The sequence below is a fragment of the Streptomyces spinoverrucosus genome (genome assembly GCF_006539505.1).
GTDB classification, from domain to species: Bacteria; Actinomycetota; Actinomycetes; order Streptomycetales; family Streptomycetaceae; genus Streptomyces; species Streptomyces spinoverrucosus.
The window spans coordinates 171,151-283,837 of sequence record NZ_BJND01000007.1; the positions used below are offsets into that span (position 1 = coordinate 171,151).

The 112,687-nt window shown below is 71.3% G+C and carries 98 protein-coding genes and 10 pseudogenes (2 of these 108 running past the window's edge); 32 read left to right on the forward strand and 76 right to left on the reverse strand.

Annotated features, from left to right (window positions below; genetic code table 11):
* Together SSP24_RS05200 and SSP24_RS05205 are read left to right on the forward strand one after the other, a co-directional pair.
* Positions 1-493, forward strand: the end of a protein-coding gene (locus SSP24_RS05200) for an ADP-ribosylglycohydrolase family protein (RefSeq protein WP_141307578.1). 587 nt of this gene lie to the left of the window's left edge; the window shows 493 of its 1,080 coding nt (coding positions 588-1,080); its start codon lies off the left edge, out of view; its stop codon occupies positions 491-493.
* A gap of 66 nt (positions 494-559) precedes the next feature.
* Entirely contained in the window at positions 560-1,051 is a 492-nt protein-coding gene (locus SSP24_RS05205) for an NUDIX domain-containing protein (protein ID WP_141307579.1), read from the forward strand.
* Positions 1,052-1,063: 12 nt separating this feature from the next.
* Here the strand turns inward: SSP24_RS05205 and SSP24_RS05210 are convergent, their stop codons facing one another.
* Positions 1,064-1,264, reverse strand: coding sequence for a type II toxin-antitoxin system VapB family antitoxin (locus SSP24_RS05210; RefSeq protein WP_141307580.1), 201 nt, complete (start codon positions 1,262-1,264; stop codon positions 1,064-1,066).
* 81 nt (positions 1,265-1,345) lie between these two features.
* On the opposite strand from SSP24_RS05210, the gene SSP24_RS05215 reads away from it, so the two are divergent.
* On the forward strand, positions 1,346-2,071 hold the full coding sequence (locus tag SSP24_RS05215; RefSeq protein ID WP_141307581.1) for an SIR2 family NAD-dependent protein deacylase: 726 nt from the start codon (positions 1,346-1,348) through the stop codon (positions 2,069-2,071).
* Here the strand turns inward: SSP24_RS05215 and SSP24_RS05220 are convergent.
* The 4 genes and pseudogenes from SSP24_RS05220 to SSP24_RS05230 all read right to left on the reverse strand — a co-directional run bounded on the left by SSP24_RS05220 (position 2,068) and on the right by SSP24_RS05230 (position 6,136).
* Entirely contained in the window at positions 2,068-2,550 is a 483-nt protein-coding gene (locus SSP24_RS05220) for a methylated-DNA--[protein]-cysteine S-methyltransferase (RefSeq protein ID WP_141307582.1), read from the reverse strand. The two genes, SSP24_RS05215 and SSP24_RS05220, sit on opposite strands and share 4 nt — an antisense overlap.
* Before the next feature lie 9 nt (positions 2,551-2,559).
* Positions 2,560-4,041 (reverse strand): DNA-3-methyladenine glycosylase 2 family protein, encoded by a 1,482-nt coding sequence (locus tag SSP24_RS05225; RefSeq protein ID WP_280527077.1) that lies wholly within the window; start codon positions 4,039-4,041, stop codon positions 2,560-2,562.
* Positions 4,042-4,090: 49 nt separating this feature from the next.
* Positions 4,091-4,270: pseudogene (locus SSP24_RS42695) on the reverse strand (hypothetical protein); the annotation flags it as partial.
* 9 nt (positions 4,271-4,279) lie between these two features.
* Complete coding sequence (locus tag SSP24_RS05230; RefSeq protein WP_141307583.1) at positions 4,280-6,136, reverse strand: heavy metal translocating P-type ATPase; 1,857 nt, start codon at positions 6,134-6,136, stop codon at positions 4,280-4,282.
* A 57-nt stretch (positions 6,137-6,193) separates the two neighbouring features.
* Between SSP24_RS05230 and SSP24_RS05235 the strand changes: the two genes are divergently transcribed.
* A complete protein-coding gene (locus tag SSP24_RS05235; RefSeq protein WP_141307584.1) occupies positions 6,194-6,550 on the forward strand; it encodes an ArsR/SmtB family transcription factor in 357 nt (118 codons plus the stop codon).
* 6 nt (positions 6,551-6,556) lie between these two features.
* Here the strand turns inward: SSP24_RS05235 and SSP24_RS05240 are convergent, their stop codons facing one another.
* The 11 genes and pseudogenes from SSP24_RS05240 to SSP24_RS05295 form a co-directional block, all read right to left on the reverse strand.
* On the reverse strand, positions 6,557-6,988 hold the full coding sequence (locus SSP24_RS05240; RefSeq protein WP_229864767.1) for a DUF7144 family membrane protein: 432 nt from the start codon (positions 6,986-6,988) through the stop codon (positions 6,557-6,559).
* Positions 6,989-7,108: 120 nt separating this feature from the next.
* Positions 7,109-8,521, reverse strand: a complete 1,413-nt coding sequence (gene lpdA / locus SSP24_RS05245) for a dihydrolipoyl dehydrogenase (RefSeq protein ID WP_141307586.1) — start codon at positions 8,519-8,521, stop codon at positions 7,109-7,111.
* 101 nt (positions 8,522-8,622) lie between these two features.
* Positions 8,623-8,943 carry a DUF6343 family protein gene (locus SSP24_RS05250; protein ID WP_141307587.1) on the reverse strand — a complete coding sequence of 107 codons (321 nt, stop codon included), beginning with the start codon at positions 8,941-8,943 and terminating at the stop codon, positions 8,623-8,625.
* A 48-nt stretch (positions 8,944-8,991) separates the two neighbouring features.
* On the reverse strand, positions 8,992-9,417 hold the full coding sequence (locus tag SSP24_RS05255) for a CBS domain-containing protein (RefSeq protein WP_141307588.1): 426 nt from the start codon (positions 9,415-9,417) through the stop codon (positions 8,992-8,994).
* A gap of 22 nt (positions 9,418-9,439) precedes the next feature.
* The gene (locus tag SSP24_RS05260) at positions 9,440-10,081 is read right to left on the reverse strand and encodes a phosphoribosyltransferase (protein WP_141307589.1); all 642 of its coding nucleotides are present in this window, start codon (positions 10,079-10,081) and stop codon (positions 9,440-9,442) included.
* A gap of 118 nt (positions 10,082-10,199) precedes the next feature.
* The gene (locus SSP24_RS05265) at positions 10,200-14,090 is read right to left on the reverse strand and encodes a glycoside hydrolase family 2 TIM barrel-domain containing protein (RefSeq protein ID WP_141307590.1); all 3,891 of its coding nucleotides are present in this window, start codon (positions 14,088-14,090) and stop codon (positions 10,200-10,202) included.
* Positions 14,091-14,297: 207 nt separating this feature from the next.
* On the reverse strand, positions 14,298-14,810 hold the full coding sequence (locus SSP24_RS05270) for an O-acetyl-ADP-ribose deacetylase (RefSeq protein WP_141307591.1): 513 nt from the start codon (positions 14,808-14,810) through the stop codon (positions 14,298-14,300).
* Complete coding sequence (locus SSP24_RS05275) at positions 14,807-16,216, reverse strand: phytoene desaturase family protein (protein ID WP_141307592.1); 1,410 nt, start codon at positions 16,214-16,216, stop codon at positions 14,807-14,809. Before SSP24_RS05275 ends, SSP24_RS05270 begins: the two co-directional genes overlap by 4 nt.
* A gap of 108 nt (positions 16,217-16,324) precedes the next feature.
* Complete coding sequence (locus tag SSP24_RS05280; RefSeq protein ID WP_141307593.1) at positions 16,325-17,170, reverse strand: inositol monophosphatase family protein; 846 nt, start codon at positions 17,168-17,170, stop codon at positions 16,325-16,327.
* 115 nt (positions 17,171-17,285) lie between these two features.
* Entirely contained in the window at positions 17,286-19,112 is a 1,827-nt protein-coding gene (locus tag SSP24_RS05285; RefSeq protein ID WP_141307594.1) for a gamma-glutamyltransferase family protein, read from the reverse strand.
* Positions 19,113-19,744: 632 nt separating this feature from the next.
* Positions 19,745-20,278, reverse strand: a pseudogene (locus SSP24_RS05295) (transposase); the annotation flags it as partial.
* A gap of 539 nt (positions 20,279-20,817) precedes the next feature.
* Between SSP24_RS05295 and SSP24_RS05300 the strand changes: the two are divergent.
* Genes SSP24_RS05300 through SSP24_RS05315 form a run of 4 tightly spaced genes read left to right on the forward strand, consistent with a single transcriptional unit; the run spans position 20,818 to position 23,574 of the window.
* On the forward strand, positions 20,818-21,216 hold the full coding sequence (locus tag SSP24_RS05300; RefSeq protein WP_141307759.1) for a Fur family transcriptional regulator: 399 nt from the start codon (positions 20,818-20,820) through the stop codon (positions 21,214-21,216).
* A 14-nt stretch (positions 21,217-21,230) separates the two neighbouring features.
* Positions 21,231-21,512 (forward strand): hypothetical protein, encoded by a 282-nt coding sequence (locus SSP24_RS05305; protein ID WP_141307595.1) that lies wholly within the window; start codon positions 21,231-21,233, stop codon positions 21,510-21,512.
* Between the two features lie 5 nt (positions 21,513-21,517).
* Positions 21,518-22,543 carry a CobW family GTP-binding protein gene (locus SSP24_RS05310; protein WP_141307596.1) on the forward strand — a complete coding sequence of 342 codons (1,026 nt, stop codon included), beginning with the start codon at positions 21,518-21,520 and terminating at the stop codon, positions 22,541-22,543.
* Positions 22,540-23,574 (forward strand): WD40 repeat domain-containing protein, encoded by a 1,035-nt coding sequence (locus tag SSP24_RS05315; protein ID WP_229864766.1) that lies wholly within the window; start codon positions 22,540-22,542, stop codon positions 23,572-23,574. Before SSP24_RS05310 ends, SSP24_RS05315 begins: the two co-directional genes overlap by 4 nt.
* Positions 23,575-23,656: 82 nt before the next feature.
* On the opposite strand, the gene SSP24_RS05320 is transcribed toward SSP24_RS05315, so the two are convergent.
* From SSP24_RS05320 to SSP24_RS42700, 4 genes and pseudogenes are all read right to left on the reverse strand, one after another.
* Positions 23,657-24,643: an NAD(P)H-dependent flavin oxidoreductase gene (locus tag SSP24_RS05320; RefSeq protein WP_141307597.1), complete on the reverse strand. Its 987-nt coding sequence runs from the start codon at positions 24,641-24,643 to the stop codon at positions 23,657-23,659.
* A gap of 382 nt (positions 24,644-25,025) precedes the next feature.
* The gene (locus tag SSP24_RS43845; RefSeq protein ID WP_229864851.1) at positions 25,026-25,265 is read right to left on the reverse strand and encodes a hypothetical protein; all 240 of its coding nucleotides are present in this window, start codon (positions 25,263-25,265) and stop codon (positions 25,026-25,028) included.
* Between the two features lie 164 nt (positions 25,266-25,429).
* A pseudogene (locus SSP24_RS43850) lies at positions 25,430-25,585 on the reverse strand (hypothetical protein); the annotation flags it as partial.
* Positions 25,519-25,716 carry a hypothetical protein gene (locus SSP24_RS42700; protein ID WP_167529509.1) on the reverse strand — a complete coding sequence of 66 codons (198 nt, stop codon included), beginning with the start codon at positions 25,714-25,716 and terminating at the stop codon, positions 25,519-25,521. The pseudogene SSP24_RS43850 and the gene SSP24_RS42700, both read right to left, overlap by 67 nt.
* A gap of 419 nt (positions 25,717-26,135) precedes the next feature.
* Here SSP24_RS42700 and SSP24_RS05330 point away from each other — a divergent pair, with 419 nt between their 5' ends.
* Positions 26,136-26,798 carry a hypothetical protein gene (locus SSP24_RS05330; RefSeq protein WP_141307599.1) on the forward strand — a complete coding sequence of 221 codons (663 nt, stop codon included), beginning with the start codon at positions 26,136-26,138 and terminating at the stop codon, positions 26,796-26,798.
* Positions 26,799-26,822: 24 nt separating this feature from the next.
* Here the strand turns inward: SSP24_RS05330 and SSP24_RS05335 are convergent, their stop codons facing one another.
* The 9 genes from SSP24_RS05335 to SSP24_RS05375 form a co-directional block, all read right to left on the reverse strand.
* A complete protein-coding gene (locus SSP24_RS05335; RefSeq protein ID WP_141307600.1) occupies positions 26,823-28,361 on the reverse strand; it encodes an NCS1 family nucleobase:cation symporter-1 in 1,539 nt (512 codons plus the stop codon).
* Between the two features lie 114 nt (positions 28,362-28,475).
* Positions 28,476-29,495 (reverse strand): TIGR03842 family LLM class F420-dependent oxidoreductase, encoded by a 1,020-nt coding sequence (locus SSP24_RS05340; RefSeq protein ID WP_141307601.1) that lies wholly within the window; start codon positions 29,493-29,495, stop codon positions 28,476-28,478.
* A gap of 11 nt (positions 29,496-29,506) precedes the next feature.
* Complete coding sequence (hydA, locus tag SSP24_RS05345; RefSeq protein ID WP_141307602.1) at positions 29,507-30,910, reverse strand: dihydropyrimidinase; 1,404 nt, start codon at positions 30,908-30,910, stop codon at positions 29,507-29,509.
* A gap of 112 nt (positions 30,911-31,022) precedes the next feature.
* Positions 31,023-31,865: a nitrilase-related carbon-nitrogen hydrolase gene (locus tag SSP24_RS05350; protein WP_141307603.1), complete on the reverse strand. Its 843-nt coding sequence runs from the start codon at positions 31,863-31,865 to the stop codon at positions 31,023-31,025.
* A 164-nt stretch (positions 31,866-32,029) separates the two neighbouring features.
* A complete protein-coding gene (locus tag SSP24_RS05355) occupies positions 32,030-33,598 on the reverse strand; it encodes a PucR family transcriptional regulator (RefSeq protein ID WP_141307604.1) in 1,569 nt (522 codons plus the stop codon).
* Positions 33,599-33,623: 25 nt separating this feature from the next.
* The gene (locus SSP24_RS05360) at positions 33,624-34,910 is read right to left on the reverse strand and encodes an aspartate aminotransferase family protein (protein WP_141307605.1); all 1,287 of its coding nucleotides are present in this window, start codon (positions 34,908-34,910) and stop codon (positions 33,624-33,626) included.
* The gene (locus tag SSP24_RS05365) at positions 34,907-35,749 is read right to left on the reverse strand and encodes a nitrilase-related carbon-nitrogen hydrolase (RefSeq protein WP_141307606.1); all 843 of its coding nucleotides are present in this window, start codon (positions 35,747-35,749) and stop codon (positions 34,907-34,909) included. The genes SSP24_RS05360 and SSP24_RS05365 overlap by 4 nt, the downstream gene beginning before the upstream one ends.
* A 430-nt stretch (positions 35,750-36,179) precedes the next feature.
* Entirely contained in the window at positions 36,180-38,255 is a 2,076-nt protein-coding gene (locus SSP24_RS05370) for a hypothetical protein (RefSeq protein ID WP_141307607.1), read from the reverse strand.
* 149 nt (positions 38,256-38,404) lie between these two features.
* Positions 38,405-38,656, reverse strand: coding sequence for a helix-turn-helix domain-containing protein (locus SSP24_RS05375; protein ID WP_141307608.1), 252 nt, complete (start codon positions 38,654-38,656; stop codon positions 38,405-38,407).
* Between the two features lie 32 nt (positions 38,657-38,688).
* Between SSP24_RS05375 and map the strand changes: the two genes are divergently transcribed.
* Both map and SSP24_RS05385 read left to right on the forward strand, forming a co-directional pair.
* Complete coding sequence (map, locus tag SSP24_RS05380; RefSeq protein ID WP_141307609.1) at positions 38,689-39,465, forward strand: type I methionyl aminopeptidase; 777 nt, start codon at positions 38,689-38,691, stop codon at positions 39,463-39,465.
* A gap of 222 nt (positions 39,466-39,687) precedes the next feature.
* Positions 39,688-42,225 carry an ATP-dependent Clp protease ATP-binding subunit gene (locus SSP24_RS05385; protein ID WP_141307610.1) on the forward strand — a complete coding sequence of 846 codons (2,538 nt, stop codon included), beginning with the start codon at positions 39,688-39,690 and terminating at the stop codon, positions 42,223-42,225.
* A 310-nt stretch (positions 42,226-42,535) separates the two neighbouring features.
* Here SSP24_RS05385 and ggt read toward each other — a convergent pair whose 3' ends face one another.
* Positions 42,536-44,338 carry a gamma-glutamyltransferase gene (ggt, locus tag SSP24_RS05390; protein WP_141307611.1) on the reverse strand — a complete coding sequence of 601 codons (1,803 nt, stop codon included), beginning with the start codon at positions 44,336-44,338 and terminating at the stop codon, positions 42,536-42,538.
* Positions 44,339-44,453: 115 nt separating this feature from the next.
* Between ggt and SSP24_RS05395 the strand changes: the two genes are divergently transcribed.
* Complete coding sequence (locus SSP24_RS05395; protein WP_174864595.1) at positions 44,454-45,212, forward strand: hypothetical protein; 759 nt, start codon at positions 44,454-44,456, stop codon at positions 45,210-45,212.
* Positions 45,213-45,547: 335 nt separating this feature from the next.
* Complete coding sequence (locus SSP24_RS05405; RefSeq protein WP_141307612.1) at positions 45,548-47,116, forward strand: alpha/beta fold hydrolase; 1,569 nt, start codon at positions 45,548-45,550, stop codon at positions 47,114-47,116.
* A gap of 112 nt (positions 47,117-47,228) precedes the next feature.
* Here SSP24_RS05405 and SSP24_RS05410 read toward each other — a convergent pair whose 3' ends face one another.
* Positions 47,229-47,636, reverse strand: a complete 408-nt coding sequence (locus tag SSP24_RS05410; RefSeq protein WP_141307613.1) for a DUF6278 family protein — start codon at positions 47,634-47,636, stop codon at positions 47,229-47,231.
* A 186-nt stretch (positions 47,637-47,822) separates the two neighbouring features.
* On the opposite strand from SSP24_RS05410, the gene SSP24_RS05415 reads away from it, so the two are divergent.
* Entirely contained in the window at positions 47,823-49,586 is a 1,764-nt protein-coding gene (locus tag SSP24_RS05415) for an SGNH/GDSL hydrolase family protein (protein WP_141307614.1), read from the forward strand.
* Between the two features lie 13 nt (positions 49,587-49,599).
* Here SSP24_RS05415 and SSP24_RS05420 read toward each other — a convergent pair whose 3' ends face one another.
* From SSP24_RS05420 to SSP24_RS43855, 4 genes and pseudogenes are all read right to left on the reverse strand, one after another.
* A complete protein-coding gene (locus SSP24_RS05420; RefSeq protein WP_141307615.1) occupies positions 49,600-50,379 on the reverse strand; it encodes an exodeoxyribonuclease III in 780 nt (259 codons plus the stop codon).
* 50 nt (positions 50,380-50,429) lie between these two features.
* Complete coding sequence (locus SSP24_RS05425; protein ID WP_141307616.1) at positions 50,430-51,062, reverse strand: MBL fold metallo-hydrolase; 633 nt, start codon at positions 51,060-51,062, stop codon at positions 50,430-50,432.
* Positions 51,063-51,095: 33 nt separating this feature from the next.
* Entirely contained in the window at positions 51,096-52,394 is a 1,299-nt protein-coding gene (gene pcaDC / locus SSP24_RS05430; RefSeq protein ID WP_141307617.1) for a bifunctional 3-oxoadipate enol-lactonase/4-carboxymuconolactone decarboxylase PcaDC, read from the reverse strand.
* A 32-nt stretch (positions 52,395-52,426) separates the two neighbouring features.
* Positions 52,427-52,636, reverse strand: a pseudogene (locus SSP24_RS43855) (IS110 family transposase); the annotation flags it as partial.
* On the opposite strand from SSP24_RS43855, the gene SSP24_RS42705 reads away from it, so the two are divergent.
* On the forward strand, positions 52,581-52,817 hold the full coding sequence (locus SSP24_RS42705) for a hypothetical protein (protein ID WP_167529516.1): 237 nt from the start codon (positions 52,581-52,583) through the stop codon (positions 52,815-52,817). The pseudogene SSP24_RS43855 and the gene SSP24_RS42705 overlap by 56 nt on opposite strands.
* Positions 52,818-52,821: 4 nt before the next feature.
* Here SSP24_RS42705 and SSP24_RS05440 read toward each other — a convergent pair whose 3' ends face one another.
* Positions 52,822-53,826: an NADP-dependent oxidoreductase gene (locus SSP24_RS05440; protein ID WP_141307618.1), complete on the reverse strand. Its 1,005-nt coding sequence runs from the start codon at positions 53,824-53,826 to the stop codon at positions 52,822-52,824.
* A 1-nt stretch (position 53,827) separates the two neighbouring features.
* Complete coding sequence (locus tag SSP24_RS05445; RefSeq protein ID WP_141307619.1) at positions 53,828-54,646, reverse strand: oxidoreductase; 819 nt, start codon at positions 54,644-54,646, stop codon at positions 53,828-53,830.
* A gap of 136 nt (positions 54,647-54,782) precedes the next feature.
* Between SSP24_RS05445 and SSP24_RS05450 the strand changes: the two genes are divergently transcribed.
* Positions 54,783-55,370 (forward strand): TetR/AcrR family transcriptional regulator, encoded by a 588-nt coding sequence (locus tag SSP24_RS05450; RefSeq protein ID WP_141307620.1) that lies wholly within the window; start codon positions 54,783-54,785, stop codon positions 55,368-55,370.
* Between the two features lie 310 nt (positions 55,371-55,680).
* On the opposite strand, the pseudogene SSP24_RS43860 reads toward SSP24_RS05450, so the two are convergent.
* Positions 55,681-55,844: pseudogene (locus SSP24_RS43860) on the reverse strand (ATP-binding protein); the annotation flags it as partial.
* Between SSP24_RS43860 and SSP24_RS43865 the strand changes: the two are divergent.
* The 3 genes and pseudogenes from SSP24_RS43865 to SSP24_RS05465 all read left to right on the forward strand — a co-directional run bounded on the left by SSP24_RS43865 (position 55,783) and on the right by SSP24_RS05465 (position 57,775).
* Positions 55,783-56,199: a transposase gene (locus SSP24_RS43865; RefSeq protein ID WP_229864833.1), complete on the forward strand. Its 417-nt coding sequence runs from the start codon at positions 55,783-55,785 to the stop codon at positions 56,197-56,199. The pseudogene SSP24_RS43860 and the gene SSP24_RS43865 overlap by 62 nt on opposite strands.
* A gap of 407 nt (positions 56,200-56,606) precedes the next feature.
* A pseudogene (locus tag SSP24_RS45255) lies at positions 56,607-56,953 on the forward strand (RidA family protein); the annotation flags it as partial.
* A gap of 87 nt (positions 56,954-57,040) precedes the next feature.
* Positions 57,041-57,775, forward strand: a complete 735-nt coding sequence (locus SSP24_RS05465) for a translation initiation factor IF-2 (protein ID WP_141307622.1) — start codon at positions 57,041-57,043, stop codon at positions 57,773-57,775.
* Positions 57,776-58,186: 411 nt separating this feature from the next.
* Here the strand turns inward: SSP24_RS05465 and SSP24_RS05470 are convergent, their stop codons facing one another.
* Together SSP24_RS05470 and SSP24_RS05475 are read right to left on the reverse strand one after the other, a co-directional pair.
* Complete coding sequence (locus SSP24_RS05470; RefSeq protein ID WP_141307623.1) at positions 58,187-59,410, reverse strand: RNA polymerase sigma factor; 1,224 nt, start codon at positions 59,408-59,410, stop codon at positions 58,187-58,189.
* A 2-nt stretch (positions 59,411-59,412) separates the two neighbouring features.
* Complete coding sequence (locus SSP24_RS05475) at positions 59,413-59,796, reverse strand: YciI family protein (RefSeq protein ID WP_141307624.1); 384 nt, start codon at positions 59,794-59,796, stop codon at positions 59,413-59,415.
* Positions 59,797-60,140: 344 nt separating this feature from the next.
* Here SSP24_RS05475 and SSP24_RS05480 point away from each other — a divergent pair, with 344 nt between their 5' ends.
* Positions 60,141-60,839, forward strand: a complete 699-nt coding sequence (locus SSP24_RS05480; protein ID WP_141307625.1) for a haloacid dehalogenase type II — start codon at positions 60,141-60,143, stop codon at positions 60,837-60,839.
* 1 nt (position 60,840) lies between these two features.
* On the opposite strand, the gene SSP24_RS05485 is transcribed toward SSP24_RS05480, so the two are convergent.
* The 3 genes from SSP24_RS05485 to SSP24_RS05495 form a co-directional block, all read right to left on the reverse strand.
* On the reverse strand, positions 60,841-61,230 hold the full coding sequence (locus SSP24_RS05485; RefSeq protein ID WP_229864763.1) for an ArsR/SmtB family transcription factor: 390 nt from the start codon (positions 61,228-61,230) through the stop codon (positions 60,841-60,843).
* 59 nt (positions 61,231-61,289) lie between these two features.
* Positions 61,290-61,724, reverse strand: coding sequence for an MFS transporter (locus SSP24_RS05490; protein WP_229864762.1), 435 nt, complete (start codon positions 61,722-61,724; stop codon positions 61,290-61,292).
* 286 nt (positions 61,725-62,010) lie between these two features.
* Positions 62,011-63,513: a SulP family inorganic anion transporter gene (locus tag SSP24_RS05495; protein WP_141307626.1), complete on the reverse strand. Its 1,503-nt coding sequence runs from the start codon at positions 63,511-63,513 to the stop codon at positions 62,011-62,013.
* A gap of 407 nt (positions 63,514-63,920) precedes the next feature.
* Here SSP24_RS05495 and SSP24_RS05500 point away from each other — a divergent pair, with 407 nt between their 5' ends.
* A complete protein-coding gene (locus tag SSP24_RS05500) occupies positions 63,921-64,337 on the forward strand; it encodes a MerR family transcriptional regulator (protein ID WP_141307627.1) in 417 nt (138 codons plus the stop codon).
* Between the two features lie 97 nt (positions 64,338-64,434).
* Here the strand turns inward: SSP24_RS05500 and SSP24_RS05505 are convergent.
* From SSP24_RS05505 to SSP24_RS42725, 3 genes and pseudogenes are all read right to left on the reverse strand, one after another.
* Positions 64,435-64,677 (reverse strand): annotated as a pseudogene (locus SSP24_RS05505) (VOC family protein); the annotation flags it as partial.
* Between the two features lie 708 nt (positions 64,678-65,385).
* Positions 65,386-66,138, reverse strand: a complete 753-nt coding sequence (locus tag SSP24_RS05510) for a hypothetical protein (protein ID WP_141307628.1) — start codon at positions 66,136-66,138, stop codon at positions 65,386-65,388.
* A 393-nt stretch (positions 66,139-66,531) separates the two neighbouring features.
* Positions 66,532-66,699, reverse strand: coding sequence for a hypothetical protein (locus tag SSP24_RS42725; RefSeq protein WP_167529517.1), 168 nt, complete (start codon positions 66,697-66,699; stop codon positions 66,532-66,534).
* A gap of 641 nt (positions 66,700-67,340) precedes the next feature.
* On the opposite strand from SSP24_RS42725, the pseudogene SSP24_RS45260 reads away from it, so the two are divergent.
* A pseudogene (locus SSP24_RS45260) lies at positions 67,341-67,496 on the forward strand (6-phosphofructokinase); the annotation flags it as partial.
* 39 nt (positions 67,497-67,535) lie between these two features.
* Here SSP24_RS45260 and SSP24_RS05515 read toward each other — a convergent pair.
* The 8 genes and pseudogenes from SSP24_RS05515 to SSP24_RS05540 all read right to left on the reverse strand — a co-directional run.
* A pseudogene (locus SSP24_RS05515) lies at positions 67,536-68,182 on the reverse strand (transposase); the annotation flags it as partial.
* A gap of 33 nt (positions 68,183-68,215) precedes the next feature.
* Entirely contained in the window at positions 68,216-68,713 is a 498-nt protein-coding gene (locus SSP24_RS05520; protein WP_141307629.1) for a DUF1877 family protein, read from the reverse strand.
* A gap of 171 nt (positions 68,714-68,884) precedes the next feature.
* Entirely contained in the window at positions 68,885-69,430 is a 546-nt protein-coding gene (locus SSP24_RS05525) for a YciI family protein (RefSeq protein WP_141307630.1), read from the reverse strand.
* A gap of 80 nt (positions 69,431-69,510) precedes the next feature.
* Positions 69,511-69,839: pseudogene (locus tag SSP24_RS45550) on the reverse strand (IS701 family transposase); the annotation flags it as partial.
* 156 nt (positions 69,840-69,995) lie between these two features.
* Positions 69,996-70,823: a transglutaminase domain-containing protein gene (locus tag SSP24_RS05530; protein WP_141307631.1), complete on the reverse strand. Its 828-nt coding sequence runs from the start codon at positions 70,821-70,823 to the stop codon at positions 69,996-69,998.
* Between the two features lie 107 nt (positions 70,824-70,930).
* Positions 70,931-71,107, reverse strand: a complete 177-nt coding sequence (locus SSP24_RS42735; protein WP_167529519.1) for a hypothetical protein — start codon at positions 71,105-71,107, stop codon at positions 70,931-70,933.
* A gap of 92 nt (positions 71,108-71,199) precedes the next feature.
* A complete protein-coding gene (gene pabB, locus SSP24_RS05535) occupies positions 71,200-73,305 on the reverse strand; it encodes an aminodeoxychorismate synthase component I (RefSeq protein WP_141307632.1) in 2,106 nt (701 codons plus the stop codon).
* Between the two features lie 32 nt (positions 73,306-73,337).
* Entirely contained in the window at positions 73,338-74,048 is a 711-nt protein-coding gene (locus tag SSP24_RS05540; protein ID WP_141307633.1) for a 50S ribosomal protein L11 methyltransferase, read from the reverse strand.
* 193 nt (positions 74,049-74,241) lie between these two features.
* On the opposite strand from SSP24_RS05540, the gene SSP24_RS05545 reads away from it, so the two are divergent.
* On the forward strand, positions 74,242-76,212 hold the full coding sequence (locus SSP24_RS05545; protein WP_229864761.1) for a helix-turn-helix domain-containing protein: 1,971 nt from the start codon (positions 74,242-74,244) through the stop codon (positions 76,210-76,212).
* On the opposite strand, the gene SSP24_RS05550 is transcribed toward SSP24_RS05545, so the two are convergent.
* A complete protein-coding gene (locus SSP24_RS05550) occupies positions 76,188-77,333 on the reverse strand; it encodes an IS701 family transposase (RefSeq protein ID WP_141307634.1) in 1,146 nt (381 codons plus the stop codon). The two genes, SSP24_RS05545 and SSP24_RS05550, sit on opposite strands and share 25 nt — an antisense overlap.
* Positions 77,334-77,568: 235 nt before the next feature.
* Here SSP24_RS05550 and soxR point away from each other — a divergent pair, with 235 nt between their 5' ends.
* Positions 77,569-78,024, forward strand: coding sequence for a redox-sensitive transcriptional activator SoxR (gene soxR, locus SSP24_RS05555; RefSeq protein ID WP_141307635.1), 456 nt, complete (start codon positions 77,569-77,571; stop codon positions 78,022-78,024).
* A 125-nt stretch (positions 78,025-78,149) separates the two neighbouring features.
* Here the strand turns inward: soxR and SSP24_RS05560 are convergent, their stop codons facing one another.
* Positions 78,150-79,118: a Gfo/Idh/MocA family protein gene (locus SSP24_RS05560; RefSeq protein WP_141307636.1), complete on the reverse strand. Its 969-nt coding sequence runs from the start codon at positions 79,116-79,118 to the stop codon at positions 78,150-78,152.
* Entirely contained in the window at positions 79,115-80,419 is a 1,305-nt protein-coding gene (locus SSP24_RS05565) for an NDP-hexose 2,3-dehydratase family protein (RefSeq protein WP_141307637.1), read from the reverse strand. The genes SSP24_RS05560 and SSP24_RS05565 overlap by 4 nt, the downstream gene beginning before the upstream one ends.
* A gap of 258 nt (positions 80,420-80,677) precedes the next feature.
* On the opposite strand from SSP24_RS05565, the gene SSP24_RS05570 reads away from it, so the two are divergent.
* From SSP24_RS05570 to SSP24_RS05585, 4 genes are all read left to right on the forward strand, one after another.
* Entirely contained in the window at positions 80,678-82,150 is a 1,473-nt protein-coding gene (locus tag SSP24_RS05570; RefSeq protein ID WP_218037065.1) for an MFS transporter, read from the forward strand.
* Between the two features lie 80 nt (positions 82,151-82,230).
* Positions 82,231-82,536 carry an antibiotic biosynthesis monooxygenase family protein gene (locus SSP24_RS05575; protein WP_141307638.1) on the forward strand — a complete coding sequence of 102 codons (306 nt, stop codon included), beginning with the start codon at positions 82,231-82,233 and terminating at the stop codon, positions 82,534-82,536.
* A 34-nt stretch (positions 82,537-82,570) separates the two neighbouring features.
* Positions 82,571-83,470, forward strand: a complete 900-nt coding sequence (locus SSP24_RS05580; protein ID WP_141307639.1) for an LLM class flavin-dependent oxidoreductase — start codon at positions 82,571-82,573, stop codon at positions 83,468-83,470.
* A gap of 155 nt (positions 83,471-83,625) precedes the next feature.
* Complete coding sequence (locus tag SSP24_RS05585) at positions 83,626-84,471, forward strand: AfsR/SARP family transcriptional regulator (RefSeq protein ID WP_141307640.1); 846 nt, start codon at positions 83,626-83,628, stop codon at positions 84,469-84,471.
* 70 nt (positions 84,472-84,541) lie between these two features.
* Here the strand turns inward: SSP24_RS05585 and SSP24_RS05590 are convergent, their stop codons facing one another.
* The gene (locus tag SSP24_RS05590) at positions 84,542-85,672 is read right to left on the reverse strand and encodes a nucleotide disphospho-sugar-binding domain-containing protein (RefSeq protein WP_141307641.1); all 1,131 of its coding nucleotides are present in this window, start codon (positions 85,670-85,672) and stop codon (positions 84,542-84,544) included.
* Positions 85,673-85,834: 162 nt separating this feature from the next.
* Here SSP24_RS05590 and SSP24_RS05595 point away from each other — a divergent pair, with 162 nt between their 5' ends.
* Both SSP24_RS05595 and rfbB read left to right on the forward strand, forming a co-directional pair.
* Positions 85,835-86,896 (forward strand): glucose-1-phosphate thymidylyltransferase, encoded by a 1,062-nt coding sequence (locus SSP24_RS05595; RefSeq protein ID WP_141307642.1) that lies wholly within the window; start codon positions 85,835-85,837, stop codon positions 86,894-86,896.
* On the forward strand, positions 86,893-87,882 hold the full coding sequence (gene rfbB / locus SSP24_RS05600) for a dTDP-glucose 4,6-dehydratase (RefSeq protein WP_141307643.1): 990 nt from the start codon (positions 86,893-86,895) through the stop codon (positions 87,880-87,882). The genes SSP24_RS05595 and rfbB overlap by 4 nt, the downstream gene beginning before the upstream one ends.
* Positions 87,883-87,941: 59 nt before the next feature.
* Here rfbB and SSP24_RS05605 read toward each other — a convergent pair whose 3' ends face one another.
* From SSP24_RS05605 to asnB, 9 genes are all read right to left on the reverse strand, one after another.
* A complete protein-coding gene (locus SSP24_RS05605) occupies positions 87,942-89,132 on the reverse strand; it encodes a 3-hydroxybenzoate 6-monooxygenase (protein WP_141307644.1) in 1,191 nt (396 codons plus the stop codon).
* The gene (locus tag SSP24_RS05610; protein ID WP_141307645.1) at positions 89,129-89,476 is read right to left on the reverse strand and encodes a hypothetical protein; all 348 of its coding nucleotides are present in this window, start codon (positions 89,474-89,476) and stop codon (positions 89,129-89,131) included. Before SSP24_RS05610 ends, SSP24_RS05605 begins: the two co-directional genes overlap by 4 nt.
* Positions 89,473-91,350, reverse strand: a complete 1,878-nt coding sequence (locus SSP24_RS05615) for a chorismate-binding protein (RefSeq protein WP_141307646.1) — start codon at positions 91,348-91,350, stop codon at positions 89,473-89,475. The genes SSP24_RS05610 and SSP24_RS05615 overlap by 4 nt, the downstream gene beginning before the upstream one ends.
* A complete protein-coding gene (locus tag SSP24_RS05620; protein ID WP_141307647.1) occupies positions 91,347-92,024 on the reverse strand; it encodes an isochorismatase family protein in 678 nt (225 codons plus the stop codon). Before SSP24_RS05620 ends, SSP24_RS05615 begins: the two co-directional genes overlap by 4 nt.
* Positions 92,021-92,818, reverse strand: a complete 798-nt coding sequence (locus SSP24_RS05625) for a 2,3-dihydro-2,3-dihydroxybenzoate dehydrogenase (protein ID WP_229864759.1) — start codon at positions 92,816-92,818, stop codon at positions 92,021-92,023. Before SSP24_RS05625 ends, SSP24_RS05620 begins: the two co-directional genes overlap by 4 nt.
* A gap of 82 nt (positions 92,819-92,900) precedes the next feature.
* Positions 92,901-94,073: a 3-deoxy-7-phosphoheptulonate synthase gene (locus SSP24_RS05630; RefSeq protein WP_141307649.1), complete on the reverse strand. Its 1,173-nt coding sequence runs from the start codon at positions 94,071-94,073 to the stop codon at positions 92,901-92,903.
* A 209-nt stretch (positions 94,074-94,282) separates the two neighbouring features.
* Positions 94,283-95,524: a multidrug effflux MFS transporter gene (locus SSP24_RS05635; protein WP_141307650.1), complete on the reverse strand. Its 1,242-nt coding sequence runs from the start codon at positions 95,522-95,524 to the stop codon at positions 94,283-94,285.
* Between the two features lie 123 nt (positions 95,525-95,647).
* Positions 95,648-96,340 carry a DsbA family oxidoreductase gene (locus SSP24_RS05640; RefSeq protein ID WP_141307651.1) on the reverse strand — a complete coding sequence of 231 codons (693 nt, stop codon included), beginning with the start codon at positions 96,338-96,340 and terminating at the stop codon, positions 95,648-95,650.
* 4 nt (positions 96,341-96,344) lie between these two features.
* Positions 96,345-98,198 (reverse strand): asparagine synthase (glutamine-hydrolyzing), encoded by a 1,854-nt coding sequence (asnB, locus tag SSP24_RS05645; protein WP_141307652.1) that lies wholly within the window; start codon positions 98,196-98,198, stop codon positions 96,345-96,347.
* 262 nt (positions 98,199-98,460) lie between these two features.
* Here asnB and SSP24_RS05650 point away from each other — a divergent pair, with 262 nt between their 5' ends.
* Entirely contained in the window at positions 98,461-99,678 is a 1,218-nt protein-coding gene (locus SSP24_RS05650) for a transaldolase family protein (RefSeq protein WP_167529520.1), read from the forward strand.
* On the opposite strand, the gene SSP24_RS05655 is transcribed toward SSP24_RS05650, so the two are convergent.
* The 8 genes from SSP24_RS05655 to SSP24_RS05690 all read right to left on the reverse strand — a co-directional run bounded on the left by SSP24_RS05655 (position 99,576) and on the right by SSP24_RS05690 (position 110,875).
* The gene (locus SSP24_RS05655; RefSeq protein WP_373306634.1) at positions 99,576-101,615 is read right to left on the reverse strand and encodes an SWIM zinc finger family protein; all 2,040 of its coding nucleotides are present in this window, start codon (positions 101,613-101,615) and stop codon (positions 99,576-99,578) included. The genes SSP24_RS05650 and SSP24_RS05655 overlap by 103 nt on opposite strands.
* A 638-nt stretch (positions 101,616-102,253) precedes the next feature.
* Positions 102,254-105,094: an SCO1167/SCO6262 family helicase gene (locus SSP24_RS05660; RefSeq protein WP_141307654.1), complete on the reverse strand. Its 2,841-nt coding sequence runs from the start codon at positions 105,092-105,094 to the stop codon at positions 102,254-102,256.
* Between the two features lie 86 nt (positions 105,095-105,180).
* Entirely contained in the window at positions 105,181-105,774 is a 594-nt protein-coding gene (locus tag SSP24_RS05665) for a sugar kinase (protein ID WP_141307655.1), read from the reverse strand.
* The gene (locus SSP24_RS05670) at positions 105,771-106,952 is read right to left on the reverse strand and encodes an ROK family glucokinase (protein WP_141307656.1); all 1,182 of its coding nucleotides are present in this window, start codon (positions 106,950-106,952) and stop codon (positions 105,771-105,773) included. The genes SSP24_RS05665 and SSP24_RS05670 overlap by 4 nt, the downstream gene beginning before the upstream one ends.
* A 139-nt stretch (positions 106,953-107,091) precedes the next feature.
* Positions 107,092-107,883 (reverse strand): ATP-binding cassette domain-containing protein, encoded by a 792-nt coding sequence (locus tag SSP24_RS05675; protein ID WP_141307657.1) that lies wholly within the window; start codon positions 107,881-107,883, stop codon positions 107,092-107,094.
* On the reverse strand, positions 107,880-108,908 hold the full coding sequence (locus SSP24_RS05680; RefSeq protein WP_141307658.1) for an ABC transporter permease: 1,029 nt from the start codon (positions 108,906-108,908) through the stop codon (positions 107,880-107,882). The genes SSP24_RS05675 and SSP24_RS05680 overlap by 4 nt, the downstream gene beginning before the upstream one ends.
* Complete coding sequence (locus SSP24_RS05685) at positions 108,905-109,921, reverse strand: sugar ABC transporter substrate-binding protein (protein WP_444546194.1); 1,017 nt, start codon at positions 109,919-109,921, stop codon at positions 108,905-108,907. Before SSP24_RS05685 ends, SSP24_RS05680 begins: the two co-directional genes overlap by 4 nt.
* 216 nt (positions 109,922-110,137) lie before the next feature.
* Positions 110,138-110,875 carry a GntR family transcriptional regulator gene (locus SSP24_RS05690; RefSeq protein WP_141307766.1) on the reverse strand — a complete coding sequence of 246 codons (738 nt, stop codon included), beginning with the start codon at positions 110,873-110,875 and terminating at the stop codon, positions 110,138-110,140.
* 130 nt (positions 110,876-111,005) lie between these two features.
* On the opposite strand from SSP24_RS05690, the gene SSP24_RS05695 reads away from it, so the two are divergent.
* A complete protein-coding gene (locus tag SSP24_RS05695; RefSeq protein ID WP_141307660.1) occupies positions 111,006-112,028 on the forward strand; it encodes a Gfo/Idh/MocA family protein in 1,023 nt (340 codons plus the stop codon).
* A 315-nt stretch (positions 112,029-112,343) separates the two neighbouring features.
* Here the strand turns inward: SSP24_RS05695 and SSP24_RS05700 are convergent, their stop codons facing one another.
* On the reverse strand, positions 112,344-112,687 hold the 3' end of the coding sequence (locus SSP24_RS05700) for an RNA polymerase sigma factor (RefSeq protein ID WP_141307661.1). Its footprint extends 868 nt past the window's final position; the window shows 344 of its 1,212 coding nt (coding positions 869-1,212); the start codon falls outside the window, past its right edge; the stop codon is at positions 112,344-112,346.

Sequence of the window (112,687 nt, forward strand, 5' to 3'; positions counted from 1 at the left end):
CGCGATGTGGGCGGCGGCGCTGATCTCGGCGGCGTTCACCGCGCCCACCGTCCGGCACGCCCTGGACGAGGCGCTGGCCGTCGTCCCGGCGAGCAGCCGCCTGGCGCGCACGGTCCGCCGGGTCATCTCGCTCCACGAGACCCGGATGACCTGGGAGGACACGCTCACCACGGCGGCCGAGGAGACCGCCGGGCTGGGCTGGATCCACACGATCCCGAACGCCGCCGTGCTCACCGCGGGGCTGCTGTACGGCGACGGCGACTTCACGCGGACGCTCGCGCTGACCGTCCGCGGCGGCCTGGACACGGACTCCAACGGCGCCACGGCGGGCTCGGTGGCCGGCGTGCTGACCGGCGCGGACGCGATCCCGGCCCAGTGGAAGGAGCCCCTTGAGGACACGGTCCGCAGCGCGGTCTTCGGCTTCGACGGCGTCCGGATCAGCGAACTGGCGGAACGCACCCTGCGACTGGCGCAGGCGGAGTCAGAAGCGTAGGGCGGCGCGTTCCGGGGCCTCGTGCGCCGCAGAAGGCGGCCCTGTGCGCTGGTTACCCTGTCCAGGGTGACCACACCTGACTTCGCCACGTACATCGCGAGCCTGCCGCGCGTCCTCGCCGGTGCCGCCGCCCTCTTCCGGGACGCCGAGGGCCGTGTGCTACTCGTCGAGCCCAACTACCGTGACGGCTGGGCGCTGCCGGGCGGCACGATCGAGTCCGACGACGGCGAGACCCCACGGCAGGGCGCGCGCCGCGAGACCGCGGAGGAGATCGGCCTGGACCGCGAACTCGGGCGGCTGCTCGCCGTGGACTGGGTGCACGGAACGGCCCGGCCGCCGCTGGTGGCGTACCTATACGACGGCGGAGTCCTGAGCCCGGAGGACATCAAGGCGATCCGGCTGCAGGAGGAGGAGCTGCTGTCGTGGCGCTTCGTCGCGCCCGCCGACCTCCTGGACCACCTGCCCGGCGCCACGGGCCGCCGCGTGGTGGCCGCTCTGGACGCCCTGGAGAACGGCTCGGAGACGGTAGAGCTGGAGAACGGCCACCGGGTCGGCTGACCCGGTCCGAGGTCAGCCCTCCACGTCCCGCGGCTTGGCGTCGACCTCGCGCAGTGCCTCGTCCCGCTGGGCGATCCTGGCCTCCGTGCGGTGGCCGCGCTCGATGTAGTCGCGCAGGACGACCTCGACGGTGTCCTGGGGGTTGCCGACGCCCGAGAGCACCATGGCCTCCACGACGAGTTCGGCGTCGAGCGAGACGTTGACCTTTGCCATGCGCGGACCCTAGCAGCAGCCACGCCCAGCCGACCCGACAATCTGTTCGCCGTCCGCCCTCCCCGCCCTACCCTCGATCGCATGACCAAGCCCCTCGTCGCCATCCTCAGCGGCGCCGGCATCTCCACCGACTCCGGCATCCCGGACTACCGCGGCCCGAACGGCCTGTGGCGGCGGGATCCGGAGGCCGAGAAGCTCGTGACGTACGAGTACTACATGGGCGATCCGGAGATCCGTCGGCGCTCCTGGCAGATGCGGCGCAAGAACCGGACGCTGCAGGCGCAGCCGAACGCCGCGCACCGGGCGGTGGCGGAGCTGGAGCGGTCCGGGGTGCCGGTGCGGGTGATCACGCAGAACGTGGACGGGCTGCACCAGCTCGCCGGGATGCCCGCCCGCAAGGTGCTCGAACTGCACGGCAGCGCGCGGAGTGTGGCGTGCACGGGCTGTCATGCGCGCGGCCCGATGGCGGACGCGATCGCGCGCGTCGAGGCCGGTGAGGACGATCCGGCGTGCCTGGAGTGCGGCGGGATCCTGAAGTCGGCGACCGTCATGTTCGGCGAGCGCCTCGATCCGGTCGTGCTGGGTGAGGCGCTCGCCATCAGCAAGGCCTGCCAGGTGTTCATCGCCGTCGGGACGAGTCTGCAGGTGCAGCCCGCCGCCGGGCTCGCGGGGGTCGCCGCCGACCACGGCGCCCGCCTCGTCATCGTCAACGCCGAGCCGACGCCGTACGACGAACTCGCCGACGAGGTCGTACGGGAGCCGATCGGGACCGCGCTGCCGGAGCTGCTGCGCACGCTGAGTGACTAGAACAGGCCCTCGCCGCGCTCGAAGTCCAGCAGGCGCTGCTTGCGTTCCAGGCCGCCGCCGTAGCCGGTGAGGCTGCCGCTCGCGCCGATCACGCGGTGGCAGGGGACGATGATGCCGATGGGGTTCTTGCCGTTGGCGAGGCCGACCGCGCGGGAGGCGTTGGGGTTGCCGAGGGCGTCGGCCAGTTCGCCGTACGAGCGGGTCTCGCCGTAGGGGATACGGCGGAGCTGGTCCCAGACGGTGCGCTGGAAGGGGGTGCCGTTCAAACGCAGTTCGAGGGTGAACTCCTTCAGCTCACCGCCGAAGTAGGCCGTCAACTGGTCGATGGTCTCACCGAAAGGCGTCTCGTCCCGTTCACCGAAGGTCTCCTCCGCCGGACGGTGGCACTGGTCGGTCATGTACAAGCCGCACAGGACGCCGTCCTCGGCGACGAGGGTGAGGGGGCCGTACGGGCTGTCGATGACGGTGTGCTGTCGCATGGGGAGTCCTTACACCGGAAGGAAGTTGATCGGGTGGCTGTCGGTCGCCCACAGGTACTGGACGGCGTACGCCCGCCAGGGGCGCCAGGCCGCCGCCCGTGCGGTGAGCGCGGACGGTGTGGACGGCAGGCCCAGCTCCCCCGCGGCACGGCGGATGCCGAGGTCGGTGGGGAGGAAGGCGTCGGGGTCGCCGAGGGCGCGCATCGCGATGACGTCGGCCGTCCAGGGACCGAAGCCGGGGAGGGCCAGGAGCTGGGCGCGGGTCTGCGGCCAGTCGCTCTCCACGCCCAAGTGCAGTGAGCCGTCGGCGAGTTGGCCGACGAGGGTGGTGAAGGTGGTGCGGCGGGTGCGGGGCATGGCGAGTGACTCGGGGTCCACCGACGCGAGCGCGTCCACCGACGGGAACAGGTGGGTGAGCCCGCCCTCGGGGTCGTCGACCGGCTCGCCGTGTGCGGTGACCAGGCGGGCCGCGTGGGTGCGGGCGGCGGCCGTGGAGACCTGCTGGCCCAGCACGGCCCGTACGGCGAACTCCGCCTCGTCGACCGTGCGCGGGACGCGGCGGCCCGGGGCCTTGTCGACCAGGGGCGCCAGCAGAGGGTCCTCCCGCAGCTGGTCGTCGACGGCGACCGGGTCGGCGTCGAGGTCGAGCATCCGGCGGCAGCGGCTGATGGCGACGGGCAGATCACGCAGGTCGCTGAGGGTGAGGCGGCAGGCGATGTGGTCGGGCTTCGGGGTGAGCGCCGCGATGCCGTGGCCGTACGGGAGGCGGAGGGTGCGGCGGTAGGCGCCGTCGCGCCACTCCTCCACGCCGGGTACGGCGGTGGCGGCGAGGTGGCCGAAGAGGTTGTCGGGGTTGAGCGGGGCGCGGAATGGGAGGCGGAGCGACAGGGCGCCCGGGGTGCCTCCGGCGGGCCCTCGCGGCGCCCGGGCGCGCAGGTCGCTGGGGGTGAGGGCGTAGACCTCGCGGACGGTGTCGTTGAAGGTGCGGATGGAGGAGAAGCCTGCCGCGAAGGCGATCTCCGCCATGGGCAGTGCCGTCGTCTCGATGAGCAGCCGGGCCGTCTGGGCGCGCTGGGCGCGGGCCAGGGCGAGCGGGCCCGCGCCGAGTTCGGCGAGCAGCTGGCGTTCGATCTGCCGGGCGCTGTAGCCGAGCCGGGCGGCGAGGCCGGGCACGCCCTCGCGGTCCACGACGCCGTCGGCGATCAGCCGCATGGCGCGGGCCACGAGGTCGGCGCGCTGGTTCCACTCCGGGGAGCCGGGGCTGGTGTCCGGGCGGCAGCGCTTGCACGCCCGGAAACCGGCCTGCTGGCAGGCCGCCGCGCTCGGGTGGAACACCATGTTCTCCGGCTTGGGCGGCACGACGGGGCAGCTGGGCCGGCAGTAGATCCCGGTGGTCAGGACGGCGGTGAAGAACCAGCCGTCGAAGCGCGCGTCCTTGGCCTGAACGGCCCGCAGACAGCGCTCGGTGTCGGTGTGCATCCCCTTCTGCATGCGTCCAGCATCGACCACCGGACGGGCCGACGCTGGCGAGAATCCGACATCAACCTTCGCTGTCCTGGACCACCCCGGATCGCCACGCCGACTCCCGCAGCAACCGCAGCCCGTTCAGCCCCACCAGCACGGTCGACCCCTCGTGCCCGGCGACACCGAGCGGCAGCGGCAGATGACCAGCCAGGTCCCAGACCACCAGCACGGTGATGAACGTACCGGCGATGACGAGAACCCCACATCAACCCTTGCTGTCCTGAACCACCCCGGATCGCCACGCCGACTCCCGCAGCAACCGCAGCCCATTCAGCCCCACCAACACGGTCGACCCCTCGTGCCCGGCGACACCGAGCGGCAGCGGCAGATGACCAGCCAGGTCCCAGATGACCAGCACCGTGATGAACGTACCGGCGATGACCAGGTTCTGGACGACGAGGCGGCGGGCGGCCCGGGACAGGCGTACGACCGCCGGGACGGTGGCGAGTTCGTCGCGTACGACGACGGCGTCCGCGCTCTCCAGCGCGAGGTCGGCGCCCGCGCTCCCCATCGCCACGCCGGAGTGCGCGGCGGCGAGGGCGGGCGCGTCGTTGACGCCGTCGCCGACGAAGAGCACCTTGCGGCCGCGGTCCTGGAGTTCCCGTACGGCCTTCACCTTGTCCTCGGGCAGCAGGTCCGCGCGGACGTCCGTGAGGCCGGTGGCGTCGGCGACGCGGGCGGCGGTGTGCGCGTTGTCGCCGGTGAGCAGGACGGGCGCGGTGCCGGTCAGGGCGGTGAGGGCGGCGGTGGTCGCGGGGGCGTCGGCGCGGAGGCGGTCGGTGAGGGCGAGGGTGCCGTCGCGGAGGACCCGTACGACGGTGGCGCCGTCGTCCCGGCCCGCGTCGCCCTCCGCGCGGCCGACCCGCACCTCGCGCCCGTCCACCACGGCCGTGACGCCCAGCCCGGGCAGGGCCGTGAAGTCCTCGGCCGCCGCGATGGGCAGCCCCCTGCCCCGGGCCGCGCTCACGATCGCCCGCGCCAGCGGATGCTCGCTGGGATGCTCGGCCGCCGCCGCGAGGGCGAGCAGCCCGTCCTCGTCGAGCCCGGAGCCCAGCAGCGGTCGTACGTCCGTCACCTCGGGCGCGCCCTCGGTGAGCGTGCCCGTCTTGTCGAGCGCCGCGGTGTCGATCTCCCCGAGCCGCTCCATCGCCACCGCCGACTTGACCAGCACACCGTGCCGCCCGGCATTGGCGATCGCCGACAGCAGCGGCGGCATCGTCGCCAGCACGACCGCGCACGGCGAGGCGACGATCATGAAGGTCATCGCCCGCAACAGCGCGTCCGCCAACTCTGCGCCGAAGGCGAGCGGCACGGCGAACACGGCGAGCGTCGCGGCCACCACGCCCACCGCGTACCGCTGCTCGACCTTCTCGATGAACAGCTGCGTCGGCGCCTTGGTCCGGGACGCCTCCTCGACCAGCGTCACGATCCGGGCGATGACCGACTCGGCGGGGTCGCGCTCCACACGGACACGCAAGGCGCCGTTGCCGTTGAGGGTGCCCGCGAAGACCTCGTCGCCGGGGCGCTTGAGCACCGGCAGGGGCTCGCCGGTGATGGTCGCCTGGTCGGCCTCGCTGGTGCCGTCCAGCACCTGGCCGTCGGCGCCGATCCGCTCCCCCGGCCGGATCAGCAGCACGTCCCCGACAGCGAGTTCGGACGTCGGCACGGTCTCCTCGCGCCCGTCGGTCGTGAGCCGGGTCGCGGTCGTGGGGGCGAGGTCGAGGAGCCCGCGCACGGAGTCGGCGGTGCGGGCGGTGGCCAGCGCCTCCAGCGCGCCGGAGGTGGCGAAGATGACGATCAGCAGGGCCCCGTCGAGGACCTGCCCGATCGCCGCCGCGCCCAGCGCCGCGACGATCATCAGCAGGTCGACGTCGAGGGTCTTCTCGCGCAGCGCCCGCAGCCCCTCCAGCGCCGGTTCCCAGCCGCCGGTGACGTACGCGACGGCATACAGCGGGCCGAACGCCCAGGCGGGGGCGCCGCCGAGGTCCAGGGCGAGGCCGAGCAGGAAGGCCACCAGCGCGGCCAGCGCCCAGCGTGCCTCGGGCAGGACACGAGCCACCATATAGGAACGTATGAAGAGTCATTCATGCGTTCATATACGACGGGTACGATACCGGTCATGGGTCATGGAGCCGTCACCCCCGCAGCCGTCGAGCGCGTACGCCTGGACGAGGCCAACGTCGCCAAGGTGGCCACCACACTCCAGGCCCTGTCCACCCCGTCCCGCCTGCTGATCCTGGCGCGGCTGCGCGAAGGGCCGTTGCCGGCCACGGAGTTGGCGGCCGAGGTCGGCATGGAGCAGTCCGCCTGCTCGCACCAGCTGCGGCTGCTGCGCAACCTCGGGCTGGTGGTCGGCGAGCGGCGCGGCCGGTCGATCGTCTACGCGCTGCACGACCACCACGTCGCCGAACTCCTCGACCAGGCCGTGTACCACGTGGAGCACCTGCGGCTGGGCATCAGCGACGTCGCCGAGTAGGGCGGTTCAGCGGGCGGGTTCCCGGTACGAGGCCAGCGCCCAGATCACGAACACGTCGATCGCCATCATGACGACCGACCAGACGGGCTGGTACGGCAGGAAGAGGAACTGCAGGATCAGGCTCAGTGCGGCCAGGGTGATACCGGCGACCCGTGCCCAGGCCGCCCCCATCAGCAGACCCCAGCCGGTGACGGCGACGAGGACGCCGACGACCAGGTGGATCCAGCCCCAGCCGGTGAGGTTCAGCTCGTAGACGTAGGTGCCGACGCGGGCGTAGACGTCGTCCGCGGCGATCGCCGCGATGCCCTGGAGCACCGCGAGCAGACCACCGCACAACATCAGCACACCGGCGAACACCGTGCCGCCGGTCACCCACCCCTCACGGCGGCCCATCGGTGCGGCCTGCGGTCCCGTCGGATGTGCAGCGTGCTGAGCCATGGCGGCCGTCCCTTCGTTCGGGTGACTCCAGCCTCCGGGCGCCTCCGGGGGTGCCGCCATTCCGGTTACTCCGGTCGGGTGACACCCGGGGAGGCACAAGGCCGCCACGGGGATGGGTGCTCACATGTTGATCATGTGGCCGGCCAGGCCGTGCACGGCCTCCTGGATCGCCTCGCCGAGGGTCGGGTGGCCGTGGACGTTGCGGGCCACCTCGTGGACGGTGAGGTCCCACTTCTGGGCCAGGGTCAGCTCGGGCAGCAGCTCGGTGACGTCGGGGCCGATGAGGTGGCCGCCGATCAGCTCGCCGTACTTCGCGTCGCTGATCAGCTTCACGAAACCGGTGGTGTCGCCGAGGCCGTGCGCCTTGCCGTTGGCGGTGAACGGGAACTTGGCGACCTTGACGTCGTAGCCGAGGTCGCGGGCCTGCTCCTCGGTGTAGCCGAAGCTGGCGATCTGCGGCTGGCAGTACGTGGCGCGCGGGATCATCACGTAGTCGAGCTCCATCGTCTCGGCGTCCGCGATGGTCTCGGCGGCGACCACGCCCATGGCCTCGGCGGCGTGCGCGAGCATCAGCTTCGCGGTGACGTCGCCGATGGCGTAGATGTGCGGGACGGAGGTGCGGCAGCGGCCGTCGACGTCGATCGCGCCGCGGTCGGTGACGGTCACGCCGGTGTTCTCCAGGCCGTAGCCGGTGACGTTCGGCGCGAACCCGATCGCCTGGAGCACCTTGTCGGCCTCCAGAATCTGCTGGGAGCCGTCCTTGGCGGTGACCGTAACGCGGACCTGCGGGCCGGACTCGTCGATGGCGTCGACGCGGGTCGAGGTGAGCACGTCGATGCCCAGCTTGCGGTACTGGCGGGCGAGTTCGGCGGAGACCTCGGCGTCCTCAAGGGGGGCGGCGCGGTCCAGGAACTCGACGACGGTGACCTTCACGCCGTAGTTGTTCAGGATGTACGCGAACTCGACACCGATCGCGCCGGCGCCCGCGATGATGATCGACTGCGGCAGCTCCTCGGCGAGGATCTGCTCCTCGAACGTCACCACGCGTGAGGTGCGGCGGGTGCCGGGCAGCAGCTTGGGCGTGGCGCCGGTGGCGATGATGCAGTTCTCGAAGCCGATGGTGCGGGTGGTGCCCTCGTAGTCGGTGACCTGGAGGGTGTGCGGGTCGAGGAACGTGCCGCGGCCGTCGTACTCCGTGATCTTGTTCTTCTTCATCAGGTAGTGGACGCCCCTGACCCGGCCGTCGGCGACCTTGCGGCTGCGCCGGAACGCCTCGCCGTAGTCGAAGGTGATCTGTCCGTCGGCCTTGATGCCGAAGGTCTTGGCCTCGCGGGTGACGATGTGCGCGAGCTCGGCGTTGCGCAGCAGAGCCTTGGTGGGGATGCAGCCGACGTTCAGGCAGACGCCGCCCCAGTACTTCTCCTCCACGACGGCGACGCGCTTGCCCAGCTGGGCGGCCCGGATGGCGGCGACGTAGCCGCCGGGGCCCGCTCCCAGAACGACGACGTCGAAGCGCTCGTCCTGCTCGTCCATGCGTCAGGTCCCTTTCGGTGTGGTGGGTAAGGGATCGCGTGCGTAAGGGATTCTTTCGCCCTGCTTCGCTCATCGCCACACTGATCTCTATGACGCCGGTCTCAGGCGCGGCGCCCGCCGCGCTCCCGCCGCATCCGGCGCCGTACGACCCACCCGTCCACGGCGGCGACCAGGGCGAGCGCGCCGCAGGCGACCGCGAGGCCGGTCAGCGGCGCGGGGCCGGGTGCGTCACCGGGTGCGGAGTTCGCGGCCCAGACGGCGAACAGCACGGTCGCCGCGACGAAGACCGGCAGGAAGACGGCGGTGAGCAGCATGCGCAGCCGCAGCGCGCTGCGGGCGGTGCTCGGCTCGGTGCCGGTCCTGGGGAACCGGCGGCCGATCATGCCGGACCGTGCGCGGGACACCGGTTGGCCACGGCCCATGGCGGTGCCTCCTTATCCGTGCTTTCCGAGCTTTCCGTGCTGCGGCCGTCAGTGGTTGGGGGCCGCCCGGCTGATGTCCGCCAGCGCGGAGTGCGGGTCCTCCGTGGTGGCGAGGTCCCCCAGGCTGACCATGCCGACCGGGCAGCCGCCGCGGTCGACGACGGGCAGCCTGCGGACCGCGTGCTGCCGCATCAGCTCGACGGCGTGGTCCGTCGTGTCGTCCGGCGCCACGGTCACCACGGGCGGACGGGTGCACAGCGAGCCGACCGGTGTGACGAGCGGGTCGCGGGCCTCGGCGACCGCCCGGACCGTGATGTCGCGGTCGGTGAGCACGCCGAACAGATCGCAGTCGTACGCCACCAGGACGTCGCCGATGTCCCGGTCCCGCATGACCTGGGCGGCCCGGGCCACCGTGGTCATGGGTTCGATCGACGCCGTGCTCGACGACATCACGTCACGTATGTACCTGGTCATGAACACCTCCTGGCCCGCTGGGTCAGCTGCCGTGCAGCGCTTCCAGCACGTCCTCGTCCGTCAGCTGTTCGAAGTCCTCGTACCAGAGGCCGACCGCGTGGAACGGGCTCGGCCGCATCAGGCACACCACGTCGTCGGCCTCGTGGCGCAGCAGCTCGACGGCCTCGTGCGAGGCGACCGGCGCCGCGACGACCACTCGTTCGGGCTCCCGGTGCCGCACCGCGCGCACGGCTGCCCGCGCGGTCGACCCGGTGGCCAGCCCGTCGTCGACGAGGATGGCGGTACGTCCCTTCAGTTCGGCGGCGGGCCGGTCCTGGCGGTACCGCTGTTCCCTGCGGTGCAGCTCGGTCCGCTCCCGAGCCACGATCGGGGCCAGCTCGGCCTCGCTCAGGCCCAGCTGCTCCAGGGCCCGGGTGTCGAAGTACGGCGGCTCGTCGCCCGCGATCGCGCCGACCCCAAACTCTTCGTGGAACGGCGCTCCGATCTTGCGGACCACCAGCACGTCGAGCGGCGCGCCGAGGGCCCGCGCGACCTCCCGGGCCACCGTGACGCCGCCGCGGGGCAGGGCGAGGACCACGGGATCCGGGAGTGTCCCTTTCTCCTGCAGAATGCGCAGATGCTCGGCCAGTTCCCGGCCGGCGTGCGCGCGGTCACGGAAACTCATGTGCTCCCCTTCCGCCACGGGGCCCTTCTTCTCGCCCTGTGGTGGTACGGGTTTCCAGCGTGCGGCGCCCGAACCCCGAGATCGTCCGTGGGTGCCGGGCGCCGCTGTCGCGTTGCCCCTACTCGGTGGCCGTGGGCCGACGCGCCGCCGCCATCGCGTCCCGTACGTCGCTCAGCGGGCGCAGCCGGTAGGTGTAGGCGTAGTCGCGGTCGGCGAACAGCTTGTACTCGTTGTGGGTGTGCGCGCCCCAGCTGTTGTCGCCGCCCACGCCCATCTGCCGGTGGTTCACCCGCAGCACGACCGCGTCGCGCGGGGTGAGCTGGTAGTCGTGCCGCACGCCGGATGACAGGTCCTCCGGCGTGAAGTAGGACGCGTTGACCTCCACCAGCGGCTCACCGCAGATCAGCAGTCCGGCACCGTCGCGCCCGGTCAGCGCGGCCCAGCGCACGTCGGTCCGGTTGCCGTTCTCCTGCGGGCGGATGTATGGCGTCCACAGATCGGCAACGGCTGCCGAGTACACGCCGACGTCGGTGCCGCTGTCGCGGTCCCAGTAGTTCTCCTCGGGGCCACGGCCGTAGTAGTGCAGCCGGTCCAGGCGCCCGGGCAGGAACAGCAGGGTGCCGACCTCGGGGATGTACGGCAGGTTCGCGGCGCCCGGGTGCAGGGTGTGGTCGACCTTGATCTCACCGTTGCCGAACACCGTGTAGGTGGTGGTGTACGTCGACTCGGTCGTCGTGGGCAGGGTGCCGCTGACCTTGATCTCGACCGCCCGGTCCCGCAGGGCGCGCACGCTCACCCCGGTCACCTCGCGCAGGGCGCCGGCGTCCCGCCAGGTCTGGTTGCGGGTGTGCTGGCCGTTGCCCTTGTCGTTGTCGGTGGGCGCCCGCCAGAAGTTCGGCGCCGGGCCCGAGGTGATCAGGCGGGTGCCCACGGCCTCGTACGAGGTGATGACCCCGCTGTTCTTGTCGACGGTGACGGAGAAGCCCCTTCCCTTGACGGTGACGGACGCCTCGGCGTCGTCGTACGTCAGCGCCGGGACGCGCGCCAGCGGCACCGGTGTCACGGCCGGGCTGCCGACGTCGACGGGCAGCTGCTGCCGGGCGACCTCGAAGCCCGCCTTCGCCCACTTGGTGGGTTCCTTGGTGGTGAAGGACAGCTGGAGGAAGTACTCCGCGCCCGGCGTCGGGTTGCCGGGCCGCCGTACGGGGAGGGTGATGTCCTTGCTCGACAGCGGCGGTACGTCGAGCTGGCCGCGGGTGAGCCTGCCGCGCTGTACGGCCTTGCCGTCGGCCAGCAGGGTCCAGGTGCCGTCGTATTCGCGGAGGTTGGTGAACAGGTTCTCGTTGGTGAGGGTGACCGCTCCCCAGCCGGTGCCCGGCGTGACGTTGATCGCCTGGTAGACCTGCTTGACCTCGGTCGCCTTGCCGGTGAGGCCGCGGTCGGCGGTCACGATGCCGTCCGCCACGAAGTTCCCGTCGTTGGGGTTGTCGCCCCAGTCGCCGCCGTACGCGAGGAACGTTTTCTCACGCGGCTTCTTCTCGTCGAACCCGACCGTGGCCGCGTCGAACCAGAACCGTACTCCGTCGTCGCCGGGACCCCGGCTGTCGGAGGCCAGCTCACCGGCGCTCAGCGCACGGGCGTACACGCGCGCCCGGCGTATCGTGCCGCTGAACTCCCGGGTCCAGTTGTCGACGTCGGTGGCGAGCGCGAGGGGCGCGGTGTTGCTGCCGGGCCGGCGTGTGGTGGTCCGGGTGGCGCGGACGACGCCGTCGACGTAGAGGGTCAGCGTGCCGGCATCGGCGTCGAAAACACCTGCGACGTGATGCTCGGTGCGGGTCCAGCCCTCGGCTGGCAGGGCCCAACTGGCGGTGATCCACTGGCCGCCGCCGTGGATGAAGAACTCCAGGCTGTTGTTGGTCTGTTTCAGCGCGTACTGGGTGTCGCCCTTGGCGAGGATGGGCTGGTGGTACCCGGTGACGTGCGGGGTCACCCAGGCCTCCAGCGTCAGGGAGCCGGTGAGGTCGAGGGCGGGATCGCGGGCGAAGACGGTTCCGCCGGAGACGCCCTTGGCGCGGTCGAAGGTGCCGCCGGGCGCGAGGATCTCGCCGTTCAGCTTCCCTGGTCCGCTCTCCGTCAGCATCTTCCGTGTCGGGGTGGGCCAGTTGAGCGACTGGTCGACGAAGTCCCAGATCCAGCCGCCCTGGAGGACGTCGTGACGGCGGATGATGTCCCAGTACTTCCGGAAGTTGCCGTTCGAGTTCCCCATCGCGTGCGAGTACTCGATCATCACGTACGGCCGGGTGTCCGCGGCGTCCTTGGCGCGGGCCTCGACGCGCGCGGGGCTCTCGTACATCTCCGAGCGGATGTCGCTGACCCCGGGCCGGTCGTCACCCTCGTACTGGATGACGCGGGTCGGGTCGTAGGAGCGTATCCAGTCGTGCATGGCGACGAAGGTGCTGCCGCCGCCCGCCTCGTTGCCGAGCGACCAGATGACCACGGAGGCGTGGTTCTTGTCCCGGTGGACCATGTTCTGCGCGCGGGCCACGCACGCTCTGCTCCAGTCGGCGTGGTTGCCCGGGTACTCGCCGCGTATGCCGTGGGTCTCGACGTTGGCCTCGTCCACCAGGTACAGGCCGTACTCGTCGGCGAGTTCGTACCACAGCGGGTTGTTGGGGTAGTGCGAGGTGCGGACGGTGTTGATGTTCATCCGCTTGATGATCTCGATGTCCTCGACCATGTCCGCGCGGGTGAGCGCGGTGCCGCGCTCGGGGTGCATCTCGTGCCGGTTGGTGCCCCGGAAGGAGACGGGCTTGCCGTTGATGCGCATCAGCCCGTCCTTCAGCGCGAACTCGCGCAAGCCGACCCGGTGCGACAGCGTCTCGATCACCTTTCCGCGCGGGTCGCGCAGCCGCAGGACGGCGGTGTAGAGGTTCGGGTGCTCGGCCGACCAGAGCCGGGGCGCGGGTACGGCTCTGGTGGCCTGCACGGTGGCGTCCTCGCCGACCCCCGTGACGTCGACGGCCTGTTCCAACGGCCGCGACCAGACGGGGTGCCCGCGCTCGTCGTACAGCTGGGTCTCCACCGTGTACCGCCCGGCGCCGCCGTCGGCGTACGCCCGCACACTCGCGGTCACCGCCAGCTCGGCGGCCGTGTAGTCCTCGCTCAGCGGGGTGTCCAGCTTGAAGTCGCGCAGATGGACGACCGGTGTGGAGTACAGGTAGACCGAGCGGAAGATCCCGCTCAGCCGGATCATGTCCTGGTCCTCCAGCCAGTCCCCGTCCGAGTAGCGGTACACCTCGACGGCGATCTGGTTGGTGCCCGGCTTGAGGTACGAGGTGATGTCGTACTCGGCGGGGGTGTACGAGTCCTCGTGGTAGCCGACCAACTCCCCGTTGATCCACACGTAGTGGGCCGACTTGACGCCCTCGAAGTGCAGGAACGTCCGCCGTCCCGACCAGTTGCGCGGGACCGTGAAGGTACGCCGGTACTGGCCGACGGGGTTGTAACGGGTCGGGGCGGCCGGCGGCTGCGGCTCCTCGCCCAGGCCGTTGGGGCCCCACCACGGGTAGGTGATGTTGACGTAGATCGGGAAGTCGTAGCCGTGCAGCTGCCAGACGGAGGGGACCGGGATGGTGTCCCAGGACCGGTCGTCGACGTCGGTGCGGTAGAAGTCGGTGTCCCGGTCGGCGGGGCGGTCGACGTAGGCGAACTTCCAGGTGCCGTCGAGGTTCAGCCGGTACGGGGAGCGGGTGCGGTCGGCGGTCAGGGCCTGCCGTACGTCCGCGTACGGCATGAGCGTGGTGTGCGGGGGCTCGGTGCCCAGCCGGAACAGGTCGATGGCGCCGTTCCACTCCGGCGTTCCGTCCGCCGTCGCGCCGCGCGGGGCGGCGTACGCGGCGAGGGGCGACGAGGACAGGGCGAGCCCGCCGAGGACGGCGGCGCTGGTCTGAAGGAGTCGGCGGCGGCTGACGACGGGCCGGTCGGCGGGAGAGGGGTACGGGTGCGGCATGACCGTGTCCTTCCTCGGGACGTGCGCTGCACGAACTGAGGGCGGGTCACCTCACGGTGACAGGGCAGCCGTTGCCGTCGTGGTGCGAGGCGGCTCATGGGGACGGTGTCGGCTGCTGCGCCCGGATCACCCTAGGACTTCGAACACAACCCAAGCAATTGCCCCGTCGGAGTTTGTTGGTTCCTGATGGGCGTCGGGGGTGTCGGGTCAGCCCACCTGCGCCGCGAACGCCTCGTACGCCCGCTGGTCGAAGAGGACGAACTTGACCTCCTCGACCGATGTCCGTGTGGCCCGTACCGTCTCGACCGCGATCCGTGCGGCGTCGTCCATGGGCCAGCCGTAGATGCCCGCGGAAACGGCCGGGAACGCGATGGTCCGAGCGCCCAACTCGTCGGCGACGCGCAGGGATTCCCGGTAGCAGGAGGCCAACTGCGCGGAGCGGTCCTCCTGCTGGGAGTAGACCGGGCCGACCGTGTGGATCACCCAGCGTGCGTCCAGTTCGCCCGCCGTGGTGGCGACCGCCTGCCCGGTCGGCAGCCCGTTGCCGTACTGCGCGGCGCGCAGCTTGCGGCAGTCCTCCAGGATCGCGGGGCCGCCGCGCCGGTGGATGGCGCCGTCCACTCCCCCGCCGCCCAGCAGCGAGGAGTTGGCCGCGTTGACGATCGCGTCGGCGCTCTGCTCGGTGATGTCGCCCCGGACGAGCGTGATGGTGGGGGTCATGTCTGCCTCAGCCTCCTCCACACGGCCTTCGCCGCGTTGTGCCCCGACATGCCGTGCACGCCCGGGCCCGGCGGGGTGGCCGAGGAGCAGATGTACACCGCCGGGTGCGGGGTGCTGTACGGGAACAGGGACAGCTTGGGGCGCAGCACCGTCTGGAGTCCGCTGACCGCGCCGGAGGCGATGTCGCCGCCGACGTAGTTGGCGTTGCGGGCGGCGAGTTCGGGCGGTCCGGCGGTCGCGCGGGCGAGGACGCGGTCGCGGAATCCCGGGGCGAAGCGCTCCAGTTGGCGTTCGATGGTGTCGGTGAGGTCTCCGGTCCAGCCGCTGGGGACATGGCCGTACACCCAGAAGACCTGCTTGCCGTCGGGCGCCCGGGTGGGGTCGACGACGCTGGGCTGCACGGTGATGAGGAACGGCCGGTCGGGCGCCCGGCCCAGGCGGGACGCCTCGCGCAGCGCGGTGCCGATCTCCGCGCTGCTGGCGCCGATCTGCACGGTCCCGGCCTTGCGCGGCTCCTCGGCGGTCCACGGCACCGGGCCGTCCAGCGCGTAGTCGACCTTGAAGACGCCCGGTCCGTACCGGTACCCCTCGTAGTAGCGGCCGAAGCCCGCGATGCGGGCCAGGGCGGTGGGTGAGGTGTCGAAGACGTATGCGCGCGCGGGCGGCAGGTCGTCGAGGCGCTTGACCTCGTAGTCGGTGTGGATCGCGCCGTCGAGGTCCTTCAGGTAGGCGGCGAGCGCGTCCGAGATGGACTGGGAGCCGCCACGGGCGACGGGCCAGCCCCGGGCGTGCGCGGCGAGGGCGAAGACCAGGCCGATCGCGCCGGTGGCGAAGCCGGTAAGCGGGGCCATCACATGGGCGACGAGACCGGCGAAGAGGGTCTTTGCGGGTTCGTCGCGGAAGCGGCGGGTCAGCCAGGTGGACGGGGGCAGGCCGACCAGGCCGAAGCGGGCGAGGGTCACCGGGTCGCGGGGCAGCGCGGTGAGCGGCAGGGACATGAAGTCGCGGGCCAGCGTGTCCCAATGGTGCAGGAAAGGCTCGACCAGTCTGCGATACGTCCCGGCGTCACGCGGGCCGAGGGAGGCGGCGGTTTCGCCGACCGAGCGGGACAGGATCGCGGCGGTGCCGTCCGGGAAGGGGTGCGCCATGGGCAGCTCGGCGTGCAGCCACTCCAGGCCGTAACGGTCCAGGGGCAGGGCCCGGAACGCCGGGGAGTTGATGCCGAGGGGGTGGGCCGCGGAGCACGGGTCGTGGCGGAAACCGGGAAGCGTGAGCTCCTCGGTGCGGGCGCCGCCGCCGATCGCGTCCCGCGCCTCGAACACCGCCACGGAGAAGCCGCGGCGGGCCAGCTCCACTGCGGCGGTCAGTCCGTTCGGCCCCGCACCCACCACGACCGCATCGAGCATCGACGGCACCTTCGGACTCCTTCGTCAGCCGATGGCCACTCAGGATCAGGATATGCCGGGGTACTGACACTCCTCCGCGACGGGTGCCTGCGACGGACGAACCGGGGCTCAGACCGCCGAGGCCAGCAGTCCCGCCACCCGCCGGGCCGTGGCCGCGTCGCGGGCCGCGGTGAAGGGCAGGGTGTTGCCGCCGGTGATGCGGAACGGCTCGCCCGTGCGGGTCAGGTGTGCGCCGCCCGCCTCCTCGACGAGCAGCAGGCCCGCCGCGTGGTCCCAGGCGGCCTCCCAGGAGAACGCCGTGGCGTCCGACTCGCCCCGGGCGACGGCGAGATACTCCAGACCGGCAGAACCGCACTCGCGCGGGGCGACGCCGTCCGTCCACAGGCCGAGCAGCGCGCGCTTCTCCGCGTCGGTCGTGTAGTCCGGGTGGGAGGTGGCGACGCGCAGGTCACGGCCCGGCGTGGGCGGGCCGGCGAACAGCCGCTCGCCGTCCAGGAAGGCACCCTGGCCACGGACGGCCGTGGCCAGCTGGTCGCGGGCGGCGGCGTAGGTCCACGAGGCCAGCACGATGCCGTGGCGGGCGAGCGCGACCAGCGTGCAGAAGCCGTCGTCGCCGTGCACGAACTGCCGGGTGCCGTCGACGGGGTCGATGATCCAGACCGGGGCGTCGCCGCGTATCGCCTCGTACGACGCGGGGTTGGCGTGCACCGCCTCCTCGCCGACCACCACGGAGCCGGGCAGCAGCGCGCCGAGCGCCTCGGTGAGGTGCCGCTCGGCCAGCCGGTCGGCGTCCGTCACCAGGTCGTGGGGCCCGCTCTTCTGGTCGACCTCGTGCTCGGCCAGCTGCCGGAAACGCGGCATGATCTCGGCCGCGGCCGCCTTGCGCACCGCTTCTTCCACGTCGGCCGAGTGACGTGCGAGAAACTCGTCGGTGGTTTCCATCTCTTCGATCATGCCTCCATGAGAGCACGCGGCACTGACAATGCCCGCCGGGGCGGTGCACTCCGGGTGGAATCGGGATGAACTCACGGCCACCCGCCTCCGCGCGCGGCTACCCGACTACGCGGGGTCACCGGCCGACCGCGTACCCCTGCATCCCGCGCGGATTCGCCGCCGCCGACAGCACGCCCGTCTCCGGGTCCCGCGCCACCGCGCACAGCCGCCCCTCCGACCAGTCGTCACCCACCGTGACGTCATGACCGCGGCGCCGCAGCCCCTCGACGACGTCCAGGGCCATCCGCCCCTCGACCGTCACGCTCCCCGGGCGCATCCCCCGCGGGTAGAAGGAGCCGGGGAAGCTGTCGTTGTGCCAGTTCGGGGCGTCGATCGCGCCCTGCAGGTCGAGTCCGCCGCGAACCGGGGAGCGCAGGGCGACCGCCAGGAAGAAGTGCAGCTGCCACTGGTCCTGCTGGTCCCCGCCGGGCGTGCCGAACGCCATCACGGGCACGCCGTCACGCAGCGCGATCGAGGGGGTGAGCGTGGTCCGCGGCCGGCGGCCCGGCGTGAGCGAGTTCGGCAGGCCCTCCTCCAGCCAGGTCATCTGCAGCCGGGTGCCGAGCGGGAAGCCCAGCTCGGGTACGACGGGGTTGGACTGGAGCCAGCCTCCGCTGGGGGTGGCCGCGATCATGTTGCCCCAGCGGTCGACGACGTCGAGGTGGCAGGTGTCGCCGCGGGTGGCGCCGTCGCCGGAGACGTCGGGTTCGCCGGGCACCGGGGAGTTCGGGCTCTTGGCGACGGTCGGCTCCCCCACCCCCATCGGGTTGAAGCCCGGGTCCTCGGTGGCCACCACGCGCGCGTGGGCGCACAGTCGCGGCGTACGCCCGCCCGGGCTGCCCGGCCGCAGCTCGAAGGAGGCCTTCTCACCGACCAGCTCGCGCCGGGCCGCGTTGTACTGCGCCGACAGCAGCTCGGCGAACGGCACATCGGCCGCGTCCCCGTACCAGGCCTCCCGGTCGGCCATGGCGAGCTTGCAGCCCTCGATCAGCAGATGGACGTAGTCCGCGGAGCCGTACGCCGGCAGCTCGGGCGGCAGCAGGGCGAGCTGCTGGAGCAGCACCGGGCCCTGGCTCCAGGGGCCGGCCTTGCACACGGTCCAGCCGTTCCAGTCGTACGTCGCCGGCGCCTCGTAGGTCGCGGACCAGCCGGCGAGGTCGTCGGCCGTGAGCGTGCCGGTGTGGCGCTCGCCGCTGGTGTCCAGCGTGGGCCGCCCGGCCTGCCGTACCAGCGCCTCGGCGATGAATCCGGTGCGCCACACCTCCCGGGCCGCCTCGATCTGCGCCTGCCGGTCCCCCGCCCCGGCGACCTCGGCGAGCAGCCGCTTCCAGGTGGCGGCGAGCGCCGGGTTGCGCAGCAGCTCGCCGGGGCGCGGGGCCCTGCCGCCCGGCAGGTACATCTCCGCCGACGAGGTCCACTCCTTCTCGAACAGCTCGCGCACGGTCTCGACGGTCTCGCCGACGCGTTCCACGGGCGCGTGTCCGTGCTCCGCGTACCCGATGGCGTACTTCAGGACGTCGGCGAGCGGCTTTGTCCCGTGGTCGCGCAGCAGCAGCATCCAGGCGTCGAAGGCGCCCGGGACGGCGGCGGCGAGCGGCCCGGTACCGGGCACGAGATCGAGGCCGAGCCCCCGGTAGTGGGCGACGCTCGCCCCGGCGGGCGCGACGCCCTGCCCGCACAGCACCCGCACCTCACCGTCGGCGGGTGCGATCAGGATCGGCACCTCTCCGGCGGGCCCGTTGAGGTGTGGCTCGACGACATGCAGCACGAACGCCCCGGCCACGGCCGCGTCATAGGCGTTGCCGCCGTCCTCAAGCACGGCCATCGCGGACTGCGAGGCGAGCCAGTGGGTGGACGACACCATGCCGAAGGTGCCCTGAAGGGTGGGGCGGGTGGTGAACATAGGGCCTCTCACCTCGCTGTTTCCGTGCATCGGCCGGACCGATCGACGCTCAGGATGGTTCCTGGGGAGAATCTGGGGAGTTTGGGCCAGAGCTCTCACCCGCGCGCTCCCCCAGCAGGCTACCGATCGCCCTGCGCCCCTTCTTCCCTGCCTCAGGCATGAAGTGGGCTTAGTGGTCGAGGCTGATGGTCGGCGACGAATGCCCCAACCATGTACGTGTGCTTCAGCACGTGGAACCCGTCCTTCGGTGCCGCTTGCCACTGCCGGGGTTTGGCCCCCTTGGCGCGCGGCGGAATGACGCCGGCCTTGGCCAGCGCAGGCTTCCAGATCGGCTGCACGCGTACGTCCTGGTATGCCTGACCAGCTCGTCAGCCACGGAAAGCGGCATGTCTACGACGCGTGTTTTTCCACGCCTTTGGCTGATTTCGTCACGTGCCTTTCGAGCTACTGAGGTCTTTCAGCCTGGCCACTGATCGGGTGACGGGGCCGGAGTCCGCAACGCACAAGGCTCCCGTGCCGTTGAGGGAGGTGTTCGAAGTCTCAATCCACAGGCACAGGAGCCGCGTTGGTTCCGCATTTTGCCGCACTCGACCTGCCCCACGCCCTGGTCGAGTGAGTCTCAATGATGGTGGCAGTGCCTGGGTGTGGATCAGTCCTTCGGCGCGCTTCTTGAGGTAGTAGTCCCGGGAGGGTCCTGGGCGCATCATGGCGGTTTGGGCCGCCATGTAGAAGATGTGCCGCAGGCGGCGGTGGTAGCGCTTGGGCCGGTGGTGGTTACCGGTCCGGCGGCCGGAGTCGCGCGACACAGGAGCCAGTCCCGCGTGGGCGGCCAGGCGGCCGGCGTCTGCGTAGCCGGACAGGTCTCCGACGATGGCGAGGAACTCGGCCCCGAGGATGCCGCCCATACCCGGCAGGGATTCGATGACTTCGGCGCGCTCGTCGAGGCGGAAGACCTCGCGGATCTCCCGGTCCGTGTCTTTGATCCACTCGTCGAGCGCGAGGAGCTGATGAGCAAGGTCGCACACGAGCTTGGCGGCTCGCTTTTCGCCCGGCAAAGCAGTCACCTGGGACTGGGCGGCCTCGACCGCGCCGGCGGCTACATCGGCCGCACTGCGGACCCCACGTCGTGCCAGCCAGTCCCCGAGCCGCTTGACGCCGGTCCGCCGCCGAACTCCGCGCAACGGACGCCGAGGAACTTCGCCGGCTCCGAGAAGACAACGAAGCCCTCGTCGGAGCCCTGCACGAAGCCGTGACGGAGAACCGGCACCTGCGCCAACAGCTCGCCGACCGCCATGCCGGCGTTCGCATACTGCCGACGCAGGCCCCGCTCGGCCGGTAGCAGGCCCTCCGCCGCCGACGGCCCGGCTGCAGTCTCGCCTCAGCCCGGCCTGGCCGTCATCGGTGCCGAATCCCGGCGTTCGCCGAAGGCTCCGACACCGATGACACCTGGCCGACCTCGCGCGTGCCCGCGTGCTGAGCGTGACCGTGCGGGCGCGGCTCACTCGGGCAGCAACGACCTGCGTCAGGTCGCCGCCGTCGTGGAACTCAGCCCTCATTCAAGAGACCTCCCCTGATCGGCGGGAGGCCCCCACCGTGACTCGCACACCCAGCCATACATGAGCTATCGTTCATGTGGTGATGGATTTCATTTTCATTAACTGCCTCGGTATGTCATTAGGGGGTGAACGTCGGTGTGAGCGACCCGATGACCCAACAGCGGCCCACCCGGCAACGCTCGGCCCTTGTGGAAGCTCTCGCGAACTGTCACGACTTCATCTCCGCTCAGGACCTGTACGCGCGCATGACCGCCGACGGCACACGGATCGGCCTGACCACCGTCTACCGAGGACTGCGTGACCTGGAGGCCGCAGACGCGATCGACGTCGTCCAGGCCAGTGCCGGTGAACGGCTTTACCGGTGGCGGCCCACCGATGAACACCGGCACTACCTGATCTGCCGCGCCTGTGGCAGCAGCCGGCCGGTGGACTCCGAGGTCGTCGAGGAGTGGGCCGGACGCATCGCCGCCGACTCCGGATTCACCGCGGTGGAACACACCGTCGAACTCACCGGCGTCTGCGTCGGCTGCCAACCCACCACCGAGTGAGGAGAACTGCCGCCATGCCCCTGGGATTCGGACCAGGAAACCCCGCCGCACCGAGCCCGCACCTACGCGAGCTGAAGGAGAAGGTACGCACCCTGCTGGACCTCGACGACGACACCGCCGTCATGATCCGCCAGCTCGCCTGCACCGAACCTGACTGCCCACCCCTGGAGACCGTCGTCGCCGTCCTGCCGATGAACGGCAAGGCCCGCCGCTGGACCATGCACCGACCCACCGACGAGATCACCGAGGACGACCTCAAGGCCGTCCTGCTCGCCACCGCACCCGAAGGAGCCTGACCCTGATGACCGAAGCGACCACGACGGACGCGCCGCGCGACGGGCGCGTGCCCGTCACCGTACTGACCGGCTTCCTCGGCTCGGGCAAGACCACTCTCCTCAACCGGATCCTCACCGAGCACCACGGGATGCGGATCGCCGTCATCGAGAACGAGTTCGGCGAGATCGGCATCGACGACGCCCTCGTGCTGGACGCCGAGGAAGAGATCTTCGAGATGAACAACGGCTGCATCTGCTGCACCGTCCGAGGAGATCTCATCCGCATCCTCGGCGCCCTGATGCGCCGTCGGGAGAAGTTCGACCACATCCTCATCGAGACCACCGGCCTGGCCGACCCCGCGCCCGTCGCCCAGACCTTCTTCATGGACGACGAGATCGCCGCCCAGCTGCGCCTGGACGCCATCATCACCCTCGTCGACGCCGCCCACGTGCTCCAGCACCTGGACGAGGTCAAGCCGGAAGGCGTGGAGAACGAGGCCGTCGAGCAGATCGCCTTCGCCGACCGGATCGTGCTCAACAAGACCGACCTCGCCGACGAGGAGACCATCGCCGAGGTCGAGGCGCGCGTGAAGGCCATCAACGCACCCGTGCAGATCCTGCGCGCCCGCAACGCCGAAGTCGACCTCAGGCAGATCCTCGACGTCGGCGCCTTCGACCTGGACCGCGTCCTGAAGGACGACCCGTCCTTCCTCACCGAAACCGAGCACCAGCACGACACCACCGTCACCTCCGTCGGCATCGAACTCGACGGCGAGGTCGACGACTCCCGTCTCAACGCCTGGCTGGGCAACCTGCTGCGCACCAAGGGCGCCGACATCTTCCGCTCCAAGGGCATCCTCGCCATCGCGGGTTCGGGCAGGCAGTACGTCTTCCAGGGCGTTCACATGCTGCTGATGGGCGAGGAAGGAGCCCAGTGGCGAACCGACGAACCCCGTCGCAATCGGCTCGTCTTCATCGGCCGCAACCTCGACCGCGACGAGCTCGAGCGAGGCTTCGCCGACTGCCTGGCCACGGCGGGAGCCGCCGCGTGAGCATCACCACCCCCGACCAGGCCCTCTCCGTCGCCTGGGAGATCACCATCGACGACGCGCCCGTCGCCCTCAGCGCCCGCGGCGACCTCGTGGCCGTCGCCGGAGCCGAGGGCACGGTACGGGTCCTCGATGCCGCCATGGGCGCCGAGATGGGCGCACTCGACCTTCCCAGCGGCGCCCTGAAGGCCCAACTCTCCCCTTCAGCCAGTCACTTGGCGGTCACCGGACCGATGGGGTACGCACTGTGGCGGCGCGCGGACGGGCGTGTGATCGTGCGCGAATCCGGCGCCTGGTCCTCCTCCGCCGCCTGGGCGAACGACGAACGGGTGGCCATCGCCTCCGGACGCACAGCGCTCGTATTCGACGCGGACGGCGAGGAGTTGTGGCGTACGGAGCCCGCCGCGTCCACCGTCACCGACCTCGCCTGGCTGCGCCGGGGGCGCCGGCTGGCCGTGGCCGCGTACGGGGCCGTGCGCGGCCACGAGAGGCATACCGCGCAGCCCGTGGTCACCTATCCCTACATCGGCTCGCACCTCGCCCTCGCCGTCGCCCCGACCGAGAAGTGGATCTGCAGCGGCAACCAGGACGCCTCCATCCACATCTGGCGGACCCGGGACGGCAGCGAACTGACCATGTCCGGCTACCCGGAGAAGGTCTCCCGCCTCGCCTTCAACGACACGGGCTTCTGGCTCGCCGCCGACGGCGCCCCCGACCTGACGGTCTGGGACTTCTCCGGCAAGGGCCCCGCCGGCACCGCGCCACGCCAGCTGCGCTGCCACGAGACGATCACCGCGCTGGCCTGGCGGCCCGGCGCCGCCGGACACCTGGCCAGCGGCGGCCACGACGGCACGGTCGCCCTGTGGCACGCCACCGGCGGACAGCCGGCCAACCGGCTGCGCCCGGTGCGCACACTGGACGACGTCGACTCCGCGGTCGCCGCGCTGGCCTGGGCCGGACCTCACCTGCTGATCACCGCCCACCGCGACGGCCGCGTCCGGGCATACGGTCTGCCCTCACGGACCGCACTGTGAACCGGGCAGTGATCCGTGCGGCGAACCGCCCGTGCACGCTGGTCGTGTGCCGAGGCTGCTGCTGCGGCAACCCGCGCAAGCGTCAGCTCAGCAGCGAGCGAGGTCGCGAGTCCAAGATCGCTTCGGCTTCGTCACTGACCGCGCGGACCACATCCGCGGCGGGGCGAACGGCATCGACGAGGGACGCTGACTGACCGTAGAGGATCATGCCCGTGTCGGGGTCGGGTGGGGCCTCGAAGGGGTTGACGTCTTCTGGAGGTGCGAATTCCTCTTTGCGGTCCAGCAGCACTGCCTCACGCTCCGACCACTCGTCGGTGAACCGATTGCGGCGGACCCGTGCGCCGATTGTCGCCGGCCAGGGCAGCCCGGAGACGATGTCGTAGGCCCGCGTCCACACGGTGTCGCTGCCATCGCTCTCGACGATCAGACGCTTGTGGATGTCGTGCACCTCGACCGCCTCGGGCGTGGCAAGAAACGCCGTACCAAGCCAGGCACCGTCCGCACCGGCAGTGAGGACGGCCGCGAGCGTTCGGCCGTCGGCAATGCCCCCTGCGGCCAGCACCGGAACATCGGGGTGCCGCCTCACGACCCCGGCCAGAAACGGCAGCAGGCCCATCGTCCCGGTATGGCCACCGGCCTCGGTGCCCTGCGCCACGAGGACATCGGCACCCGCGGCAACAGCCGTCTCCGCGTCCTCGTAGGTCTGGATCTGACACATCACCCGGGCTCCCGCGTCCTTGGCCCGAGTGAGCCACGGCTGGGGGTCGGCGAACGACAGTGCGACGACCTCTGGACGCTCCTCCAGCGTGGCCTCGAACAGCGGCTCGGTGAAGGAGAGGAACGGCGTGATGAAGCCGACTCCGAACGGCCGGTCCGTCGTGGCGCGGATGGTCGCGATCTCCGCACGGATCCAGTCAGGTCCTTTCCAGGGATGCGTCCCCCCGAAGGAGCCGAGCCCGCCGGCAGCGGAAACCGCGGCGGCGAGCGTCCCGCCGCTGTGCAAGCCCATGGGGGCCGCCATCACCGGACAGGTGAGCCCGAACATCTCGGTGAATCTCGTGTGCAACATGGGCAGACGCTAGCGGATTTGGCGAATGGAACCCATTAGCCGCGAGGCGGGCACCCCAGCCGACGACGTGCGCGACGCTCGCTGAAACTTCCCAAGTTTCGTGAATCCCCAGTGAGAGAGGCGAACGGGGGATCGTTTCGGCAGAGTGTTTTCCTGCCATGGCGAGCAAGGCGGTCGAGGATGTTCTGTGTCCCGGGATCGATGTGCGAGTGGAGCACGTCAGTGGCTCCTCCGACGTCCTGGTGGTGGACACAGCACGTACCAACGTGCCATGGATGAGAGACCGTTGGGCTTTCGCCGGGTCATAGTCCGGCTGCGGGTCCGCCGGTACTTCTGTGACCGGAAGAGCTATTCCCGCAAGACGTTCGTCGAGCTCGCGGACTTACTCGAACAGGCGGCGGGCAACGGTGCAGCCTTCCGCCCGCCGCTGATGGAGGTGGGGTTTGTAGGGGTCGAGGATGCTGGTCCGGCCGGTCCACCGCCCGACCAGGAGCTCGTCCGCGGTGGCCACATCGGCGAGGCGGCGGACGGTGTTGCGGGCCAGGCCCAGTCGGCGGGCGATCGGCCGCAGGCCGAGCCCCTCATCCAGCAGGGCGTGGACGGCCGCGTGCTGCTCGCGCAACCCGGCCCGACAGACGGCCCGACTGCCGTGGTTCTCCGGGGAAGGCGGCGCAAGCTCCGGGCTCTCCAGGGGCTCGGCGGCACGGACCGGGGCAGGTTCTCCGGCTCGCGCAGCAGGGTGCGATGCTGGATGACCGTCTTCTCGACGGCCTCGGCCAGGTTTCTCCAGATGTGCCACCGGTCCGCGACGTGAATCGCGTCCGGGGCGCCGAGTCGTCCGGCCTCGGCGTATGCGGTGGACCGGTCACCGCAGATCACCTCGACGCCGGGATGGTCGGCGAGCCAGGCGGCCGGCCCGACACCGTCCCGCAGGCGGGACATGCGGCCCGCTCCGCCGATGCGCGGGCCCGCACGACCACCAACTCGCCGTCGTCGACTGCGTTTTCGATCACTACGCCTTCGACCTGGTGGAACCACAGGTCCTGGAGGAACACATCACCCACGCCGTTCATGATCGCGATTGTGGTGACCCTCCGTGGCCCCGGCACTGAAAGTGATCCAGAACCAGGGTTCGGCCGTCGTCGAGAGCTCCGGCACAGGCCCGAGCCTCCATCAGACCCGGAGCGTTCAGTGCCCACCCCAGCCGCTCCTTTGGGGAGCGGCTGGGGAGTTTCACGTCGCTCGGGGAGGCTCTGGGGAGTTTGAGCGGCACAAGCCGGTACGCCTCCGCATGACACTGAAAGTGAACACGGCACCACCCCCGCCGGGCCCACGCGGACATAACGGGACACACAACGCACCGACCGTCAGGCTCAGTTACCGCTCAAGTACGGAGCGAGTTGGCACTTCCGCCCCACAGGGAGTCGTGTGACACTGGCGTCCCGTCCGCAGTGCGGACCCCCTCCGCACCATCCCCCACGAGAAGTGCGCCGTGCGTTCTCTACCTCTGCCGCTCGCTCTCACCGCGCGCCTGACCCCGGTCGCCGTGCTCGCCTGCGCGGGCTGGGCGCTCACCTCCGGCCCGGAGTCCGCCGCGCCCGCCGCCCAGGACAAGGCGGCGGACAAGACCGGGACCCAGTCCGCCTCGGCGCCGTCCTCGACGGCCGTGCCGAAGACGTACACCAAGGCCCCGGCGCCGTGCGGCAGCCTCGCCAAGAAGACGATCACCTCGCTGGTACCCGGCGCCAAGACGGCCGGGAAGGAGATCGCCTCGACGGACAGTTCGGTGCGCCGCACCTGCTCCTGGAACGCCCTCAAGGGCTACGACTACCGCTGGCTCGACGTCTCCTTCGAGATCGGCGACTCGGACGACGAGGCGGAGAAGCAGTACCAGCAGCGCGTCGAGGAGAAGAGCGGCGGTGGCGTCGTCCCCAGCGTGGGGGACGCGGCCTACTCCGTCGTGAACCTCACCACCGAGGACGACCAGAAGACCCGCGAGGGCGTGGTGATCGTGCGCGCCGCCAACGCGCTGGTGGTCGTGACGTACAACGGCTCCGACTTCGAGTCGAAGGAGGCGCCCAGCTCGGACGAGATGAACAAGGGCGCGATCAAGGCGGCCAAGGAGGCGGTGGCGGCGCTGGAGGGCGGTCAGTAGGCCGACCGCCCTCCGGCATGAGCCTCAGGTCCGTTCACGCGGCAGCATCAGCGCCACGTACAGCAGCAGTGAGGCCGCCAGGCCCACCGCCCAGCCGTAGTCGGCGAGCGGTTTCAGGAACGGGATCACCCCGTCCGCCGGGAAGGGTCCGGACTTCACTCCGTCCGCGTTCACGGTGGAGTACGACCCGCCGACGGCCAGCACACCACCGACGCCGAACGCCACCAGGGCGCGCCAGTTCCAGCCGGAGGTGTACCAGTAGCGCCCGCCCGGCGTGTACAGGTCCGCCAGGTGCAGGACCGTACGCCGGACGATCCAATAGTCGGCGATCAGGATGCCCGCGACGGTGCCGAGCAGACCTCCGACCACGCCGAGCCAGGTGAAGATGTAGAACTCGGGCGTCGAGATCAGTTTCCACGGGAAGATCAGGACGCCGATGACGCCCGTGATCAGCGCGCCGGTACGGAAGTTGATGAATTTCGGCGCCAGGTTGGCCAGATCGTACGCCGGGGAGACCACGTTGGCCGCGATGTTCACGGAGATCGTGGCGATCAGCACGGTGATGAGCGCGAAGAGCAGGCCGAAGACGTTGTCCGCCTTGGCGGCGAGGGCGACCGGGTCCCAGATCGCCTCGCCGTAGACCACCTCGGAGCCGGAGGTGACCAGCACGGCGAGGATCGCGAACAGGGTCATCGTCGTGGGCAGGCCCAGTGACTGGCCCCACGTCTGGGCGCGCTGGCTGGCGCCGAAGCGGGTGAAGTCGGGGATGTTGAGGGAGAGGGTCGCCCAGAAGCCGATCATGCCCATGAGGGACGGGAAGAAGACCGGCCAGAAGTCCGCGCCCCAGCCGAGTTTCGAGGGCTGCGACAGCAACTCACCGAAACCGTTGGCTTCCACCGCGATCCAGATCAGCAGCACGAAGGCGCCGACGATCACGAAGGGCGCGGCCCAGTTCTCGAAGTGCCGCAGGAAGTCCATGCCGCGGTAGATGATGGCGATCTGCACGGCCCAGAACAGGATGAAGCACAGCCACAACGGCCAGGGGTTGCCGGCGATCTGCCCCGCCTTCTCCCACTCACCGCCGGTGATCTTGGAGCCGAGGGCGAAGATGCCGCTGCCGCCGATCCAGGTCTGGATGCCGAACCAGCCGCACGCCACCGCCGCCCGGATCAGCGCCGGGACGTTGGCGCCGCGCAGCCCGAAGGAGGCGCGGGCGAGCACGGGGAAGGGGATGCCGTACTTGGGGCCGGCGTGACCGGTGGCCAGCATCGGCAGCAGCACGATGACGTTGGCCAGGGCGATGGTGAAGACCGCCTGCTTCCAGTCCATGCCGAGCGCGACCAGGCCGGAGGCCAGGGTCCAGCTGGGGATGCAGTGCGCCATGGAGATCCACAGCGCCGCGAAGTTGTACGTCGTCCACTTGCGCTCGGCGACCGGGACGGGACGCAGGTCCTCGTTGGCGAACGGGCTGTCGGTGGGGAAGGCCTCGGGGGCGAGCTCTATCCGGCCGTCGGCGTGGGCGGTCTGGGCGGCAGGCGACCCCGTGGGGACTGTTTCGGTCATGGGCAGGCCAATCGACAAGGTGGGACGGGAAAGGCCGTGCGGGGGCTGGCCTTGGGCCCCTCTCCGGGGGAGCGGAGAGGGGGGACAAGGTGTGGGGGGTCGTAAGGCGGAGAGTCAGGCGTTGACCGCAGGAATCACCGACGTGCCGTACGCGTCGATGACGGCCTCCTGCGCGTCGTGCATGTCGTACACCGCGAACTGGTCGACGCCCAGCTCGCGCAGCGCATTGAGTTTCTCGATGTGCTTCTCGACCGGCCCGATGAGGCAGAACCGGTCGACGATCTCGTCGGGCACGAACCGGGTGTCGGGGTTTCCGCTGCGCCCGTGGTGGGAGTAGTCGTAGCCCTCGCGGGCCTTGATGTAGTCGGTGAGTTCGTCGGGTACGGCCGCCGAGTGCTCGCCGTACTTCGCGACCAGGTCGGCGACATGGTTGCCCACCATCCCGCCGAACCAGCGGCACTGCTCCCGGGCGTGCGCGAGCGCCTCGGGCGAGTCGTCCTCGGTGACGTAGGCGGGGGCGGCCACGCAGATGGTCACCTCGGCGGGGTCGCGCCCGGCGGCGACGGCGGCGTCCTTGACCGCCTTGACCATGTACTCGGTGAGATACAGATCGGCGAGCTGGAGGATGAACCCGTCCGCCTCCTCGCCGGTCATCTTCAGCGCCTTGGGCCCGTACGCCGCCATCCATACGGGCAGTTGGGCGCCCGGCTTGATCCACGGGAACCTGATCACCGTGCCGCCGAGGTCGGCCTCCCGGCCGCTGCCCAGCGCCCGGATGACCTTCATGGCCTCGCTGATCCGGGCCAGCGTGTTGGGCTTGCGGCCGGCCACCCGCATCGCCGAGTCGCCGCGCCCGATACCGCACACCGTGCGGTTTCCGAACATGTCGTTGAGCGTGGCGAAGGTGGAGGCGGTGACCTCCCAGGTGCGGGTGCCGGGGTTCGTCACCATCGGCCCGACCGTCAGTTTCTGGGTGTTCGCGAGGATCTGGCTGTAGATCACGAACGGTTCCTGCCAGAGCACGGCCGAGTCGAAGGTCCAGCCGTAGGTGAACCCGTTGCGCTCGGCGCGCTTCATCAGGGAGACCACCCGCGAGGCCGGTGGGTCGGTCTGCAGTACGAGTCCGAAGTCCATGGGCACCGCTCCTAGTTGAGGTACTGACAGGTGGAGCGGGGGGTGTAGACGCCGTGCCCGGCGTGCCCGGTGTACTCCCGCTCGGTGATGACGGGGACGCCGCGCGAGAGCACGGTCTCGACGCGGCCGGTGACGCGCTTTCCTTCGTACGCCGAGTAGTCGACGTTCATGTGGTGCGTCTCGGCCGACATGACCTGCTCGGCGTGCGGGTCGTAGATCACGACGTCGGCGTCGGCGCCCGGCGCGATGGTGCCCTTCTTCGGGTACATGCCGAACATCCGGGCCGGGGTGGCGCAGGCGATCTCGATCCAGCGGCGGCGTGAGATGTGCCCGTCGAGGACGGCCTGGTGGAGCAGGTCCATACGGTTCTCCACGCCCGGCAGCCCGTTGGGGATCTTGGAGAAGTCGCCGCGGCCGAGTTCCTTCTGCCCGACGAAGCAGAAGGGGCAGTGGTCGGTGGAGACGACCTGAAGGTCGTTGGTCCTGAGGCCCTTCCACAGCTCCGCCTGGTGCTCGCGCGGCCGCAGCGGTGTCGAGCAGACGTACTTCGCGCCCTCGAAGTCGGGTTCGGCGAGGTTGTCGGTCGACAGGAACAGATACTGCGGGCAGGTCTCGCCGAAGACGTTGAGCCCCTCGTCGCGTGCCTTGGCCAGCTCGGCGACTGCCTCCATCGCCGAGACGTGCACGACGTACAGGGGCGCCCCGGCGACCTGCGCGAGCCGGATGGCGCGGTGGGTGGCCTCGGCCTCCAGCAACGCCTTGCGCACTTCTCCGTGATACCGGGGATCGGTCTCCCCTCGGGCCAGCGCCTGTTCGACCAGGACGTCGATGGCGATGCCGTTCTCCGCGTGCATCATGATCAGTCCGCCGTTGTCGGCGGAGCGCTGCATGGCGCGCAGGATCTGGCCGTCGTCGCTGTAGAAGACGCCCGGATAGGCCATGAACTGCTTGAAGGACGTCACTCCTTCTTCGACGAGGAGGTCCATTTCCTTCAGCGTCTCCTGGTTCACATCGGAGACGATCATGTGGAAGCCGTAGTCGATGGCGCAGTTGCCCTCGGCCTTGGCGTGCCAGGCGTCCAGCCCCTCGCGCAGGGTGTGGCCGACGCTCTGCACCGCGAAGTCGACGATGGTCGTGGTGCCGCCGTGCGCTGCCGCGCGGGTGCCGGTTTCGAAGGTGTCCGAGGCGAAGGTGCCGCCGAACGGCAGCTCCATGTGGGTGTGGACGTCGACGCCGCCCGGGATGACGTACTTTCCGGTGGCGTCGATCGTCCGCTCGGCCGTCCAGGCGTCGGCGGCCGGGGTGCCGGAGGTGGCGAGGGCGGCGATGCGGCCGTCCTCGATCAGGACGTCGGCGTGGATCTCGTCGGAGGCGGTGATGACGAGGCCGCCGCGGATTAGTGTTCGGGTGGTCATGTCCGGGTCGCTCCTCGTTGTGGGTGTGTGCAGGTTGTTTGTGGCTGGTCGCGCCCGCGCGGCGGCAGCCGCACATCGAGCACAGCCCCGCGCCCCTGAGGTACGTCGCCCCTTACGGCGTCGTCAGGGGACCGTACGCTCCCGGTGCCCTGTCCCGGTAGAACTGCCAGCGGTCCCTGACCTCTCGCAGCTTCGCCATGTCCAGGTCCCTGACCACCAGTTCGGTCTCCTTGTCGCTCGCCACCTCCCCCACGAACTGGGCCTCCGGGTCGACGAAGTAGCTCGTGCCGTAGAAGTCGTTGTCCCCGTACTCCTCCACCCCCACCCGGTTGATCGCGCCGACGAAGTACTCGTTGGCGACGGCCGCCGCAGGCTGCTCCAGCTGCCACAGATAGGCGGACAGGCCGCGCGAGGTGGCCGACGGGTTGAAGACGAGCTCGGCACCCGCGAGGCCGAGCGCCCGCCAGCCCTCCGGGAAGTGACGGTCGTAGCAGATGTAGACGCCGACCTTTCCGACAGCGGTGTCGAAGACGGGCCAGCCGCTGTTCCCGGGCCGGAAGTAGAACTTCTCCCAGAACCCCCTCACCTGCGGGATGTGCGTCTTGCGGTACTTGCCGAGGTAGGAGCCGTCCGCGTCGATCACGGCGGCGGTGTTGTAGAGGACGCCGGGCTGCTCCTCCTCGTACATCGGCAGTACGAGGACGATGCCCAGTTCCTTCGCGAGGGCCTGGAAGCGCCGGACGATCGGGCCCTCGGGGATCTGCTCGGCGTACTCGTAGAAGGCGGGGTCCTGGACCTGGCAGAAGTACGGCCCGTAGAACAGCTCCTGGAAACACAGGACCTGGGCGCCCTGCGCGGCGGCGTCGCGCACGGCCTGCTCGTGCACCTGGATCATCGACTCCTTGTCGCCGGTCCATGCGGTCTGGAAGACGGCGGCGCGGATCACTCGGCTCATCGGGACCTCCGGTCGCTCCGGTAGCTCGGTGTGCGGTGAGCCTAGGAAGTCCGGATGTCGTCTTTGAGGTGCACTGTGTCACGTCTGCGACGCTGCGGCGTGCCACCGTGTCACCCTTCGGCAGGCTCATGTTTCACCACCGTTTTCCCAGGTCGTCGCATGTTTCACCCCTGTTGCGCGTCGTGTGCGAGGAGGGCGATGTGCACCGACGCGGCCTGCTCGAAGTCGTCGAGGTCCACCCCGAGCCGCGCCTGTATCGCCTCCAGGCGGCGGTAGAGCGCGGGCCGCGAGACATGGTGGAGCTGGGCGGTGCGGGACTTGTTGCGGCCGGTGGCGAGATAGGTGCGCAGGACGGCAAGCAGGGCGCCCGCCTCGTCGTCCCGCCCGCACAGCAGCCCGTCCAGCTCCCGCTCCGCGAAGGACTGCACCTGCGGGTCGTCCCGCAGCAGGCGGATCAGGCCCCGCAGATGTACGTCCTTCAGGCGGACGACGGCCGGGAGGTCCAGCGCGGCCGCGGAGTCCGCCACGGCGTCGGCGACGTGCCGCGCCTCGCGCAGCCCGGCGGGCACGTCGTCCCAGTCGGTGCGCGGTGCCGCGGCGGCGACGGGCCCTGACGTGGACCGCAGCCGGGCCGCGAAGTGGGCGGTGAGCGCCTCGGCGTCCTGGTCCCGGGCCAGGCTGAGCAGCACGGCGGTGGCCCCGTCGGCGAGTTCGGCGGCGATTCCGGGCAGTCCCAGCAGCCGCATCACGCGGTCGAGTCGGTCCGGTTCACGGTCGCGCACGACCAACGGAACGAAGGTGCGCCGGTTGACCGGCAGCCCGGCCGCCCGTGCCCTGGGCAGCAACTGCCGCGCGGGTACGACGCCACTGATCAGGTCCGTCAGCAGGCCCTGCGCCGACTGCTCCTCCCAGCTGCCCGACGGGCCGCCGAGCATCCGGTGCAGGACGAGGGCCTCGGCGGCGCGGTCGGCGAGCAGCCGCCCGGTGGCGGTGTCACCCCGGTAACCGCACAGCACGATCCGTCCCCACCGCTCTCCGCGCCCGCTCAGCTCGGCGCGGATCCAGCCGTCGCCCTCGCTGCCGCCGGCCTGGCGGGCGATGCGCTCCCAGTCGCGCAGCACGTCGTCGACGGCCGGCCGCTCCCCCGCCGTGGCGAGGACGCGGTGGGCGAGGTTGCTCACGACGACGGGGCAGGCGCTGTGCCGGGCCACCTCGTCGAGCAGGCGTTGCAAGGGGGCGCCGGAGGTGATCAGCGCGGTGAGTTCGGTGCGTACGGCCTCGGAGAGGCTGACGGCGGCGAACTTCCGCCGCACCAGCCGGGACTGGACCTCCTCGGTGAGCTCGGCGAAGGGGAAGGGGCGGTGCAGGACGACCATGGGCAGCCCGCACCGCTCGGCGACCCGCCGCATCGCGTCCGGCGCGGCGGGGAAGGCGCGGCCGAGGCCGAGCACGACGGCCGCCGCCTCCGCGCGGTGCAGCGAGCGGACGTACTCGGCCTGCTTGTCCGGGTCGCCGGCGAGCAGGACGCCGGTGGTGAGGACCATCTCGCCGCCGCTGAGCATCACCCCGACGTCGGCGGCCTCGGCGACGTGCACCCAGCGCACCGGCCGGTCGAGCTGGCTCGCGCCGGCCACCACTTCGGGCTCCCCGGCGAGCACCCGTTCCAGGGTGAGGACCTGCCGGACCGACAGGGCCGGTTCCAAGGGTTCCCAGGACTCCGAGGTGGTGGTCATGGCGGCTCCCTTGCTCGTACCAGTGCTAGCCGATGCTCCTCAGAGCGCGTTCGAGGATGGCGGCGCCCTCCTCGGCCTCCGCGACGGTCAGGGACAGCGGCGGCGCGATGCGCAGGGCGCTGGTGTTGTGCCCGCCGCCCTTGCCGATGAGCAGCCCGCCCTCGCGGGCCGCCTCCAGCACGGCGGACGCGGCCTGCGGATCCGCCTCGTCCGTGCCGGGCCGCGTCACCTCGATGCCGATCATCAGTCCGCGTCCCCGCACCTCACGCACGGCCGGCACCTGCGCGGCGACGGCCCGCAACCGCTCGATCAGCAGCCCACCGACTCGCCGGGCGTTGCCCTGGAGGTCGTGTTCCAGCAGGTACGTGAGGTTGGCGAGGCCCGCGGCCATGGTGATCTGGGTGCCGCCGAAGGTGGAGATGCTGTTGGCGTCGAGGCAGTTCATGATCTCGGCGCGGGCGACGACCCCGCCGATGGACATGCCGTTGCCGATGCCCTTGGCGAAGGTGAGCAGGTCCGGCGGGCCGCTGCGGTCGTGCGCCTGCCAGCCCCAGAAGTGGTCGCCGGTGCGGCCCCAGCCGGTCTGCACCTCGTCGGCGATCCAGAGGATGCCGCGCTCGTGGAGCACCTCGCGGAAGGCGGCGTACAGGCCGTCCGGCGGTGAGGTGAAGCCGCCGACGCCCTGGACGGGCTCGGCGATCAGTGCGGCGGGCGGGCGGGTGTGGCCGAGCAGGTCGGTGAGGTCCTCGACGCAGGCCGCGATGAACTCGTCGTCGCTCAACGAGGCGTACGGCCCTCGGGTGCGCACGCCGCCGTGGACGTACAGCGTCTGCAGTGGGGACAGGGAGGTGGGTGACCAGCTGCAGTTGCCGGTGATGCCGACGGCGCTGAAGGAGCGGCCGTGGTAGCTGTTGCGCATCGCCAGGATCGTGTTGCTGCGGCGGTACGTCGTGGCGAGCAGCAGGGCCGTGTCGTTGGCCTCCGTGCCGGACGTGGTGAAGAAGACGCGGGCGTCCGGGATGCCGCTCAACTGGGCAATGCGCTCGGCGAGTTCCACCATCGGACGGTTGAGGTACAGGGTGGACGAGTGGATGATCCGCCCGGCCTGTTCGCTCACCGCCTTGGTCACCTCGGGCAGGGCGTGCGCGGTCATCGTGGTCAGGATGCCGCCGAAGAAGTCGAGATACCGGTTTCCGGCGGCGTCCCAGACGTGCCGGCCTTCGCCGTGGGTGATCTCGATCGGGTCGTCGTAGTAGAGGGCGAGCCAGTCGGGGAGCACGGCCCGGTGGCGTCCCAGCAGGTCCTTGGTCACGGCTGCACCAGCCCTTCGTAGGCGTCGGGGCGGCGGTCGCGGTAGAAGGCCCACTGCTGCCGCACTTCTTCGATGACGTCGAAGTCGAGGTCGCGCACGAGTAGTTCCTCCGCCTTGTCGCTGGCGGTCTCGCCGACGAACTGCCCCCGCGGGTCGACGAAGTAGCTCGTGCCGTAGAAGTCGTTGTCGCCGTACTCCTCGACCCCGACCCGGTTGATGGCGGCGACGAAGTACTCGTTGGCGACGGCGGCCGCGGGCTGCTCCAGCCGCCACAGATAGGCTGACAGACCCCGGTGGGTGGCGGACGGGTTGTACACCAACTGGGCGCCGTTCAGTCCGAGTTGTCGCCAGCCCTCCGGGAAGTGGCGGTCGTAGCAGATGTAGACGCCGACCTTTCCGACGGCGGTGTCGAAGACGGGCCAGCCGAGGTTTCCGGGCTTGAAGTAGTACTTCTCCCAGAATCCCTTCACCTGCGGGATGTGGTGCTTGCGGTACTTGCCGAGGTAGGAGCCGTCCGCGTCGATCACGGCCGCGGTGTTGTAGTAGAAGCCGGACTGCTCGACCTCGAAGACCGGCACCACGATCACCATGCCGGTCTCGCGGGCGAGTTCCTGCATGCGACGTACGGTCGGCCCGTCCGGCACCGGCTCGGCCCACCGGTAGTGCTCCGGTTCCTGGACCTGACAGAAGTAGGGGGCGTTGAAGACTTCCTGGAACCCGATGACCTTGGCACCCTGCCGGGCCGCCTCGCGGGCGTGCTCCTCGTGTTTCGCCACCATGGACTCGGTGTCGCCGGTCCAGGTGGCCTGGACCAGAGCGGCACGGACGACGTTCGCCATGAGCTGCTCCTTCGACGGGACGTCAGCGCCTCTACGCCCGTAGAGCGGGCTGTAGAGGCACGAACGTATGCCTAGGTGAAGGCCTTGCCAAGACCATCGTCGTTAACCCGCGAAGTCGGCGCTGTTTCACACCCCTGTGGGTGATCACGGGCGGCTAGGGCCTGTCGTTTGGATCAGGTCGTCTGAGAGAGACTGCGCCTTTGAGCCGACCCGAGCGGGGGCGATGGGGGTGCCCCCGCACGAGCTGGTTCGAGCGTGGGGGAGCGTGCAGCTGCAAGGCGGAGGAGGGCGGCGACGCGATGGGGGTCCCCCCGCGCGAGCTCGTTCGAGCGTGGGGGAGTCGGCAACCGACGACAACGCGGCTGGGGGTACCCCTCTGGGGGAGCGCGTGCCAGACCCCGCGACGCCGGCATGATCCAAACGACAGGCCCTACGTCGTGAGACCGGCGACACGCAGGGCGTGCACGAGGTCCCAGTGCCGCTCGGCGGACACGCCCTGCGCGGCCTCCAGCAGAAGCGGCACCAGGGTCTGCGGGTCGGGCCCGGCACTGCGCGCGGCCTCCTCGGGGGTGCGGACCCGGACGTACGCGTCGAGCAGCGCCCGCACCTCGCGGCGACGGCCCTCGCGGGCCAGCGCGAGCACGGCCCGGCCGATCTCACCGGCGGGCCGCCCCACGCCCTGCCGCAGGATCTGCTCCCCGTCGATGTCCCGACCTGCCGCGACCAGCGCGTCCGCCGCGGCGACCAACTGCTCGGCGGGCAGCGAGGCGGCCTCCCACAGCAGCGTCGCCCAGTCGGCACCGAGCCCGGCGCGTTCCATTTCGGCGGCGAGCAGCGGAAAGCGGGCGGCGGGCCAGTAGGCGGCCTCGACCAGCAGCACGTGCGCCTCACCCGTGCGCCCCTCGCTGCGCAGCCGCACCAACGTCTCAACCATCCCGGCGACGTCCCGCCGAGCCGCCGAGTCCACCACCTCACCCTCCGGCTCCGCCCGCCCGTCCGGTTCCTCGGCCACCCCCGCGAAACGGGCGCCGCGCAGGGTACGACCGGTGGTCGGGGCCGGGGCGGGCAGTACGGGTACGGCGCCCGGCGGTACGACGGTGGGGGCGGCTTCCTCCTCGACCATCCCAGCGAAACGGGCCCCGCCGCGGCGGCGTTTGCGCTGCTTGGGGGTGGGGCGGGGGGAGTCGGGGGCCGGGGCGGAGGCTGGGGGTTGCGGGGGCTCGGAGGTTGGGGTGGGGGTCGGGTCGAAGGCCGCCGGGTGGGGGGTTGGGCGGGTCGGGGCTGGGGCTGAGTCGTAGGCGGTGGGATGCGGGGTCTCGCGGGCGAGAACCGGGTCGTAGGCGGCGGCCTGTGAGCCCTCGTGGGCCTGGGCCAAGTCATAGGCGGTGGGGTGCCGGGGCTCGGGGACGCGGCCCGGGTCAAAGGCGGCGGGTTGTGAGCCCTCATAGGCCTGAGCCGGGTCATGGGCGGTGGGCTGCCGGGGCTCGCGGACGAGGCCCGAGTCAAACACGGTGGGCCGTGATCCCTCGCGGGCGAGAGCCGAGTCGAAGGCGGCCGCCTGCGGGCCCTCGTGCGCCTGGGCCGAGTCATAGGCAGTGGGCTGCCGGGGCTCGCGGACGGGGCCCGAGTCAAAGACGGCGGACTGTGAGCCCTCGCGGTCGAGAGCCGGGTCGAAGGCGGCCGCATGCGGGCCCTCGTAGGCCTGAGCCGGGTCATAGGCCATGCGGTGACGGGGCTCCTGGGCAAAGGCGGTGGGCTGCGTGGGCGCAGTCGGTGTGGTGGAGTCGTTGGTGCCAGGGGCTGGGGCGGCGAGGTTGCCGGGGGCGGAAGGGGTGCCCTGGCCGGGAGTGGCCACGCCCGTGTCGTCCCCGGAGGGGTGGGCGCCCTGTGGGCCGTACGAACCGGCCTCCGTGCGCAGCACGGGACCGTGCCCCCGCCTCTCCCCCGCGCTCCGCGGCCGGATCAGCTGTGCGCCCCGCACGTGGCCGCCGCCCACCGAGCGCCGGTCCAAGTCCGCCATGCGTGCGCGGAGTTCGGCGCAGCGGGCGGTCGCCCGGTCGTGGTCGTCGCGGGCCCACGCCAGGTCCAGGCGGATGGCGTCGGCGTCCTCCTGGGTCGCGGCGGTGGGCAGCAACCGCCCCAGCTCGGCGACCCGTTCCGCGGCGTACCGCTGCTCGCGGAGCATGACGTCGAGCCGGTCCCCGACGGCGTCCCGGCCGCCGGGGCGGGCGTCGTACGCGTTGAGCGCGGCGGCGTGCAGCGGGCGGGCCCGTTCCTTCTCGGGGGCGGCGACCTCGGGGCCGTACTCGGCGGCGAGATCCTGCAGCAGCGCCTCGACCACATCCCACGGCGGCACCTCAAGCCCGTCGAGGCAGGCCCGCATGCCCTCCGGGTCGCGCTGCCAGAACACCGCGCACCACCCGGCGCCTTGATCCAGGCGCGCCAGCAGGCTGTTCAGGTAGTTCGCGAACTCCCGCACCCGAGCCGGGAGTTGTTCCACTGCCATCGCGCAACCCCCGTAAGGACCGGACAACTCCGGCCCGTAGACAACACCAGTCGTGTTACAGGCTCGCTACGGGGAGTTTTCCGAGGGGACGCAGAGGCCTCAGATCAGCCACGTTCCGGCGGTGACATCGCCATGCACCGACATTGCCGTCAGACGCCAACAGGCGCGCAGGCTCCGGCCAGTTCGTCCATGGACAGGCCGAGCGCACGGGCCAGCGCGGCCACCGTGAAGAAGGCCGGGGTCGGGGCGCGGCCGGTCTCGATCTTGCGCAGGGTCTCCGCGGAGATGCCCGCCCGAGCCGCCACCTCGGCCATGCTGCTGCCGCCACGCGCCTCGCGCAGCAGCTGCCCGAGCCGCTCGCCGCGTTCGCGCTCTTCGGGGGTGAGAGGGGTGCGCACCATGCCGTCATTGTAATACCGGTATAGTAATTGGCATGGTGGAGCTGAAGACAAACACATCGATCGACGCCATGTACGAGGCGGGCCAGGTCGTCGGCCGCGCCCTCACGGCCGTACGCGAGGCCGCCGCCGTGGGCGTCTCCCTGCTGGAGCTGGACGAGGTGGCCCGCGAGGTGCTGCGCGAGGCGGGCGCGAAGTCGCCCTTCCTCGGGTATCGCCCGTCCTTCGCGCCCACGCCCTTCCCGGCCGTCATCTGCACCTCGGTGAACGACGCGATCGTGCACGGCATCCCGACCGGCTACCGGCTGCGCGACGGCGACCTGCTCTCCGTCGACTGCGGCGCCGAGCTGGACGGCTGGGTGGGCGACTCGGCGATCAGCTTCGTCGTCGGCCGCCCCCGCCGGGCCGACCTGAGCCTGATCGAGACCGCCGAGCGCGCCCTCGCGGCCGGCATCGAGGCGGCGGTCGTCGGCAACCGCATCGGCGACATCGCCCACGCCATCGGCACGGTCTGCCGCAAGGCCGGTTACGGCATCATGGACGGCTTCGGCGGCCACGGCATCGGCCGCCGTATGCACGAGGACCACTCGGTCCCGAACGAGGGCCGCCCGGGCCGCGGCCTCCCTCTGCGCAAGGGCATGGTCCTGGCCATCGAGCCCATGCTCATCGCAGGCGGCCGCGACGACTACCACGCGTCCCCCGACGGCTGGACCCTCCGCACAACCGACGGCTCACACGCAGCCCACGCGGAACACACGGTTGCGATCACAGAGACGGCCCCTCGCATCCTCACGGCCAGACCAACGCCCTAAAGGGGCGCGGGGCTGTGACATTGTGCGGCTCCGCCGCGTGGGCGCGACCAGCCACAGCCGACCCGCACCCGCCGATCAACCAGGCACCCCCGAACCGTAGGCGCCCCACATGCCGCCCACCCGCGATCGTGCCAAGGTGTTAAAGAGCGTGCCCCACGTTTAGCCGCGCAGCGCCGGCGCACTCGTGCACACCGGTACGCCGATCAGCGAAACGGAACTGTGATGACCAGCGGCTTCCCTGGCCCGGAGGGCATGAACCCGGACCCGTTCGGAGAATTCCTGGCCCGCTTCTTCGGCGGCCCCCGCCCGGGGCCCCGCCAGATCGACATCGGCCGGCTGCTCAGTCAGCCGGCCCGGGATCTGGTGCGCGGTGCCGCGCAGTACGCCGCCGAACACGGCAGCCGGGATCTCGACACCCAGCACCTGCTGCGCGCGGCGCTCGCCAGCGAACCGACCCGCAGCCTGCTCAGTCGCGCCGGCGCGGACCCCGACACCCTGGCGTCGGAGATAGACGAGCGCTCGGGCCCGGTCCAGCACCCGCAGGGCGAGGTCCCGCCGCCCACCTCGCTCTCGCTCACCCCGGCCGTCAAGCGCGCCCTGCTGGACGCGCACGACCTGGCCCGCGCGAGCGGCACCGGTTACATCGGCCCCGAGCATGTGCTCAGCGCACTCGCCGCCAACCCGGACTCCGCCGCCGGGCACATCCTCAACGCGGCCCGCTTCGCCCCCTCGGGAATGCCGCCGGAGGCCGCCCCGGACGCCACGCAGGCCCGCCCCGAGCAGGCCCGCCCGGCGGCCACGCCGACCGTCGACAAGTTCGGCCGTGATCTCACCGACCTGGCCCGTCAGGGCCGTATCGACCCCGTGATCGGGCGGGACGAGGAGATCGAGCAGACGATCGAGGTGCTCTCCCGGCGCGGCAAGAACAACCCCGTGCTTATCGGTGACGCGGGGGTCGGCAAGACCGCGATCGTGGAGGGGCTGGCGCAGCGGATCGCCGACGGCGACGTGCCCGACGTACTGATCGGGCGGCGGGTGGTGGCCCTGGACCTGCCCGGTGTGGTCGCGGGAACCCGTTACCGGGGTGACTTCGAGGAGCGGCTCAACACCATCGTGGGCGAGATCCGCGCCAACTCGGACCGCCTGATCATCTTCATCGACGAGCTGCACACCGTCGTCGGCGCGGGTGGCGGCGGCGAGGGCGGCTCCATGGACGCGAGCAACATCCTCAAGCCCGCCCTGGCCCGCGGTGAGCTGCACATCGTCGGCGCCACCACCCTGGAGGAGTACCGCAGGATCGAGAAGGACGCGGCGCTCGCCCGCCGTTTCCAGCCGATCCTGGTCCCCGAGCCGACCGCCTCGGACGCCATCGAGATCCTGCGCGGCCTGCGCGACCGCTACGAGGCCCACCACCAGGTCCGTTACACGGACGAGGCCCTGGTCGCCGCCGTCGAGCTGTCCGACCGCTATCTCACCGACCGCCGCCTGCCCGACAAGGCCATCGACCTGATCGACCAGGCGGGCGCGCGGGTGCGGCTGCGCGCCCGTACCAAGGGCACGGACGTACGGGCCATGGAACGGGAGGCCGAGCAGCTGGTCCGGGACAAGGACCAGGCGGTCGCCGACGAGCAGTACGAGCAGGCCACGCAGCTGCGGGACCGGATCACGGAGCTGAAGCGGCGGATCGCCGAGGCAAGCGGCGACGAGGAGGCCGACGAGGGACTGAACCTCGAAGTGACCGCCGAGGCCATCGCCGAGGTGGTGTCGCGGCAGACCGGCATCCCGGTGAGCAGGCTGACCGAGGAGGAGAAGGAACGGCTGCTCGGCCTGGAGGAACACCTGCACGAGCGGGTCGTGGGCCAGGACGAGGCGGTCCGGGTCGTCTCCGAGGCGGTCATGCGCTCCCGTGCCGGGCTCGCCAGCCCGGACCGGCCGATCGGCAGCTTCCTGTTCCTCGGTCCGACCGGTGTCGGCAAGACGGAGCTGGCGCGGGCCCTCGCCGAGGCGCTGTTCGGCAGCGAGGAGCGGATGGTCCGGCTGGACATGAGCGAGTACCAGGAACGGCACACCGTCAGCCGCCTGGTCGGCGCGCCGCCCGGGTACGTCGGCCACGAGGAGGCCGGGCAGCTCACCGAGGTGGTCCGCCGCCACCCGTACTCGCTCCTCCTCCTCGACGAGGTGGAGAAGGCGCACCCTGACGTCTTCAACATCCTCCTGCAGGTCCTCGACGACGGCCGCCTCACCGACTCCCAGGGCCGCACGGTCGACTTCACCAACACGGTGATCGTGATGACCAGCAACCTCGGCTCCGAGGCGATCACCCGGCGGGGCGCGGGAATCGGTTTCGGCGCGGGCGACGCCGAGGCGGACGAGGAGGCGCGGCGCGAGCAGATCCTGCGTCCGCTGCGTGAGCACTTCCGCCCCGAGTTCCTCAACCGCATCGACGAGATCGTCGTCTTCCGCCAGCTCACGCCGGACCAGCTGCACCGCATCACCAACCTGCTGCTGGGACACACCCGCCGGCTGATGCAGGCCCAGGGCATCATGGTCGAGTTCACCGACCCGGCCGTCGACTGGCTGGCCCGCCAGGGCTACCAGCCGGAGTACGGCGCCCGCCCCCTGCGCCGCACCATCCAACGCGAGGTCGACAACGAACTCTCCCGCCTCCTCCTCGACGGCCGCGTACAGAAGGGCGACCGGGTAAGGGTGGACACGGAAAGCGGCAGCCTGACGTTCCGAACGGAAAGCGCAACGGCGTAACCAACCGCCAGCGAGAGCGCGGCCGCGTTACCGAGGCAGCGGCCGCCCGGGCAGGACTTGGAGCGCCCCGGCACAGGCGGCACCGAAAGTGCGCGGCGCAGGCGATGCCGAGGACAGCGGCGCACAGACGGCACCGCGAGCGCCGCGCGGCACAGCCGCTGCCGGAAAACGGCCGCGCAGACGGCACCGACAAAGCGGCCGCGCAAGCGGTGCCGAGCACCCCGCCGCGCAAGCGGCACCGAACACCCGGCCGCACAAGCGTCACTGCGGCGGCCGCGCACGCGTTACCGAGCGCGCGGCCGCGTGAGCGTCACCGCACCGGCCACACCACCATCGCCGACCCGCCCCCACGCCGCTCCTTCTCCGCTGCCGCCAACCACTTCCCGCCCGGCAGGCGCTGGACGGCCGTGGCTGCGCCGATCTCGGGGGTGAGGCGGAAGGAGTGGCCGATGGCCTGCAACCGCTTGCGCACCTCGTTGTCGTCGTACAGTCCGGGCTCCAGCTCGGTCTGGGCGGCGTTGCGCTGGCTGGCTCGTGGTGCGGCGATGGCGTCGACGAGTGGCAGTCCGCGGTCCAGGAAACCGGTCAGCGTCTGCAGCACGGTGGTGATGATGGTCGCCCCGCCGGGCGAGCCCAGCGCCACCACCGGCTTCCTGTGCTCGTCCAGCACGATCGTCGGCGACATCGACGACCGCGGGCGCTTGCCCGGACCCGGCAGGTTGGGGTCGTGCACCGCCGGGTTGGCCGGGGTGAAGGAGAAGTCCGTCAGCTCGTTGTTGAGGATGAAGCCGCGCCCCGGGACGGTGATGCCACTGCCGCCGGTCTGCTCGATGGTGAGCGTGTAGGAGACGACGTTGCCCCACTTGTCGGCCGTGGTCAGGTGGGTGGTGCTGTCGCCCTCGTACGTCGTCGGGGCCGCCGTGCCGCCCGCGGAGCACGCCGCCGGGTCACGCGGGTCACCCGGCGTGACCGGGCTGGTCAGCACCGCGTCGTCCTTGATCAGGCACGCGCGCGAGTCGGCGTACTGCTGCGACAGCAGCTCCTTCGTCGGTACGTCCTCGAAGGCCGGGTCGCCCACCCAGCGCCCCCGGTCCGCGAACGCGATCCGGCTCGCCTCGATGTAGCGGTGCAGGTACTGGACCTCGCTCGCCTTCGACAGGTCCGTCCGCTCCAGCATGTTGAGCGCCTCGCCGACCGTGGTGCCGCCCGAGGAGGAGGGCGCCATCGCGTAGACGTCGAGGCCTCGGTACGACGTCTTGGTGGGCGCCTGGTTCTTGGTGCGGTAGGCCGCCAGGTCCCTCAGCGACAGATCGCCGGGGCGGGCGTGGTAGCCGGAGGCCGGGTCCACCGGGGGGTCGTTGACGGTGTCGACGATGTCCTTGGCCAGTCGGCCCCGGTACAGCGCGCCGACGCCCTCGCGGCCCAGCTCCCGGTAGGTCTGCGCCAGGTCGGGGTTGGTGAAGGTGGAGCCGACGACGGGCAGTTCACCGCCGGGCAGGAAGAGCTTCTCGGTGTCCGGGAAGTTCCGGAACCGCGCTTCGTTGGACGCGGTCTGCGCGCGGAAGGTGGCGTCGACGGTGAAGCCGTCGCGGGCCAGCCGTTCGGCGGGCTTCAGGAGGGTGCGCAGCGGTTTGCTGCCCCAGCTCTTCAGCGCCGCCTGCCAGGTGGCGGGGGTGCCGGGAGTGCCGACGCTCAGTCCGCTGGTGACCGCCTCGGCGAAGGGAATCGCCGTGCCGTTCTCGCTGAACAGGTTCTCGTCCGCCGTCAGCGGCGCGGTCTCGCGGCCGTCGATCGTGTGCACCGAACGGGACCGGGCGTCGTAGTAGACGAAGTAACCGCCGCCACCGATCCCGGCGGAGTACGGCTCCGTGACACCCAGCGCGGCAGCGGTGGCCACGGCCGCGTCGACGGCGTTGCCGCCCTTCCTCAGCACCTCGATCCCGGCGGCGGAGGCGTCCGCGTCGACGCTCGCCACCGCGCCGCCGTAACCGACGGCGACCGGGACCTTCTCCACCGGCGTCGTCCGGGGAGCCGGGGGCGCCGCGGCCCCCACCGACACCACGGCGGCCGACACCGCCAGAACCGTCAGTTTCCGCACGACAGGGCGACGCATCCGCACCTCCAGTCAGGGACCGTTCGGGCAGCCTAATCCATGGACATGCCCGCGTCAGGAGCCCATACCGCCGCCCTCGAACACCATTTCCCTACGCCCGCTACCATGCGCGCCCATGAACGACGACGTGCGCAACATCGTCCTGGGCGTGCTGGCCGCCGGCATCAGCGCCGCCCTCGGCTGGCTGGCCCGCACCTACCTGTGGAAGCGCAAGCTCCGCCGCAAGCAGGCCTTCTTCGGGCTGCCGGACAACTCCGAGTCGCTGCTCGTGGTGAACCGCCAGGCGGGCGGCGGCGAGATGTCGGTGAAGCGGCACGACGTGTTCGCCCTCCTCGAACTCTCCGCGCTCATCAAGGACTGCAACGCCCACGCCCAGATCGTCGGCCATGACACGGCCCAGCAGGGCTTCGGTGAGCGCACCGAGTTCTGCGTGGGCGGGCCGTACTCCAACTTCCGGATGGCGGCGCACCTGGAGTCCCTGCTGCCGGGCGTCCGGGTCAATGTGGACACCGAACCCGGACCGGACCGCGGCTCCTTCCAGATCGGCGACGACCGCTACCGTCTGGACCGCGGCAAGGACGAGTACGTGCTCCTCGCCCGGCTCACCGCGGGACAACGGCGGGACGAGCGACCGGTGTTCCTCTTCTGCGGTCAGCGCGCGATCACCAACCAGGCCGCCACCCGCTACCTCGCCCGCAACCACGAGCGGCTGGCCCGCAAGCACGGCAACCACACTTTCGTGCTGCTGCTCAAGGTGGTGAACTCCCAGGCGTACGGCCCGGACGTGGTCGAACTGGTCGCGGATGTAACGAGGGCCGCCCAGGCCCCCCTCCCGGCGGCCACCGCTCCCCGCACGTCACACCGAGCGACCTAGGGCCTGTCGTTTGGATCATGCCGGCGTCGCGGGCCCTGGCACACGCATCTGCCGCGTTGTCGTCGGTCGCCGACGCGCCGCGTCGACTCCCTCCTCCGCCTTGCAGCTGCACGCTCCCCCACGCTCGAACCAGCTCGCGCGGGGGCACCCCCATCGCCCCCGCTCGGTTCGACCGAAAAGCGCAGTCCCTCTCAGCCGACCTGATCCAAACGACAGGCCCTAGCTGCACCCTTCAACAATTGTTACTTTCACGTAACTTACCGACGGGTTACCCCCGGTAAGAGCCTGCAGTTACCGTCGGGTCACTTTGCACTGACACGAGTGAGGAGTGACCCGTGGGACTCCATCGCAAGGCCCTGCGTACGACCGCCGTGGGCGCCGTCTCCGCGACTCTCGTCGCCGGTAGCGCCCTCGGGTTCGCCCCCGCCGCCCAGGCGGCCCCCCACCCCGTCCGCTTCGTCGACATCACCGGCGACGGCGGCACGATCCTCAAGGCGAACGTCGTCACGCCCGCGGGCGCCGACGCCGGTCGCCGCTACCCGCTGCTCGTGCTGCCCACGAGCTGGGCCACGCCGCAGATCGAGTACCTCGCTCAGGCCCAGAAGCTCGCCGACTCCGGCTATGTCGTGGTCACGTACAACTCCCGCGGCTTCTGGCAGTCCGGCGGCTACATAGAAGTCGCCGGGCCACCCGACATTGCCGACGCGTCCCGGGTCATCGACTGGGCGCTCGCCAACACCCCGTCCGACGCCGAGCGCATCGGCATGGCGGGGGTCTCGTACGGCGCCGGGATCAGCCTGCTCGCCGCCGCGCACGACAAGCGGGTCAGGGCCGTCGCCGCGCTCAGCGGCTGGGCCGACCTGATCGACTCGATCTACTCCGGCCGCACCCAGCACTCCCAGGCCGCGGCCCTGCTGCAAGGCGCGGGCCGGATCACCGGGCGACCCAGCCCCGAACTCCAGCAGGTGTTCAAGGACTTCTTCGCCTCCAACCTGGAGAAGGAGCCGGAGCTCATCGCCTGGGGGAAGAAACGTTCCCCCGCCGCCTACCTGGACCGGATCAACGACAACGGCGCCGCGATCATGCTCGCCAACGCCTGGGGCGACACGATCTTCCCGCCCAATCAGTACGCGGACTTCTACGAGAAGCTGACCGTCCCGAAGAGACTCGAACTGCGCCCGGGCGACCACGCGACCGCCGAGGCAACCGGGCTGCTGGGCCTGCCCAACGACGTGTGGACCGACACCGAGCGCTGGTTCGACCACTACCTCAAGGGCGAGAACAATGGCATCGACCGCGAGCAGCCGGTGCGCTTGAAGTCCCGCACCGGCGGCGACTACGAGGACTACCCGGACTGGAAGTCGGTCGCCGCGACCATCCGGAAGATCGACCTCGCGGGCTCGACCTCGATCCGAACGAACGTCAACTCGGGGGCGGACGGCGGGGTCATCCTCCTGTCCAGCATCCTCGACCAGGTCGCCCAGCTGCCCCCGACGGCCTCGATCCCCCTGCTGCCGCGCCGCTGGGCCGCCGTATGGCAGTCGGAGAGGTACGCCACGACCCAGCAGGTGCGCGGCACCGCGAAACTGCACACGACCCTCACCCCGACCGAGGCGAGCGGAACCCTCGTCGCCTACCTCTACGACGTGGGACCGCTCGGCCTCGGCAAGCTGGTCAGCAACGCGCCCTACACCTTCCACGGGCGTACGCCCGGAAAGCCGTTCGGCGTCGACCTGGAGCTGTTCTCCACGGCCTACGACGTCCCGGCAGGGCATCGGCTCGCCCTGGTCGTCGACACGGTCGACCCGCTCTACATCGAGCACAACCCGTCCGGCGCGCGGCTGACCTTCTCCTCACCGGCGAACGACCCGTCGTACGTGTCGATTCCGCTGCGCGAGCAGTGATCTGCGGCCGCCACCGGACGGGCCTGGCTCGGGGTACTGCCACCCCCTACGGGGACCCATCACGGGGCTGAACGGCACATCGTAGTCGAGGTCCGCCGGACGCGAACGAGTGTCAGTACTCGGCGACTTCCGCGTACAGCTGCGACAGCTCGGGCACCCCGCTCGCCGCCCACTCCTGACCGGAGGCCACGACGTCGAACTCACGGCCGGACGCCAGCCGCACCACCGGCTGGCCGTCCGGCCAGATCTCCCAGGCCGCGCCGGGCACCGTGCGTACGATCACCGTACCCAGGTACAGTCCGGCGTCATTGCCCAGCCAGGGCAGGATCTCCTCGTCGTCCCGCCAGCGCGGCAGCAGCTGGTCGAGCGCCTCCAACGAGTCCACGCTGTCGTCGAGTTGGACGCCCGCCCGGCCCGCCTGGGAACGGAGCAGCTCGCACTCGGCCAGGAGCTCGGCGATGCCCTCGGGGTCGAAGACCCCGGGCTTCTGGCGTCGGTGGCCCAGGAAAGGGATGTTCATACGTCCAGCCTGTCATTCGCACCGGCGTGCGCACCACAGGCGCGCGGGCGGTCGCGTCCGGTCGTCCGGGCGGTTTCACACCGCGTTCGCGTATGGTTCGTTGACCCGCCCAGGCCACCTCCCTAGCTTCACGATCATCAGCTTCATCGCTTCGCAGCAGGAAAGTCAGGAAATCAGGAGGTCCGGTTGGTACGCCGAGGTGTCCGGGGGTTCGCGGTCGTCCTCGTGCTGATCGCGTCCGTGCTGCCCACGACCTCCGCACAGGCCACCCGCGACGAGACGGCGGCGCCGCTGCCGCTGGAGCGGCTCTTCGACAACACCGCCGTCAGCGACGACAGCAGCCCCGCCGAAGCCGACTTCGACGGCGAGGGCGCATCCCTGTCCGCCCAGGACCTCACGGCCGCCGGCTGGACGCCCGGCCGCGCGCTCACCGTGCAGGGCGCCACGCTGACCTGGCCGGACCGGGCCGCGGGCGAGCCGGACAACGTGCGCGCCGACGGCCAGAGCGTGGCGCTGCACGGCCGGGGCGACGCGCTGGCCTTCCTGGTCACGAGCACGTCCGGCGCCGACCTCACCGCCTCCGGCACGGTCTCGTACGCCGACGGCACCCTCTCCCCCTACGTCCTCACCGCACCCGACTGGCGGCGCGGCCCGCTCGCCACCAAGGCGGTGGCGCTGCCGCACGTCAACACACCCGGCGGTCAACTCGCCGTGAAGGCCCGGCTGTACGTCGTGACCGTGCCGGTCGACGCGGGGCGGACCGTCTCCTCGGTGCAGCTGCCCCTCGCGCCCGACCTGCATGTCTTCGCCCTGTCGGTGCGCGCCGCCACGACCGGCTGGACCGGCAGCTGGGCGACGGCGACATCCGGGCATCCGGCCGTGGGCCCGTGGACCGACCGGACGCTGCGGCTGGTGGTGCACACCTCGGCGGGCGGGCCCCGGGTGCGGCTGCGGTTCGACAACACGTTCGCGGCGGCGCCGGTACGGATCGGTGGCGCGACGGTGGCCGTGCAGGACACGGGCGCGGCGGCCGAGGGCACGCCGGTGCGGCTGACCTTCGGCGGGGAGCGGGGCGTGGAGATTCCGGCGGGGGCCCAGGCGTACAGCGATCCGCTCGCCTTCGACGTGCCCGCGGGTGCCGACCTGCTGGTCAGCTTCCATCTGCCCGGCCCGGTCGCGGCGGCGCCGGTGCACCGGCTCGCGCAGCAGCGGTCGTATCTGAGCGGGCCGGGCGACCACACCGCCGACGGCGCGGCCACGGCGTACCCCACCGTGCTGACCACCTGGCCGCTGCTGACCGGTGTGGACGTGGCCGGCGGGCCGGGGTCGGTCGTGCTGATCGGCGACTCGATCACCGACGGCGAAAGGTCCACCGTGGACGCCAACCGGCGCTGGCCCGACGTGCTGGCCGGGCGGCTGCTGGCGCAGAGCGCGGTGCCGCACTACGGCGTGCTGAACCAGGGCATCGCGGGCAACAACGTGATCAGCGACCGCTATCCCGGGGACGGGGTGTCCACGGACGCGTCGGGGGTGAGCGCCCTGCACCGGCTCGACCGGGATGTGCACGCGCAGGCCTCGGTGCGTACGGCGGTCGTGTTCGAGGGCATCAACGACCTGCGGTCGGGCAAGAGCGCGCAGCAGCTGACCGCCGGTCTTGAGGAGATCGCCGACCGGGCGCACGCGCGAGGGCTGCGGGTGCTGGTGGCGACCCTGCTGCCGTGCGGCGGCGCGCCCCGCTGCACGGCCGCCCTGGAGACGGAGCGGACCGCCGTCAACGCGTGGATCCGGCAGAACGACGCCTTCGACGGGGTGCTCGACTTCGACGCGGCGGTACGGGATCCGGCGCGGCCGACGCGGCTGCTCCCGGCGTACGACAGCGGCGACCATCTGCATCCGGGGGACGCGGGGCTGGCGGCGCTGGCGGAGTCGGTGGATCTGACGCTGCTGTAAACCTGCGGGGGCTCTAGACCTCCAGGTCCACCACCACCGGCGCGTGGTCCGAGGCCCCCTTGCCCTTGCGCTCCTCGCGGTCGACGTAGGCGTCCTTGACCGCGTTCGCGAACGGCTTGTTGCCGTAGACCAGGTCGATCCGCATGCCGCGGTTCTTGGGGAAGCAGAGCTGGCGGTAGTCCCAGTACGTGAACGGGTGGTCGTACTTCAGCGGGCGCGGGACCACGTCCGACAGGCCCGTCTCGCGCAGCGAGGTCAGCGCGGCGCGCTCGGCGGGGGTGACGTGGGTGAGGCCCTCGAAGGCGGCCACGTCGTAGACGTCGTCGTCGGTCGGCGCGACGTTGAAGTCGCCGAGCACCGCGAACGGTCGGGTGCCGCCCGCGTCACCGGCGACGGCCGCCTTCAGCGCCTCCAGCCACTGGAGCTTGTACGCGTAATGGGCGTGGTCGACCTCACGTCCGTTCGGCACGTACACCGACCAGACGCGGATCGGGCCGCAGGTCGCGGAGATGGCGCGGGGTTCCACCGAGCCGTCGTAGCCGGTGTCGCCGGGCAGGCCCTTGACGACGTCCGCGATGCCGAGCCGGGAGAGCACCGCCACGCCGTTCCACCGGCCGGTGGCGTGCACCGCGGCCTCGTAGCCCAGGTCGCGCAGCTGGTCGAACGGGAACTGCTCCTCGGCGACCTTGGCCTCCTGCAGGCACAACACGTCGGTGTTGCTGTTCTCCAGCCAGGCCAGCAGCCGGGGCAGACGGGCGGTGATCGAGTTCACGTTCCAGGTCGCGATGCGCATGCCTCACAACCTACCGGGCGGGTACGACAACGCGTCCCGCCCGTGACCCGTCACACCTCCGAGGACTCCCCCGGCGTCAGCCGCAGGTGCCGGGAGCCGCCCAGGGCGCCGATCTGGTTGTCGTAGATCGGGCGGGCGAGGTCGGTGAGGAGCGCGTCGTGGATGTCGTACGCCCGCTGCGGCTTCACCTCGCGGACGTAGTCGATGACCTCGGAAATCTTGCTCCACGGCGCCATCACCGGCAGCATCAGCGTCTCCACCGGGTGGTCGGGGACGGTGAGGGCGTCGCCGGGGTGGAAGACGCGGCCGTCGATCAGGTAGCCGACGTTGGTGATGCGCGGGATGTCCGGGTGGATCACGGCGTGCAGTTCGCCGTGCACCTGGACGTCGAAGCCCGCGGCGGTGAACGTGTCGCCGTGGCCGACGGTGTGCACACGGCCAGGGAACGCCGTCGAGATCTTCTCCGCGACGGACCTCAGCGTCCAGATCTCGGCGTCCGGGTTGGCCTCCAGGGCGGCCCGCAGCCGTTCCTCGTTGAAGTGGTCGGGGTGCTCGTGGGTGACGAGGATCGCCTCGGCGCCGACCGCGGCGTCCGTCTCGCTGAAACCGCCCGGGTCGAGGACGAGCGTCCGGCCGTCCTTCTCCAGGCGGACGCAGGAGTGCGACTTCTTCGTGAGCTTCATGACTCCATCCTCCCGGGGGCGCGCGCTGGGGGCCTACTCCTGGGGTGTCGTCTCCTCTCTTATGACCTGCTGGGCGACCCTGAACGCGCTGTTCGCCGCCGGTACGCCGCAGTAGACGGCCGCCTGGAGGAGGACCTCCTTGATCTCGGCCGGGGTGAGGCCGTTGCGCAGGGCGGCGCGCGTGTGGAAGGCGAGTTCGTCCAGGTGGCCGCCCGCGATCAGGGCGGTGAGGGTGATGCAGCTTCGGGTACGACGGTCCAGGCCCGGCCGGTTCCAGATCTCGCCCCAGGCGTAGCGGGTGATGAACTCCTGGAAGTCCCCGGAGAACTCGTCGGCCTGCGCCAGCGCCCGGTCCACGTGCGCGTCGCCGAGCACCTCGCGCCGCACCTTGAGCCCGGCGTCGTACGGATCCGGCCGCCCGTCCGCCTGCGGCTCCACGGCGGCCGGGGCGATCTCGGCGACGGGCGTGGCCTGCGGGGGCGGCGGCGCGGCGAGGACCGGCTTGACCGGGGCGGCCGCGATGGCCATCTGGCCGGTGGCGTCGAACGCGGGCTGCCAGGCGGTGGAGAAGTGCGTGACCAGCAGGTCCGTGACGGCGGCGGGCTGCTCGACGGGGACCAGGTGGGAGGCGCCGGGTACGACGGCGAGGCGGGCGTCGGGTATCCCGGCGACCAGCGTGCGGGCCTCGGCGGGGCCGGTGACCTGGTCCTCCGAGCCGACCAGGACGAGGGTGGGCACGCCGACGCGGCCGAGTTCGTGCCGTACGTCGAAGGTGGCGAGCGCCTCGCAGTTGGCGATGTAGCAGCCGGGGTCGGTGGTGCGCACCATCTGCACCGCCCACTCGGTGATCGCGGGCTGGGCGGCGGCGAACCCGGCGGTGAACCAGCGGTCCGGCGCGGTGCGGGCGATCGGGTCGAGCCCGTTCGTCCGGACGATCACGCCGCGCTGGCGGAACTCGTCGGCGGTGCCGAAGCGGGGCGAGGCGGCGATCAGCGCGAGCGAGGCGAGCCGCTCCGGGTGGCGCAGGGCCAGCTCGACGCCGACCGCGCCACCGAGAGCGCAGCCCGCGTATCCGAAGCGGTGCACGCCGAGGCTGTCGAGGGTGGTGAGCAGCCGGGCGGTGAGGTCGGTGACGGAGCCCGCGGGGTAGGCGGGGGCGCCGCCGTGTCCGGGCAGGTCGTACCGGAAGACCCGCCACTGCTTCATCAGCTCCGGGACCTGCCGGTCCCACATGTGCCAGGTGGTACCCAGGGAGGGACCCAGGATCAGGACGGGAGCCTCTTCTGGCCCGTCAAAGCGGTATTGCAGGGTGTTCGACGGTGTCTCACTCACGCCTCAGACCCTCTCACGTATCACGGACGCCCCTATAACGGGGGGACGCTGGATACCGTTCTGATCAGGTTGAAGACCTCGCGGGCGGCATATCGCTTGAGGCATCGGATGATCTCACGCCGGGTCTTGCCCTCCTGGGTGCGGCGTTCGTAGTACGCCTGGGTGCGCGGGTCGTGGCGCAGCCGAGTGAACACGATGCTGTACTCGACGGGGCTGACTCCGCACAAGGCGGCGAAGGACGCCTATGCCCACAGGTGTCAGCAGCTGTGGGGCATGGCGTTCGACGAGCCGGGTCAGGCGGAGATTAAGTTCGTCGACCTGCCCGGTGAGCTGTGCGATGCGCTCGGCGAGCCGAGGCGCGCGCAGGCGGGACCGCTCGCGGTTGCCCAGGCTGGACAGTCGCCTGGTTCATCTCCTGCCTGATGGTCTATTTCACCGTGATGACGACTTTGCCTTTGGTGCGCCCCTTTTCGACGTACGCCATGGCCTCGTTGGTCGATTCGAACGGGAAGACGCGGTCCATGACCGGTCGGATGATCCCAGAGTCGATGAGCGAAGTGATCTCGCGGAGCTGGTCACCGCTTGCCCGCATGAAGAGGAACGAATAGCTGATTCCGCGCCGTTTGGCGGCTTTCCTGACCCGATGGCTCAGGACACGCATCACCGGCCGCAGGATCCATGGCTTCCCGATCTCCCGGGCGAAGCTGGGATCCGGTGGGCCGGAGATCGAGATGAGCTTTCCGCCCGGTTTCAGCACTCGCAGGGATTTCATCAGCGTCGCGTCATCGAGGCTGTTCACCACCACGTCGTAGTCGTGGAGGACCGTTTCGAAGTCGTCCTGCCGGTAGTCGATCACCACATCCGCGCCGAGGCTGGTGACCAGGTCGATGTTGCCCGCGCTGGTCGTCGTGGCCACGGTCGCGCCGAGATGCTTCGCCAGTTGGATCGCGAATGTTCCGACGCCGCCGGAGCCGGCTTGGATGAAGACCTTCTGCCCCTTCTTCAGGCCGGCGATTTCGATCAACGCCTGCCAGGCGGTCAAGCCGACCAGCGGGACGGAGGCCGCTTCCGTCATTGTGAGGTGCTTCGGCTTCGCGGCCAGGTCGTCTTCGTGGATGGCGATGAATTCCGCGAAGGTTCCGATGCGGCCCTTGTCCGGTCGCGCGTAGACCTCGTCGCCGGGCCTGAACTTCCGTACCCGGGCGCCGACCCGGACCACGACACCGGCCACGTCGTTGCCCAAGATCAACGGCAGGCGATAGGGCAAAATCAGCTTGAACTCTCCATCCCGGATCTTGGCATCCAGCACGTTGACGCCTGCGGCGTGAACCTCGACCAGCACGTCGTGCTCGCCCATTGCAGGCCGCGGCACGTCTGCGGCCTGCAGGTCGTTGCCGGTTTTTCCGTAGCGATTGACGGTGAACGCCCGCATGTCAGCCCACCATCCGGTTGAGTTTGCGAACGCTCTTGTCGAAGGCCCGTGCGGGGACGATGCGGCGCAGCACGCTGAGGCGGCCGGCCGTCGAACCCGCGGTGTAGCGCAGTTTCGGTTTCGGGTCGGTGGCTGCCGCGGCGATCACCTTGGCGACGACGGCGGGATCGTCGCCGCCGCGCATTGTCTCCCTCATGACGTCTTCGAAGACGCGCCGTCGGCGCGCGTAGACCGCCAGCGGGGTGTCGGCCTGCACCTGGTTGGCGTCGAACGGGGTGTTGACCGGGCCGGGCTGGACTCGCAGGACCCGCACGCCGTGTTCCCGGACTTCGTGGTCCAGGGACTCGGAATACCCCTCGACCGCGTGCTTGGTCGCCACATAGTTGGCCATGAAGGGGTTGGGCACGAAGCCGGCGACGGACGAGACGTTGATGATGCGCCCGCTGCCGCGGGTGCGCATGTGCGGCAGGACGGCCTTCGTCATGCGGATGAGGCCGAAGACGTTGACGTCGAACAGGCTCTGTGTCTGGGCGACCGAGAACTCCTCGGCGGCACCGTTGGCACCGATCCCGGCGTTGTTGACCAGCACGTCGAGCCGCCCGAAGCGTTCGAGCACCTGCCCGACGACGCTCGCGACCGACTCGTCACTGGTCACGTCGAGGTCAAGGAATGTCACGCCGTTGCCGGGGGCGATGCGCGAGGTGTCGCGGCTCGTTCCGATCACAGTGAAACCGGCGTCCGCGAGAGTGAGCGTGGTGGCCTTACCGATGCCGGATGACGCGCCCGTCACCAGCGCCACCTGCGGAGATGTTGTCTTCATGGCTCTCATCCCTTTAGATTACGATCGTAATACCATAGGCGCGGCCAGAGCTTGCGCGCAAGCGTTCGGGCGGGTTGGAATTACGACCGTACTAACATGAGTGACGGGCTGACGCGGCCCGCGAGCGGAGGAGCACGTGGTGCGGTACGGGAAAGAGCACAAGCTGGCAACGAGGAAACGGATCATCGAGACGGCCGGCCGCCGGTTCAAGCGCGACGGCATCGACGGCTCCGGTGTCGCCACGCTCATGAAGGACGCGGGCCTGACCAACGGCGCCTTCTACGCCCACTTCGAGTCCAAAGAGGACCTGGTCGCCACCGCGGTCTCCGAGCAACTGCGCGGCCAGCGAGAGTGGCTCACCTCTTTTGAGTCCGGTCGCGCCGGGATCGAACCAATGGTGCGCACCTACCTCTCGCCCGAACACCGCGACAACCCCGAGGACGGCTGCCCATCCGCCGCCCTTCTCGACGAGATATGCCGGTGCGCGGATCCGACCAAGCAGGCGTACACCAACAGCGTCCTCGCGATCATCGACGACATCGCCGCCCGCCTGGCACCGCACGATCCGCAGTCGGTACGCGCCAAGGTGCTCAGCGTCTACGCACTGATGATCGGGACCCTGCAACTTTCCCGCAGCCTCGCCGACCGACGGCTCGCCGACGAGGTGCTGGAACAGGGCATCCGCAACGCCCTGACGGTGCTGGACGCCGCATCGGAGCGCTGAGCCACCGCGTCATCCAGGGCGTTGCCTTCGTCCCGCCGTGATCCCGCTCGCCGCCGCGCCTGGCTCGCCGCCGCTCATGACCGCTCCGGACGCGCTGAGCACTCGCGCCGGCGGGGACCACGTTCCGCAACGAGGTGGTGGCCCGGGCGTGCCGACCATCGCCACCTACCGGCCGGGGCGTGCCGCGGGCGCGAGCAGCCTCAGCGGCTACAAGCGGCCGACCCCCCTGGTCGTGCTCGACGCCATCCCGAAGAACGCGGTCGGCAAGATTGATCGGCAGGCCAATTGGCGGGAGGGCCAATGGGGCTGGGATCTCCGGGCCGTGCTGGCCGATGCGATCGGGATCGGCGGGCGGGCAGCGGGCACGATGAGGTCACTGTCCCACACGACGACGTCCACGGCGCAGGCGGTGATGCGCAGTTCCATCAGGACGGGGCCGAGGGCGTATTTGAGGGCGTTGGTGACCAGCCTGGACCTGCGTGCCGTGTTCCCCGCCCCCGGCCACCTGGCCTCCTGGGCGCAACTGTCCCCGCGCACCATCCAGTCCGGGAACAAGAACACCTCCGGCCGCACCGGCAAGGGCAACCCCTGGTTGCGCGGAGCTCTCGGCGAGGCCGCGATCTCCGCCGCCCGCACCGACACCTTCCTCGGCGCCCGCTACCGGCGCCTGGTCAAACGCCGCGGCCACGTGAAAGCCCTGGTCGCCATCGCCCGCTCGATCCTCGTCGTGGTCTGGCACCTGATGACCAACCCCCATACCCGCTACCGGGACCTCGGCCCCGACTGGCACACCCGTCACCAAGAGCCCGCCCGCCCGCAGGACCCGTGACCTCGTCGGCCAGCTGAAGGCCCCCGGCCACGACGTCACCCTGACCCCAACACCCGCCTGACACCCCAGCTCCCAGCCCGCCAGCACCGACCGCCGACGGGGCAAGACAGGGCAGCACTTCCAGGTGGCCAGCGCTGTCGCTGCGGGGATGCGCTCCGAACGCATCACACTCAGCAACCGCGCGAACGTCCCGCACAACGGCAGCGTCAATCTGCTGCGGGCGAGGACCGAGCAGTGCTCGTACACGGGCGCCCGAACAAGTACGAACTCACGGTTGGCGACCTACGCGTCCACGCCGCCGCGGCGTCCTGCGCCTCCGCCCCCAGGGAGAAGGTTGATCGTTTGGCGGGTTGGCGGCCCTCGCCCGGGGTCGTCTGCTGTCAGTGAAGTCGCGGGCCTCGTCCTAAGCCCGAGACGTGGTCGACGGCGACTGGGTACACGTATCCGGGAGACCGGCTTTGACTACCCAACGATGACCATCTCGGACGACGTCCTCGAGCAGGCCGAGCAGTGCCTCCGCAACATCGATTACGCGCTGAAGGAAACGGACTGCACCTTCGCGGACGTCGTCCGGGTGCGTTATCTCCTCCCCAACCGCGACGACTTCGAGCCGTGCTGGCCCTGCTCCGGGGCCGCTTCGGCGACGTAGGCCCGCCGCCAAGATGATGGTCTGCGGCCTCGCCGACCCCGGATGAGGATCGAGATCGAGGTGTACGCCCGCCGCCGGAACCTCACGGGATGCGCCCACGTCTGATCGTCGCACCGGCTGAGTACGATCACCTGCGCCGGTCTGAGTACGCGAGCGGTTGCCCGCCGCGCGTGGCGCCGGAAGGGTGGACGGATGCGCCGACTGCTGCTGCTCGCCCCGCTGTTGCTGTTCATCGCCGGCTGCGGTGTGGTGCAGTCCTCCGAGGACGAGGCGACGGACGCCGCACGGGATGTGGCCAGGAAGGCGGGCGAGCGGCTCTACGGCCAGCGTCCGCGCACGGCGGAGGAGGTCGGGCGCTTCGCTTCCGGCATCGATGGGGTGGAGGTACTGCGGGTGACGGGTACCTCGACTCACGACGGGGACGGCGTCGACGTGGTCGTTCGCACGTCCGGCTCGGCGTACAACGGATGGCTCGACCCTGAGGAGGTCGCCGTGCGGCGCTGTTTCGCGGTGCGGGTGTCGCCCAAGTCGGAGTGGCGTGAGGATCCCCGTGACGTGGACTGCCCGGACGGCCCTGCGCTGACCTTCGCCCCGGCACCCGAACCGCCCCGGCTGCCGTACGAGGAGCTCCGCGCGAAACTTCCCCGGGTGCCGGAGAGCGGCCGGGTGGACGAGGCCGAGGTGCGCCGTGCGCTCGCTGCCCTGGACCTGCATCCGGCGATCCGTACCGAGGTGAAGGCGGACGGCGGCCGGGTCGGCGTTCTCCTGTCGGTGCAGGGCAACCGCTTTGACGCGCAGGACTGTCTTCTTGCCCGCGTGGGCCCCGGCGCCACCGAGGTGTGGGTGCCGCCCCGGATCCAGCGGATGCCCGGAGAGGGCGGCTGCACCGTCGGCAACGCCCTGGACCCGAAACCGTCACCGCACTGAACGGGGTGCCTGGTGGGTGGTCAGTGCAGGAGCGACGAACCGGTCAGCTTCCACGCCTGGGCACCCTTGCCCGCCGTCTTCGGTGTCGTAGATGACGCAGTCGAGAAGACACCGAGCCTAAACCCACCGAACCACGTGGAACCAGCCGGGCACGGCTGAACCGAGCAACGGAAGATGTCCGATGCCTGAGAACCCTTCCGACCGGCGACCTCGTCGTCAAACTCCCCCGCGAGCGCGTCGCGGAACTCATCTCCGCGGGCCGTGGCAAACCCTTCGCCCCGGCCGGGCGGACGTTCCGCGAATGGGTTCTGGTGGACGACCGCGACGAGGATCACTGGGCCGAGCTGATCGACGAGGCCCTGCGTTTCGTCTCCGGACGGCCGGCCACGGCGTGAGGCCGTCCGGTGCCGTTCAGCGCGCGGACCGGCCGCCGCGGCGCAGGAAGTCGCGTTCCCCGGCCGTCGGTGCCAGGGCGGCTGCCCGCTCGTAGGCGGCCGCGGCCTCCTCGCCCCTGCCCAGCCGGTGCAGCAGATCGGCCCGGGTGGCGTGGAAGGCGTAGTAGCCGTCCAGGTCCAGTTCGTCGACCAGCGCCAGGGCGGTGGCCGGACCCCGCACCTCACCCACGGCGACGGCCCGGTTGAGGGCCACGACCGGCGTGGGTGCGAGGGCGAGCAACTGGTCGTACAGCGCCATGATCTGCGGCCAGTCGGTCTGCTCGGGCGTGGCCGCGTCCGCGTGTACGGCGTTGATGGCGGCCTGGATCTGATACGCGCCGGGCCGATCGCGGCGCAGGCACCGGCGGACGATCGCCTGCCCCTCCTCGATCAAGGCCCGGTCCCAGCAGCTGCGGTCCTGCTCGGCGAGCAGCACCAGGGAGCCGTCGGGCCGCGTCCGCGCGGCGCGACGGGACTCGGTCAGGAGCAGCAGGGCCAGCAGGCCCGCCGCCTCCGGCTCGTCCGGCATGAGGTCGGCCAGGATGCGGGCCAGCCGGATCGCCTCCGCGCACAGGCCCCGTTCGGCCGGGCCGACCGGGTCGGCCGTACCGGCGTTGTAGACCAGGTAGAGGACGGCCAGCACCGGGCGCAGCCGGTCGGGCAGCTGATGTTCCTCCGGCACGCGGTAGGGAATGCGGGCCGCCTTGATCTTTCGCTTGGCCCGCACCAGACGCTGCGCCATCGTGGTTTCGGCCACCAGGAAGGCGTGGGCGATCTCGGCCGTCGACAGGCCGCCGAGCAGTTTCAGGGTGAGCGCGACCTGGGCTTCGGTGGACAGGGCCGGATGGCAGCAGGTGAAGATCAGACGCAGTCGGTCGTCCGGCACGGGTTCCCTCTCCTCCGGCAAGTCGGGATCGTCGTACTCGGGCCAGAGTGCCGCCACCTCGCCGAGGAGCTCTCGTTCGCGTGACGCGCGCCGCAGCCGGTCGATGGCGGCGTTGCGGGCGGTCGTCGTGATCCACCCGCCCGGGTTGGGCGGCAATCCGTCGACCGGCCACTTGTCCAACGCGATGGCGAACGCGTCCTGCACCGCGTCCTCGGCGGCGTCGATGTCGCCGAGGACGCGGATCAGGGTGGCCAGGACCCGGCCGGACTCCTCGCGGAAGATCCGCCCGACGTCCGCCCGGTCGACGGCCGCCAAGGTCAGGCCCCGAGCCCGGGGTCGGGCTGGTCCGCGAACGCCGCGAACGGGCGGACCTCGATCGGGGCGTTGATGGCGGCGGTGACCTTCGCCGCCCAGGCGAGCGCGGCGTCGAGGTCGTCGGCCTCGACGATGTAGAAGCCGCCCAGATGCTCCTTCGACTCCGCGAAGGGGCCGTCCGTGGTCAGCACCTCGCCGCCGGAGACCCGCACCACGGTGGCGGTGTCGGCGTCGTGCAGGCGACCGGAGAACACCCAGGCGCCGGACGAGGCCATGTCGGTCTCGATCGCCCTGAGCTGCCGGTGGGACTCCTGCATCTCCTCCTGGGTCATCGGCGCACGCCCCTCACCGGCACCGCTGTGGACGGACAACAGGTAACGCGTCATGGTGGCACTCCTGGTCATGGTCATCGGCGGCACTTCCCGCCTGTCACCCTTGCTACGAACGGCGTTCCCGCAAATCGACACGCTGCCCGAACCTCCGCCCCGTGGGGCTGTCCGGCCGCGTCGAGCGGGCGGGTCGGGTCCCTGACCGTGATGCGGCCGCGGGGCGGGCGCAGCACCAGGCGCTGGAGCGCAAGCCCCGCGCGCTGCCGCCCGACCAAGCAGTCCAGGCAACAGCCCGGCGCCTCCGTGGGCGCCCCACGCTCCGGGATGACACACCCTGACAGACCGCGATTGAGTGGTGCCAACCGCACAAGGCGATCAGCGCGGCGTGACTGGAGGAGACCATGTCCGACGACGGCGCCCAGGATCTGCGGGTCCTGGTCTTCGACGTGAATGAGACGCTCAGCGATCTCACCCCTCTGCGGGTCCGCTTCGAGGATGTCGGAGCGCCGGCGGATCTAATGCCCACCTGGTTCGCCGGGGTGCTGCGGGACGGGTTCGCGCTGACGGCCGCCGGGGCGTACGCGGACTTCGCGTCCGTCGCCCTGGACGGGCTGCGGTCCCTGCTGCCGGGCGTCAAGGGGTGGGCCGGGGACGTCGAGGCCGCGGCCCGGCATGTCCTGGACGGGTTCGCCGAGCTGGAGGTGCACCCCGATGTGCCTGACGGCGTACGGAAGTTGAGCGATGCCGGGTTCCAGCTGGTGACCATGACCAATGGCAGTAACACGCTGACCGAGGGGCTGCTTGCCAAGGCGGGGCTGGTGGACTTGTTCGAGGAGCTGTTGGACGTGCGCGGGCCACGGTGCTGGAAGCCCGCAAGGGCCGCGTACCGGTACGCCGTTGATCAAGTAGAGGTGCGGCCGGAGCAGGCCCTGCTGGTCGCGGTGCACCCCTGGGACGTCGACGGCGCGCTGCGGGCGGGTCTGCGCGGCGCGTGGCTACGGCGTGGCGCGACCGTCTATCCGCAGTCGATGTCCCCGCCGACGTACAGCGCGCAGGACCTGCGGGAACTCGCCGACGCACTGATCGCCGACAGGACGTGAACTACGTATCGGATCCATGTCGGGCGGGTGCGGCGCCTGCCCGGCGGGTGTCTCTGCGGACGTACGGCAGTGTGGGCGGCGGGCAGTGTGGGCGCATCATCGCTACTGCCGCTTCCCGGGGATGCGGGGGGCAGCAGTCCAGGGCGGCGGCGTTGTCCGCGGCCAGCGCGGGGGCGAGGACGACCAGGTCCGCCACCCGAGGGTCGCCGACGGAGTAACGCAGCTTCCTGCCGTCCCGGCGTGCGGTGACATGGCCGCAGTCGACGAGACAGGGCAGGTGCACGGAGCCCCGCGGCTGGGAGATGCCGGCGTGCTCCACACACTCGGCCGAGGTGCGCTCCCTCCGCAGGATGAACTCCAGCAGCATCAGCCGTGTGACGACCGTCCACACAGCGAGACCCTCGATGGCCCACGCGTCGCGCCAGCCGTACTCGGAGACCAGCCCCTCGGTCAGGACTGGGCGAGGGAGATCCCTGCGGTGCCGACAGCGCCGGTGATGCCGAGGGCCAGGCCCCGGCGCTTGTCGAACCAGTACGCGACCGTGGTTGTGGCGACCAGCCCCAGGGCGCCCTGTCCGGCCATGCGGATGCCGATGAACCCGGCCGTCAGGCCGACGAGGTAGGTGACGAGGGACAGAGAGATGGGATCGCGCCGAAGACCTCGGCTACGACGGTGATCACCCGGCGTGGGCCGATGGGGGTCCCCGCTCGAGCGAAGCCGAGAGTGGGGGAGGTCGATCGCCCTGCCGACCAGGGGCATGGCGCACGCGCCGACGAGCGTGCCGGTGAGGTAGGCGGTGGAGACCTGGGTGCGGCTGACGCCGAGGTCGGTGATGAGGGGGTCGATGAAGACCGAGACGCCGGTGGTGTGGCCGGGCGCGGTCATCGCCATCTCCGGCGCGCTGTAGGCGACTATGCGCCAGCCGTGGAAACGCCCGCCGGATACGGGGTCGGCGGGCGCGGCGGTGGGGTCGGTCTGGGTGCCGACGAGCTTGTCGGTGCGGCTCAGGGTTCCTCCTCCCGGCCGCTTCTTCGCCGCCTGAGGAGCGCGGCAGCGAGGTAGCGCGGACCGGGCTCTGGGTCGTCAGGGCATTGCCCGGGGCCCGGCCCACGCGCGGAAAGACCGCCCTCCCCCACCTACGTCCGTGGTCGGGGAAGGGCGGCCGGTCCGGTCAGTGGCTGCCGGTCAGCTGGCCCGCGAGGCGTTCGTGCATGTCGGCGCTGGGCTTGTTCAGGCCGATGATGGTGACCTTCTTGCCCCGCTGGGCGTACTTGGTCTCGACCGCGTCCAGGGCGGCGACGGAGGAGGCGTCCCAGATGTGGGCGTCGGAGAGGTCTATGACGACGTCGTCCGGGTCGTCCTTGTAGTTGAACTGGTAGACGAGGTCGTTGGAGGAGGCGAAGAACAGTTCGCCGGTGACCGCGTAGACGACCTGGTTGCCGTCCGGGTCGACGACACCGGAGACGTTGACCATGTGGGCGACGCGCTTTGCGAAGACGACCATCGCGGTGAGGCAGCCCACCACGACGCCGATGGCGAGGTTGTGGGTGGCGACCACGCACGCGACGGTGACGAGCATGACGGTCATCTCGCCGAGCGGCATCCGCCTGACGGTCTTGGGCGCAATGGAGTGCCAGTCGAAGGTGGCCACCGACACCATGATCATGACGGCGACCAGGGCGGCCATGGGAATGTCGGAGACGACCGGGCCGAAAGCGATGCACAGCACCATCAGGAATGACCCGGCGAGGAAGGTGGACAGGCGAGTGCGGGCGCCGGACACCTTCACGTTGATCATGGTCTGGCCGATCATGGCGCAGCCGCCCATGCCGCCGAAGAAGCCGGTGACGATGTTGGCGACGCCCTGCCCGATCGACTCACGCGTCTTGCCCGAGTGGGTGTCGGTGATGTCGTCGACCAGTTTGGCCGTCATCAGCGACTCCATCAGGCCGACCAGCGCCATGGCGAACGCGTAGGGGGCGATGGTGGTCAGGGTGTCCATCGTGAACGGCACGTCCGGCAGGCCCGGCACGGGCAGCGAGGACGGCAGGGCGCCCTTGTCGCCGACGGTCGGCACGGCGATCCCGGCCGCCACGGTGATCACGGTCAGGATGATGATGGAGACCAGCGGGGCCGGGACCACCGTGGTGACCTTGGGGAAGAACACCATCAGGGCCAGCCCGCCCGCGACCAGTGGGTAGACCATCCACGGGACGTCGTGCAGTTCCGGCACCTGCGCCAAGAAGATCAGGATGGCGAGGGCGTTGACGAAGCCGACCATGACGCTGCGCGGCACGAACCGCATCAGCTTGGCCACGCCCAGCGCGCCCAGGATCACTTGGAAGACGCCGGCGAGGATGACGGCCGCAATCAGGTAGCCGAGCCCGTGTTCCCGGTTGAGCGGGGCGATGACCAGGGCGACCGCGCCGGTCGCCGCGGAGATCATGGCCTTGCGGCCGCCGACGACCGAGATGACGACGGCCATCGTGAAGGACGCGAACAAGCCGACCGCCGGGTCGACCCCGGCGATGATGGAGAAGGAGATCGCCTCGGGGATCAGAGCCAGGGCGACGACCAGCCCGGCCAGCACCTCGGTACGGAAGACCTTCGGGGAGTCGAGCCAGTCGGGCTTGGACAGGCGGAACCCAGGGCCCGCGGGCAGCAGTGAGGACATGCAACCGTTTCTGTTCGGGCAGAGCGCCACCAGCCGGTGAACGCGTCCACGTCGTACACGACTCCGCGCACGCAGGGAGCGGAATCCTCGGTGGCCCGGCCACATCAGCGGGGCCCAGCCGATCTGTGTGACAGCCGTCCGGCTGCCGGTCGGGCATCATGGCCCGGAAGTCTTCGGATGCCATCGGGGCCCGGTCCGGGCCCGCGCCATGGCGTTCACTCCTGCCGTCACTCTCGACGGCGGCGGTGAACACGTAGAGACTCTACCCTGACGTGAGGGCAGAGTGCGACTTGCGGCTTGTGAAACACAGGTAAACGCCCGCCACGGCCCTGTGATTCATCTCACGCAAGGTGGGTTGCTTTACGGATTCGAAAATCGAAGGAAACAACGAAGGGGATCATGGGGCGATGACGGATCAGCGGCAGATGCAGATCGGTGAGGTGGCCGAGCGGACCGGTTTGTCGCTGCGCACCATCCGGCACTACGAGGAAGTGGGCCTGGTGATCCCCTCGGCCCGCAGCAAGGGCGGTTTCCGGCTGTATACGGAGACCGACGTCGAGCGCCTGATGGTGATCCGCCGGATGAAGCCGCTGGACTTCTCCCTGGAGGAGATGCGGGACCTGCTGGACATCACCGACCGCCTCGCCGCCACGGACGATCCGCCCGCCGGCGAGGAGCGCGAGCGTCTGCGGGAGCGGCTGGACTCCTACCGGAAGGTGGCCGACGCCCGCTGCGAGACCCTGCGGGCCCGGTTGGAGATGGCCGAGGACTTCGCCGCCACGCTGCGCCGCCGCCTGCAGGCGGACGCCCGCTCGGGCGCCTGAGCCGCACCGGGGGCCGTCATACGAGGGTAGGGGCGCGGTCCATGGCGGTCCGCGCTCCTCGATGCCATCCGGCCGCGTGACGGTCAGCCGCCTGCGTGGCCGCCACGAGGCGGGCAAGCGCCTGGTCGAACTCGTCCTCGGAGACGAGGAACGCGTAGTGCTGCATGGGGATGTCGATGTCGACGGTCGCGAAGTCCAGCGTGACGCCGTTGGCGGTCGTCACCGGCAGGAACATCCCGGCCGACTCCCCGACCTCCAGCCCCAGCATGTGGGCAAGGAAATGAGCGGACTTCTCCCGGTCACGGGTGAGAACGATGGTGTGGTTGAACTCGACTGACACTGGTCAATGCCTCCACGGGCATCTCCGCGGCACCTCCCCGGCAGCGGCGAGCGGTATTCGGCCGGTCGTCCGGGTGGGCCGCGAGCGTCTCGAAGGACATGCGCGGGGTCTCTCCGGTCAGTACGCCCATCAGGGCCCGTCGGACGACTGGGGCATCCAGCGGGCCACCCCGTCCTCGCCGGTCCGGTGCGCATAGGCGGTCTTCACCCGGCTGCCCTGGACGGTGCAGCGCTAGGACCAGTTGCCGCGGGCGTCGACGTACTCGAGTGCAGCATGAACGGAGCCATCGCCCGCCTCCCCCTCCCCCTCGGGCACCGACCAGAACCAGCGGCAAGTCCTCTCAGAACTGGCGCAGTTCGGTGTAGCGGCGGTCGTCGGGCAATGCGGCGAGGACCGCCCGGACATGTGGGCGGAGATGATCGGCGATCTCGATGCGGGTGACCTCTGCGGCCATGGCTCTCCCCTATGTGTGGCATCCGTGGGCGGGCGCCGTGGTGGCGTGCGGGAGTTGTCGGCAGCCCGAACGGCCTTCGAAAGCAGACCGACTGTGTCGGCGAGCGGCCCTACTCTAACGTAAGGGGAGAGTTGCCCGGCAAGCCCACTCCAGTCCATCCAGTGAACTGCGCAGAAATGCCAGACCAGCGACACACAGGGATCCGGTGAAGGCGAGTCACCCGCCCAACCTCGCCCGGAGCGCCGGCGTCGCCCTCACGGGTGCAGCAGGTGCAGGCGGCCGGGCATGGCCTCGATGCGCAGTGGGGCGCGCACATCGCGGGTGGGTGCGCCGTCCACGTCCAACCGATAGGCGCCCCAGGCTCGTTCGAAGCGCAGGCGGCGGATGTGGCGCCTGCCGAAGGAGTCGCCACGCGCCTCCAGCAGGCCCTGGTCGGTCAGGGTGATGCGCAGGGGCTGGTCACCGGGTGCGGTGATCTTCTCGTTGTCGAGGATGAGGCGGGCATTGCCCGGGTGCGGCTGCAGTGAGACCAGGACGGTCTCGCGCACCGCGACGCCGAAGTCGCCGCCGGAGAGGTGAATGCCGATGACGGGGCTGCGATGGGCTCCGAAGGCGTTCGGCTCGCCACCCGACCATCCCTCCGGGCGCTCGACCAGCAGCGGCAGCTGCCACAGGGCCGCGGCGCGCATGGCCTGCTCCGGGTGGGATCCTCCTGCGTACACGAGCAGCTCGACGGCCGGGCGCCGGATGCCGCGGTCCGGGCCGCCGCGCTCACCGGCTTCGGGGACGGGGCTCAACTCCGTGCTGCGGACGCCCTGTTCGGCCAGGCGTACGCGCAACTGCTGGGCCCGCTCCCGGTCACCGCGACTCCAGCCGCGCACGATGGCCAACGTGGGGCGCGCGGCCGGGAGAGCGCCGGCGAGGCGTCCGGCAGCGGCCAGCAGGCGCTCCACGTCCGGCGCGTCCCGGGCGGATCCGGCGTCGGGGGACGAGGTCGAGGGCACCATGCAGACTCCTTGCACACTCGGAACGGACCGATCAGGCGGCGTCGGGAATGCGGCCCGCAGCCGCGCCGGGGGCGTACGGGTCCGCGAGACCTGCGTGTCAGGACAGGAGGTTGGCCTCGCGGGCTGCGGCCGACGGCCGCTCGGAACGACGGCCCCGCGGACCCGCCTCTGTGGCCCGAGGCGGGACGAACGACGGCGTTCCGACCGTTCATCTCTAACCTAACGCGAGAGTCTCATCGGCGTGAAGCAGGTGTGAGGCGGGATGAACAGACTCCGACTATTACGTGTAGACAGAGTTGCGTGCGCCGAAGGATTCGCCGGACACGTCTCCTCGGCGCGGCAGCCCCGGGTAGGGCTCCATGCTTCATGGCCCGGGGCTGCTTCCGTTCGCGCTCAGCGCAGGCCGGCGGCCGGCTCGGCGGCGAGCCAGCCGCGGGCGCCCCAGAAGTCGACGGCTCGGCAGATCGTGCTCAGGCAGCGCTGGGCGCGGTCACCGCCGTTGCCCCAGTGCCCGAGGCTCCACCCGGCGAGCCGGTCGGCGGCGCCGTCCTCCTCCAGCACGGTCAGCCGGTTGTGCGAGCCGAGGGGGTGCCCAGCAGCAGCATCGCCGTGGCATCGGCCTGCCCGGAGGACTCGCTCATGAAAGCGGCGATGGCCTGCCGGACGGTGGGCGCCATGGACGGTGACGGCGCAGCCTTCGGCCGGACCCGAGGCGGGTGCGCCGGGCGTGAACTCTTCGCGGCTACAGTCGGTTTGACCGCGGCGCCAGGGGCGGGCTTCGGGGTCGGTACGGGAGCAGGTTGGCCCGCCTGCGGCGCGGGAGCCACCGCCGGCTGCTGGGCAGCGTCGAGGCAGGCGGCGACGTAGTCGCTCGGGCACGGGGATGTTCTGGGCGATGGAGGTCTCCAGCGCCTCGGCGTCGCAACTGCGGCACAGCGGGAGTTCGCGCCACCGAATATGGACAGCTGAGTGCCCCGCGAGTGCCGGGTCATGGCCTGCGGACGGTGGACGATGTCCCGCCCACCGCAGCCGGAGTAGGTTTGCAAGGGAGTGGAACCGAGGGCAGCCGCGGACAGGCTGCTGCCGTCCACCCACTCGCACGCGGCGGCGGGCAACCTGCCTGATGCCGCTCACCCCCGCCCCTTCCTGGAGTCCGCTCAGTCATGCGCATGGGTGTCCTCACGACCGGCGGCGACCGCTTCGCCCGCGGCGGCACGATTCTCGATTCGTCTCGGGTCCAGCCCTCCATCGGCGGCGAGGGCACCCTGAAGGCCGCCCGGCCAATGTCAGACAGCGGCCTGCCCGTCCCGGGTGTGCCGAAGACACTGGCGGCGACCACCGCCAAGACCGGCGGTACGGTCCTGCAACTGGCCGACCTGCACGGTGACATGGGTGCATGCGGGGACCTTCAGCACGGCCTGGTGAATCTGCTCGGTGGTGATCATCCCGACCGAGTACGACAGCCATCGTCCGCGCTGGGCGAGCCAGGCCACGAACTCGTGTGTGCCGCCAGCCGAGTCGGTCCCGATCAGCGTGCTCCGTCCGCGCCGGTGTTGCTTCGGCTGCTGGGCCAGGGCGAGCCTGGTGACGGTGATGTGGTCGGCTGCGGTGTTGCTGCCCGCGTTCCCGGGCCGCAGCAAGGCGGCCACGGGCTCCCCAGTGCCGCCGTGACCGTGGTCGACAAAGCCCACACAAGCACACCGCCCAGGTCTACAGTCACCTGCCCGCCGGCATTCGGCGCCGCAGCACTGGCCAACTTCCAGACGGATTCGCGTACTTCTGACCGCGCTGCCCTGATCGCCGTCAGGGCCCTCGGGCCGGCCGCGGCGAGGGTGGCGATCAACCGGGAGACCGTCGGATCGGATGCCACCCGCCCGAAAACGGCCGGCTCGCTCCGCAGCATCCCGGCATCGGCCAGGCAGTCCCCACCCAGCGCGACCGCGAGAGCCACATCCAGCAGGGCCTTCCCCGGATCGTGCAGCGCCCGCGGACGTCGCCACGGCGCCGGCGCCGCCGATATCGCCTGGTCCAGCCCGGTCTTGCGGCAGTCGGACGGGCCTCACACGCAAGCGCGAGGCTAGTACCAGAACGCCTTGACGACGGCGCGGTGTGCTGCGGCCGCGCGGCAGTAGAAGTCCCGAAGGCCGGTGTGGTGGGCTAGGTAGTTCTCCTTGGCCGCGCCTTCCGGGTCCTCCCACTGTGCGTACGGCGCGGTGAGTTTGGCCCCCTCCACCTGCCAGAGAGCCTCGAAGGAGGCCCCGGCGAGCAGGTCCGCGACCGTGGCGACCTGGTCCGGGTCGAGGATGACGAATGGCGGTTGCTGGTCCATGTGGGCGGGGACGATCCGACCCCCGTATATCGGCAGATCCCATGACGAAGTACCGCCGACGAGCGTGGGCCCTGCCAGGTAGAGGTCGTTGAGCGGGCCGAAGTCCTTGGCTATGGATTCTGCGATGCCTGCCGCGTACTCGGTCTCGTGGTTGTCCCAGGCCGAGCCCATGAACTCCACCAGTGAGGCGTGGTCGTCCCGGATCTCATCTTCTGCCACCGCTCGGAGGTGAAGGTGAAAGCTCATGTCTCGGTCTCCTCGTGACTGCCTGCCTCGATCTTGCATGAAGGCAGGTCGGTTCCTTACGACAGGCCGCGCTGTCGCGTCGAGTGGGCACCGGGTTCCACGCCTCCGGTGGGGTGTACTGCAGCCCTGTTATGTGTCCCTCACAGGGTTATCTTTCTGCGTCTCGGTTCATCACCGTCTGCCGCCGAATTGCCACTCGTGGACCTCGATATGGTCGTAGTGGTCCGGGGCCAGGACGGCGCGTGCGGTGTCTGCGTCTGGCGCCCGAACCAGCACCGCAGTGCCCAGCCAAGTGGTGCCGTCGTCGGAGAGCAGCGGCCCGTAGGCAATCAGCTCGTCACGGTCGGGCGGCACGGGGTCGGCGGTCTGTCCTGTGCCGAGGCCGAGCACCAGGTATCGGTTGCCGCCGGTGCGGCCACCGGGGAAGTCCCACATGGTGCGTCCCAGAACGTTCTGCCAGCGGCGCAGCAGCACGTCCTGGTATACGCCGGCCTGGTAGCCGGGCTCGTCGAAGGCGAATGCGCGGGCGGCGGCCGGATCGGGCAGGTCGACTATGTGCACGCTGCCGGTGGGCGTGTCACCGTCGTCGGCGAGGGTCGGGCCGCGGGCGATCATCTCCGTCGCGTAGCGGTCCATGTATGACCAGTGCTCTTCCAGCAGTTCCTTGCGCAGAGCGAGGGAACCGGGCCGGTCGCGGTGGTAGCAGAAGAACTCCATGCCGCAGTCTCTACCATGGGGGCCTGTCACGGGGCTCCGCCTACCCAGCAGGCGGCGGATCTCGTTCACGCTCAGTCGGATCAAGTCGCGGCGGTGTCCCCCTTTTCGGCGGTGCTGACGCGGATCGCGGTCAGGTGGGCGGTTGCGGCCATGGCCAGGGTGATGTGCCGGCACCGGGCCGCGGGCGCGCGTCCTCGAAGCCGTCGCCGCTCTTCTCGGGCAGCGGCACCAAGGACCAGGCGGATTCGCGCAGACCGTGGGCGCCGTCGCCGGTGGAGCGGATCTCCCAGGCGTGCTCGGGCAGCATCGCCGAGACGATCCGGGCACTTTGCCCACGCGGCCCGCACCGGTGCGTGTATTTGATCGCCGGCACCTAGCCGAGCCGCCGGTCGGCGAGCCAGGTGCGCAGCGCAGCGCCGCACCTGCGGGGCTCCTCGTCGCACGCCTATCACCGACTGCGTCGACTCCCCCGGACCAGAGTGCCCTGACCTGCCATTACGCGCTCACCTTGGACTGGCCTGGACACCCACGGACGGTCTCTACAACCTGTGCCTCCGGGGGACTCTCACATCGTCTTCACGAGGGCCGCCCGGCGGTTGCTGTCCCGTTTGCCCAGGATCGGCTCGGCCAGCAGCCTCGCCATGGTGCACAGGGTCTGGCCGTGCCGGGCGAACAGTTCGTCGCGGGAGTCGAAGTGGCCCAGGTCTGCCAGGACATGGGACGAGAGGTCGCAGGCGCCGCGGTCGGCCGGGCATGCCGTCACTCCGTCCCAGTCGATCGCCGTCCTGGACAGCGCCTCGAACAGCGTCTCCGCGGCGCTGTTGGTGAAGCCGCCGCCGTTCCGGCCGCTCAGTTCGCTCAGGTCGCCGAAGATCTCGGACGCCGACAGCCAGCGCGCGGCCCGATGCTCGTCCTGCGGCGTCGGCTCGATGCGGAACTCCGGCCATGCGAGGACGACCTGGTGCGGGACGAGCCGGCGCATCCGCGGGAAGCGGAGGTACCAGAACGCTCCGTCGACCAGCAGGCCCCGTACCCGCGTGGGGGTCCCACCCGCCCGCGCCACGGCTTCCAGGACGGCCAGCCGCTGGCTGCACGAGCCACGGCCGCGGCGCAGCACCTCCGACACGGGCCGCTCGTCCTGGACCGAGTAGACCGGCCGCACCGCGCCGGTGATGGTCCTGTGCGCTCGGCGCAGGGTCTCCAGCTGGCCGACGGGGTGCGCTGTGGTGTCTTGGCCTTCCGGGGTGGCGGTGATGGTTCGGAGCAGTTCCGTGACTCGGTGATGTCGCCAGTCGAGGATGTGTGTCGGCGCTGTGCTCCCGGGTACGTCCGCGCAGGTTGGCGCGGAGCCCCTGAGCGCTCGTCTGCTCGGCATGAGAAGCGAGCTCGTCATGGCAGCCGTCCTTTCCGGCCGGTGCGGCGGCAGGCCCGGTCCGTGGGCACATCCTCGCAGACGTTTTGAACGTGTTCAACCAGGGCGGGGTGGACCTCCTCTGCCCCTCAGCGCCTGCGGCGCCGTGTCGTCCAGCCGCCGCCGATACCCGCGAGGTGCAGGGCCAGCAGCGTGAGCCCGAGCAGCATGACGTTGGTCGAGGTGAAGATCTCGTTGGTCGTGATGTCGGCCGCGTTGATGAGGAAGGCTACGAAGAACAGGACCGCCGCGATGATGGCCAACACGGTGTGCCTCCTCGGGAGGGGGATCGGCGGATGGGTGCCGTGCCTCCCGTATGCCCCCGGCGGACCCCCTCACACGGGCGGTGCGTGCCCGGTCAGCGGACCGGCTCCAGGGTGCGTCCCGGGAATTCCTGCCGGGAGAGCGTGAGCAGCGGGCCGGCTTTGACGGCAGTCTCCTCGAACTCGTCCTCCGGGTCCGACAGGGCGACGATCGCGCCGCCGACCCCGTAGCGCACCTGGCCCGGCGTGACCACGAGCGTGCGGATGACGATGCTCAGGTCGGCCGAGCCGGACAACGAGAAGTAGCCGAGCGCGCCGGAGTAGATGCCGCGCGGTCCGCCTTCGAGGCGGTCGATGATCTCCATGGTGCGCAGTTTCGGGGCGCCCGTCATTGATCCGCCGGGGAAGGCGGCCCGCACGCAGTCCACGACGCCCGCGTCGTCGCGCAGCCGTGCCCGGATGGTGCTGACCAGTTGGTGGACCGTGGCGTAGCTCTCGACTTGGAAGATCTCGTCGGCGGTGACCGAGCCGGTGCGGGCGGTGCGGCCCAGGTCGTTGCGGACCAGATCGACGATCATGAGGTTCTCGGAGCGGTCCTTCTCGCTGCCGCGCAGGTCCGCGACGAGCGCCGAGTCCTCGGCGGCGGTGGCGCCGCGCGGCCGGGTCCCCTTGATGGGCTTGGACTCGGCGACACCGTCGGCGGAGATGCGCAGGAACCGTTCCGGTGAGGTGCTCAGGATGGAGAGGTCGGGTCCGAAGGTGAGCAGGGCGGTGAAGGGGGCGGGGCTGATGCGGCGCAGTTGCCGGTAGGCCCGCCAGGGGTCGAGTTCACCGACCGCGGTGATCATGTTGGTGAGGCACACCTCGTAGGTCTCGCCCGCCCTGATCTCCTCCTGGCAGCGGTCGATGAGCGCGAGGTAGGCCTCGCGGTCGTGCCGGAGCCGAATGCCGGTGAGGGGGTTGTAGAAGGGTTCCAGGAGCGGCGGGGTGTCGGGCGCGAGACGTTCGAGGCGGGCGGCCGTGCTGTCGAGCCAGGCGGCTGCGGGTGCCTCGTCGTCGTTCTCGGCGAGGGCCAGCAGGTGCGTTGTGCCGAGGAGGTGGTCGAGAACGACCGCCCGGTCGGCGAAAATCATCGCCGCGTCGGGGTCGGGCGAGCGGTGGGCCCGGGCGCCACCGCACTCGGCCTTGAGTTCGTAACCCAGCGCGCCCACCCAGCCGAGTGCGAAGTCGCAGGGCAGCGGCGGGACTTCGGTGTCCAGCGAGCGCAGGTCGGCGTCGAGCCAGTCGAAGAAGGCGCTGCTTTCGGTCCGCGTGCCGGTGGCGGAGGAGACCGTGACGGTGCCCTGCCACACGTCGGCGACGGCGACCCGGGCCAGCGGCCCGGCGGCGTCGCCCATGATCGTGAACCGGCCATTCGCGCCGTCCCTGCGGCTGCTGTCGAGCCAGAACGCATGGCTGCTCGCGCGGTACAGGTGCCCGAAGACGGTCTCGCTGTCCCAGCGGGTCGGCAACTGGCGGGCGAGGACCTTGAGGCGGCGGCGCTGCGGGGCGGGGCGCCCCGGCCGGGGCCGGTGCCGGGCCGGGCGGGCGGCGGCCAGGCGGACCGGTCGGCCGTGCCGGGCCCGGTGCTCGCGGGTCAGCCGGGCGAAGTTGGCGAGTATCTCGTGCCCGTACTCGGTCGATATGGACTCGGGGTGGAACTGCACGCCCCACAACGGGCGCTGACGGTGGCGCAGCCCCATGAGGACGCCGTCCGGTGTGCGGGCGGTGGCCTCCAGTTCCGCGGGCAGGTCGGTGGCGGCGAGCGAGTGGTAGCGCACCGCCTGGAACCCGTCGGGCAGCCCGGCGAACAGGTCGGTGCCGTCATGCAGGACGGGTGAGAGCCTGCCGTGCCGCGGCTCGGTGGCGCGGCCCACGGTGGCGCCGTGCCACAGGGCCAGTGCCTGGTGGCCGAGACAGACACCGAGCGTGGGCAGCGTGCCGTGCTCGACGATCTCCCGGCAGATGCCGACGTCGCGGGCGCGTGCGGGGGTGCCGGGGCCGGGCGAGAGGATCACGCTGTCGTGGGCGTCGAGCAGTCCGGGGTGCCAGGTGGGGTCGTCGTTACGGATCACGGTCGGTTCCACACCCGTCACCTCGGCGACGTAATGGGCGAGATTGAAGGTGAACGAGTCGTAGTTGTCGACGATGAGCGTGCGCACATCTGCTCCGGTGGTCAGTGGGCCGCGGCCGGTCAGGAGGCAGCGGTGATCAGTTCCAGCAGCATGTACTCGACGTTCTCCGTGTCCTCCCGCACCGTGGCCGAGGCGACCGTGCGCAGCTCCCTGCCGTCGTCGGCGACGCTCCGGCGCAGCAGAGCGAGGTCGCCGCGGCTGGAGAAGTGCAGCAACACCCGGCCGCCTTCGGTGAGGTGGTCCGGGGCCTGTCGCAGGTAGCGCAGGTGTGCCTCGTATCCCGGGTCCACGTAGGCCTGCTCGTGGACGTCGCGGTGGTGGTAGTCGGACGGTGCCAGGACGAAGTTGGAGTGCCAGTACACGGTGTCGAAGCGCGCTGTCGCGGGGATGCCCGCGAACAGGTCGCTGCGCAGGGCCCGCACCCGCCCGGCGACGCCGTGGCGTGCGGCGTTCAGCTCGGTGTTGCGGACCGCGTGCGGATTGATGTCGGTGGCGACGACCCGGTCGCAGCCGGCCAGGGCCGCCGACACGGCGATGACGCCGGTGCCGCAGCCGATCTCCAGGAAGGAGCCGGCGGGCGTGCGGCCGGTCCCGGTGAGGCCGAGGAGTTCCATGGCCACCCCGGTCGACGGGGAGAACGGCGGGGCGAACACGTCGTCGAGCAGGTCCCATGCACGGCCGTGCAGCGTGAAGACCTCGGGCCGATCATGCCTGGTACGTGAGGCCCTGCTGCGGGCGAGCGAGCGCTCGTAACTGCGGACGCTCTCCATCGGTCCCCTCCCCCTGGGTTCGCGGGCGCGTATCACCGCCTCCCGCTGTCGCACACCGCGATCAGTTGCACATGCCATTCTGTGCAAGGTAATGAGCATGCAAAAGGTGATCACATGACACTGTCGGGGCAGCTCTACAGTGCTCGGACCACCACCCGACGTCACCCCCACACCTTCCAGGAGAACAAATCCCATGTCAGCAGCTACGCCCCGGCAGCTCCCCACGGTGATGGACGTCCTGGCGACGCTGGCCGAACACGGGGCCGCGCAGCGGCTGGACGAGTTGCTCGCGGACGCCAGGACGCTCGGTGCGACGCCGCGGCAGATACAGGAACTGGAGCAGGCGACGCTGCTCGGCACGTCGGTGCTGGACCGGTTCGCGCTGGCACAGGAGAGGGAGACGACGCTGGTCTCGCTCGTCGACACCTGTCGTGACCTGGCCGAGGCGATGGCCGAAGGCGTGCAGGCCACCTTGCGCACCGCGACCCAGCGGGCGCGTCGATTACTCCGCGCCGATCTGGCGTATCTGGGGCTGCACGAGCAGGCCGACGGACCGCTCACGGTCGTGGCGTCGGAGGGCGACGCGACGGCGTTCAACATAGGGCTGAGGATCACCGGCCCCGCCGGGCTCGGGCGTGCGGCGTTGGACAAGGGCGCGCCGTTCTCGACGCCTGACTACCTCGCGGACCGTTCCATCGATCACTCGGAGGAGATCGACCGGGTGGTGCGCGCGGAAGGTGTCCGGGCGGTGGTGGCGGTGCCGCTCCAGGGGCCCGGCGGGGTGTCGGGCGCACTGTACGGGGCGCATCGTGAGGTGCGCCGGTTCACCGCTCAGGAGATCAGTTCCCTGTCCACGCTGGCCACGCTGGCGGCGACCACGTTGGGCACGGCGCGGCTCATGGAGTCGCTCGGCGCGCAGAAGGCGGAGCTGGAGCGGGACGGTGCGCAGGCGTGGTCCATCGTGGGCGCCCATCGCCGGATGGAGGCGGCGTACGACCATCTGCTGACCCTCGTGCACGACGGCAGCCCGCTGGACGCGATCACGGAGGTGGCGGCGACCGCGCTGGGCGGGGCGCTCGCGGTGCGGGAGCTGGGCGGAGAACTGCTGGCCGCGCACGGCCGGTTGCCCGAGTACGAGGACGAGATCCTCACCCAGCGCAGCCTGGACGCGATGGCGGCAGGCGAGCCGGTGCCGCTGGACGACGGGGCGTGGGTGGCGCCGGTCACCGGCGGCGGCGACCCGCTGGGCACGGTGCTGTTCCTGCCGGACACACCGTTCATCGGGCAGCGGGGGCCGCGACCGCTGCGGGTGGCGGTCCGGGCGATCGCCCTGTCCCTGCAGCGCGACCGGAACCGGGCGCTGGCCGAGGGGCGCACCCGTGACGACCTGTTCGAGGCGCTGCTGGCGCCGGACTCCATGGGCCTTGCATGGTGGCAGCTGGAGGAGCAGGCGGCGCGGCTCGGGATCGCTGCGGGCACGCCGTACGTCGTGGTCGTGGCCCGCCCGGAGGGCGGTTCGCTGCGGCGGGCGACCGCCTGGGCGGCGTCGTACGCGCATCGCAAGAGCGGTCTGAAGAGCGTGCGGGACGAGTGTCTGTCGCTGCTGCTGCCCGGCGACGACGCGGCGGCCGCCGCGCGGGCCGCGCACAAGGAGCTGTCGCCGCTGCTGGATGTGCCGGTGACGGTGGGGGCGGCGGGGCCCCGCACGGGCCTGCCCGAGGTGGCGCGGCTGCACGACGACGCCCAGCGCTGCCTGACGGCGCTGACCGAGCTCGGCAACCAGGGTGGGGTGGCCACTCCGGAGGAACTCGGTTTCCTGGGTGTGCTGTTGGCGGACGTGCTGAGCGTGCCGTCGTACGTGGAGTCGGTGCTCGGGCCGGTGCTGGCCCACGACGAGCAGCGGTACACGGAGTTCGCCCGGACGCTGGAGGTGTACTTCGCCTCGCGGTCGAGTCCCAGGCGGGCGGCCCGGGTGCTGCACATCCACCCGAACACGGTCGCCCGTCGCCTCGACCGGATCACCGAACTCCTGGGCGACGACTGGCAGTCACCCGAGCGGGCCCTGGAGATCCAGCTGGCGCTCAGGCTGCACCGGACCCGCGGCACCCTGCTCGGCCGGCTGCCGCGCACGGCCCGGGGTCAGGCGGACAGCGGCAGTTCGTAGGCGGTGTCCGCGAGGGACGCGACGGACCCGACCGCCGACATCGCGTGGGCCACGGAGGCGAGAGTCATGTGACGGTGCCAGCCCGGGAAGGAGCGGCCCTCGAAGTCGCGCAGTCCAACGCGGTCGCCGAGCGGCTCGCCCTCGGCGCGCACCCGGGCCGCGTACTTCGTCAGGCGCAGCAGCGCTCCCGTGGAGGCGCCGCGCACCCCGGTCAGCCACAGCGCCGTGGGCGGGCGGTGCGCATCGCTCCACTCGCCCAGCAGCAGGAGTCGGTGCCGGTGGGCGAGGCGGCCGGCGCGGACGGGGACGGCGGCCACCAGGGAGGTGCGGCGGGCCTGTCTGCGGCCGGGGTCCGGCCACTCCACCGGGCGGCGCAGCCCGCGCAGCGCCTGCAGGATCTGCCCGGCGGGCAGTTGCCCGGCACCGGCGCCGGGCAGCGCCGGGTCGGCGACGGCGAACGGGGTCCGTGCGGTGACGCGGGCGAGGAACGGCACACCGGCGCGGACGAAGGCGTCGGCCACGGCTGCGGGCCGGGCCGTCACGTGGTCCAGCACCACGGGGCGGGCGGTGGTGCGGCCGGCGAGGGCGAGGGCGACGGCGCACTCGTCGGGGTCCTCCGGTACGGCGGACGCGGGGATCTCGGCCCGGATGCGCCGCCGGGCGTCGTTCAGCCAGCTGCCGGGCAGATGCAGCCGCCAGTCGACGGGGGCGGTCAGCCGCTCGCCGGCGCACCACAGGCCGAACGCCAACTGGCCGTGGATGGACTGGCCGAGGCCGGGCACGTAGAGCCGGTCCACGCCGACGGAGTGGGTGCCCGCCTTGGGGATCGGCAGGGCCCGCACCGTCCACACGTGCTGTGGGGCGCGTTCGGTGAGGGCGTGGGCCAGGGCCGTGCGCACGGGGGTCCAGTCCCAGGTGGAGCTGGTGATGAAGTGGTGCAGGCTCTGTTCCGTCGCGCCGTCGCCCGCGCCGTGCAGCGACGCGGAGATGTTGCGCACCGATTTGCGGCCCTCGGTGGCGAGCAGTCCGGTGAGGTAGAGCTCCGCCTTGGTGCGCTGGTCGCGGCGGCGCAGGGACGCGAAGAGCCTGGTGGACAGTCCCGGTTCGGCGGATTCGATCACGACGCTCCTTCTCCGCTTGCGGTCGAGGCGCGGTCACCTCGACCTGCCTGTCTCCACCGTCGGCGCACGGGGCGCCCGGCGGGAGGGACGCCGGACACACACTTGTGCGCCGATCTCGTTGTCCCGGTCACCGAGGAGCGCCCGTGACGTGCGCGAACGTCCGATGTGCCGGAGACCTGACACAGTCCGTGGATGTCGATCGGGTGGTCCGGCCCCGGGCTCCTAACGTGGGGGGATGGACCGAGTACCGTCGCGTCCCCCGGCCGGGGAACTCACCATGGGGGAACTGTCGGCGCGCAGCGGCGTGCGTCCCTCGGCGCTGCGTTTCTACGAGAGCGAGGGGCTGATCCACAGCCGGCGCACCAGCGGGAACCAACGGCGCTATCGCCGGGACACGCTGCGCCGGGTCGCCGTCATCCGCACCGCGCAGGCGGTCGGGCTGTCACTGGCCGCGATCCGGGAGGCGTTCGCCGAGCTGCCGCAGGGCCGTACGCCCACTCGGAAGGACTGGGCGCGGCTCGCCGAGTCGTGGCAGCCCGAGCTGGACGCGCGCATCCGCCGACTGCGCGCGCTGCGGCGGCGGTTGACGGAGTGCATCGGCTGCGGCTGCCTGTCCCTGGAGCACTGCGCGCTGTCGAATCCGGAGGACGTACTCAGCCGCCAGGGGCCGGGGGCCCGGCGGCTGGCGTAAAGGTCGGGTGACGTGCCGGGGCCCGGCGCCTGACGTGACGGTCGGGTGACGTGCCGGGCGCCCCGGCGGCTGACGTGAAGGTCGGGTGGCGTGTCGGTCGGCTGACGTGACGGTCGGTGCGGGGGCTAGACAGCGGCGGTGCGGATCTCGTCGGTGAGGCGGGCCAGGTCCACGGAGCGGGCCGCCGCCTCGTGGCACGTCGCCGGGGCGCGGACGGCCGCCGCGAACGCGGCGACGGCGGCCGCGCACTGGTCGGCCGCCGCCAGCTCGACGCCGCGGGTCCGGCCGTCCCGCTCCACCGTCACCTCGGGGCGGTGGTCCGCGGGCGGGGTGAACGCGCGGTTCACCGTGACGCGGCCCCGGGTGCCCCACAGCTCGTAGCGGGAGGTGTAGGCGTGGTCCATGCCGAAGGACAGCTGGGCGCAGACGCCGTCCGCGCGGCGCAGCAGCACCGAGCCCTCCACGTCGACGCCGGTGCTGCCGTACCGGAGGGCGGCGCCGACGACGTGCAGGCCGGTGCCGAGGAAGTACTGCGCGGCCTTGAGGGGGTAGACGCCGACGTCGAGCAGGGCGCCACCGCCCAGGTCGGGGCGGTGGCGGATGTCGTCCGCGGGGCGTGGCGGAATGGCGAACGCGGCGGACATCTGCCGCAGTTCGCCGATCTCGTCGTCGATCAGTGCGCGCACCCGGGCGTGCTGTGGATGGTGTACGAACAGGAAGTTCTCGACGAGGGCGAGCCCACGCTCCTCGGCTCGGCGCACCGCCTCCCGGGTGAGGTCGCCACGGGTGGTGAGGGGCTTCTCCGCCAGGACGTGGCGGCCCGCGTCCAGGGCGCGCAGCACCCACTCCGCGTGCAGCGCGTTGGGCAGCGGCACATACACGGCGTCCAGGTCCGGTACGGCGAGCAGCTGCTCGTAGCCGTCGACGGGGATGCCGCCGAAGCGTGCGGCGACCTCCCGGGCCGTGGCCGGCCGGCGGCTGGCCACGGCGGCCAGTTCGATGTCCGGGCTGTCGGCGACCGCGGGCAGCATGCGGCGCAGCGCGAACTCGGCGCAGCCCATGACGCCCAGGCGCAGGGGGCGTTGGGCCGTCATGCGATGAATCCCATGCACGTCAGCAGGTTGCGGACCTCCACGTTGAGCAGTCCGCCGTAGTGGTTGACCTGGGCGAGCTGGCCCGGGGTCGCCCAGTGGAAGCCGTCGGGCACGTCGACGCGGAAGTCGTCGGGGACCTCGACGGCCCGGTAGCGGTTGCGGGCGTGGTAGAAGCGGCCGCCCTCCTCGGAGTGCACCACGTCGAACAGGATGCGCCGGGGCGGGGCGGACAGGACGGTGTCGAGGTAGCGGGGGCGCAGGCCGGTGGCGAGGTGCGCGTAGTTGCCGGGGCTGCACTGCACGGTCGGTGCGATCTCGACGCCGTCCGGAGTGCCGGCCTCGGCCCTGGCCTGGACGAGGACATGCGGGACGCCGTCGATGCGGCGCACGACGAAGGCGATGACGCCCTCGCCGCAGGGTGCGAGCATCGGCTGGGACCAGCTGGCCACCTCCCGGTTCTGGGCCTGTACGTCGACGCCGATGACGCGGAAGTAGCGGTCGTGCTCGTGGCGCAGTTCCTCGTCGGTCATCCGCCAGCCCTCGGTCTTGGCGAGCGGGACGGCTCGGCGCACGGTGCGGTCCATGGTCTTGTGGTGGGTCAGCCAGTTGAGCAGCTCCGGCAGGGGGTGCGCGGGGGTGCCGCGGAAGCGGTCCCCGGCGGGCAGCAGCGCGTCCGGCAGATGCGACAGCACGGTGCGGGTGTCCATGTTGACCAGGTCGTGCACCTTCAGTAGGTGGCCGATCTGGTCGAGGGAGAGCCAGCAGAAGTCGTCGAGGACGGGGATGTCGTCGTCGATCCGGATGATGACGTTGCGGTTGCGCTTGGCCAGGAACCACGAGCCCTGTTCGCTCTGCAACGCGTCGGCCAGCGGTCGGCCGCGCCCGCGCGCGATGAACAGCTCCAGGTAGGGCACCGCGCGGCCGCGGTGGACCCGGGTGTAGTTGCTCCGGGTGGCCTGCACGGTCGGGGACAGCTGGAGGGTGTTGACGTTGCCCGGCTCCATCTTGGCCTGCAGCAGGCAGTGCGGTACGCCGTCGAACTCCTTGACCAGGATGCCGAGGACGCCGTGCTCGGGCTGGTTGATGATCGGCTGCTGCCAGTGACCGACCTCGCGCTGGGAGCCGGTGACGTCCAGGCCGTGGACGGCGAAGAAGCGGCCGCTGCTGTGGTGGAGGTCGCCGGTGACCGGGTCCGCGGCCCAGCCGTCGAGCCGGTTCAGCGGCGCGGGGGTCACCCGGTACTCGTTCGCTTCGTGACGTTGCGCAAGCCACTGGTGGAAATCCGCCAGGTCCGTGAACACCGTCGCACACTCCTTGGGGGGCTTCGTGGACCGGCCCGCGGTGGGTGGCGCGGACCGTCCGCTCCAGCCTCGCCCACCGTTCTAGAGACTTCCTGGGAGGGATCTGGGCCCGCTCCCGACCTGACGAAGTGCCAGCGCCGCACTGGACCTCAACCGAACTTCACCTTCTACGTTCGTCGCTGTCCGAGTCACATCCGGGAAGGAAGAGCGATGAGCACAGCCGGCACCAAGTCATCTCCACCACGGTCGAGTCCGGCCATGACGCTCGTCGTCGTACTGCTCGGCGTCCTGGTCGTGCCGATGTCCATCTCCGGCGCGGCCGTCGCGCTGCCCGACATCGGCAAGGACCTGGACACCTCGGGGGCCCCCCTGATGTGGGTGGTCAACGTCTACAACCTGCTGTTCGCGGCGATCACCCTGGTCGCGGGCTCGCTGTCCGACCTGTTCGGGCGGCGCCGGATCTTCGTCCTGGGCGGTGGCCTGTTCGCCGTGGGCTCGCTGATCAGCGCGCTCGCCCCGCACATCGTGGTGCTGGACCTGGCCCGGGCCGTCGCGGGCATCGGCGCCGCGGGCGTCCTGGCCAGCTCGGGGGCGATCCTGGCGACCACGTTCGACGGCGCGGCCCGCACCCGCGCGTTCGCGGCGATGGGCACCGTCGTCGGTATCGGCATCGCGTTCGGGCCGACGCTGTCCGGCTGGCTCGTGGGCAGCCTCGGCTGGCGCGCGAGCTTCCTGTTCTACGTCGTGGTGCTGGTGTTCGTGCTGTTGGGCACGGTCAGGGTCGCCGAGTCGCGGGCCGGTGAGCGGCCGCGCGTCGACGTCCCCGGCGTGGTCACGTTCGTACTCGGTCTGGCGCTGGCGATGATCGGCCTGGTGCAGGGTCCGGAGAGCGGCTGGGGCGATCCGCTCATCGTCGGGAGCCTGGTCCTCGGTGTCGCGTTGCTGATCGTGTTCGCGGTGGTGGAGCGGCGCAGCGACCACCCGGTGCTCGATCTGACGCTGATCAAGAACCGGCGTTACACCGCCTGGTGTGTCGGCACCCTCATCACGTCGATCGGTTTTGTCGGCACGCTGACGTTCCTGCCCACGTACTTCCAGGGCGCGAGCGACGCGTCGGCGACGAGTGCCGGTGTGACCATGCTGCTGATGACGGTGCCGGTGCTGATCGCTCCGCAGGTCGGCGGCTGGCTGATCACCCGCGGTTTCCCGCCGCGCGTCCTGATGGGGCTCGCGCTGCTGCTCATCGCGGCGGGCAGCGCATGGCTGACCGTCCTGGAACCCGGGATCGGCGCGGGCCGGCTCGCGGGACCGCTCATCGTGATCGGCGTCGGCATGGGCATCTCGTTCGGCATCACCGACGGCCAGGCCATGAGCCAGGTGGAGCCGGAGCGGGCAGGCATGGCGGCCGGCTTCCTCAACACCATCCGCGGCGGCGCCGAGGCACTCGTCCTGGCCATCTTCGGATCGCTCCTGGTCAGCCTGATCCAGAGCCGGGTCGGATCGGCGCACCTGGCCAAGGAAATCTCCGCGGGCAATCTGCCCGACGGCCCCGAACACGCCGTCCTCGCCGACCACTTCACCAGCGCCTGGCACATCGCCCTGTGGTGGGTGGCGGGTGTCTGCGCCATCGGTGCGGTCCTCGTGGTGGCCATGCTCTCCGGCTCCGCCGCGCCGCGGCCCGCGGCCGCGCGGCCCGAGCGGACGCCGGAGTCCGAGAACCAGCACGTCTGAGACCGGCGGGCGGTGCCGCCGACCTCCCCCGCCGTCGGCACCGTCCGCCCCCTTTCACCCACCGCCTTTTTGGAGCCCGCATGTACGTGATTGCCAACAGGATCACCGTGACCGGTTCGACCGAGCTGTACGAGGAGATCTACGCCGAGGGCGGCGCCTTCATGGAGCGGCAGCCGGGGCTGATCCGGCATCAACTCGTGCGGTCGCTGCACGAGCCCGACGTGTACTTCAGCCTCGCGCTGTGGGCGGACCAGGAGTCCTTCGAACGGTGCGCGCAGCAGCACGAGTTCAAGGAGATCTTCGGCCGCACCAAGGGGCTCGTCGACATCGACCATCACCGCTGTGCCGTCGTCAGCGCCGGGGAGCCCGCCCCGGCCGCGCGGTGACCGCCGCCTCCCCCACACCTTCCAAGGAGACCTGATGGTCAAGACAGGCATCTCGTACTCGTCCCTCGGCTCGCCCGACGGCACGCTGCCCGCGCCGCAGGAGGTGGCCCGCCACGCGGAGCAGTCCGGCCTGGACTCGCTGTGGGCCAGCGACCATCTGGCCACCGGGGCCCCGTTCCTGGAGAGCACGGTGGCGCTGGCCGCCGCCGCGGGCAGCACCACCCGGCTCGAAGTCGGCTTCGGTGTCCTGCAGTTGGCGCTGCGTCGGCTGTCCTGGGCGGCCAAGCAGATCGGTTCGCTGCACGCGCTCGCGCCGGGCCGGCTGCACCTGGGCGTGGGTCTGGGCGGCGTACCGGCCGATGAGTGGCAGGCGGCCGGGGTGCCCGTCGCGGAGCGGGCCCGGCGCACCGACGCGGCGCTGCGTGCGCTGCCCTCGCTGCTGACCGGGCGGACGACCGAGCTGCCCGACCTGCCGGGCGCCTCGGTGACCCTGGCGCCGGCCGTGCCGGTGCCGCCGGTGTGGATCGGCGGTGGCTCACCGGCCGCGCTGCGCCGGGCCGCCACGCTCGGGGACGGCTGGCTGCCGGCGGCGATCACGCCGGAGGGGGTGGCCGAGGGTCTGGCCACCTTGGCGGAGTTGAGCGGCGCGGCCGGGCGGCCGGTGCCGCGCGTCACGGTCACGGTGTTCGCCGCGCTCGACGGGCATCTGGGCGGGCTGTCGCAGGACGCCCTGGTGGACGTACTGCACGGCCAGTTCGGCTTCCCGCGTGAACTCGCCGACGCGGTCGCGGTGTCCGGACCGCCCGAGCTGATCGCCGAGCGCATCGCGGCGTACGCTGCGGCGGGCGCCGAGCATGTGGTCGTCTGCCCCATCGGCGGGGCCTGGGAACTCCAGATCGAACTGCTCGGCAAAGCAAGGGGATTGATCGCCTGAACGCGGGGCCGGGAACACCGGCAACGAATTTCGGACACCGGCGCCCGGCCACCTGACACAATATCCCTGGTTCCGTTGCATCCCGAAGGATCCTGCCAGAAGGTGGGGACCTCACGCGGCAGGATCCGAACTGCCCTTATCGTTCAGGGGAAGCAATGGAATTCCGAGTCCTGGGGCCGATCTCCGCCATGGACGATGGGATCGAGTATCTTCCGACGGCACCGAAACAGCGGCATCTGCTCGCGCTTTTACTGCTGCACGCGAATCTTCCGGTGTCCACCGAAATATGCAGCCAGGAACTGTGGGAGAACGATCCCCCGCCGAGCGCTTTACCGACGCTCCAGACGTACATCCTGCAAATTCGCCGCTCCCTCGCCCGCTCGCCCTCGGTGCGTTCGCTGAAGTCCGCCCGGCAGAAGCTGGTCACGGGCTCGCGCAGCTACCGCATCGTCACCGAACCCGAGGCGCTCGATCTGACCCGCTTCAACCGCCTGCTGCAGGAGGGCCGGGTGGCGCAGCGCAACGGGGACGACCGGGCCGTGTCCCGGACCTTCCGCGCGGCGCTGTCGCTGTGGCGGGGTGAGGCCCTGGCCGATGTGACGCCGGGGCCTCATCTGCGCGAGCGGGTGAACAGCCTGGCCGAGACCCGGCTCGGCATGATGGAACAGTGCTTCGAGGCCGAGCTGCGGCTCGGTCTGCACCATCACCTGCTGAGCGAGCTGGGCGCGCTGTCGGCCCGGCATCCGCTGAACGAGAACCTCACCGCCCAGTACATGCTGGCCCTGTACCGCTCCAGCCGGCAGGTGGAGGCCCTGGAGGCGTTCCACCGGCTGCGGAGGATCCTCGACGAGGAACTCGGCATCGAACCGTGCCTGCGCGTCCGGCTGCTGCACGAGGCCATCCTCACCGGCGATCCGCGGCTCGACACCGATCTGGTGGAGGGGCTCACGCCGGGCCGGGAGCGGACGGTGGCGGTCCCCGTGTCCCGTCCGTCGGGGTGACACTGGCACGGACACGAGGGTGGGGCGGCACCGGTCTCCCGGTGCCGCCCCACCCTTGCGTCCGTCGCGCTCAGCCGACGAGATCCTCCAGGGCGCCGACCACCTGCGCGGGCAGCGGCATACCGGCGATCTCCGCGGCCAGCGCCTGCGAGCGCTCCCGGTAGGAGGAGTCACCGAGGATCTTCTCGCAGGCGGCGACCACGGCGTCCTGCGAGTCCTCGCCGTCCGGCACCATCAGCGCGGCCCCGAAGTCGACGAGCCGGCGCGAAGGCGGCACCAGCTTCGGCATGTTGGGGATGAGCAGCTGCGGCACGCCCGCATTCATCGCCGACAGGGCGGTGCCGCCGCCCGCGTGGTGCACGACGAGGTCGCAGGTGGGCGCGACGACGTCGAGCGGCATCCAACCGGCCCGCACATGGCGCAGCCCCTCGGTCAGCTCGTCGGCGACATCGTCGGGCACGGCGACGAGCAGTTCGGTGCCCAGCGCGCCCACCTTGCGGGCGAGTTCGCGCACGTAGTCGAAGTACTGATGCCGGCTGACCCGGCTGCCCGCGGTCACCAGGATGCGGCGGCGCTCGCCGGGGACGTACATCCACGGCTCCAGAGCGCGCTGTCCGTTGCCGGGTATGTAGCGCATGGGCTGCGCGTCGAACGCGTCGGCGGGGCGCAGGCTGGGCGGGCAGATGTCGACGTAGAGGTCGTGCTCCGGCAGCCGGTCCAGGCCCAGTTCGGCGAGCTCGGGCCCCATGACGCTCGCCGCGGCGCCGTCCACCTCGGGCGGCTCGCCGGTGTCCCAGGCCTGCCGCACGTACGGGATGCCGAGGTGCCTGGCGGCCAGCGGTGCCGCGAAGCAGAGCATGCCGCCGACCACGAGGTCGGCCTTCCAGGCGCGGCCGAGCTCGGTCAGCGCCGGGAGGCTGTCGGCGGCCATGCGGCCGAAGCCGCGGCCGATGAAGTGGATGTGCTCCTGCGGGTCCTCGGGCCACTGAAGGCTTTCGCCGGTGCGGCTCGTCGTCATGAAGTCGCGGATCGAGCGCCCGGTGACGGGGACGCCGGGCAGTCCGGCGCCGGCGGCGACCGGCATCATCTCCTCGGTGGACGCCAGGAACACCTGATGTCCCGCGTTCCGTGCGGCCGTGGCGAGCGGCGCCAGGCCGAAAATCGTCGCCGGGCTTCCCCCGGCCAGAAAGAGAATGCGCATGACGGTCACCCTAGGAATCCGGTCTAGGGAATTCTCAGAGGATCTCTGGAGACCGCTCACCGGTATCCCCTGGCGGGACGCTAAGTCTTCTCAAGGGCACCGCAAGACCGTTGCGGCATTGTCATTCCCACCGCTGCCCCACCTATTGAGTGAGAGGTCGCAATGAAAGCACTCGTACTGTCGGGCGGAATGGGAACCCGGCTCCGTCCCCTTACCCACTCGATGGCCAAGCAGTTGGTCCCGGTGGCGAACAAACCGGTCCTGGTGCATTGCCTGGAGAACATCCGCGCCATCGGCGTGCGCGAGGTCGGCATCATCGTCGGGGACCACGCGGACGAGATCGCCGCCGCGATCGGCGACGGTTCCCGGCTCGGCCTGCGGATCACCTACATACGGCAGCAGGCGCCGCTGGGACTGGCGCACTGCGTGGCCATCGCGGAGGACTTCCTCGGCGACGACGACTTCGTCATGTACCTCGGCGACAATGTGCTGGTCGAGGGCATAGGCGACGCCGCCGAGTCGTTCGCGGCGCGCCGCCCGGCGGCCCAGATCATGGTCACCAAGGTCCTCGACCCGCGGCAGTACGGAGTGGCCGAGGTCGGCGCGGACCGGGTGGTGCGGGCCCTGGTGGAGAAGCCACGGCATCCGCGCAGCGATCTCGCCGTGATCGGCGTGTACTTCTTCACCCCCGCCATCCACGACGCGGTACGGGCCGTCCCGCCCAGCGCGCGCGGCGAGCTGGAGATCACGGACGCCATCCAGCACCTGGTCACCGGGGGCCGCACGGTCACCGCCGTCGAGTACTCCGGGTACTGGCAGGACACCGGGAAGATCGACGGTCTCCTGGAGTGCAACCGGGTGCTGCTGAACCGGGTCGAGGCCGAGGTGCGCGGCCGTGTCGACGAGGAGAGCGTGCTGGACGGCGCCGTGATCGTGGAGCCCGGCGCCACCGTCGTACGCTCCCGGCTCACCGGCCCGCTCGTCGTCGGCGCCGACACGGTCGTGCAGGACAGCCGGGTCGGCCCGCACACGTCGCTCGGCGCCGGTTGCACCGTGCACGGCGCCGACATCGAGGACTCCATCCTGCTGGACGGCGCGGTGCTGGACGGGGTCCGACCGGTGCGCGCCTCGCTGATCGGTCGTGGCGCGAAGGTCACCTCGCCTCCCGGCACCCGGGCGCACCAGCTGGTGGTGGGCGACGACTGCCGGGCGGTGGTCGCATGACTCACCGCGTCCTGGTCACCGGCGGCGCCGGATTCATCGGCTCGCACTTCGTGCGCTGCCTGTTGGAGGGCCGTTACGAGGGCTACGAGAACACCGAGGTCACCGTCCTCGACCTGCTCACGTACGCCGGCAACACCGCCAATCTGCCGCTGGACCACCCGCGTCTCACCCTGGTCAAGGGCGACATCTGCGACGAGGAGCTGGTGCGGACGCTGATGCCCGGTCATCGGCAGGTCGTGCATTTCGCGGCCGAGTCGCACGTGGACCGCTCCCTGCTGGGTCCGCGGGCCTTCGTACGGACCAATGTGCTGGGCACCCAGACGCTCCTGGAGGCGGCGCTGCACTGCGGTGTGGAGACGTTCGTGCACATCTCCACCGACGAGGTCTACGGCTCCATCGAGACGGGCACCTGGGACGAGACGCAGCCCCTGCTGCCCAACTCCCCCTACGCGGCGTCCAAGGCGTCCTCGGACCTGCTCGCCCGCGCCTACTGGCGCACGCACGGGCTGGACGTGCGCATCAGCCGTTGCTCCAACAACTACGGGCCGCGCCAGCACCCCGAGAAGCTGATCCCACTGTTCACCACCAATCTGCTCAGCGGACTGACCGTGCCGCTGTACGGGACGGGTCGGCAGTCCCGGGAGTGGCTGCACGTCGACGACCACTGCCGGGCCGTGCATCTGGTGCTGACCCGTGGCCGGGCCGGTGAGATCTACAACGTCGGAGGCGGCACCGGCCTGACGAACCGTGAGATCACCGAGCGGCTCCTCCAGCTGTGCGGCGCGGACGCCTCCCGTATCCGGCTGGTGGCGGACCGCAAGGGTCACGATCTGCGGTACGCGATCGACGACACGAAGATCCGCGAGGAGCTCGGGTACCGGCCGCTGAAGTCGTTCGACACGGGGCTGCGCGAGACGGTGGAGTGGTACCGCACCCACGAGGCCTGGTGGCGCCCGCTGAAGGAGACCCCGGCCGCCCCGGTGTGACGCCGGGAATGCAGAAGGCCTCCCTGGCGACGCCGGGGAGGCCTTCGTGCGGTCGGGGTTCAGCCGACGCCGGGGGCGAGGAACGTCCGCTCCCCGTGCAGCCAGTGCACGGCGTCGTACATGTCGGTCGTCGACAACGTCGCGAGCATCGCGTTGCGTTCGGTGGCGGCCCGGCCCTGCGGGTGGTAGAGCCGCTCCCCCATCCGACGGGCCACCAGTTGCGCCTTCGCCGTCCGCTCGCGGCGCGCCGCGGCGTACTTCTCCAGGCGCTGCGGTACGTCGTCGGGGCCGGCCCCGTCGAGGAGTCCGCCCAGGACCACGGCGTCCTCCAGCGCCTGGCAGGCGCCCTGGGCGGCGTACTGGAGCATGGGGTGGGCGGCGTCGCCGAGCAGGGCCACCCGTGCTTCCGTCCAGGTGCCGACGGGGTCGCGGTCGCACAGCACCCATGTGCGCCAGTCCCGGCCGAGCTCCAGCAGCCGGCGGGGATACGAGCCGAGGCCGGGGAACTCGCCGAGGACCCGCTCCCTGGGCACGGGCACCCCGGCCACTGCCTGCCGTGCGCCGTCGTCCCGGGTGACCGCCAGGTTGAGGAACTCGCCGGAGGCTATGGGGTAGTGGACGAGGTGCCACTTCGGCCCGGCCCACAGGGTTACGGCGTTCCAGCGCAGCTCCTGAGGCACGGAGTCCATGGGCACCAGGGACCGGTAGATGGTGTGCCCCGAGACGCGCGGCTCCCCGTCGCCGAGGAGTTGGGCGCGCACGGTGGAGCGGATGCCGTCGGCGCCGATCAGGGCGTGACCGCGCACCCGCTCCCCGTCGGCGAGGACGGCGGTGACGTCCACCGCGCCCTGCTCGTAGCGCGTCAGACCGCTGTCGACACGCAACTCCACCCCGGCGTCCCGGCAGGCGTCCAGGAGCGGGCGGTGCAGATCGGCACGGTGCACGACGGCGTACGGATGGCCGAACCGGGTCCGGTACGCGCCGGTCAGCGGCATCGCGGCGAGCGTCTCGTCCGAGGTGCCGTCCATCAGGCGCAGCGTCTCGATACGGACGCAGCGGTCACGGACCGCGTCGCCGACGCCGAGCCGGTCCAGGGCGTGGAAAGCGTTCGGAGCGAGCTGGATGCCGGCGCCCAGCTCGCTCATGACGTCGCGGCGTTCGAGCACGGTTACCCGGCATCCGGCGCGCGCCGCGGCCAGGGCGGCGGCGAGTCCTCCGATGCCACCGCCCACGATGACGAGGTCCATCACGCGGCCGGGCTCCTCTCCGCGTAGGCGAGGCCGAGCCCCGCGAGGTCCGGTGTGCCGTGCCGTCCCTCGGTGACCGCCTCCACGTCGAAGACGTGCACCTCCGTGGGCGGGTAGCCGATGATCTCGGCGGCGCGCTGCGGCAGCCGCTGGCCCGCGGCCTCGGCGGACTCCCACAGGAACACCGCGCCCCAGCGGGCGGTCGGCTCGTCGGACATCCACACCTTCAGCCGCAAACCCTGGACTTGGGCGAACCGGGCGACGGCCTCGTCCCGCAGGAACGCCCGCAGCGATGCCGCGTCGCGTCCGGACTGCGCGAGATCCCACCAGGCAATGACGGCCTTCACGACCTGAGTACCTCCTTGATCAGCGAGCCCACGATGCGCGGGCCGTTCTGGGTGAGCAGTGACTCGGGGTGGAACTGCAGGGACGCGAAACCCGGTCCGCGCAGCGCGTGCACCTCACCGCTGTCCGGGTCCCGGCAGATCTCGACCACGCCGACGCCGTCGACGTGCTTCTTGTCGTCGGTGCCGTGCGCGGCAAAGGTGTTGTAGAAGCCGACCCGGACGCTCTCGCCGAACAGGTCGATGCGCCGCTGCTCGCCCTGGCTAGGCCGCAGCCTGCGCCGCAGCCGAAGTCCGAGCAGCGAGGCCAGCACCTGGTGGCTGAGGCAGACCCCGAGGAACGGCAGCCTGCGGTCGAGGAGTTCGTGCACCGCCGCCCGCAGATGCGCGATCTTCGGATCTGCGACGTCCGTGGGATCGCCCGGACCGGGCCCCATGACGACCAGATCGTGCCCGTCGAGGACGTACGGCTCGTCGTAGCGCCGCACGGTGACGGTCATGCCGAGCGCGCGGAGCTGGTGGGCGAGCATGGCGGTGAAGGTGTCCTCCGCGTCGATCACCAGGGCGGTGCGCCCGCCGAATCCGGGCGGGGCGTCGTCGTCGCTGCCCGAGGCCAGCCAGAAACCGGCGATGGTGGCGTTGCGGCGGGCGAGTTCGGCGCGCACTTCGGGGTGGTCGGCGAGCCTGCCGCCGCGCCCGGCGAGCGCGTCGATCAGCCCGGCGGCCTTGGCCCGGGTCTCGGCGACCTCGGCGGCCGGATCGGAGTGGCGTACGAGGGTGGCGCCGACGCCGATCTCGACGCGGCCGTCCGCGGCCACGTCCGCGGTGCGGATGAGGATGGCGGAGTCGAGGGCCGGGCCGCCCTGGCCGTCGCGGCCGATGAGCGCGGCGAGCCCCGCGTAGTAGCCGCGGCCTGCGGGTTCGTAGCGGGCGATGACGCGGGCGGCGTTCTCCACGGGGCTGCCGGTGACGGTGGGGGCGAACAGGGTCTCGTGCAGGATGTCGGGGATCTCGCGGGTGCAGCGGCCCTCGATGAAGTACTCGGTGTGGGCGAGCCGTGCCATCTCCTTCAGCCGCGGCCCCACGACCCGGCCGCCGTCCTCGCAGATGCGGCCCATCATCTTGAGTTCCTCGTCGACGACCATGTACAGCTCGTCGGTCTCCTTGGTGTCGCGCAGGAACGCCATCACCTCGTCGAGCACCGGACCGGTGGGCGGGTAGCGGTAGGTGCCGCTGATCGGGTTCATCACGGCGCGCCCGGCGTCCAGGCTGATGTGCCGCTCCGGGGAGGCCCCGACGAGGGTGCGGTCCCCGGTGTGCACCAGGAACGTCCAGTAGGCGCCGGTCTCCTGGCCGAGCAGCCGGCGGAAGAAGCGCAGGGCGGTGTGCGTGTCGTGATCGTCGACGTGGGCGACGAAGGAGCGCTTGACGACGAAGTTGGCGCCCTGGCCGGTGCCGATCTCGTCGTCGACGATCCGCCGTACCGTCGCGGCGTAGCTGTCGTCGTCCGGTTCGAAGCGGCCACCGCTCAGGGTGGCGGGGGCCGCAGGCACCCGGGCCAGCACGTCGGCGAGCGCCACGCGGGTCTGCTCGCGCACCACGAGCGCGATGAGCGGAGCACCGTCGTCGGGCGCCTCGTAGCCGCGTTCGGCGAGCTGCCGGTACGGCACTAGCGCGAGGGCCTCGTGGCGCGGTTCGTCAGCGCCCGGGTCGCCGGTGAGGCCGGTGAAGGCCGACAGTTCGGCGAGCCGGTCCAGGCGCACTGTGTCACCGGCCAGCAGCTCCACGATGCCGGGCCCGGTGGCCTCGGGCCGGTACAGCAGCGCGTACGCGCCGACGGCGCCGTCGAGGACCCGGCCGAGCAGGTCGTCGGTCATCGCCGCTCCCCCTGTCCGTGCGCCGCGCGCAGTTCGGCGTCGCACTGCTCGGCGCTGGTGACGACGGCGCAGCGCCGGGCCGCGTACCGCAGGGCCATGTGGTGCTCGGCGGCACTGAAGTCGGCGACCGCGTCGGCCACCAGGAACGGCTGGATGTCGTGCGAGAACGCCTCGCACGCCGTGACCAGGACGCCGACGTGCGCGTACACCCCGCAGATGACGAGCTGGTCGCGCTGCTGCAGCCGCATCCAGCTCAGCAGCCGGGAGTTGACGAACGCGCTGTAGCGCCACTTGGTGAAGGTGTGGTCCGAGCGGCCGGGCGCAAGCTCGTCGACGACCTCGCGGTCCTGCGCCGAGGGGGTCATGCCCGGTCCCCAGAAGTCCTCCAGGAGGCCCCGTTGACGCGGTGTCATTCCGCCGGGCTGGGCGGTGTAGGCGACGGGCATGCCGGTGTCGGCCGCGGCGCGCCGCACCAGCGCGGCGTTGGCGATCAGCGGGGTGCGTACGGTCTCCGGAAAGGGCCGCAGGAAGTAGCGCTGCATGTCGTGCACGAGGAGTACGGCGCGGCGCGGATCGGGCGTCCAGCGGGCGGTGTTGGCGGGCAGTTCGCCGGGTCCGGGCAGCGGATACGCCTCGATGGCGGGGATGCCGGGGGCGGGCAGTGCGCGGGTCATGCGGACACCCCCAGCGTGGCGCCGCCGTCGACGACGAGGGACTGCAGGGTGATGTGCCGGGCCCGGTCGGAGAGCAGGTAGACGGCGGCTTCGGCGATGTCCACGGGGTCGGCGATCCGGCCGAGCGGTATGCCGACCCGGTACTGGTCGGGGGCGCCTTCCAGGGTGCCGGTGCGCCCGGACGCATCGCGCCACAGGGAGCTGAGCATGGGGGTCTCGGTGGAGCCGGGCGCGACGACGTTGCAGCGGATGCCGTGCTGGGCCACTTCGAGGCCGAGGCACTTGGTGTACATCGTCGCGGCCGCCTTCGACGCGGCGTACGCCGCCATGTCGGTGCGGGGTGTGCCGGCGGCGTTGGACGCGATGGTGACGACGGCTCCCGTGCGCCGGGTGTCGAGCATGCGGCGCACCACGGCGCGGGAGACGAGGAAGACACCGGTCGCGTTGACGGCGAAGGTGCGGGCCCAGTCCTCGTGACTGAGGGCGTGGGCGGGGCCGGGCCTGAGGACACCGGCCGCGTTCACCAGGCTGCCGACGGGGCCGAGGCTGCGTTCGACGTCGTCGAGCAGGGCCTCGACCTCGTGTTCGTCGCTGACGTCCGCGGTGAACGCGTGCACGTCGAGCCCGTCGGCGCGGGCCTTCTCCGCCAGGGCGTCGGGGCGGGCCGCGGCCCGGTCCACGGCGGCGACGGTGACGCCGTGCTCGCCGAGGGCCCGGACGATCGCACCGCCGATGCCGCCGGCCGCGCCGGTGACCAGGGCCGTGCCCCGAGGCAGGTCCGTGTTCGGATTCAACTCGCCTCCAGTGACTGACGTGTCGTTGGGGTGCCGTACGTGTCGTTGGGGGTGCCGCACGTGTCGTTGGGTTGCCATGCGGTCAGCCGCGCCAGGCCGCGGCCACCGTCATGGCCTGGGCGGGGTTGAGCCGCGGGTCGCAGAAGCTCGTGTACTTGCCCGCGTCCCGCTCGTCGGGCGCCTCGCGCGACAGGCACTCGGCGACGTCGTCGGGCGTGGTCTCCAGGTGCAGTCCGGCCGCGGTGCCACCGGCTTCCGCGACCGCCTCGTAGAAGGCCTCCACCTCGTGGACGACCGTCTCGACGAAACGGGTCTTCAGACCGTCCGGGCCGCTGACGGTGTTGCCGTGCATCGGGTCGCACAGCCACAGGACGGGGTGCCCGGCCTGCCGGACGGCGCGCACCAGGCGGGGCAGCCGGGTGCTCACGGCGGCGGCGCCCATGCGGGCGATGAGGGTGAGCCGGCCGGGATCCCGGTGCGGGTCGAGCCGGTCGCACAGGGCGAGCAGTTCCTCCGGGGTGATGCCGGGGCCGACCTTGCAGGCGACCGGGTTGACGACGGCGGCGTGCAGGGCGACGTGCGCGCCGTCCGCCTGGCGGGTGCGCTCGCCGATCCAGGGCCAGTGGGTGGACGCCAGGTAGGGGGATCCGTTGCCGTCCTCGCGCAGTTGGGGCAGTTCGTAGTCGAGGACGAGCGCCTCGTGGCTGGTCCACACCGTGGCGTCCACGTCCTGGCCCGGCGTGGCCTGGTGCCAGCCGAGATGGCGCAGCACGCTGCTCGCCGCGTCGTAGCCGGTGAGCAGCCGGCGCGGGTCGGGGCGGCGCAGCAGCAGGTCGGGCTCGGGGCTGTTGACGAGGTGACCGCGGTAGACGGCGAGGGTGCGTCCGGCGACGGTCTCGGTCGGCCGTGAGCGGGGCTTGGCGAACTGGCCGGCGATCCGGCCGACGCGCAGCACGGGTTTGTGGGACAGCGACTTGAGGGTTCCGGCGAGCAGGTCGAGCAGGGCCGCCTTGCGCGCGACATAGCCGCGGGTGCACTCCTCGGGGTCCTCCGCGCAGTCTCCGGCCTGGATGACCTGGACGGCTCCGGAGGCGGCCCGTGCCAGCAGGGAACGCAGCCGGTGGACATCCCGCGCCCGCACCAGCGCGGGCCGGGCCGCCAGATCGTCCCGTACCTGGTGCAGAGCCCGGTCGTCCTCCCATTCCGGCTGCTGGGCGGCGGGCAGCCGGCTCAGGAGCGCGAGATAGTGCTCCACTGAAACCTCCTTCTGGACGGGTGCCGTGAATTCTCCGGGGCCCGAAATAGCCCCGGAAAGGAATGACTCGGTACTCCGTCAAGTCCCCCGCACGGAAGGAGAGGAGAGGTATCACCGCACTTCACGGGCGGTCGAATGTCCTGCGGAAATCCACTTTCGACTCGGGTGCGATCTCACTGGTTTCCCTATAGGTCGCCTCCAGAATGACATCAAGAATTCCCCAGAATCTGTTTCCGGGGCGCGGCTGCGAGGCACAGCAGGGCGAGGCCCGCGGACACGGTCATCCCGAGGAACAGCGGCAGCGCGGTGCGGTCGCCGCCGAGTCCCATCAAGGGGGCAGCCAGTGCGCCGAGCGCGCTCTGTGCGGTGCCGAGCACGGCGGAACCCGCGCCGGCCGCGTGCGGCACCGCGCCGATGGCGAGCGTCGTGCCGTTGGCGAAGACGAGCCCGAGCCCGACGAAGGCGAGCGCGAGCAGCGTGAAGGCGGCGATCCGGCCGAGCCGGTCCGCGGCCGTGACGGCGAGCGCGACCGTCGCGGCCGTGGCCAGCATGACCAGACCGGTGAGGAGCAGCGACCAGGGGGTGAAGCGGCCGACGAGGCGGGCGCTCAGGGCGCTGGACAGGGTGGCGGTGAGGGCGCCCGCGGCGAACGCCGCCGACGCCTGTCCGACGCTCAGGCCGAGCACGTTCTGCAGCAGGAACGGCGATCCGGAGATGTAGCAGAACAGGGCGGCGCTGCCGAAGGCGAAGGCGCCGGTGAACCCCAGATACGCACGGTCGGCGAGGACGGAGCGCACCGACCTGGCCACCGCTCCCGCCCCGACGGGGGTGCGGCGCGCGGCGGGCAGGCTCTCCGGAACGATGACGTAGGCGGCGGCGAAGGTCACCAGGGAGGCCGCCGCGAGGACCCAGAACACCGCCCGCCATCCGGCCGCGGTGACCACGGCGCCGCCCGCGATCGGCGCGACGATCGGGGCGACGCCGCCCAGCGCCATGAGGATGCCGAACAGCCGTGCCGCCTGCTCGCCCCGCGCGATGTCGGCGACCACCGCGCGCCCGACGACGAGCCCGGCCGCCCCGCCGACGCCGGTAAGCCAGCGCAGCAGGATCATCCACTCCAGCGAGGGCGCCACGGCGCACAGGGCGGTGGCAACGGCGCAGATCCCGGTGCCGATCAGGATCGGCCGCCGTCTGCCGTACCGGTCGGACAGCGGTCCGAACACGAGCTGCCCGAGGGCCAGTCCGACCATGAAGGCGGTCAGGGTGAGCTGGACTCCCGACGCGTTGGTGCGCAGCTCGTCCGCCATCGTCGGGAACGCGGGCAGATACATGTCGGTGGCGAGCGGCATCACGAACGACAGCAGTGCCAGGACCGCGGTGAGCGCGACAGAGGTCCGCGCCCGCCGGTCGGTGTGCGGCGGGCGCGGAGGTGACGACGGTGTCAGGGGCATACGGGGCTCCGATGACGAGGAGCCCGCGCCCGAGGCACCGGGCTCCGGACGGGTGCGGGTGAGACGCGAGACAGGAGCGGAGGGGAGGCGGAGAGGCGGACAGGGATGAGGGGTCCCGTGGGTTCAGGGGCCCGTCCCGGCCCCCTCCCCCGCCTCGGCCGCGTCGAGGAACGCCTCGGCCCAGCCGGGGTCGAACGACTCCAGGCACGGCAGACCGCCGTCGTTCGGGTCACCGGTCCAGGCAAGCCGGACGCCTGGGTTGTGCTCGGCCCAGCCGTGCGGCCCGAACAGGTGCGGGCTGCCTTGTACGCCGGTGTCGCGGGCGGCGTACCACTGCGCGAACACCTCGGCGCGGCCGGCCCCGCGGGCCAGCGCCCCGGCCAGTGCGTCCGCGTCGACCTCGGGGCAGCCCGCGGCGACGTCGAGGATGACCGGGACGATGCTGATGCAGCGGCTCTCGGCGTAGAAGGCGTGCCGCAGGGCCGCGTCCAGCGCGTCCGAGCCGCGCAGGCCGCCGATCGCCGGGTCCTTCGCCGCCTGTACGGCCTCCAGCGCGGGCAGTGTCGTGGCCGGATAGGCGGCGTCACGGCCCGCCCAGACGCGCCAGCCCAGTTCGGGCCGGGCGGCGCCGATGACGACGATCTCCGGTTCGACGATGTGCCGCGGTGTGGGCTCGGCGTTGAACAGTTCCAGGGGGAAGGCACGGTGGTCGATCAGCAGCTCGTGGCCGCGGGACCGGGCGGCGGCCCGCACGGTGTGCAGGGCGAGCCCGGCCCAGGGGCAGCCGATGTCGGACCAGACGGTGAGCACGGTCACGAGGTCACAGCTCCACCTTCACGCCGTACCGCCTGACCCAGGCGTCGAACTCCAAGAGCCGCTCCAGGACCGCACGGGCGCTCCACGGCCCGCCCATCGCGTACGCGCCGACGGGCCGGTCGAGCAGCTTGCGGACGGCGTCGGCGGAGACGAGCTGCAGCACCGGGGAGCCTTCGGTGAGCAGGCCCTCCACCATGGTGCGCAGGGCCAGTTCGTAGGTCACGTCCTGGGTCGAGGGGTACGGGTTCTTCTTGCGGTCCAGGACGGAGTCGGGGAGGATCCCGCGCATCGCGGCGCGCAGCAGGCTCTTCTCGCGGCCGTCGTGGTTCTTCATGGCCCAGGGGACGTTGAAGACGTAGTCGACGAGCCGGTGGTCGGTGAACGGGACGCGCACCTCCAGGCTGACGGCCATGCTCATCCGGTCCTTGCGGTCGAGCAGGAAGTTCTCCCAGCGGGTGATGTTGAGGTAGCTGATCTCGCGCATCCGGGCTTCGTGGCCCTGCTCGCCGGCGAGTCGTGGGACTTCGGCGAGGGCCTCGGCGTAGCGCTGCTTGATGTACTCGCCCAGCCCGAGCCGGTCCCAGATGCCGACGTCGCGCAGGGCGCCGATGCCGCCCGCCTTCTCGAAGGGGTGGTGCCACGGGAAGGTGTCCGCCTCGACGGCCTCCTTGTCGTGGAACCAGGTGTATCCGCCGAAGAGTTCGTCCGCCGCCTCCCCGGACAGCGCGACGGTCATCCGCTCCCTGAGCGCGCGGCACAGCAGGTACAGCGAGTACTCCATGTCACCGGTGGACACCGGCAGGTCCTGCGCGTGCAGCACCTTGGCCCGTACGTCCGGGTCGAGTACGTCGTCACTGTCGAGTTCGACGACGACGTGCTCGGCGCCGACGTGCCGGGCCACCTCGATCGCGAAGGGGGTGTCGGGGTCCTCCCACTGGACGTTGGCCTCGAAGCGCTCGTCGTGCCCGGTGAAGTCGACGGAGAAGGCGCGCAGTGGCCGGCGTTCACCCTGGGCGGCGAGGGCGCGGGCGGCGAGCGCGGTGACGGCGCTGGAGTCGAGGCCGCCGGAGAGCAGCGTGCCGACGGTGACGTCGGCGACGAGCTGCCGTTCGACGATGTCCTCCAGGAGCTCCCGCACATGGTTGACCGTGGTGGGCAGGTCGTCGGTGTGCTCGCGCGCGGTCAGCCGCCAGTACTCGCGTTCGCTCAGCCCGTCCTTGTCGAAGCGCACGACGGTCGCCGGGCGTACTTCGCGCAGGCCGCGGTAGATGGCGTGCCCGGGCGTCTTGACGATGCCGAACATCTCCCGCAGCCCGTCGGCGTCGACGACGGCCTCGGCCTCCGGGTGGCTGAGAACGGCCTTGGGCTCGGAGCCGAAGAGGATGCCGTCGTCGGTGAGGAAGTAGTAGAGCGGCTTGACGCCCATCCGGTCACGGACCAGCAGGAGTTGCTCGGTGCGCGGGTCCCACAGGGCGAAGGCGTACATGCCGTTGAGTCGTTCTGCGAAGTCCTCGCCCCATTCCAGGTAGGCGTGGAGCAGGACCTCGGTGTCGCTTGCGGTGCGGAACCGGTGCCCGAGGCGTTCCAGCTCGGCTCGTAGCTCACGGAAGTTGTAGATCTCCCCGGTGTAGGTGACGACCGGCGCGTCCGGCACACCGGGGGTGGCGCTCATCGGCTGTTTGCCGCCCTCCAGGTCGATGATGCTGAGCCGCTGGTGCCCGAGGAGCGCGTGTGCGGAGGCCCACATCCCGTGCGCGTCCGGGCCCCGGCACTCCATGGTGCGCGTCATGGCGGACGCGATGTCGGTGTGCCGGGTGAGATCGCGTCGCAGACTCACCCATCCCGCGAGACCGCACATCGTCAATCGGTTCCTTTCACTAGGGTCCGTGGGCAGCATGTGCGCGGCGCCGACCCCGGACCACACGGCGATGGTTACCTCGTCAGGTCCCGGCGTCCGCACCGGGCCGGTGGGCCGCGGACCTGACGAAGTGGCGGTCTTCACCTGCACCTGGTCCACCGCGTCCACCTACGGTGGCCCTTCACGGTCCGCGGGATCAGCGGCGTACCGACTTCGTGGTGGATTGACGGTGTTCACGGGGGAAGGGGAGGAAGACCATTCGATGAACGCCGGCGACACGACCGGCCGACACCTCAAACGGTTGCGCGCCGAGGGCGTGGCCGTCTGGCTGCGCGGGTTCCACCACTCCGACACCGTCGGCCAGTTGGCGCGCCTGGTGGCGGCGTGGGATCTGTCCGGGCTGACCTGGACCGTCGACGACGTGCCGGCGGCCGACGGCTGCGCGCGGCCGGCGGCGCTACGTGGCCCCGTGGCCGACCCGGTCCGGGCGCACCGGCGGCTGTCGACGGTGGCCGCGCGGGCGGCGTGCGACGTGCTGCTCCCGCTGTACGAGGCGAGCGGCGGCCGCAGGGGCCTGGTGTCGGTCGATCTCCCGCCGGACGCGCCGGACATGTCGCTGGGCGAACAGGTACGGGCGACGTGGTGGGCCGTCGACCGTCCCAATCTGCTCCTGAAGGTGCCGGGCACCGCCGGCAACCTGGACCTGGTGGGCTCCCTGGTCGCCGACGGCATCGGTGTCGACATCTCCCCGGTGTTCAGCGCGGCGCGCTACGAGCAGGTCTTCGCGGCGCTCTGCACCGGCCTGGAGCAGGCGCGTCGGGCGGGCCGTCCGCTGCGCCGCATCTGTACCGCCGTCTCGCTCCCCATCGCCCCGATCGACCAGTTGGTGGACCGTCGGCTGGGCGAGCGGGGTCTGGACGCGTCCCGCTATCCGACGGGCGAGGCGGCCCGGGCCCATGCCCGCCTCGTCTACCACCGCCACGAACAGGCCATGAGCGGCCCCCGCTGGCAGGCGCTCGCCGCGCACGGCGCCCATCTGCCCCACCTGGTCTGGACGTCCCTCGAACCGCCGGACCGGCCCTCGTACACGGACCACCTCATCGCCTGGGGCGTGGTCCACGCCGTCACCCGCGCCGCCTTGCCGTCCCTCACCCATGGCTCGGTCCTCATCGGCGACGCTCTGTCGGGGCGGCACATCACGGCCCGCCAGGACCTCGAGGCGCTGTACGCGTTCGGCCTGTCGTACGAGGTGCTGGCGGCGGAGCTCGAAGACGCCTGGCTGGCCTGGCGCGCAGGGCTCTGGTACGCCCGCTGGCGCGGTTCGGAGCAGGCCGCCGACGCGACCGAGGTCGCCGGAACTGCGAAGGACCACTCCGCTCACAATTCGTCCGTGGCGTCGATGCCGGTGAGGGCGCCGACCGGGTCGGGGTCGGGGGTGCCTCGGGGCCACCAGTCGTCCTGGCCCGGTTCGGACTCGTAGGCGTACCAGAGGGCGTCGCGGCCCAGGCGGAGCTGGATGTGGCCGTTCGGGTGGGTGAGGCGGTTGCGCCAGGGGCGGAAGGCGGGGAGGTCGGCGGCGAGGAGGAGGGGGCGGGCGCGGTCGAAGCGGCCGGCCGGTGGGTCCCAGGGTTCTTCAAGCGCAGCCAGTCCGTCGAGGCCGCCCTGACGCCAGGCGGCGACCGCGCGCGCCAGCTCCGCCGGGGTACGGCCGACGGCGGAGGCGAGCGAGGAGTACAGGGCCCGCGTGCCCGCGGTGAGGCCGGAGCCGGGGCGCGCCGCCGCGAGCCGTACCGCGTCCTGCCACAGCGTCAGCTCCGCCACCGGGTCGCGACCGGTGACGAGCAGGGCGTGGGCGCGGGCGGCGGCGTCGGTGGCCAGCTGGTCCAGCGCGAACGGGTCCGGGCCGCCCGGGGCGGCGGGGTAGACCGGGGGCTGCTCGGGATGCGGTGGGGCGGGCAACGGACGTGGCAGCGGAGGAAGTTCACGTGCGGCCAGGGCGTCGGTGGCCCGGATGCCCGGCAGCGGGGCCGGTTCCCGCTCCTGGGCGGCGCGGGCCGCGCGGGTGGCGTTGCGGCGGGAGAGGGCGTCGAGCAGCTCGCGTTCGCCCCGGCCGCGCAGCAGGAGCAGCACGAAGGGGTCGGCGTCGAGCAGGCGCGCGGTCTGGTAGCAGAGGGCGGCGGCGTGCTTGCAGGGGTGGCCGCGGTCGGGGCAACTGCAGTGCGGGTCGAGGTCGCCGGGGCCTGGCAGCAGGGGGACGTCGCCGTCCGCGAGCGACTGGGGCATCTCCTTGTCGAGCAGCGCGGCGATATGGCCGGGCCGTTCGGCGGCGGCGTCCAGGAACCGTTCCCAGTCCGCGTCGTCCAGCGTGCGCAGCCGCACCTGCACGCGGTACGGCCGGGGGCGGCTGCCGCGGACGTAGGCCAGGACGAGGCCCGGGGTCACCGTGATGGCGTCCACATGGCCCTGCTGGGCGTAACCACGTCCGCGCGCCAGCCGCTTGACGTCCAGCGCGCCTTGCTCCAACGCGGTGATCCAGGCGTTGCCCCACCAGGTCTCGGCGAAGGACGCGTCGTCGTCCGAGGGGCGGGGCGGGAAGGCGGGGAAGGTGCGGCGGAGGTCGCTGTCGCGGTGGGGGGAGGCCATGGAGCGAGGGGCGCGGGGGCCGCGGGGGGTTGCGGCGGTGGGCGTGGGGTGGGTGGTGGAGTCCTCAGGGGGTGCGTCGGGGGATGTGGAGTGGGAGGTCGTGTCCTCAGGGGATGCGGCGGGGGGTGCGGTGGGCGGACTGACCTGGTGTACGTCGTCGTCGGCGGCGGGCTCGTGCGTCGCGGCCGCGCGGGTCGCTGGCTTGAAGGTCGTCGCGAGCAACTCCCCTAGGGCATGGGGGCGTCGGAACCCGCCGGTGGGGCGGGCATGCGGGGCGCGGGGCGACGGGCTGGCTGCCGATCGAGCCCGTCGGTGTGCCGACCGTGGTTCCGGCTCCACGCCCGTCGTACCGATGTCCTCCCGTGCTTGACGGCCCTCGGCCTCCCGCTCACTCCGGGCGGCGCGCAACGCGTCGCGCGCGATGTCGGAGGGGCGGCTGGACGGTTCGGCCGCAGGGGCGTCCGAGGATTCACCGGGCTCCCGGCCCGATCCGCCCCTCAGTGCGTCAGCGGCCCCGGAGTCCTCAGCGACACCTCGCCCAGCCGACGCCGCCCGCCCCTGCGCAGCCCTAGCGGCGTCACCGGACTCCCGGTCCGATCCGCCCCCCAATGCCTCGGCCACCCCGGCGCCCCCGGCGCCATCCCGTCGAGCCGACACCGCCCGCCCCAGAGCAGCCCTGGCGGCGTCACCGGACTCCCGGTCCGATCCGCCCTTCAGTGCGTCAGCCGCTCCGGAGTCCCCGGAGTCCTCAGCGACACCTCGCCCAGCCGACACCGCCCGCCCCTGCGCAGCCCTAGCGGCGTCACCGAGCTCCCGGCCCCATCCGCCCCTCAGTGTGTCAGCCGCCCCGACGTCCCCGGCGTCCTCAGCGACACCTCGCCCAGCCGACACCGCACGCCCCAGCGCAGCCCTGGCGGCGTCACCGGACTCCCGGTCCGATCCGCCCTCCCATGCCTCGGCCGCCCCGGCGCCCCCGGCGCCGCCCCGTCGAGACGACACCCCCCGCCCCTGAGCAGCCCTGGCGGCGTCACCGGACTCCCGGCCCGATCCGCCCCCCAATGCCTCAGCCGCCCCGGCGCCCCCAGCGCCACCCCGCCGAGCCGACACTGCCCGCCGCAACGCAGCCCTGGCGGCGTCGCCGGGCCGGGGCTCCGGGCTCACCGGGCTGCCCGGCCCGGAGCTGGAAGCGGAGCCCGAGCGTCGGGCGCCCGCCGACGGCGTATCGTCCCCGGCCCCTTCAGCCCGCTCCCGAGCAGCCCACAGAGCCCGACGCGCCACATCAGCGGGCCGCGCCTGCGCCGCCTCTTCGCGCGAGCCGCCCTGAGCCTCCCCAGGCTCCTCCGCGTCCGGCATCCGCCCCTCATCGGGCACCTCGTCCTCACCCCACGCCCAGGACCGCCCCCGCTCCCCCGTCACGACGCCCTCCGCAGCGACACGAGGTCGGACAGCTCACGGTCCGTCAGCTCCGTGAGGGCCGCCTCCCCGGAGCCGAGGATCGCGTCGGCCAGGGCGCGCTTGGACTCCAGCATCTCGGCGATGCGGTCCTCCACCGTGCCCTCGGTGATCAGGCGGTGGACCTGGACGGGCTGGGTCTGGCCGATGCGGTAGGCGCGGTCGGTGGCCTGTTCCTCCACCGCCGGGTTCCACCAGCGGTCGAAGTGGACGACGTGGCCCGCGCGGGTGAGGTTCAGCCCGGTGCCGGCGGCCTTGAGGGACAGAACCAGGACCGGGGTGGCGCCGCCCTGGAAGCGGTCCACCATGCGTTCGCGCTCCGGCACCGGTGTGCCGCCGTGCAACAGGTCCACCGGGACGGCACGGGCGGTCAGGTGGGACGTGATCAGGCGGGCCATGCCGACGTACTGCGTGAAGACCAGCGCCGAACCGTCCTCCGCGAGCAGTGTGTCCAGCAGCTCGTCCAGCAGGGCGAGTTTGCCGGAGCGGGCGGCGAGCCGGTCACCGCCGTACGGGCTGTGCTCCTCCTTCAGGTACAGCGCCGGGTGGTTGCAGATCTGCTTCAGCGAGGTCAGCAGCTTGAGCACCAGGCCGCGGCGGGCGATGCCCTCCGCCGTCTCGATGGTGAGCATGGACTCCCGCACCACCGCCTCGTACAGCGCGGCCTGTTCGCGGGTGAGTGGCACTGGGTGGTCGGTCTCGGTCTTGGGCGGCAGCTCGGGAACGATACCGGGGTCGGACTTCTTGCGGCGCAGCAGGAACGGGCGGACCAGGCGGGCGAGCCGGGTCACCGCCTCCCCGTCCTCGCCGGTCTCCACCGCGCGCGCGTGCCGGGCGCGGAAGGACTTCAGGGGGCCGAGCAGGCCGGGCGTCGTCCAGTCCAGCAGCGCCCACAGCTCGGAGAGGTTGTTCTCGACGGGGGTGCCGGTGAGGGCGACGCGCGCGGGCGTCGGGATGGTGCGCAGGGCCTTCGCCGTGGCCGAGTAGGGGTTCTTGACGTGCTGCGCCTCGTCGGCGACGACCATGCCCCACTTCTGCCGGGCCAGCGTGGCCGCCGCCGATCGCATCGTGCCGTACGTGGTGAGGACGAAGCCGCCGTCGAGGTCGTCCAGGGTGCGTTCCGTGCCGTGGTGGCGGCGGACGGGGACGCCGGGCGCGAACCGCTCGATCTCCCGCTGCCAGTTGCCCAGTAGGGAGGCCGGGCAGACCACCAAAGTCGGTTCGGTGCGGGCCCGTTTGAGGTGGAGGGCGATGACGGTGACCGTCTTGCCGAGTCCCATGTCGTCGGCGAGGCAGCCGCCGAGGCCGAGGGAGGTCATCAGGTCGAGCCAGGCCAGGCCCCGGAGTTGGTAGTCACGGAGGGTGGCACGGAGCCCGGGGGGTGGTTCGGCGGGCCGTACCCCGGCGGTGAGGCGGTCGCGCAGGGCGGCCAGCGCACCGACCGGCACCGCCTCGACCTGCTCGCCGTCGACCTCCGCGGTGCCGGTGAGCGCGGCGGACAGGGCGTCCACCGGGTCGAGCAGGCCCAGTTCGCGCTTGCGGGCCTTGCGGACGAGCGCCGGGTCGACCAGGACCCACTGGTCGCGCAGCCGGACGACGGGGCGGTGGGCCTCGGCGAGCGCGTCCATCTCGGCCTCGCTGAGCGGCTCCCCGCCGAGCGCCAACTGCCAGCGGAACTGCAGCAGTTCCTCACTCTCGAAGAAGCCGGTGCCGTCGGTCGCCGAGCCCGGCGCGGGCCGAACCACCGCGGCCGCCGTCAGGTCCCGTGCCAGGTCGCGGGGCCAGTGCACGGCGACGCCCGCCGCCGCGAGCCGGGCGGCCGCCGCGCCCAGCAGATCACTCAGCTCCGGCTCGGACAGGGCGAGCACATCGGGCACGTCCTGCTCGGCAAGCCGGTCCAGCGGCGCCCAGACACGCGCGGCGCGCCGGACGGCGAGAGCTGCGTCCACACGCGCGCGGGGACCGAAGTCGCCGTCCGCGTCCCCCGTCCACAGCGCCGCCGCGTCCACGACGAGCGTCGGGTCGGCGAGGCTGTGCACCTGCACGATCGCGGCGCCCGCCCGGCGTACCCGGTCGCCGTCCTCGCCCGCGTCGAACAGGTCGTGCGCCGCCAGGTCCAGGCGCAGCGAGATCCGCACGCCCGCGTCCATCCCGGCGGCGACCTCCGCGGCCCAGTCGTGGGCATCGGGCAGGCGCTGGGGCGGGACGGCCGCGAAGGGCTTGCCGCAGGCGTGTGCGGCGGCGGGGGTGCGCGGCAGGGTATCCGCGACCGCGTCCAGGAAGGCCCGCATCAGCGCCTCCGGCTCGGGCAGCCGCAGCGGGCCCGGTCCTGGCAGCGGCACCGCATGCCCCTCGTACGGCAGCGCGGCGGCCACCGCACGCAGGTGGGCGATGTCATCGGGGTCGAGGGGCCCGGCCCGCCAGGCGTCGTGCCCGGTGGGCGTCAGCCCGGGCAGCAGTCGCCCCCGCGCGGCGAGCCGCAGCGCGTGCAGCGCAGCCGCGCCCCAGCAGGCCGTGGCGGGGTGGGCGGCCGGGTCGTGCCGGGCCCGGACGAGCGACGGCAGGGCCTCGCCGACCGGCAGGGTCAGCGCCGGGATCTCCTTGCGACGGACGCCGGACCCATGGGGTCGTACGACGGTCAGGGGCGTGGACGCGAGGCCGGGCGCCGTCGACGTAACCCCGCCGTCCGGGTCCCAGAAAGCCACCCGTCCCTCACGTGGCACCGGTGCCGGAAGGAACACAGCCGCCAGCCCCTGGGGCATCGATCCACCCATACGTCCTGTCACCTCCCGCCCGCACATCGGATCAGTCGTCTTCGACTCTACGGGCGGGGTCTGACAATCGGCCCCGGCGGCCGACCGCGAGGGACCGGAGGCAACCGGACCGGTCAGGGAACCAGGCGCGAGACGACGTAGACCGTCGGATACTTCGGATTGCCGGTGTTCACCACGATGTCCTGCGTCGGCTTGGGGTTCTTCTGCTGGTGCACCAGGCCCCAGTTCGCGCCCGGCCGGGCGCCGGGGCCCGAGAACCTCCAGCCGGTGACCTGCTGGTCGCGCGAGCCGATCGTGACGTCGCCCTTCGTCAGCTCGCTCCGGCTGACGCCCACCTGCTTGAGGAAGCGGTCCAGCCCGGCGTGCGTGGTCTGGAACTGCACGTACAGCCGGCTGGTCTTCCAGTTGTTCGTCTCGTACCAGGCGACCCTGTTGGACGGACGCGGTATCGGCACCTGGTACAGCCGCCGCTGCACCTTCGACGGCCAGCCCTTGGTCAGCCCCCGCGCCGAGTACTTCTCCTCCTTGTCCTTGCCGCTGTTGCGGCTCTGGTTGGCGGAGATCACAAGGTATCCGGCGGGGATGCCGATGAGCAGCACGATGATCAGCAGGGTGAGCGCCCTGCGGCGGATCACATGGCGGCGGTCCTCGGCCGGCACCTGTGCCTCGTCGGCCGGACCGGCTTGCGGCGGCAGCGTACCCGTCACAGCGACTCCTGGCTGCGGCGGGCCTGCGCGTACCGCTCGTAGCGTTCGTACCGCTCCACCCTGCGCCGTTTGGCGCGCCGGAAGCGGCGGGCGACCAGCCGGGCGAGGTCGGCGGCGCCGACCATGCCGGCCTCGGGGCCGAGCTGGGCGCGCACGATACGGGCCTCGGGGCGGTAGCCGCGGCCGGTGAGGTGCCGCTTGAAGGCGTCCCGGGCGGGCCCGATGAGCAGGTCGTCGGCGGCCGAGACCCCGCCGCCGATCACGAAGCAGGACGGGTCGAGGGCGGCGGCCAGGTTGGCGATGCCGACGCCGAGCCACTGGCCGATGTCCTGGAGCAGCTCGATGCACATCGCGTCGCCCTCGCGGGCCAGCTCGGTGATCATCGGGCCGGTGATGTCGCCGATGCTGCCCTTGACGTGCTCGATGATCCCGTACGCCACCGGGGAGTCGGCAGCGGCCAGCTCGCGCGCCTCCCTGACCAGCGCGTTGCCGGAGCTGTACTGCTCCCAGCAGCCGCGGTTGCCGCACGGGCAGCGGTGGCCGCCGGGCACGACCTGCATATGGCCGAACTCGCCGGCGACCCCGTACTTGCCGCGCTTGACCTGACAGTCCTCCAGGATCGCGCCGCCGATGCCGGTACCGAGCGTGATCATGACGAGGTGGTCCTCGCCGCGGCCCGCGCCGAAGCGCCACTCGGCCCAGGCGGCGGTGTTGGCGTCGTTGTCCACCAGGACCGGGACCGCGAGGCGGCCGGCGATGCGGTCGCGCAGCGGCTCGTTCCGCCAGGACAGGTGGGGTGCGAACAGGACGCGGTTGCGGTCGGCGTCGACCCAGCCGGCCGCGCCGATGCCGACCGCGTGCACGTCGTGGCGGTCGGACAGGTCCAGGACCAGTTCGACGATGGTGTCCTCGACGACCTTGGGGCTCTTGGACTTGTCCGGGGTCTCCGTGCGGAGCTTCTCCAGGATGTTGCCGTCGGCGTCCACGACGCCCGCCATCACCTTCGTGCCGCCGATGTCGATGCCGACGGTGGGCACGCGGGGTGCCGTCAGGTGGGAACGGCGCTCCCGGGTGCCCACAGTGCGCAGCGCTGTCGCGCGCCTGGAGCCGATGGGGGCGCCGGTCACGCGGGTGTTGCTCAGTGACCTCGGGAAGGCTAGGTCGCGGTAGGTGCTCATCACCGGCGATTCTGCCTCACCGTGACTCAGGGTGCGGTAAGGGGATCGTGGGGGGCTTCCGGTTGTCTGCCGGGTGCGGGTTCGTTGTGGTTTCTCGCGCCCACGCGGCGGAGCCGCATATTGACACAGTCCCGCGCCCCTAGGTGCGCTGTAGCTCGTGGCGCAGATCGTCGAGGTCGTTTCCGCCTGCCATCTGGCGTGTCAGCTCGTCCAGGGTGATCGAGTCCCTGGTGTGGCTTCCTGCCATCGAACCCCGCTTCAGGAGCACGAAGCGGTCGCCCACCATGTACGCGTGATGCGGGTTGTGGGTGATCAATACAACACCCAAACCCTGGTCCCGTGCCGCCGCCACATACTTCAGGACGACCCCGGACTGCTTCACTCCGAGGGCCGCCGTCGGCTCGTCCAGGACGAGGACCTTGGCGCCGAAGTGGACGGCCCGGGCGATCGCCACGCACTGGCGCTCGCCGCCGGAGAGGGTGCCGATGGGCTGGTCGACGTCGCGCAGGTCGATGCCCATGCGCAGCAGTTCGGAGTGGGTGGTGCGGCGCATGAAGTCGACGTCCATGCGCTTGAAGGGGCCGAGGCCCTTGCGGGGCTCGGAGCCGAGGAAGAAGTTGCGCCAGACCGGCATCAGCGATACGACGGCCAGGTCCTGGTAGACGGTGGCGATACCGCGGTCCAGGGCCTCGCGCGGGGAGCCGAGGCGGGTCTCCTCGCCGTCGATGCGCAGGGTGCCGCCGTCGTGTTGGTGCAGTCCGGCGATGATCTTGATCAGGGTCGACTTGCCTGCGCCGTTGTCGCCGAGCACGCAGGTGATCTCCCCGGCGTGCACCTGAAGGGAGACGCCTTCGAGGGCGCGGACATTGCCGTAGTGCTTGCTGACGTCGGACAGCTCCACGAGTGCCGTACGTCCCGCCGATTGCGTCACTTGCTTGCCTCCGCGCGCTTGCGGACCCAGGCGTTGAGCAGGGTCGCGAGGAGCAGCATCGCTCCGAGGAAGAACTTGAACCAGTCGGGGTTCCACTCGGCGAAGACGATGCCCTTGCTGGTCATGCCGAAGATGAACGCGCCGACCGCCGAGCCGACCGCGCTGCCGTAGCCGCCGGTGATCAGGCAGCCGCCGATGACGGCGGCGATGATGTAGATCAGCTCGTTGCCGACGCCCTCGCCGGACTGGACGACGTCGTAGCTGAAGAGCAGGTGCTGGCCGGAGATCCAGGCGCCGAACGCCACCCCCATGTAGAGGCCGATCTTGGTCTTGGTGACCGGGACGCCGACCGCGCGGGCCGCGTCCTGGTTGCCGCCGACGGCGAAGATCCAGTTGCCGGCGCGGGTGCGCAGCAGGATCCAGCTGGCAAGGGCGACCAGGGCGAACCACCACAGGATTGTGATCTTGAAGTCGACGCCGCCGAGGGTCAGCGTGGCGGCGAAGACGTCGTGTGCGGTGGGGAAGCCCTCCATGTCGGCGATGGTCTTGGTGGAGACCGTGCCGGAGATCAGCTTGGTGAGGCCGAGGTTGATGCCGGTCAGCATCAGGAACGTGCCGAGCGTGATGATGAAGCTCGGCAGTTTGGTGCGGGTGAGCATGAAGCCGTTGAAGGCGCCGACGGCGAGGGTGGCGAGCAGGGAGACGCCGACGCCGACCCAGACGTTGGCCGTCATCTGGTAGCTGAACATCGAGGAGATCAACGCGGACGACGTCACCATGACGCCCGCGGACAGGTCGAACTCGCCGCCGATCATCAGCAGCGCGACCGGGACGGCCATGATGCCGATCGTCGAGGAGGCGTAGAGGACCGTGCTCAGGCTCGGCGCCTTCAGGAAGCTGTCGGCGGACAGGGCGAAGAAGAGGAAGACGGCGGCGGCGCCGACGACCGAGCCCAGTTCCGGGCGGCTCAGCAGCTTCCGCAGCGGAGAGGCGTGCAGAATCCTTTCGCCAGTGATCGCGGTCATCGGGTGCCCCGCTCGGTGTACTCGGCCAGCGCGCCCGCCTGGTCCTTGGTGATGATCTGCGGGCCGGTGAGCACCGGCCGGCCGCCGCCGAGGACATCGGCGTTGTACTTGTACAGCCACAGCAGGTCGACCGCCTCGTAGCCCTGGAGGTAGGGCTGCTGGTCGACGGCGAAGCCGAGGGTGCCGTCCTTCAGTCCGGCGGCCACCTTGGCGTTCAGGTCGAAGGTGTCGATCTCGGCCTCACTGCCCGCGCTCTGCTTGGCCTTGACGGCGGTGTCGGCGTACGGGGCGCCGAGGGTGACGACGGCGTCGACCGAGCTGTCGGACTGGAGCTTGGCCTCGATGGCGGACTGCACGTCGGGCATGTTGGTGCCGGTGACGTAGAGGTTCTGCACGGTGCCGTCGAAGGTCTCCTTCAGCCCGGCGCAGCGCTGTTCGTGGCCGACGTTGCCCTGCTCGTGCAGGATGCACAGCGCCTTCTTCTTGCCGCGCTTGGTCAGCTCCGCGCCGACGGCCTGGCCGGCGATCGTCTCGTCCTGGCCGATGTGGGTGAGCGCGCCGAACTCCTTGGACTCCGCCGAACCCGAGTTCACTGTGATCACCGGAATGCCCGCCTTGACCGCACGGGCGACGGCGGCCTTCAGCGCGTCCGGCTTGGCGAGGGTGACGATGATGCCGTCGACCTTCTTGTCGACGGCCGCGTCCACCAGCTGCGCCTGCTGCTGCGCCTCGTCGTCGTGGGAGTACAGGAAGTTGATGTTGTCCTTCACGGCGGCCTGCTCCGCGCCGCTCTGGACGATGTCCCAGAAGGTGTCGCCATCGCCCGAGTGGGTGACCATGGCGAACGTCCAGCGGGGGGTGTTCACCGCCGCCTTCCCCTGCGCGGCCGCGGCCTTGCGGGCGTCCTCGGCGCGTTTGCCGCCGGTGCTGCTGCACCCCGCGAGGGACGCGCACAGCGCCCCTGCCACCGCGATGCCTACCCAGGTCCGAAACCCGGTCCCAAACCGTGCCACGAGGCCGTGCCCTTCTTGCTGTGTTCTCCGGTACGCAAGGGGCCGGTCATCCCACCGACCCCAAACGCCCCAGTATCGAACACAAGGATCACGCGGCCCGCGACCGGGGAGCGCGACCCGGTCGCATTGTCCGGACATTGCGACGAATCGCGCGGCGGGACAGGTCGGCTGTCAGGGCCGTCAGGGCTCTCGGGGCTCTCAGGGCTCTCAGGGCTCTCAGGGCCGTACGAGCAACTGGAACTCGAAGGAGTAACGCGTCGGACGGTAGGTGTGCGTGCCGTACTCGACCGCGCGGCCGGTGTCGTCGAACGTCGTGCGCTGCATGGTCAGCAGCGGGGCGCCCTCGCTCTCGCCGAGCCGCTCGGCCTCGGCGGCGGTGGCGGCCCGGGCGCCGATGGACTGGCGGGCGCTGTGCAGGGTGATCCCGGCGGCACGCATCAGCCGGTACAGGCCGGTGGCCTCCAGCTGCTCGGTGTCCAGTTCGATCAGGCCGGTGGGCAGGAAGTTGCACAGGTACGCCATCGGCTCGCCGTGCGCCAGCCGCAGCCGTTCGACGCGGTGTACGTCGCTGCCCTCGGCCACTCCGAGCGCGGCCGCCACCTCGGCGGACGCCGGGACGACGGTGTTGACAAGGACCTTCGTGGCCGGACGCTGCCCGGCCGCCTCCAGGTCGTCGTAGAGGCTGCTCAGCTCCAGCGGGCGCTTGACCTGGCTGTGCACGACCTGGGTGCCGACGCCCCGGCGGCGTACCAGCAGGCCCTTGTCGACCAGGGACTGGATGGCCTGGCGGACCGTGGGGCGGGACAGGCCGAGCCGGGCGGCGAGCTCGATCTCGTTGCCCAGCAGGCTGCCGGGCGTGAGCGTGCCGTGCTCGATGGCGGCCTCCAGCTGCTGGGACAGCTGGAAGTACAACGGCACGGGTGAGCTGCGGTCCACGCTGAGGTCGAGCTGCACGGTCGGGTCCACGTCTGGTTTCGGCACGGGCCTGAGCGTAGCTCTGTGACGGGTTGACGGGAAGTTGTGAAGTCCGATTGTCCGGACATAAGCATTGACAGTGCGGTGAGTCGAGCCCCACTTTGTTCTCATGCGCATCGGGGTCATCGGTACGGGTCGCATCGGCACCATTCATGCGAACACGCTCAGCCGCCACCGTGACGTGGGCTCCCTGATCCTCACGGACACGGACCCCGTGCGGGCGCAGGAGCTGGCACTCCGGCTCGGGGAGACGGCCGCGCCGGGCGTGGACGAGATCTTCCGGTGGGGCGTGGACGCGGTGGTGATCACGACGGCGACCGCGGCGCACGCCGATCTGATCGGCCGGGCGGCGCGTTCGGGGCTGCCGGTGTTCTGCGAGAAGCCGATCGCGCTCGACCTGCCCGGCTCGCTGCTCGCGATCGCCGAGGTCGAGACGGCCGGAACGATCCTGCAAATGGGCTTCCAGCGCCGCTTCGACGCGGGCTACACGGGTGCCCGCGAGGCGGTACGCTCCGGGCGGCTCGGCCGGCTGCACACCGTGCGGGCGATGACCTCCGACCAGGCGCCGCCGCCGGTGGCGTATCTGCCGCTGTCCGGCGGGCTGTACCGGGACACCCTGATCCACGACTTCGACGTACTGCGCTGGGTGACGGGGCATGAGGTGACGGAGGTGTACGCCGCCGGGTCCGACGCCGGTCCCGCGATGTTCCGCGAGGCCGGGGACGTCGACACCGCGGCCGTGGTACTCACCCTCGACGACGGCACCCTGGCGACGGCCACCGCGACGCGGCTGAACGGCGCGGGCTACGACGTGCGGATGGAGCTCGCCGGGGAGCTCGACCAGGTCGTGGTCGGCCTGGACGACCGTACGCCGATCGCGTCCACCGAGCCGACCGGGCCACCGGCCGCCAGCAAGCCGTGGACCACCTTCCTGGAGCGGTTCGGGCCCGCCTACGAGGCCGAGCTGAACGCCTTCGTCGAGGTGGTGCGCGGCGAACGGGCCAACCCCTGCGACGGCCGCGAGGCCCTGCAGGCCCTACGGATCGCCGAGGCCTGCGAGCTCTCTCGCCGGGAGCACAGACCCGTCCGGCTCGCGGAGATCCCGGGCGGGGCGGAGCCGGTGCTGCGGTAGGAGGCGGGGGCGTGTGGCTGCCGTTCGCTGCCGGTGCAATGCCCTTCGGGCCCCCGGCCTGCGCTCGCCTCGCGATTTCCGACCGCGTAGCCGCGCACGCGTGGGCGACGGTGCGCTGCCGCCGTGGCGGGCCACCGCGCAGGTGCGGCGGGCGAGTGGCGAGCCGGATACTTCCCGATCAGCTCCTCGTCGAGGAACGTCACCCCCATCCCGGCGCCGTCCTTGGACAGCCGTAGGTCGGCGAGCGCGGCGCGCGCCTCCTCGTACCCCACCACGAGCCCTCCCTACCGTCGCCGCGACAACGGACGGCGCCGCCTAGCTCCAGGCAATCCGCTCCTGCAAGACGGCCTGTTCCGCGGGGTTGGCGGTCAGTTCGAGGGCGCGACGGTCGGCGTCGCGGGCCTGGTCGGGGTCGCCGAGCGCACGCAGGAGTTCGGCGCGGGTGGCGTGGAAGAGGTGGTAGCGGTCCAGCTCGGCCGCGAGGCTGTCCACCTCGGTCAGTGCGGCGCGCGGGCCCGTGACGTAGCGCAGGGCGATGGCCCGGTGCAGGCGGGTGACGGGGGACGGCGCGAGGTGCAGCAGCATGTCGTAGAGGATCACGATCTGCTTCCAGTCGGTGTCCTCCCAGCGTTCGGCCTCGGCGTGACAGGCGACGATCG

What these genes read in the sequence shown, in the direction of transcription:
- SSP24_RS05520 (WP_141307629.1), bottom strand. Translation starts at nt 68,713, where the DNA reads ATGAGCTTTCACCTTCACCTCCGAGCGGTGGCAGAAGATGAGATCCGG.
- SSP24_RS05225 (WP_280527077.1), bottom strand. Translation starts at nt 4,041, where the DNA reads ATGCAGAAGGGGATGCACACCGACACCGAGCGCTGTCTGCGGGCCGTT.
- SSP24_RS05530 (WP_141307631.1), bottom strand. Translation starts at nt 70,823, where the DNA reads ATGACGAGCTCGCTTCTCATGCCGAGCAGACGAGCGCTCAGGGGCTCC.
- SSP24_RS05440 (WP_141307618.1), bottom strand. Translation starts at nt 53,826, where the DNA reads ATGCGGGCGTTCACCGTCAATCGCTACGGAAAAACCGGCAACGACCTG.
- SSP24_RS05235 (WP_141307584.1), top strand. Translation starts at nt 6,194, where the DNA reads ATGGGTCATGGAGCCGTCACCCCCGCAGCCGTCGAGCGCGTACGCCTG.
- SSP24_RS05615 (WP_141307646.1), bottom strand. Translation starts at nt 91,350, where the DNA reads ATGACCGACGACCTGCTCGGCCGGGTCCTCGACGGCGCCGTCGGCGCG.
- SSP24_RS05475 (WP_141307624.1), bottom strand. Translation starts at nt 59,796, where the DNA reads ATGACGCGTTACCTGTTGTCCGTCCACAGCGGTGCCGGTGAGGGGCGT.
- SSP24_RS05310 (WP_141307596.1), top strand. Translation starts at nt 21,518, where the DNA reads ATGACCGAAGCGACCACGACGGACGCGCCGCGCGACGGGCGCGTGCCC.
- SSP24_RS05595 (WP_141307642.1), top strand. Translation starts at nt 85,835, where the DNA reads ATGAAAGCACTCGTACTGTCGGGCGGAATGGGAACCCGGCTCCGTCCC.
- SSP24_RS05410 (WP_141307613.1), bottom strand. Translation starts at nt 47,636, where the DNA reads ATGAACATCCCTTTCCTGGGCCACCGACGCCAGAAGCCCGGGGTCTTC.
- SSP24_RS05385 (WP_141307610.1), top strand. Translation starts at nt 39,688, where the DNA reads ATGACCAGCGGCTTCCCTGGCCCGGAGGGCATGAACCCGGACCCGTTC.
- SSP24_RS05635 (WP_141307650.1), bottom strand. Translation starts at nt 95,524, where the DNA reads ATGCCCCTGACACCGTCGTCACCTCCGCGCCCGCCGCACACCGACCGG.
- SSP24_RS05420 (WP_141307615.1), bottom strand. Translation starts at nt 50,379, where the DNA reads ATGCGCATCGCGACCTGGAACGTGAACTCGATCACCGCCCGTCTGCCC.
- SSP24_RS05215 (WP_141307581.1), top strand. Translation starts at nt 1,346, where the DNA reads ATGACCAAGCCCCTCGTCGCCATCCTCAGCGGCGCCGGCATCTCCACC.
- SSP24_RS05525 (WP_141307630.1), bottom strand. Translation starts at nt 69,430, where the DNA reads ATGGAGTTCTTCTGCTACCACCGCGACCGGCCCGGTTCCCTCGCTCTG.
- SSP24_RS05375 (WP_141307608.1), bottom strand. Translation starts at nt 38,656, where the DNA reads ATGGTGCGCACCCCTCTCACCCCCGAAGAGCGCGAACGCGGCGAGCGG.
- SSP24_RS05210 (WP_141307580.1), bottom strand. Translation starts at nt 1,264, where the DNA reads ATGGCAAAGGTCAACGTCTCGCTCGACGCCGAACTCGTCGTGGAGGCC.
- soxR (WP_141307635.1), top strand. Translation starts at nt 77,569, where the DNA reads ATGGACCGAGTACCGTCGCGTCCCCCGGCCGGGGAACTCACCATGGGG.
- SSP24_RS05300 (WP_141307759.1), top strand. Translation starts at nt 20,818, where the DNA reads ATGACCCAACAGCGGCCCACCCGGCAACGCTCGGCCCTTGTGGAAGCT.
- SSP24_RS05395 (WP_174864595.1), top strand. Translation starts at nt 44,454, where the DNA reads ATGAACGACGACGTGCGCAACATCGTCCTGGGCGTGCTGGCCGCCGGC.
- SSP24_RS05670 (WP_141307656.1), bottom strand. Translation starts at nt 106,952, where the DNA reads ATGAGCACCTACCGCGACCTAGCCTTCCCGAGGTCACTGAGCAACACC.
- SSP24_RS05250 (WP_141307587.1), bottom strand. Translation starts at nt 8,943, where the DNA reads ATGGGCCGTGGCCAACCGGTGTCCCGCGCACGGTCCGGCATGATCGGC.
- SSP24_RS05580 (WP_141307639.1), top strand. Translation starts at nt 82,571, where the DNA reads ATGGTCAAGACAGGCATCTCGTACTCGTCCCTCGGCTCGCCCGACGGC.
- SSP24_RS05220 (WP_141307582.1), bottom strand. Translation starts at nt 2,550, where the DNA reads ATGCGACAGCACACCGTCATCGACAGCCCGTACGGCCCCCTCACCCTC.
- SSP24_RS05575 (WP_141307638.1), top strand. Translation starts at nt 82,231, where the DNA reads ATGTACGTGATTGCCAACAGGATCACCGTGACCGGTTCGACCGAGCTG.
- SSP24_RS05240 (WP_229864767.1), bottom strand. Translation starts at nt 6,988, where the DNA reads ATGGCTCAGCACGCTGCACATCCGACGGGACCGCAGGCCGCACCGATG.
- SSP24_RS05490 (WP_229864762.1), bottom strand. Translation starts at nt 61,724, where the DNA reads ATGACCGCGCCCGGCCACACCACCGGCGTCTCGGTCTTCATCGACCCC.
- SSP24_RS05270 (WP_141307591.1), bottom strand. Translation starts at nt 14,810, where the DNA reads ATGACCCCCACCATCACGCTCGTCCGGGGCGACATCACCGAGCAGAGC.
- SSP24_RS05285 (WP_141307594.1), bottom strand. Translation starts at nt 19,112, where the DNA reads ATGTTCACCACCCGCCCCACCCTTCAGGGCACCTTCGGCATGGTGTCG.
- SSP24_RS05370 (WP_141307607.1), bottom strand. Translation starts at nt 38,255, where the DNA reads ATGGCAGTGGAACAACTCCCGGCTCGGGTGCGGGAGTTCGCGAACTAC.
- SSP24_RS05350 (WP_141307603.1), bottom strand. Translation starts at nt 31,865, where the DNA reads ATGAGCCGAGTGATCCGCGCCGCCGTCTTCCAGACCGCATGGACCGGC.
- SSP24_RS05585 (WP_141307640.1), top strand. Translation starts at nt 83,626, where the DNA reads ATGGAATTCCGAGTCCTGGGGCCGATCTCCGCCATGGACGATGGGATC.
- SSP24_RS05570 (WP_218037065.1), top strand. Translation starts at nt 80,678, where the DNA reads ATGACGCTCGTCGTCGTACTGCTCGGCGTCCTGGTCGTGCCGATGTCC.
- SSP24_RS05425 (WP_141307616.1), bottom strand. Translation starts at nt 51,062, where the DNA reads ATGAAGCTCACGAAGAAGTCGCACTCCTGCGTCCGCCTGGAGAAGGAC.
- SSP24_RS05545 (WP_229864761.1), top strand. Translation starts at nt 74,242, where the DNA reads ATGTCAGCAGCTACGCCCCGGCAGCTCCCCACGGTGATGGACGTCCTG.
- SSP24_RS05365 (WP_141307606.1), bottom strand. Translation starts at nt 35,749, where the DNA reads ATGGCGAACGTCGTCCGTGCCGCTCTGGTCCAGGCCACCTGGACCGGC.
- SSP24_RS05650 (WP_167529520.1), top strand. Translation starts at nt 98,461, where the DNA reads ATGAACGCCGGCGACACGACCGGCCGACACCTCAAACGGTTGCGCGCC.
- rfbB (WP_141307643.1), top strand. Translation starts at nt 86,893, where the DNA reads ATGACTCACCGCGTCCTGGTCACCGGCGGCGCCGGATTCATCGGCTCG.
- SSP24_RS05500 (WP_141307627.1), top strand. Translation starts at nt 63,921, where the DNA reads ATGACGGATCAGCGGCAGATGCAGATCGGTGAGGTGGCCGAGCGGACC.
- SSP24_RS05660 (WP_141307654.1), bottom strand. Translation starts at nt 105,094, where the DNA reads ATGTGCGGGCGGGAGGTGACAGGACGTATGGGTGGATCGATGCCCCAG.
- SSP24_RS43865 (WP_229864833.1), top strand. Translation starts at nt 55,783, where the DNA reads ATGCGCAGTTCCATCAGGACGGGGCCGAGGGCGTATTTGAGGGCGTTG.
- map (WP_141307609.1), top strand. Translation starts at nt 38,689, where the DNA reads ATGGTGGAGCTGAAGACAAACACATCGATCGACGCCATGTACGAGGCG.
- SSP24_RS05465 (WP_141307622.1), top strand. Translation starts at nt 57,041, where the DNA reads ATGCGCCGACTGCTGCTGCTCGCCCCGCTGTTGCTGTTCATCGCCGGC.
- SSP24_RS42700 (WP_167529509.1), bottom strand. Translation starts at nt 25,716, where the DNA reads ATGAACGGCGTGGGTGATGTGTTCCTCCAGGACCTGTGGTTCCACCAG.
- SSP24_RS05340 (WP_141307601.1), bottom strand. Translation starts at nt 29,495, where the DNA reads ATGGACTTCGGACTCGTACTGCAGACCGACCCACCGGCCTCGCGGGTG.
- SSP24_RS05510 (WP_141307628.1), bottom strand. Translation starts at nt 66,138, where the DNA reads ATGGTGCCCTCGACCTCGTCCCCCGACGCCGGATCCGCCCGGGACGCG.
- SSP24_RS05495 (WP_141307626.1), bottom strand. Translation starts at nt 63,513, where the DNA reads ATGTCCTCACTGCTGCCCGCGGGCCCTGGGTTCCGCCTGTCCAAGCCC.
- SSP24_RS05305 (WP_141307595.1), top strand. Translation starts at nt 21,231, where the DNA reads ATGCCCCTGGGATTCGGACCAGGAAACCCCGCCGCACCGAGCCCGCAC.
- SSP24_RS05620 (WP_141307647.1), bottom strand. Translation starts at nt 92,024, where the DNA reads ATGACCCGCGCACTGCCCGCCCCCGGCATCCCCGCCATCGAGGCGTAT.
- SSP24_RS05230 (WP_141307583.1), bottom strand. Translation starts at nt 6,136, where the DNA reads ATGGTGGCTCGTGTCCTGCCCGAGGCACGCTGGGCGCTGGCCGCGCTG.
- SSP24_RS05260 (WP_141307589.1), bottom strand. Translation starts at nt 10,081, where the DNA reads ATGAGTTTCCGTGACCGCGCGCACGCCGGCCGGGAACTGGCCGAGCAT.
- asnB (WP_141307652.1), bottom strand. Translation starts at nt 98,198, where the DNA reads ATGTGCGGTCTCGCGGGATGGGTGAGTCTGCGACGCGATCTCACCCGG.
- SSP24_RS05695 (WP_141307660.1), top strand. Translation starts at nt 111,006, where the DNA reads ATGCGCATCGGGGTCATCGGTACGGGTCGCATCGGCACCATTCATGCG.
- SSP24_RS05280 (WP_141307593.1), bottom strand. Translation starts at nt 17,170, where the DNA reads ATGATCGAAGAGATGGAAACCACCGACGAGTTTCTCGCACGTCACTCG.
- SSP24_RS05275 (WP_141307592.1), bottom strand. Translation starts at nt 16,216, where the DNA reads ATGCTCGATGCGGTCGTGGTGGGTGCGGGGCCGAACGGACTGACCGCC.
- SSP24_RS05255 (WP_141307588.1), bottom strand. Translation starts at nt 9,417, where the DNA reads ATGACCAGGTACATACGTGACGTGATGTCGTCGAGCACGGCGTCGATC.
- SSP24_RS05335 (WP_141307600.1), bottom strand. Translation starts at nt 28,361, where the DNA reads ATGACCGAAACAGTCCCCACGGGGTCGCCTGCCGCCCAGACCGCCCAC.
- ggt (WP_141307611.1), bottom strand. Translation starts at nt 44,338, where the DNA reads ATGCGTCGCCCTGTCGTGCGGAAACTGACGGTTCTGGCGGTGTCGGCC.
- lpdA (WP_141307586.1), bottom strand. Translation starts at nt 8,521, where the DNA reads ATGGACGAGCAGGACGAGCGCTTCGACGTCGTCGTTCTGGGAGCGGGC.
- SSP24_RS05480 (WP_141307625.1), top strand. Translation starts at nt 60,141, where the DNA reads ATGTCCGACGACGGCGCCCAGGATCTGCGGGTCCTGGTCTTCGACGTG.
- SSP24_RS05560 (WP_141307636.1), bottom strand. Translation starts at nt 79,118, where the DNA reads ATGACGGCCCAACGCCCCCTGCGCCTGGGCGTCATGGGCTGCGCCGAG.
- hydA (WP_141307602.1), bottom strand. Translation starts at nt 30,910, where the DNA reads ATGACCACCCGAACACTAATCCGCGGCGGCCTCGTCATCACCGCCTCC.
- SSP24_RS05680 (WP_141307658.1), bottom strand. Translation starts at nt 108,908, where the DNA reads ATGACCGCGATCACTGGCGAAAGGATTCTGCACGCCTCTCCGCTGCGG.
- SSP24_RS05355 (WP_141307604.1), bottom strand. Translation starts at nt 33,598, where the DNA reads ATGACCACCACCTCGGAGTCCTGGGAACCCTTGGAACCGGCCCTGTCG.
- SSP24_RS05320 (WP_141307597.1), bottom strand. Translation starts at nt 24,643, where the DNA reads ATGTTGCACACGAGATTCACCGAGATGTTCGGGCTCACCTGTCCGGTG.
- SSP24_RS05265 (WP_141307590.1), bottom strand. Translation starts at nt 14,090, where the DNA reads ATGCCGCACCCGTACCCCTCTCCCGCCGACCGGCCCGTCGTCAGCCGC.
- SSP24_RS05445 (WP_141307619.1), bottom strand. Translation starts at nt 54,646, where the DNA reads ATGAAGACAACATCTCCGCAGGTGGCGCTGGTGACGGGCGCGTCATCC.
- SSP24_RS05540 (WP_141307633.1), bottom strand. Translation starts at nt 74,048, where the DNA reads ATGGAGAGCGTCCGCAGTTACGAGCGCTCGCTCGCCCGCAGCAGGGCC.
- SSP24_RS05590 (WP_141307641.1), bottom strand. Translation starts at nt 85,672, where the DNA reads ATGCGCATTCTCTTTCTGGCCGGGGGAAGCCCGGCGACGATTTTCGGC.